General features: G+C 45.5%; 107 protein-coding genes and 1 pseudogene (1 of these 108 running past the window's edge). 42 read left to right on the top strand and 66 right to left on the bottom strand.

Annotated features, from left to right (window positions below; all coding sequences use genetic code 11):
• The 3 genes from carB to J7529_RS13120 form a co-directional block, all read left to right on the top strand.
• A protein-coding gene (gene carB, locus J7529_RS13130; protein WP_318729323.1) for a carbamoyl-phosphate synthase large subunit crosses the window boundary here: on the top strand, positions 1–1,305 show its final stretch. Its footprint begins 1,953 nt before the window's first position; 1,305 of the gene's 3,258 nt are visible here — the last part of the coding sequence; its start codon lies beyond the left edge, outside the window; it ends in the stop codon at positions 1,303–1,305.
• 359 nt (positions 1,306–1,664) lie between these two features.
• A complete protein-coding gene (locus J7529_RS13125) occupies positions 1,665–1,817 on the top strand; it encodes a hypothetical protein (protein WP_271936213.1) in 153 nt (50 codons plus the stop codon).
• Positions 1,818–2,030: 213 nt separating this feature from the next.
• Positions 2,031–2,987: an RNA polymerase sigma factor, RpoD/SigA family gene (locus tag J7529_RS13120; RefSeq protein ID WP_318729322.1), complete on the top strand. Its 957-nt coding sequence runs from the start codon at positions 2,031–2,033 to the stop codon at positions 2,985–2,987.
• Positions 2,988–3,127: 140 nt separating this feature from the next.
• On the opposite strand, the gene J7529_RS13115 is transcribed toward J7529_RS13120, so the two are convergent.
• The 4 genes from J7529_RS13115 to J7529_RS13100 form a co-directional block, all read right to left on the bottom strand.
• The gene (locus J7529_RS13115; protein WP_318729321.1) at positions 3,128–4,021 is read right to left on the bottom strand and encodes a tRNA-dependent cyclodipeptide synthase; all 894 of its coding nucleotides are present in this window, start codon (positions 4,019–4,021) and stop codon (positions 3,128–3,130) included.
• A 142-nt stretch (positions 4,022–4,163) separates the two neighbouring features.
• The gene (locus J7529_RS13110) at positions 4,164–4,643 is read right to left on the bottom strand and encodes a TerB family tellurite resistance protein (RefSeq protein ID WP_318729320.1); all 480 of its coding nucleotides are present in this window, start codon (positions 4,641–4,643) and stop codon (positions 4,164–4,166) included.
• 134 nt (positions 4,644–4,777) lie between these two features.
• On the bottom strand, positions 4,778–6,475 hold the full coding sequence (locus tag J7529_RS13105; protein WP_318729319.1) for a mechanosensitive ion channel: 1,698 nt from the start codon (positions 6,473–6,475) through the stop codon (positions 4,778–4,780).
• A 210-nt stretch (positions 6,476–6,685) separates the two neighbouring features.
• Positions 6,686–7,393 (bottom strand): 16S rRNA (uracil(1498)-N(3))-methyltransferase, encoded by a 708-nt coding sequence (locus J7529_RS13100; RefSeq protein ID WP_271936247.1) that lies wholly within the window; start codon positions 7,391–7,393, stop codon positions 6,686–6,688.
• A 230-nt stretch (positions 7,394–7,623) separates the two neighbouring features.
• On the opposite strand from J7529_RS13100, the gene J7529_RS13095 reads away from it, so the two are divergent.
• A complete protein-coding gene (locus J7529_RS13095) occupies positions 7,624–8,958 on the top strand; it encodes a histidine phosphatase family protein (RefSeq protein ID WP_318729318.1) in 1,335 nt (444 codons plus the stop codon).
• 281 nt (positions 8,959–9,239) lie between these two features.
• Here J7529_RS13095 and J7529_RS13090 read toward each other — a convergent pair whose 3' ends face one another.
• The 13 genes from J7529_RS13090 to J7529_RS13030 all read right to left on the bottom strand — a co-directional run bounded on the left by J7529_RS13090 (position 9,240) and on the right by J7529_RS13030 (position 21,971).
• Positions 9,240–9,884 (bottom strand): LON peptidase substrate-binding domain-containing protein, encoded by a 645-nt coding sequence (locus J7529_RS13090; protein WP_271936220.1) that lies wholly within the window; start codon positions 9,882–9,884, stop codon positions 9,240–9,242.
• 144 nt (positions 9,885–10,028) lie between these two features.
• Positions 10,029–10,346 carry a 30S ribosomal protein S10 gene (gene rpsJ, locus J7529_RS13085; protein ID WP_271936222.1) on the bottom strand — a complete coding sequence of 106 codons (318 nt, stop codon included), beginning with the start codon at positions 10,344–10,346 and terminating at the stop codon, positions 10,029–10,031.
• A 116-nt stretch (positions 10,347–10,462) separates the two neighbouring features.
• Positions 10,463–11,692 (bottom strand): elongation factor Tu, encoded by a 1,230-nt coding sequence (tuf, locus tag J7529_RS13080; protein WP_318729317.1) that lies wholly within the window; start codon positions 11,690–11,692, stop codon positions 10,463–10,465.
• A gap of 237 nt (positions 11,693–11,929) precedes the next feature.
• Positions 11,930–14,008 carry an elongation factor G gene (gene fusA, locus J7529_RS13075; protein WP_271936225.1) on the bottom strand — a complete coding sequence of 693 codons (2,079 nt, stop codon included), beginning with the start codon at positions 14,006–14,008 and terminating at the stop codon, positions 11,930–11,932.
• Between the two features lie 190 nt (positions 14,009–14,198).
• Positions 14,199–14,669, bottom strand: coding sequence for a 30S ribosomal protein S7 (rpsG, locus tag J7529_RS13070; RefSeq protein ID WP_271936227.1), 471 nt, complete (start codon positions 14,667–14,669; stop codon positions 14,199–14,201).
• Between the two features lie 123 nt (positions 14,670–14,792).
• Positions 14,793–15,164, bottom strand: coding sequence for a 30S ribosomal protein S12 (gene rpsL / locus J7529_RS13065; RefSeq protein ID WP_271936249.1), 372 nt, complete (start codon positions 15,162–15,164; stop codon positions 14,793–14,795).
• A gap of 113 nt (positions 15,165–15,277) precedes the next feature.
• Positions 15,278–15,610, bottom strand: a complete 333-nt coding sequence (locus tag J7529_RS13060) for an iron-sulfur cluster assembly accessory protein (protein WP_318729316.1) — start codon at positions 15,608–15,610, stop codon at positions 15,278–15,280.
• 27 nt (positions 15,611–15,637) lie between these two features.
• Positions 15,638–16,087, bottom strand: a complete 450-nt coding sequence (locus tag J7529_RS13055; protein ID WP_271936230.1) for a cupin domain-containing protein — start codon at positions 16,085–16,087, stop codon at positions 15,638–15,640.
• Positions 16,088–16,110: 23 nt separating this feature from the next.
• A complete protein-coding gene (locus J7529_RS13050) occupies positions 16,111–16,338 on the bottom strand; it encodes a hypothetical protein (protein ID WP_318729315.1) in 228 nt (75 codons plus the stop codon).
• A gap of 76 nt (positions 16,339–16,414) precedes the next feature.
• On the bottom strand, positions 16,415–18,109 hold the full coding sequence (locus tag J7529_RS13045; protein ID WP_318729314.1) for a phosphodiester glycosidase family protein: 1,695 nt from the start codon (positions 18,107–18,109) through the stop codon (positions 16,415–16,417).
• 453 nt (positions 18,110–18,562) lie between these two features.
• Entirely contained in the window at positions 18,563–19,516 is a 954-nt protein-coding gene (locus J7529_RS13040) for a hypothetical protein (protein ID WP_318729313.1), read from the bottom strand.
• A 145-nt stretch (positions 19,517–19,661) separates the two neighbouring features.
• Positions 19,662–21,017: a TIGR03279 family radical SAM protein gene (locus tag J7529_RS13035; RefSeq protein WP_318729312.1), complete on the bottom strand. Its 1,356-nt coding sequence runs from the start codon at positions 21,015–21,017 to the stop codon at positions 19,662–19,664.
• A 3-nt stretch (positions 21,018–21,020) separates the two neighbouring features.
• Complete coding sequence (locus tag J7529_RS13030) at positions 21,021–21,971, bottom strand: undecaprenyl-diphosphate phosphatase (RefSeq protein WP_413038882.1); 951 nt, start codon at positions 21,969–21,971, stop codon at positions 21,021–21,023.
• A 185-nt stretch (positions 21,972–22,156) separates the two neighbouring features.
• On the opposite strand from J7529_RS13030, the gene J7529_RS13025 reads away from it, so the two are divergent.
• The 8 genes from J7529_RS13025 to cobD all read left to right on the top strand — a co-directional run bounded on the left by J7529_RS13025 (position 22,157) and on the right by cobD (position 30,015).
• Positions 22,157–22,900 (top strand): DUF3120 domain-containing protein, encoded by a 744-nt coding sequence (locus J7529_RS13025; protein WP_318729310.1) that lies wholly within the window; start codon positions 22,157–22,159, stop codon positions 22,898–22,900.
• Between the two features lie 149 nt (positions 22,901–23,049).
• Positions 23,050–23,295: a hypothetical protein gene (locus tag J7529_RS13020; RefSeq protein ID WP_271936238.1), complete on the top strand. Its 246-nt coding sequence runs from the start codon at positions 23,050–23,052 to the stop codon at positions 23,293–23,295.
• A 143-nt stretch (positions 23,296–23,438) separates the two neighbouring features.
• A complete protein-coding gene (trpE, locus tag J7529_RS13015) occupies positions 23,439–24,968 on the top strand; it encodes an anthranilate synthase component I (RefSeq protein WP_318729309.1) in 1,530 nt (509 codons plus the stop codon).
• Positions 24,969–25,201: 233 nt separating this feature from the next.
• Positions 25,202–25,495: a ferredoxin gene (locus J7529_RS13010; RefSeq protein ID WP_318698632.1), complete on the top strand. Its 294-nt coding sequence runs from the start codon at positions 25,202–25,204 to the stop codon at positions 25,493–25,495.
• A 178-nt stretch (positions 25,496–25,673) separates the two neighbouring features.
• Positions 25,674–26,000: a 2Fe-2S iron-sulfur cluster-binding protein gene (locus tag J7529_RS13005; protein WP_271936243.1), complete on the top strand. Its 327-nt coding sequence runs from the start codon at positions 25,674–25,676 to the stop codon at positions 25,998–26,000.
• A 144-nt stretch (positions 26,001–26,144) separates the two neighbouring features.
• On the top strand, positions 26,145–28,421 hold the full coding sequence (locus J7529_RS13000; RefSeq protein ID WP_318729308.1) for a hypothetical protein: 2,277 nt from the start codon (positions 26,145–26,147) through the stop codon (positions 28,419–28,421).
• A gap of 228 nt (positions 28,422–28,649) precedes the next feature.
• Positions 28,650–28,937: an HU family DNA-binding protein gene (locus tag J7529_RS12995; protein ID WP_271944720.1), complete on the top strand. Its 288-nt coding sequence runs from the start codon at positions 28,650–28,652 to the stop codon at positions 28,935–28,937.
• Positions 28,938–28,962: 25 nt separating this feature from the next.
• Entirely contained in the window at positions 28,963–30,015 is a 1,053-nt protein-coding gene (cobD, locus tag J7529_RS12990; protein WP_318729307.1) for a threonine-phosphate decarboxylase CobD, read from the top strand.
• Positions 30,016–30,080: 65 nt separating this feature from the next.
• Here the strand turns inward: cobD and J7529_RS12985 are convergent, their stop codons facing one another.
• The 6 genes from J7529_RS12985 to J7529_RS12960 all read right to left on the bottom strand — a co-directional run bounded on the left by J7529_RS12985 (position 30,081) and on the right by J7529_RS12960 (position 34,713).
• Positions 30,081–30,953: a metal ABC transporter permease gene (locus J7529_RS12985; protein ID WP_318729306.1), complete on the bottom strand. Its 873-nt coding sequence runs from the start codon at positions 30,951–30,953 to the stop codon at positions 30,081–30,083.
• On the bottom strand, positions 30,950–31,072 hold the full coding sequence (locus tag J7529_RS12980) for a hypothetical protein (protein WP_318729305.1): 123 nt from the start codon (positions 31,070–31,072) through the stop codon (positions 30,950–30,952). Before J7529_RS12980 ends, J7529_RS12985 begins: the two co-directional genes overlap by 4 nt.
• Before the next feature lie 80 nt (positions 31,073–31,152).
• A complete protein-coding gene (locus J7529_RS12975; RefSeq protein ID WP_318729304.1) occupies positions 31,153–31,671 on the bottom strand; it encodes a PepSY-associated TM helix domain-containing protein in 519 nt (172 codons plus the stop codon).
• Between the two features lie 596 nt (positions 31,672–32,267).
• Complete coding sequence (locus tag J7529_RS12970; RefSeq protein WP_318729303.1) at positions 32,268–33,050, bottom strand: metal ABC transporter ATP-binding protein; 783 nt, start codon at positions 33,048–33,050, stop codon at positions 32,268–32,270.
• Between the two features lie 81 nt (positions 33,051–33,131).
• Positions 33,132–34,091: a metal ABC transporter substrate-binding protein gene (locus J7529_RS12965; protein ID WP_318729302.1), complete on the bottom strand. Its 960-nt coding sequence runs from the start codon at positions 34,089–34,091 to the stop codon at positions 33,132–33,134.
• Positions 34,092–34,227: 136 nt separating this feature from the next.
• Positions 34,228–34,713 carry a hypothetical protein gene (locus tag J7529_RS12960; protein ID WP_318729301.1) on the bottom strand — a complete coding sequence of 162 codons (486 nt, stop codon included), beginning with the start codon at positions 34,711–34,713 and terminating at the stop codon, positions 34,228–34,230.
• A 363-nt stretch (positions 34,714–35,076) separates the two neighbouring features.
• Here J7529_RS12960 and psb34 point away from each other — a divergent pair, with 363 nt between their 5' ends.
• Positions 35,077–35,247, top strand: a complete 171-nt coding sequence (psb34, locus tag J7529_RS12955) for a photosystem II assembly protein Psb34 (protein ID WP_318729300.1) — start codon at positions 35,077–35,079, stop codon at positions 35,245–35,247.
• A gap of 68 nt (positions 35,248–35,315) precedes the next feature.
• On the opposite strand, the gene J7529_RS12950 is transcribed toward psb34, so the two are convergent.
• The 10 genes from J7529_RS12950 to J7529_RS12905 form a co-directional block, all read right to left on the bottom strand.
• Complete coding sequence (locus J7529_RS12950) at positions 35,316–36,149, bottom strand: metal ABC transporter permease (protein WP_271944766.1); 834 nt, start codon at positions 36,147–36,149, stop codon at positions 35,316–35,318.
• A gap of 121 nt (positions 36,150–36,270) precedes the next feature.
• Positions 36,271–37,044 (bottom strand): metal ABC transporter ATP-binding protein, encoded by a 774-nt coding sequence (locus J7529_RS12945; protein ID WP_318729298.1) that lies wholly within the window; start codon positions 37,042–37,044, stop codon positions 36,271–36,273.
• Between the two features lie 265 nt (positions 37,045–37,309).
• Positions 37,310–38,467 carry an esterase-like activity of phytase family protein gene (locus J7529_RS12940; RefSeq protein WP_318729297.1) on the bottom strand — a complete coding sequence of 386 codons (1,158 nt, stop codon included), beginning with the start codon at positions 38,465–38,467 and terminating at the stop codon, positions 37,310–37,312.
• 211 nt (positions 38,468–38,678) lie between these two features.
• Positions 38,679–40,445, bottom strand: a complete 1,767-nt coding sequence (locus J7529_RS12935) for a sodium:solute symporter family protein (RefSeq protein WP_318729296.1) — start codon at positions 40,443–40,445, stop codon at positions 38,679–38,681.
• Positions 40,446–40,762: 317 nt separating this feature from the next.
• Positions 40,763–41,494 (bottom strand): pyruvate formate-lyase-activating protein, encoded by a 732-nt coding sequence (gene pflA / locus J7529_RS12930; protein WP_318729295.1) that lies wholly within the window; start codon positions 41,492–41,494, stop codon positions 40,763–40,765.
• A 101-nt stretch (positions 41,495–41,595) separates the two neighbouring features.
• Positions 41,596–43,884, bottom strand: coding sequence for a formate C-acetyltransferase (pflB, locus tag J7529_RS12925; RefSeq protein WP_318729294.1), 2,289 nt, complete (start codon positions 43,882–43,884; stop codon positions 41,596–41,598).
• 196 nt (positions 43,885–44,080) lie between these two features.
• Complete coding sequence (locus J7529_RS12920; RefSeq protein ID WP_318729293.1) at positions 44,081–44,896, bottom strand: YwiC-like family protein; 816 nt, start codon at positions 44,894–44,896, stop codon at positions 44,081–44,083.
• Positions 44,897–45,019: 123 nt separating this feature from the next.
• Complete coding sequence (locus J7529_RS12915) at positions 45,020–45,349, bottom strand: cupin domain-containing protein (protein WP_318729292.1); 330 nt, start codon at positions 45,347–45,349, stop codon at positions 45,020–45,022.
• Positions 45,350–45,359: 10 nt separating this feature from the next.
• On the bottom strand, positions 45,360–46,136 hold the full coding sequence (locus tag J7529_RS12910) for a class I SAM-dependent methyltransferase (RefSeq protein WP_318729291.1): 777 nt from the start codon (positions 46,134–46,136) through the stop codon (positions 45,360–45,362).
• 468 nt (positions 46,137–46,604) lie between these two features.
• On the bottom strand, positions 46,605–47,357 hold the full coding sequence (locus J7529_RS12905; RefSeq protein ID WP_271944751.1) for an amino acid ABC transporter ATP-binding protein: 753 nt from the start codon (positions 47,355–47,357) through the stop codon (positions 46,605–46,607).
• 148 nt (positions 47,358–47,505) lie between these two features.
• Here J7529_RS12905 and J7529_RS12900 point away from each other — a divergent pair, with 148 nt between their 5' ends.
• A complete protein-coding gene (locus J7529_RS12900) occupies positions 47,506–49,020 on the top strand; it encodes an ABC transporter permease subunit (RefSeq protein ID WP_413038877.1) in 1,515 nt (504 codons plus the stop codon).
• A 115-nt stretch (positions 49,021–49,135) separates the two neighbouring features.
• Positions 49,136–51,397 carry a selenide, water dikinase SelD gene (gene selD / locus J7529_RS12895; protein ID WP_318729289.1) on the top strand — a complete coding sequence of 754 codons (2,262 nt, stop codon included), beginning with the start codon at positions 49,136–49,138 and terminating at the stop codon, positions 51,395–51,397.
• A 41-nt stretch (positions 51,398–51,438) separates the two neighbouring features.
• On the opposite strand, the gene J7529_RS12890 is transcribed toward selD, so the two are convergent.
• The 6 genes from J7529_RS12890 to J7529_RS12865 form a co-directional block, all read right to left on the bottom strand.
• A complete protein-coding gene (locus tag J7529_RS12890) occupies positions 51,439–52,434 on the bottom strand; it encodes a DnaJ C-terminal domain-containing protein (RefSeq protein ID WP_318729288.1) in 996 nt (331 codons plus the stop codon).
• Between the two features lie 186 nt (positions 52,435–52,620).
• The gene (gene dnaK / locus J7529_RS12885; protein WP_318729287.1) at positions 52,621–54,927 is read right to left on the bottom strand and encodes a molecular chaperone DnaK; all 2,307 of its coding nucleotides are present in this window, start codon (positions 54,925–54,927) and stop codon (positions 52,621–52,623) included.
• A 136-nt stretch (positions 54,928–55,063) separates the two neighbouring features.
• A complete protein-coding gene (locus tag J7529_RS12880; protein ID WP_318729286.1) occupies positions 55,064–55,708 on the bottom strand; it encodes a Uma2 family endonuclease in 645 nt (214 codons plus the stop codon).
• Between the two features lie 216 nt (positions 55,709–55,924).
• Positions 55,925–56,098 (bottom strand): MutS2/Smr-associated SH3 domain-containing protein, encoded by a 174-nt coding sequence (locus J7529_RS12875; RefSeq protein ID WP_318729285.1) that lies wholly within the window; start codon positions 56,096–56,098, stop codon positions 55,925–55,927.
• Between the two features lie 240 nt (positions 56,099–56,338).
• Complete coding sequence (locus J7529_RS12870) at positions 56,339–56,740, bottom strand: type II toxin-antitoxin system VapC family toxin (protein ID WP_318729284.1); 402 nt, start codon at positions 56,738–56,740, stop codon at positions 56,339–56,341.
• Positions 56,740–56,970 (bottom strand): hypothetical protein, encoded by a 231-nt coding sequence (locus J7529_RS12865; protein ID WP_318729283.1) that lies wholly within the window; start codon positions 56,968–56,970, stop codon positions 56,740–56,742. Before J7529_RS12865 ends, J7529_RS12870 begins: the two co-directional genes overlap by 1 nt.
• 358 nt (positions 56,971–57,328) lie before the next feature.
• Between J7529_RS12865 and J7529_RS12860 the strand changes: the two genes are divergently transcribed.
• Positions 57,329–57,469 carry a hypothetical protein gene (locus tag J7529_RS12860; RefSeq protein ID WP_318729282.1) on the top strand — a complete coding sequence of 47 codons (141 nt, stop codon included), beginning with the start codon at positions 57,329–57,331 and terminating at the stop codon, positions 57,467–57,469.
• 193 nt (positions 57,470–57,662) lie between these two features.
• Here the strand turns inward: J7529_RS12860 and J7529_RS12855 are convergent, their stop codons facing one another.
• From J7529_RS12855 to J7529_RS12830, 6 genes are all read right to left on the bottom strand, one after another.
• Positions 57,663–57,806: a hypothetical protein gene (locus J7529_RS12855; protein ID WP_318729281.1), complete on the bottom strand. Its 144-nt coding sequence runs from the start codon at positions 57,804–57,806 to the stop codon at positions 57,663–57,665.
• A 68-nt stretch (positions 57,807–57,874) separates the two neighbouring features.
• Positions 57,875–60,283, bottom strand: a complete 2,409-nt coding sequence (locus J7529_RS12850) for an endonuclease MutS2 (RefSeq protein WP_413038881.1) — start codon at positions 60,281–60,283, stop codon at positions 57,875–57,877.
• Between the two features lie 302 nt (positions 60,284–60,585).
• Positions 60,586–61,161, bottom strand: coding sequence for a Uma2 family endonuclease (locus J7529_RS12845; RefSeq protein ID WP_318729279.1), 576 nt, complete (start codon positions 61,159–61,161; stop codon positions 60,586–60,588).
• Between the two features lie 121 nt (positions 61,162–61,282).
• Positions 61,283–62,248: a hopanoid-associated sugar epimerase gene (hpnA, locus tag J7529_RS12840; protein WP_318729278.1), complete on the bottom strand. Its 966-nt coding sequence runs from the start codon at positions 62,246–62,248 to the stop codon at positions 61,283–61,285.
• Entirely contained in the window at positions 62,142–63,599 is a 1,458-nt protein-coding gene (locus J7529_RS12835; RefSeq protein ID WP_318729277.1) for a hypothetical protein, read from the bottom strand. The genes hpnA and J7529_RS12835 overlap by 107 nt, the downstream gene beginning before the upstream one ends.
• Positions 63,600–63,641: 42 nt before the next feature.
• The gene (locus J7529_RS12830) at positions 63,642–64,862 is read right to left on the bottom strand and encodes a glycosyltransferase family 4 protein (RefSeq protein ID WP_318729276.1); all 1,221 of its coding nucleotides are present in this window, start codon (positions 64,860–64,862) and stop codon (positions 63,642–63,644) included.
• Positions 64,863–65,026: 164 nt separating this feature from the next.
• On the opposite strand from J7529_RS12830, the gene J7529_RS12825 reads away from it, so the two are divergent.
• From J7529_RS12825 to J7529_RS12815, 3 genes are all read left to right on the top strand, one after another.
• A complete protein-coding gene (locus J7529_RS12825; RefSeq protein ID WP_318729275.1) occupies positions 65,027–65,992 on the top strand; it encodes a glycosyltransferase family 2 protein in 966 nt (321 codons plus the stop codon).
• Positions 65,993–66,294: 302 nt separating this feature from the next.
• Positions 66,295–66,810 (top strand): hypothetical protein, encoded by a 516-nt coding sequence (locus tag J7529_RS12820; protein WP_271943263.1) that lies wholly within the window; start codon positions 66,295–66,297, stop codon positions 66,808–66,810.
• 9 nt (positions 66,811–66,819) lie between these two features.
• Positions 66,820–67,257 (top strand): GNAT family N-acetyltransferase, encoded by a 438-nt coding sequence (locus J7529_RS12815; protein WP_318729274.1) that lies wholly within the window; start codon positions 66,820–66,822, stop codon positions 67,255–67,257.
• 200 nt (positions 67,258–67,457) lie between these two features.
• Here the strand turns inward: J7529_RS12815 and J7529_RS12810 are convergent, their stop codons facing one another.
• The 3 genes from J7529_RS12810 to J7529_RS12800 all read right to left on the bottom strand — a co-directional run bounded on the left by J7529_RS12810 (position 67,458) and on the right by J7529_RS12800 (position 68,653).
• Positions 67,458–67,829 carry a DUF86 domain-containing protein gene (locus J7529_RS12810; RefSeq protein WP_318729273.1) on the bottom strand — a complete coding sequence of 124 codons (372 nt, stop codon included), beginning with the start codon at positions 67,827–67,829 and terminating at the stop codon, positions 67,458–67,460.
• Complete coding sequence (locus J7529_RS12805) at positions 67,826–68,113, bottom strand: nucleotidyltransferase family protein (protein ID WP_318729272.1); 288 nt, start codon at positions 68,111–68,113, stop codon at positions 67,826–67,828. The genes J7529_RS12810 and J7529_RS12805 overlap by 4 nt, the downstream gene beginning before the upstream one ends.
• A 333-nt stretch (positions 68,114–68,446) precedes the next feature.
• On the bottom strand, positions 68,447–68,653 hold the full coding sequence (locus J7529_RS12800) for a hypothetical protein (RefSeq protein ID WP_318729271.1): 207 nt from the start codon (positions 68,651–68,653) through the stop codon (positions 68,447–68,449).
• A gap of 348 nt (positions 68,654–69,001) precedes the next feature.
• On the opposite strand from J7529_RS12800, the gene J7529_RS12795 reads away from it, so the two are divergent.
• Positions 69,002–71,437 carry an NACHT domain-containing protein gene (locus J7529_RS12795; protein ID WP_318729270.1) on the top strand — a complete coding sequence of 812 codons (2,436 nt, stop codon included), beginning with the start codon at positions 69,002–69,004 and terminating at the stop codon, positions 71,435–71,437.
• 99 nt (positions 71,438–71,536) lie between these two features.
• On the top strand, positions 71,537–74,992 hold the full coding sequence (mfd, locus tag J7529_RS12790) for a transcription-repair coupling factor (protein ID WP_318729269.1): 3,456 nt from the start codon (positions 71,537–71,539) through the stop codon (positions 74,990–74,992).
• A 446-nt stretch (positions 74,993–75,438) separates the two neighbouring features.
• On the opposite strand, the gene J7529_RS12785 is transcribed toward mfd, so the two are convergent.
• Positions 75,439–76,266 carry an oxidoreductase gene (locus J7529_RS12785; RefSeq protein WP_318729268.1) on the bottom strand — a complete coding sequence of 276 codons (828 nt, stop codon included), beginning with the start codon at positions 76,264–76,266 and terminating at the stop codon, positions 75,439–75,441.
• Between the two features lie 101 nt (positions 76,267–76,367).
• Here J7529_RS12785 and J7529_RS12780 point away from each other — a divergent pair, with 101 nt between their 5' ends.
• The 3 genes from J7529_RS12780 (at position 76,368) to J7529_RS12770 (ending at position 78,211) form a co-directional block, all read left to right on the top strand.
• Positions 76,368–76,676 (top strand): hypothetical protein, encoded by a 309-nt coding sequence (locus tag J7529_RS12780; RefSeq protein ID WP_318729267.1) that lies wholly within the window; start codon positions 76,368–76,370, stop codon positions 76,674–76,676.
• Between the two features lie 157 nt (positions 76,677–76,833).
• Positions 76,834–77,349, top strand: coding sequence for a GrpB family protein (locus J7529_RS12775; protein ID WP_318729266.1), 516 nt, complete (start codon positions 76,834–76,836; stop codon positions 77,347–77,349).
• Positions 77,350–77,464: 115 nt separating this feature from the next.
• A complete protein-coding gene (locus J7529_RS12770; RefSeq protein ID WP_318729265.1) occupies positions 77,465–78,211 on the top strand; it encodes an SDR family oxidoreductase in 747 nt (248 codons plus the stop codon).
• Between the two features lie 310 nt (positions 78,212–78,521).
• Here the strand turns inward: J7529_RS12770 and hypF are convergent, their stop codons facing one another.
• A complete protein-coding gene (gene hypF, locus J7529_RS12765; RefSeq protein ID WP_318729264.1) occupies positions 78,522–80,891 on the bottom strand; it encodes a carbamoyltransferase HypF in 2,370 nt (789 codons plus the stop codon).
• 193 nt (positions 80,892–81,084) lie between these two features.
• The gene (locus J7529_RS12760; protein WP_271943244.1) at positions 81,085–81,525 is read right to left on the bottom strand and encodes a Fur family transcriptional regulator; all 441 of its coding nucleotides are present in this window, start codon (positions 81,523–81,525) and stop codon (positions 81,085–81,087) included.
• A gap of 430 nt (positions 81,526–81,955) precedes the next feature.
• Between J7529_RS12760 and J7529_RS12755 the strand changes: the two genes are divergently transcribed.
• The 4 genes from J7529_RS12755 (at position 81,956) to J7529_RS12740 (ending at position 83,801) form a co-directional block, all read left to right on the top strand.
• Complete coding sequence (locus tag J7529_RS12755) at positions 81,956–82,261, top strand: nucleotidyltransferase family protein (protein WP_413038880.1); 306 nt, start codon at positions 81,956–81,958, stop codon at positions 82,259–82,261.
• Entirely contained in the window at positions 82,233–82,565 is a 333-nt protein-coding gene (locus tag J7529_RS12750) for a DUF86 domain-containing protein (protein WP_271943240.1), read from the top strand. The genes J7529_RS12755 and J7529_RS12750 overlap by 29 nt, the downstream gene beginning before the upstream one ends.
• A gap of 138 nt (positions 82,566–82,703) precedes the next feature.
• A complete protein-coding gene (locus tag J7529_RS12745) occupies positions 82,704–83,270 on the top strand; it encodes a DUF4334 domain-containing protein (RefSeq protein WP_318729262.1) in 567 nt (188 codons plus the stop codon).
• Positions 83,271–83,318: 48 nt separating this feature from the next.
• Positions 83,319–83,801, top strand: a complete 483-nt coding sequence (locus tag J7529_RS12740) for a CRR6 family NdhI maturation factor (protein ID WP_318729261.1) — start codon at positions 83,319–83,321, stop codon at positions 83,799–83,801.
• 113 nt (positions 83,802–83,914) lie between these two features.
• On the opposite strand, the gene J7529_RS12735 is transcribed toward J7529_RS12740, so the two are convergent.
• Positions 83,915–84,754 (bottom strand): peptidoglycan-binding protein, encoded by an 840-nt coding sequence (locus tag J7529_RS12735; RefSeq protein ID WP_318729260.1) that lies wholly within the window; start codon positions 84,752–84,754, stop codon positions 83,915–83,917.
• A gap of 210 nt (positions 84,755–84,964) precedes the next feature.
• Between J7529_RS12735 and J7529_RS12730 the strand changes: the two genes are divergently transcribed.
• The 4 genes from J7529_RS12730 (at position 84,965) to J7529_RS12715 (ending at position 89,968) form a co-directional block, all read left to right on the top strand.
• The gene (locus tag J7529_RS12730; RefSeq protein WP_318729259.1) at positions 84,965–86,767 is read left to right on the top strand and encodes an ATP-binding protein; all 1,803 of its coding nucleotides are present in this window, start codon (positions 84,965–84,967) and stop codon (positions 86,765–86,767) included.
• A 188-nt stretch (positions 86,768–86,955) separates the two neighbouring features.
• Positions 86,956–87,390 (top strand): ATP-binding protein, encoded by a 435-nt coding sequence (locus J7529_RS12725; RefSeq protein WP_271943226.1) that lies wholly within the window; start codon positions 86,956–86,958, stop codon positions 87,388–87,390.
• 623 nt (positions 87,391–88,013) lie between these two features.
• Positions 88,014–89,390: a gluconeogenesis factor YvcK family protein gene (locus J7529_RS12720; RefSeq protein ID WP_318729258.1), complete on the top strand. Its 1,377-nt coding sequence runs from the start codon at positions 88,014–88,016 to the stop codon at positions 89,388–89,390.
• Positions 89,391–89,464: 74 nt separating this feature from the next.
• Positions 89,465–89,968, top strand: coding sequence for a DUF6653 family protein (locus J7529_RS12715; protein ID WP_271943224.1), 504 nt, complete (start codon positions 89,465–89,467; stop codon positions 89,966–89,968).
• A gap of 50 nt (positions 89,969–90,018) precedes the next feature.
• Here J7529_RS12715 and J7529_RS12710 read toward each other — a convergent pair whose 3' ends face one another.
• The 3 genes from J7529_RS12710 to galT form a co-directional block, all read right to left on the bottom strand.
• Positions 90,019–90,483 carry an N-acetyltransferase family protein gene (locus tag J7529_RS12710; protein ID WP_413038879.1) on the bottom strand — a complete coding sequence of 155 codons (465 nt, stop codon included), beginning with the start codon at positions 90,481–90,483 and terminating at the stop codon, positions 90,019–90,021.
• A gap of 82 nt (positions 90,484–90,565) precedes the next feature.
• Complete coding sequence (locus tag J7529_RS12705) at positions 90,566–91,843, bottom strand: hypothetical protein (protein WP_318729256.1); 1,278 nt, start codon at positions 91,841–91,843, stop codon at positions 90,566–90,568.
• Between the two features lie 162 nt (positions 91,844–92,005).
• Entirely contained in the window at positions 92,006–92,995 is a 990-nt protein-coding gene (gene galT, locus J7529_RS12700; RefSeq protein WP_390890046.1) for a galactose-1-phosphate uridylyltransferase, read from the bottom strand.
• A gap of 445 nt (positions 92,996–93,440) precedes the next feature.
• Here galT and J7529_RS12695 point away from each other — a divergent pair, with 445 nt between their 5' ends.
• Positions 93,441–95,954: an ATP-binding protein gene (locus J7529_RS12695; RefSeq protein WP_318729255.1), complete on the top strand. Its 2,514-nt coding sequence runs from the start codon at positions 93,441–93,443 to the stop codon at positions 95,952–95,954.
• 23 nt (positions 95,955–95,977) lie between these two features.
• On the opposite strand, the gene J7529_RS12690 is transcribed toward J7529_RS12695, so the two are convergent.
• Positions 95,978–97,642 carry a GTP-binding protein gene (locus J7529_RS12690; protein ID WP_318729254.1) on the bottom strand — a complete coding sequence of 555 codons (1,665 nt, stop codon included), beginning with the start codon at positions 97,640–97,642 and terminating at the stop codon, positions 95,978–95,980.
• 143 nt (positions 97,643–97,785) lie between these two features.
• On the opposite strand from J7529_RS12690, the gene J7529_RS12685 reads away from it, so the two are divergent.
• The 3 genes and pseudogenes from J7529_RS12685 (at position 97,786) to J7529_RS12675 (ending at position 99,030) form a co-directional block, all read left to right on the top strand.
• Positions 97,786–98,271 (top strand): DUF937 domain-containing protein, encoded by a 486-nt coding sequence (locus J7529_RS12685; protein ID WP_318729253.1) that lies wholly within the window; start codon positions 97,786–97,788, stop codon positions 98,269–98,271.
• 152 nt (positions 98,272–98,423) lie between these two features.
• Positions 98,424–98,693: pseudogene (locus J7529_RS12680) on the top strand (transposase); the annotation flags it as partial.
• Between the two features lie 34 nt (positions 98,694–98,727).
• Complete coding sequence (locus J7529_RS12675) at positions 98,728–99,030, top strand: hypothetical protein (protein WP_318729325.1); 303 nt, start codon at positions 98,728–98,730, stop codon at positions 99,028–99,030.
• 194 nt (positions 99,031–99,224) lie between these two features.
• On the opposite strand, the gene J7529_RS12670 is transcribed toward J7529_RS12675, so the two are convergent.
• From J7529_RS12670 to J7529_RS12660, 3 genes are all read right to left on the bottom strand, one after another.
• Positions 99,225–100,856, bottom strand: a complete 1,632-nt coding sequence (locus J7529_RS12670; protein WP_318729252.1) for an alpha/beta hydrolase — start codon at positions 100,854–100,856, stop codon at positions 99,225–99,227.
• A 35-nt stretch (positions 100,857–100,891) separates the two neighbouring features.
• Positions 100,892–101,266, bottom strand: a complete 375-nt coding sequence (locus J7529_RS12665; RefSeq protein WP_318729251.1) for a hypothetical protein — start codon at positions 101,264–101,266, stop codon at positions 100,892–100,894.
• A 229-nt stretch (positions 101,267–101,495) separates the two neighbouring features.
• A complete protein-coding gene (locus J7529_RS12660; RefSeq protein WP_413038878.1) occupies positions 101,496–101,960 on the bottom strand; it encodes an acyl-CoA thioesterase in 465 nt (154 codons plus the stop codon).
• A 97-nt stretch (positions 101,961–102,057) separates the two neighbouring features.
• Between J7529_RS12660 and J7529_RS12655 the strand changes: the two genes are divergently transcribed.
• A complete protein-coding gene (locus J7529_RS12655) occupies positions 102,058–102,894 on the top strand; it encodes a universal stress protein (protein WP_318729249.1) in 837 nt (278 codons plus the stop codon).
• Positions 102,895–102,978: 84 nt separating this feature from the next.
• Here J7529_RS12655 and psbM read toward each other — a convergent pair whose 3' ends face one another.
• Together psbM and J7529_RS12645 are read right to left on the bottom strand one after the other, a co-directional pair.
• Positions 102,979–103,092, bottom strand: a complete 114-nt coding sequence (gene psbM / locus J7529_RS12650) for a photosystem II reaction center protein PsbM (RefSeq protein WP_271936326.1) — start codon at positions 103,090–103,092, stop codon at positions 102,979–102,981.
• 77 nt (positions 103,093–103,169) lie between these two features.
• Positions 103,170–103,466: a 2Fe-2S iron-sulfur cluster-binding protein gene (locus tag J7529_RS12645; RefSeq protein WP_271936324.1), complete on the bottom strand. Its 297-nt coding sequence runs from the start codon at positions 103,464–103,466 to the stop codon at positions 103,170–103,172.
• Positions 103,467–103,784: 318 nt separating this feature from the next.
• On the opposite strand from J7529_RS12645, the gene psbB reads away from it, so the two are divergent.
• The 4 genes from psbB (at position 103,785) to J7529_RS12625 (ending at position 107,707) form a co-directional block, all read left to right on the top strand.
• The gene (gene psbB, locus J7529_RS12640) at positions 103,785–105,311 is read left to right on the top strand and encodes a photosystem II chlorophyll-binding protein CP47 (protein ID WP_271936323.1); all 1,527 of its coding nucleotides are present in this window, start codon (positions 103,785–103,787) and stop codon (positions 105,309–105,311) included.
• Positions 105,312–105,459: 148 nt separating this feature from the next.
• Entirely contained in the window at positions 105,460–105,555 is a 96-nt protein-coding gene (locus tag J7529_RS12635) for a photosystem II reaction center protein T (protein ID WP_271936322.1), read from the top strand.
• A gap of 74 nt (positions 105,556–105,629) precedes the next feature.
• Complete coding sequence (gene nrdR / locus J7529_RS12630; RefSeq protein ID WP_318729248.1) at positions 105,630–106,223, top strand: transcriptional regulator NrdR; 594 nt, start codon at positions 105,630–105,632, stop codon at positions 106,221–106,223.
• Positions 106,224–106,228: 5 nt separating this feature from the next.
• Complete coding sequence (locus J7529_RS12625) at positions 106,229–107,707, top strand: hypothetical protein (RefSeq protein ID WP_318729247.1); 1,479 nt, start codon at positions 106,229–106,231, stop codon at positions 107,705–107,707.
• A 4-nt stretch (positions 107,708–107,711) separates the two neighbouring features.
• On the opposite strand, the gene J7529_RS12620 is transcribed toward J7529_RS12625, so the two are convergent.
• From J7529_RS12620 to J7529_RS12600, 5 genes are all read right to left on the bottom strand, one after another.
• On the bottom strand, positions 107,712–108,728 hold the full coding sequence (locus J7529_RS12620; RefSeq protein WP_318729246.1) for a DUF3179 domain-containing protein: 1,017 nt from the start codon (positions 108,726–108,728) through the stop codon (positions 107,712–107,714).
• 103 nt (positions 108,729–108,831) lie between these two features.
• A complete protein-coding gene (locus tag J7529_RS12615; protein WP_318729245.1) occupies positions 108,832–110,124 on the bottom strand; it encodes a PQQ-dependent sugar dehydrogenase in 1,293 nt (430 codons plus the stop codon).
• A gap of 151 nt (positions 110,125–110,275) precedes the next feature.
• Positions 110,276–111,004 carry a sugar transferase gene (locus J7529_RS12610; protein WP_271936314.1) on the bottom strand — a complete coding sequence of 243 codons (729 nt, stop codon included), beginning with the start codon at positions 111,002–111,004 and terminating at the stop codon, positions 110,276–110,278.
• A 133-nt stretch (positions 111,005–111,137) separates the two neighbouring features.
• A complete protein-coding gene (locus tag J7529_RS12605) occupies positions 111,138–112,274 on the bottom strand; it encodes a glycosyltransferase (RefSeq protein ID WP_318729244.1) in 1,137 nt (378 codons plus the stop codon).
• 417 nt (positions 112,275–112,691) lie between these two features.
• Positions 112,692–113,594, bottom strand: coding sequence for a UbiA family prenyltransferase (locus tag J7529_RS12600; RefSeq protein ID WP_318729243.1), 903 nt, complete (start codon positions 113,592–113,594; stop codon positions 112,692–112,694).
• Positions 113,595–113,782: 188 nt separating this feature from the next.
• On the opposite strand from J7529_RS12600, the gene J7529_RS12595 reads away from it, so the two are divergent.
• Complete coding sequence (locus J7529_RS12595) at positions 113,783–115,147, top strand: FHA domain-containing protein (RefSeq protein WP_318729242.1); 1,365 nt, start codon at positions 113,783–113,785, stop codon at positions 115,145–115,147.
• The last annotated feature ends 196 nt before the right edge of the window (positions 115,148–115,343 follow it).

The raw sequence follows: 115,343 nt of genomic DNA, 5'->3' as shown, positions 1-115,343 counted from the left end.
CCTTTACAGAGCGCCTTGGAGGATCATCCCAAAACTAAGATTTGGGGCACATCCCCCGATTCCATTGATACGGCCGAAGACCGGGAGCGGTTTGAAGCCATTTGCCAGGAGTTAAATATCTTACAGCCGCCCAATGGAATTGCGCGATCGACTCAAGAGGCGATTCGCGTGGCGGGTCGCATTGGCTATCCGGTGGTCGTCCGTCCCTCCTATGTTCTAGGGGGAAGAGCCATGGAGATTGTCTATTCGGATGGCGAACTGGAGCGGTATATGACGACCGCCGTGCAGGTGGAGCCAGACCACCCGATTCTAATTGATAAGTTCTTGGAAGGGGCGATCGAGGTGGATGTGGATGCCCTCTGTGATGCCACAGGTGAGGTGGTCATTGGCGGCATCATGGAGCATATCGAACAAGCGGGAGTCCATTCTGGAGACTCAGCCTGCGCGATTCCGCCGTTTACGCTTGCCTCATCCGTGTTAACGACAATCCGCACTTCGACGGTGGCTTTAGCGAAGGCCCTGAATGTAATTGGCTTGATGAATATTCAGTTTGCCGTGCAGCGCACTTCGGCTCCGCTCAGTGAACGGGTTTATATCCTGGAGGCAAATCCGAGGGCTTCGCGAACTGTACCCTTTGTGTCGAAGGCCATTGGTAAACCTTTAGCTAAGTTGGCTTCTCTCGTAATGTCAGGAAAAACCCTAGCCGAGGTGGGACTGACGGAAGAGATTATTCCACAGCATGTGTCGGTGAAAGAGGCCGTGCTGCCCTTTGAGAAGTTCCCCGGTGCGGATACCCTGTTGGGGCCAGAGATGAGATCGACTGGGGAGGTGATGGGGATTGACTCGTCGTTTGCCACGGCGTTCGCCAAAGCAGAAGTAGCCGCTGGCGTGCGGCTGCCGTTATCGGGTTGCGTGTTCGTCAGTTTGAGCGATCGCGAGAAGGAGGCGATCGTTCCGGCGATCGAGGAGTTGATGGAGCTGGGCTTTAGCGTTATGGCGACTGCGGGAACTCGGCGGGTGCTGAGGTCGAAGGGGCTGGAGAATGTGCAACCCATTTATAAGCTCCATGAGGGACGGCCCAATGTCCTTGATGAGATTAAGAACCACAATATCCAATTGATTATTAATACGCCCTCTGGTGAAGAGGCCCAGGCTGATGGGCGGCTGCTGAGGCGATCGGCTCTGACCTATAAGTTGCCCATTATTACTACGATTGCTGGCGCTAAGGCAACGGCTGAGGCCATTCGATCTCTGAAGTCTTCGCCCCTGGAAGTAAAGGCTTTGCAAGACCATATTCAGGCTTAGGTTTTGCTTGGTGGCGTGAGGGGTTTAACTATTCTTATTTCTTATAGATAGAATCATTCCTTACGCTCCTCTGACTTCGCGATCGCCCCGTAGACCCTAGTCTATGGGGTTAATCTTTGGAATAAAATGGGGTTTCCCTATTGCCTATTGCTATTGCCTATTGCTAGAGTACCTCCCCTAAGAAATTTACAAAAATGTTGTAAACAATGCATTTCTTCATAAAGTTCCTGGGTAACCTATGGGGAATCACAACTAGACAAGACCCGGGAGGTATTCCTCTATTCATTCTTAACCAGTAGACGCTAGCTTAAAACAATGTTACAATACTTAACATAATAGAATTCTGGTAGATAACGACCATGACAAGCGAACTCATTTTAGTCACAGCCACATCCGTTATCGGTCTGATCGTTGCCCAACGGCTCATTGAAAACCCATCGGAATCTGCCCCAGAAGCAGAAGTCGTTCCTATCCCTGTCAGAACAGATGAGACAGATAGCGCTATGCGCTAGGAAATAGGCAATAGCAAAGGGTAACAGTTCAAAATAGTGTGCATTTTGTCAAGTCCAAAATAGAGCGCCAAGCTCATTGAATAGCGCGATTTGTGGACACTTCAAAGAAACAGTAAAACCGGGTATTGCCTTTTGCTAGAGTGCCTTTTACCTCTCCTTACTCCTAGTCCAAGGACTAGCCTTCCTATTGTTGTCAACCCAAGACGCAGACCTATGAAAACCGCCCAAAACCCTACCGATCCCGTTCGTGCTTATCTTCGCGAAATTGGCCGTGTTCCTCTGCTCACTCATGAGGAGGAAATTACCTTGGGTAAGCAAGTGAAGTACTTAACCGATCTTCAAGAAACCAAAGATACTTTAGCCAAGGAAACTGACCAGGAACCGAGTTTAGAGGAATGGGCCAAAGTGGCTGGTGTTTCTGTAGGGGCGCTGCGTCAGGCCATCGCCCAAGGAGAACGAGCCAAGCGCAAGATGGTGGAAGCGAATTTGCGTCTGGTGGTCTCAGTGGCGAAGAAGTATATTAAACGCAATGTAGACTTGTTGGATTTGATCCAAGAAGGAACGATTGGGATGCAACGGGGGGTAGAAAAGTTTGACCCCACGAAGGGCTACCGGTTCTCTACGTATGCGTATTGGTGGATTCGTCAAGCCATTACTCGAGCGATCGCCGAAAAAGGACGCACCATCCGCCTACCGATTCATATTACAGAAAAACTCAATAAGATTAAGAAAGCTCAACGGCAATTGTCCCAAACCTTGGGGCGATCGGCAACCATTAATGAGTTGGCCGAAGAGTTGGATCTAACTCCCAAACAAGTGCGGGAATACTTAGAACGTTCTCGTCTTCCTTTATCCCTGGATTTGCGCGTGGGAGACAACCAAGATACGGAATTGGGTGAGCTTTTGGAAGATACTGGCCCATCTCCAGAAGATTTCACCATGAATACGTCTCTGCGAGCTGAATTAGAGCAAATGATGGCAGATTTAACCCCCCAACAACAGCAGGTTTTATCGTTGCGGTTTGGGTTGGAAACTGGTCAATCCATGACCTTAGCCAAAATTGGCGATCGGCTCAACATCAGTCGCGAGCGGGTTCGTCAAATTGAACGGGAAGCTTTAGGTAAGTTACGCAAGCGTAAAGCGGATATGCGCGAGTACATCGCCAGTTAGCGTCTCGCTCTCAAGAACGATACGATGTTGCGTCCCTTAATTCTCAACAAAAAACAAGCCGGTTCTACTGAACTGGCTTGCTTTTTGTTGGAGCGAAATGAAGGAGCGAAATGAAAAGGTAATCGGCGATCGCCGTGTCTTCAGTGTCTCTCCATCACCCTATCCTCTCGCGTTTTCTTAGAAGTTTTCTTGAGGCGCAAACTTACCCAAATCATGCGCTGGAGAGGCTCAGGGACTTCTGGGTGGAGACCTTCGGATATTTCTTCAAAGGTTTTGATTGCTCCTGGATAGACAAATACTGAGTCTCCCGCTTCAACCAGACAAGCTAAAATAGCTGATTCTTCCAGAAAGTAAGTGGTAACTAGAGCTATTTCTTGACTTTTCTGTTGATGTTCTTGATCGATATGAATGGCTTTCCCTCGATGGAGATAGGCGTAAGCAAACCGATTGACGAGCTCTTGAAAAGATGGCTCATTTTGATAAAGTTCTTGTACTTGCTGATAATAAGCTAAAAACTGCGATATTTTCTCAATTTCTGAAGTTCGTTTGAATTGAAAATCACACTTTTGTGCGTATTGATAAAAATAGCTCTGATTTTGTTTTATAAATTCTTGACCCGTCTGGAGAGCTGCTTGCAAGGCAGTTTCTGCCGTTGATTGATGTCTGACTTCAAGAGTTAGTCGATAAAGGCTATCTCCAATAATGACGGTGCAGCTCCGGAAGTTGTCACTAATCCACTCAATAGTAGCTTTAAGCCGCCTGGTGTCCATAAAGTTTTTACTACCTAAGCTAATTAAGAAAACACAGCTTTGATAGTCAGCGAGTGAGTTACAAAGATGGCGAGGACAGACTTTTGCTAGTCCAGCTTGGTAATGGTACATTGGACTCGTCTTATTCTCGTTTAAACTTAAGGACTTTTGTTTGCAACTAATAGCTTGACTGACTTGGGATTGAATTTTTTTGAGTTGTTCGAGCGAGAATTGATTCCAATCCAGATGGTTTACGATCGTTTCTTGATCTTGGTATTGACTCATTTTAGAGTTAAAGTTATGTGTTATACTTAGAAAGAAAAAGACTTTAAAAATCCCCCAAAAAAACATCTACAAGGTCTTTCTTGGGGGATTGGATCGGAGTGACAGGAGCCTCTGCAAATTGATAATCCAGTATTAACGAGACTTAAACATCAGTTTCAAATAAGGCAAGGCGTAGCCGTTGGCTGGCTTCTTCTAGCTCTGCCATAGATTCTAGACTAACCACTACACTCCGTTCAATTCCTAAAATTTTTGCGGCTTTGGCAACGGCTGCTTTTTCTTTTTCATGATAAGTTCCATCAGCACGGCTCATTTTGATAGCTTGGTACAACATCGATCGCCGAAAGTTGAGTGGAAATGTATAGCTAATTCCAGTGAGTAACTCTTCTACATTAACATTTTTCCAGTCGAACTTACGAAGTTCTGCAATGTATTCTTCTGAGTTTTCCATGAGCAGTTCTTGCTCATCAATGTACCATTGAAATTCGGCTTCTGCTAATTCACCATCGGCTCCAGCGATCGCCATTAGTGCCCCGCCGTACTTGATAGCAACATTAAAATCAACCGGTTGAGTAATATTGTACCGGTTCTGGGCATATTTAGTGGGTTTAAGAGACTCAGGCATTTTAATCTATCCTTAATTGAATTTTGTCCAAATTTTTGCTCTAAGGGAAACGCTCTCAATGCAAAGCTGAATGAGATAGGTCACCCATCACCTAGACTATATCAGGAACAAAGGTAATGGGTGACTGATGGAATTTAGTTTTTAGAGTCGTCCTTAAAGCTGGATAACCATTCTTGGATTTGGGAGGAAGCAATATCACGACCCCCTAATCCGAAAGCAATGGCGATCGCCACAGCAACCGCTCCAAATAATAATCCAAAGGCTAGATTCACAATATCTGGGGCAATTCCCATCTGTCTCAACGCCATCGCCGCCACCAAAATAATAATGGCAATGCGGGCAGCTTGAGCCAACATATGTCCTTGACGACTACCCGAACTGTCAATCACCTTAAACGCCAGATTCGCAAAGTATAAACCGATCGCAAATACAACCACACCGGCTAAAACTTGACTGGCAATTTTAATGATTGCGCCCACAATCAGCGTCAATGCTTCAAGTCCTAAAACATCGGTCGCGGTAACAGTGGCAAATAGCAGAATTGCAATTAAAACCACCATACCCACAATTTCTGAAGGGGTGCGGAAGTCAGAGGGAGGGGGAGGAAGAGGTAGATCCGAATCTCCTGCTTCTGGTGGTGGAGCAGTAGCATACGGTTCTTGTTGCAACCCCAACCAATAGAAGAGATTATCAAACCCAAATCCAGTTAAAACATTGGTAACTAAATCAGAGACAAATTTACCTCCAATGTAGGCAATAACCAAGATGATAGCCGCAGTAAACGCCAAGGGCACATAGCCCATAATCATTTCCAGCATACTGATGGCAGGTGTGGAAATCGCCTCGATTTTGAGGGCGTTAAGGGCAGCGATCGCAAAGGGAATCAGAATTAATACATAAGCGATCGTCCCAGCAATCCAGGATAATCCATGGGTTGCGCCTCCACCGGATAATCCAAAGCGATCGCCCATGCGATCGGCCCCACTAACCATGAGTAAATTGGTTACAATGCGACGGACAATGGTTGCGACTAACCAACCGGCTGCGCCAATCAAAATCGCACCCAAAATATTGGGTAAAATCAGCAGAATTTGATTGAGCAGAGCTTGTACGGGTTGCAGGGTTCCCTCTAACTGTAAGGTACTCAGAATCGAGGGTAAAAATAACAGAAATACAAACCAGTACATGGCATTCGCCAAGGTACTGCTGACGGAAACGGGCGCAGTTGTTCCCTCCTCAACCACTTGAGATTCTAAGCGTTGATCGAGATTGAGAAGGTTTAATCCTCGCAGAACTGCCAGCTTCACAATCGTTGCCAGTACCCAAGCAAGGGCTAAGAGAATACCTGCACTAACAATCTGAGGCACAAAGCCAAAAACTTGGTTGAGCAAGGTATTCAGGGGTTGGGAAACGATTTCTAGATCCAGAGAATCTAGAACCCCTACAAACACCACTAACATAATCAGCCAGAAAATGGCTGAACCGACCCATTTTTCAATCGGTGGGGCGGCACCCGAATCACTTGTCCCAGAAACCCAAGCAGCTAATTTATTGTCGATTTTCGTGCGTTTTAGCAGTCCTTCCGCAACTCCGGAAATTGCCCAAGCGACCAGAAATCCGCCAACTAAAATAGCAGCAGCAATAGCAATAGTCGAGACTAAACTCCACCATTGGGGAATTGAACCAGAGATGCTACTCAAACCAGGAACCGGTATTGCCGGCTCAGAGGCTGGGGCTTGCAAGAAAGGATCTAATAGATCCTGTGCTTGCGTCCAACTGGCATCCTCTGGTATTGACAGATCAATGTTGATGCTTTGCCCAGTAAAATTCATAGGTTTTGCTCCTTAAGTTTTGTGATCAATGCGTTTCTATCCCCGATCTAGGAGAAACAAGAGATAAACGCGATCGGGATAATCCCGAACATTGGCAAAATAACTAGAAGCGATTTACAGGCCTTATCGTACCAGAGTGATTGGCAGGGAGAGATAGGGGAAGTGGGGGGATGGGGGTTTCCTGTTCTCCATTACCCAAATTTTTAATTTTTAATTAATCTCATAGTGTCCAGCGAGTAAAGATAGGGCGACGACGGGGGCGGTTACTGCTCTCAGGATACGTTGACCGAGGGAAATGGGTTGAAATCCAGCTATAGTGGCTCCTTCAACTTCTTGGGGAGTCCAGCCGCCTTCTGGCCCGGTGGCGATTAAAATAGCTTCGCTAGGAGAGGGTAGGGGAAGAGTGAGCAGATGAGGAGCGCTAATACGGGTAACGGCAAGATAGGGATGGATATGGGACGTTTGTATAGCTTGGGTAAAGGATAGAGGATCGGCAATGGTGGGAATATGTTGGCGTTCGCATTGTTCAGCAGATTCCGTGGCAATGCGTCGCCACCGTTCGAGTTTTTGGGGTCTGGGTTTGAGGAGCGTGCGATCGCTAATTACAGGAATAATTTCCATCACTCCTAATTCAGTACAACAGCGGATAATCTCTTCAAAACCGTTTTTGGGTAAAGCCACGATTAAGGTAATGGCGATCGCCAATTCCGTTTGCATGGGAATCATTTCTAGCCGTTGAGCAGTTTCTAGATCGCACAGTTCACTTAACCACCATTCCGGTTGCATCAAGGCAATAAAGCGATCGCCCGGTTGCAAACGCAGCACTCGATACAAATAATGCTGTTGCTGGGGAGTCAGCCGGATTATATCGTTATCCAGTTGTTCTGGGGCGATCGCCACCCGTTGCCATTGTGTCACAATAATTGCTATAGCGCTTCACGCTAAGGAATACGAACTAGGGAATAGATTAAACTTCTGACAGAAGTCAGGCAATAATCCTAAGAATATACAGGGTTTATTGAGCAAAGGACTAAACGAAGTTTTTCCCCATTCCCTACTATCCCCTATTCCCCATTCCCTATTCCCAACTCCCCATTCCCCCAGGTTATGGGGTAAAATGCAGACCGCAACAGATCGAGTAAAAGCCCATGACTACCCGTGTTATCCTCGTCCGCCACGGTCAAAGCACTTATAATGCCCAGCAACGTATTCAAGGTCGGCTTGATCACTCCGTACTAACGGAACAAGGTAAAGCCGATGCTAAGTTAGTAGCCGCTGCGCTTCAAGACTTACCCCTAGATGGTATTTATTCGAGTCCCTTGCAACGCGCTCGACAAACGGCTGAAGAAATTGTGGCTCATCTTGGTTCATCCCTCACTATCGAAAGTCCAGAGACCTTATTAGAGGTCGATCTACCCTTATGGCAAGGGATGCTTAGAAAAGAAGTACAAACCCAATTCGCCCAAGAATATCAGGTTTGGAAACAACAACCGGAAGCCTTCAAAATGGTGATTTCTACCCCAGAAGGGCCAAAAGAGCATTATCCAGTACTAGCTATGCATGAGCAAGCTAAACGGTTTTGGCAAGATCTATTAGCCAAGCATCAGGGACAAACGGTATTAGTCGTGGCTCATAATGGGATTAATCGCTGTTTGTTGAGTACAGCGCTGAATATTTCTCCAGCTTATTATCAATCTATACTACAGTCGAATTGTGGTATTAGTGTCCTGAATTTTGCTGGCGGTTGGGGAGAAGAGGCACAATTAGAATCAATGAACCTCACCAATCATTTAGGAGTTGCCTTACCGAAATTTAATAAACCGGAAGGAATTCGCTTGTTGTTGGTGCGTCATGGCGAAACCCAATGGAACCGGGATAAACGCTTTCAAGGGGTGAAGGATATTCCCTTAAATGAAACGGGAAAAGAACAGGGACGCAAAGCAGGCGAGTTTTTGAAAGATGTGCATCTAGATTTTGCTGTTAGTAGTCCATTATTGCGCCCCAAAGAAACAGCAGAACTAATTTTGGAAGCTCATCCTGGAGTTGAGTTACAGCTTAATCCTCTCTTAGCAGAAATTAGTCATGGCTTGTGGGAGGGGATGTTAGAGAGTGAGATTGAAGCCGATTATCCTGGGATGTTAGCCGAATGGCAAAATTCGCCGGAAACGGTGCAAATGCCGGAAGGAGAGAATTTACAGCAGGTTTGGGATCGGGCGATCGCCGCTTGGAGCAGTATTCTAGAATCTGCTAAACCAGGCACAACTGGGATCGTTGCCGCTCACGATGCGATTAATAAGGCGATCGTTTGTCATTTATTTAATTTAGATCCTCAATATTTCTGGCACTTTAAACAAGGGAATGGTGCAGTCACGGTGATTGATTATCCCTATGGCGCTCAGGGCAAACCCATGCTCAAATGCCACAATATTACCTCTCACCTCAATTCTGGCATTCTTGACCGTACGGCAGCCGGTGCATTATAAGGAAATAAGCAATTAGGTAATAGGGCAAAACTGGTTTGCCCTTTCCTGATTACTCATGATTTAAGGCTTGCTGAAAGAGGATAAAACGTCCGATGTCAAAGGAATCTAGGTCGTATATGTCCCTAGTTCAACGACATTGAGGGAAAATGTTGACAAGGTAAATGATAGATTAACTCTATAGTAAACATCTAAGAATTGAATGTTTGATACCCCTATTTTCTGGGTTGTAGCACTAGACAATAGGCCTTGCTCATCATAGTTAAAGCTCAAAGTCCTTTGACTTATTCCTTCAACGTATCCTTAAGTACCGTACGGGCAGCCAAATGATTACGAGTCGAGGTGAGAATTTCCATTTCCCGCTCCAGTCGTTCAGTTGTACTTTGCATTTCTAATAAAGCTTGTTGTTCAGCCGCCACACCATATAAATTACTGGCGACCCAATAAGATAATTCAACTGGAAGGGTGGGGATATTATCGGGTAACTCAATTTCCTGACCCGTCAATTTAGAAGATAGGTGAACCACATCTTTGAGTAATTGTTCTACCTGAGTGCCCAAAGATCGCAAGTCTCGATCTGTCGGTTCATCTTCTATCCATTCTACCAACCCTACGCGATAGGGTTTTTCTCGCACATATTCTAAAACCCGAAACCGTTGTTGTCCCAGGGTAAGGATCTTCATGCGGTCATCGGGTAAACGTTGATGATTAACAATTTCCGCACAGCAACCAACAGCAGCGGCTTCATTTTTGACTGGGTTCCACATTAATACCCCAAACCGACTATCTGTGTCGAGAACGGTATTCATCATCATCCGATACCGAAACTCAAAGATATGTAAGGGTAGGGGTCTCCCTGGAAAAAGGACGACTTCAGGTAAGGGAAACAGAGGCAATTCTCGAACGGCGATGGAGGAAGAAGATGTCATAGTAATTTTCCTGTTCTGGGGACTCTCTTGAAAACCTGAAAATAGTAGAAACATCTTTTAGTCTATCGCATTGTTCGAGGCTGTAAAAACCTCACCGTTCATATTCAGCATCAATGCTTAACCAGGGAACCATCACTCAAGGGGTTACAGTTTCACTTCGATATCTACACCAGCCGGTAGATCCAGTTTCATCAAAGCATCAATCGTTTTAGAGGACGGTTGATAAATATCAATGATTCGACGGTGGGTACGAGTTTCAAAATGCTCCCGTGAGTCCTTATCCACGTGAGGAGATCGCAGGATACAGTAGATTCGGCGCTTAGTCGGTAAGGGAATGGGGCCAACTGCTGTAGCGTTGGTGCGGTTAGCGGTATCGACAATTTTTTCGCAAGAGGTATCGAGGAGACGGCGATCGAATGCTTTCAGGCGAATGCGGATTTTTTGTTGTTGTAGAGTTGCCATGATTATTTACAGTTGTCAAGGTTCTGTTGAATTCTGAGAGATAAACCCTTCCCAACTGGGTTCACTGGTAACTTAGGGAAGGGTTTAATGGAGATGAACGGAGGACTCAGTCCGGGCTATTTAAGGATCTTAGCGACCACACCAGCACCAATGGTACGGCCTCCCTCACGGATAGCAAAACGCATTCCTTGTTCAATAGCGATCGCATTGATCAATTCCACGTTCATTTTAATCCGGTCGCCGGGCATTACCATTTCTGCATCACTACCATCATCTGCGGTGAATGAGGTAATAGTGCCGGTTACGTCCGTTGTCCGTACATAGAACTGGGGACGATAGTTAGGGAAAAAGGGAGTATGGCGGCCACCTTCTTCTTTTTTCAACACATAAACTTCAGCTTCAAACTGAGTATGAGGAGTAATTGAACCCGGTTTAGCCAAAACCATACCCCGTTCAATATCCTCTTTTTTCATCCCCCGAAGCAGAAGACCAGCATTATCACCAGCCATCCCTTCATCCAGAGATTTCTTAAACATTTCCACACCGGTTACCGTTGTTTTGCGAGTATCTTTGATACCAACGATTTCCACTTCCTCGTTGATTTTGATTTTACCCCGCTCAATCCGTCCGGTTGCTACAGTTCCCCGACCGGTAATCGTGAACACATCTTCCACTGCCATCAAGAAGGGTTTATCCACATCCCGCTCTGGAGTCGGAATAAAGCTATCCACTTCATCCATCAACTGCCAAATGGCATCAATCCATTCATTTTCACCCCGTTGAGCATCAGGTTTTTTAGACATCGTTTCCACTGCTTCCAGGGCAGAACCAGCAACAATGGGAATATTATCACCATCAAAGTCATAGCTACTGAGCAGTTCCCGTACTTCCAGCTCAACGAGCTCTAACAATTCATCGTCATCCACTTGGTCTTTCTTATTCAAGAACACCACCAAGTTAGGAACACCCACCTGACGAGCTAAGAGAATATGCTCACGGGTTTGAGGCATGGGGCCATCAGCCGCAGAAACCACCAGAATCGCACCATCCATTTGCGCTGCCCCAGTGATCATGTTTTTCACATAGTCAGCATGTCCAGGACAGTCCACGTGAGCATAGTGACGGTTCTCCGTTTCATATTCCACGTGAGCGGTATTGATGGTAATTCCCCGTGCTTTCTCCTCTGGAGCAGCATCAATGTCTTCGTATTTCTTGGCTTTGGCTTGGCCAGCAGCGCCCAAGGTCATGGTAATAGCAGCCGTCAGGGTTGTTTTACCATGGTCAACATGACCAATCGTACCAATGTTAACGTGAGGTTTATTGCGTTCAAATTTTTCGCGTGCCATAACTAATTAAGTGTGCCTAATGTTGACTAGTTGACATCCTCCCCGGCTGAATACACGGAGATTCCTAAATCTCACGATTTAAGCTTTCTGCTTCTTAGCAACGGCCTCCACTCATTAGCGAGTTTTACGGTCTTACGTTCGCTCCACAGACTATCCCCGCAAGCCCTGCGGTTCTTATGCTAGACAATTAGAGTTTAAGCAGAAAACTGTCCTAAACTCTAATTGCCCTAGTGGATTTTATGCCTCTCCCTTGCTCTTGGCAATAATGGCTTCTGCCACATTCCGAGGAACTTCATCATAATGACTAAATTCCATCGAAAAAATTCCACGTCCTTGAGTTTTGGAGCGAATATCTGTGGCATAACCAAACATTTCTGCCAGAGGAACTTTAGCTGAGACTTTGCTAATCCCGCCTTCAGAACCCATCCCTTCGATCTGGCCACGACGGGAATTGAGGTCTCCCATCACATCTCCGAGGAAGTCTTCAGGAACTTCCACTTCTACCTTCATGGTGGGTTCAAGCAGCACGGGTGAGGCCTTAGTTACTGCTTCTTTGATTGCCATAGAGCCAGCAATCTTAAAGGCCATTTCCGACGAGTCTACTTCGTGGAAGGAACCATCAACCAAGGTGGCTTTGAGGTCGATGACTGGATATCCAGCTAAAATTCCCGATTCGCAGGCTTCTTTCATCCCTTGCTCGGCAGGGCCGATGTACTCTTTTGGTACAGATCCACCAACAATTTTCGAGACAAATTCAAAGCCGCTACCTGGATCGCCCGGTTCGAGTTGGATCACCACATGGCCGTATTGACCTTTACCCCCACTTTGGCGGATAAATTTACCTTCGGCTTTGATCGCTTTACGGATAGTTTCCCGATAGGCAACCTGGGGCGCACCCACATTCGCTTCCACTTTGAATTCCCGCAACATACGGTCTACAAGAATTTCTAAGTGCAGCTCTCCCATCCCGGCAATGACGGTTTGGTTGGTTTCCGGGTCAACGCTGACTCGGAATGTGGGGTCTTCTTCAGACAAGGCTTGGAGCGCTTTAGAGAGCTTCTCCATGTCTTGCTTGGTTTTCGGTTCTACGGCAACGGAGATCACCGGTTCTGGGATATAGAGAGATTCCAGAATTACCGGGGAACTGTCATCACAGAGCGTATCTCCCGTGGTGGTGTCCTTAAGACCCAAAATGGCTCCTAAGTCACCCGATCGCAGCTCATCGACTTCAATCCGTTCATCGGCCTTGAGAATAATCAAGCGAGAAGCTCGCTCTTTCTTACCCTTGGTCGAGTTCATGACATAGCTGCCTTTCTTCAGTACACCTGAATACACTCGGGTAAAGGTCAAGCGACCATAGGGATCGGACATGATCTTGAAGGCTAGGGCAGAGAAGGGCTGCTCATCATCCGCTTTGCGTTCCGTAGGAGTAGTCTTATCTAGGAGCGTTCCTTGGATCGCCTGCACATCGATGGGAGCCGGCATATAGTCAATTACGGCATCCAGAAGCAGTTGTACTCCTTTGTTCTTAAAGGCAGAACCACACAGCAGGGGAACGATCGTTCCGTCAATGGTTCCTTTACGCAGAGCCTCGTGGATTTCCGCTTCCGTTAACTCTTCTCCTTCCAAATATTTTTCGGTTAGAGCATCATCCGTTTCTGCTACCGATTCAACGAGTTTGGCACGATATTCTTTGGCTTGTTCTAGAACATCCTCGGGAATTTCCGTATCTTCAATATCAGTACCTAGATCATTGGTGTAAATCTTGGCACGCATCCGCACCAAATCGACAATACCTCTAAGATCACTTTCTGAGCCAATAGGAATTTGAATGGGGACAGCATTCGCCCGAAGACGATCTTTAATTTGTTCGTATACTTTAAAAAAGTTCGCTCCGGTGCGATCCATTTTGTTCACAAAAACAATCCGGGGCACTTTATAGCGGTCTGCTTGCCGCCATACTGTTTCTGATTGGGGTTGAACGCCACCAACCGAACAAAATACAGCAATTACGCCATCCAATACACGCATGGAACGTTCTACTTCAATGGTGAAGTCTACGTGACCAGGAGTATCGATAATATTTATTTGATGGTCTTTCCAACTGGTACTAATAGCTGCTGCTGTGATGGTAATCCCTCGTTCCCGTTCTTGGGCCATCCAGTCAGTCACTGCTGTTCCATCATGCACTTCACCAATCTTGTGAACAATGCCTGAGTAAAACAGGATTCTTTCAGTTGTTGTTGTTTTGCCCGCATCAATATGGGCAGCGATGCCAATATTGCGAATTTTCTCCAGCGGGATATTTCGTGCCACAGATACCTCCTTGGTCTTGAAAAGCAGTCTTGATTGTTTATTTTTTCGGCTCTTTTAGAATTGTATACTTTTTTTAAGCCAAACGATTAAGACTTCCTGAAGAAATCTAGTCTAAAACAAGGTTTAGACTAGATTCTGCTCAGTTCTTTTGAATTGGGCTAAAGATGAGGCGCTGAGTTGGCCTAATCCCTTAGTAACGATAGTGAGCAAATGCCTTGTTTGCTTCTGCCATGCGATGGGTTTCTTCCCGCTTACGAATGGTGTTTCCCGTTTCGTTGGCAGCATCCATGAGTTCATTGGCTAATTTCATGGCCATGGATTTACCTGAACGCTGTCTAGAGAATCGAATTAACCAACGTAGAGCCAAGCTCACACCGCGATCTGAGCGGACTTCCATGGGAACTTGGTAAGTAGCTCCACCTACCCGTCTGGCTTTTACCTCAACCAAAGGGGTTGCATTTTTCACGGCTTTTTCAAAGAGGGGTAGAGCATCGGAACCGGTGCGCTCTTCAATAATTTTGAAAGCATCATATAGGATATGAGAGGCTAAGGATTTTTTACCACTCTTCATGATCCGCCTGATGGTCATGCTAACCAGGCGACTATTGTGTACCGAGTCTGGAGGGACAGAACGGTGATGAGATACTCCTCGACGAGACATAAGTTTAGATCTGAGACTTCAATAATGGATTGGGTTTACAGTATATATTTACAACGACCAGCGCTAAAAATAATGAAGAAGCTATAACGGTTTATTTCAATTCCTTAAACCGTTCTAGACGCTTTATTTGGGGCGTTTAGCTCCATACTTAGAACGACCTTGCCGCCGATCTTTTACGCCTGCGGTATCTAGGGTTCCACGAATGATGTGATACCTTACACCCGGCAAGTCTTTCACCCGTCCACCGCGAATCATGACTACGGAGTGTTCTTGAAGGTTATGCCCAATCCCTGGAATATAAGCAGTGACTTCAAACCCGGAGGTTAAACGCACACGGGCAACTTTACGCAGGGCTGAATTCGGTTTTTTAGGCGTTGTAGTGTAGACACGGGTGCAGACTCCACGGCGCTGGGGGCAGCTTTTTAGGGCTGGAGACTTGGTTTTCCGTTCTATTTTCTGGCGTTCACTACGAATGAGTTGTTGGATCGTTGGCATAAGGTATGGAGGTTTGCTATAAACCGTCTCTGGTTCAACTTTGACGACAATTTTTAACTTTACCAACTAAACTCACCTTTTGTCAATCTTTTGGTCCCTTAACCCTTCTACTTTTAAGGCTGGTTAATGGCAAAGGATTGACCACAGCCACAAGTTCGGGTGGCATTAGGATTATGGAAGCGAAATCCTCCACCCATCAAATCATCAGAATAATCAACTTTCAGGCGATCGAGATAAGTTAATTGGGCTGGATCGACGATAATGGCGATCGCCTCATAATCATAGACTCGATCGGTCTCCTGTTTTTCTGAGTCAAACCGGATCTCATAGCTAAAGTCTGCACATCCCCCTGTCTGCACCTCAAAACGCACCCAAGGAGTCGATTGGGGATATCGGCTTTGCAACCGTTTTAATTCTGTGGCCGCAGCAGGGGTTAAATGAATCATGGGAAAGCGAGTTCAAACATCTATCATTTAGACTTTACTATCTTTGCCGTTCGTACGGGCATAATCATCTTGGAAGCGCACAATATCATCTTCACCCAGATATTCCCCATTTTGGACTTCGATCAGCACTAAGGGAATCACTCCCGGATTTTCCAAGCGATGGGAGTTTCCTTGGGGAACATAGGTGGATTGATATTGGTAAACCATGATTTCTTTGTCGCCACAGACGACTTTTGCCGTACCTGAAACCACAATCCAATGTTCGCTGCGGTGATGGTGCATTTGCAGGCTCAAGCGATGACCGGGTTTAACTTCAATGCGTTTAATTTTATAACCTTGTCCCTCTTCCAAAACCGTGTAGGTTCCCCAAGGACGTTCTCCCACTTCTGGCAAACTCTTGGAGGATGGAGACGACTTAGGAAGGGAGTCTTTAGTTTTGTCTGAATTAACAGTTGGGCGTTCTGAGGCTTGTACCATGATTGATTTTTCTCCGTAGAAGATTAGAAGTCTTGAGTTCCAAAATCGATAAGGGGAGAATTGACACTCGGTGGTCTAAAGACGTGCAAATATAGCGCCAAGAGATTGGCAATTTCTCGTATCTCCCCTCCGCCACCTTGCTCGGCATAAGTCCGAGGAGCGCTCTTGCATTGCCCGGCTTTCATCTCGACGCTCACCCTGACGGGTAGAACATGTTGCTCTCCGGCTGTTTTCGCTAACTTTTCAAGCATAACAATCTTCTCTGTTCGGTGTCATCTGTTAGCTTGAATGAGGGTGAGGACTTGATTGGATTTAAAGTGAATTGAATTAAGGCTCAAGAAAGATACCTAAGCTATTATGAATGCGGGCAGCACTTCGGGGGGAGCGGTCTAATAATTCTCCTCCTAAATAAAGTCCGGTGGAACTGCCACCATCTAAATTCAGGGCATCTACTGTACCAAGGTGTTGCATAATTTGAGCCATTTCGGTGAGGGTTGGCCCTTTGCCGTAGGAGCGGTTATGGACAGCGGTGATAATCAGTTGTCCATTGGAGGTTAAACCGATCGCACTCCGGGAAGCTTGCTGGCGAATAAAGGCATTGCTAAAGCTCTCTCCCTCAGCATCTAGCACGATACGACCATTTTTAATCAAGAGGGGGCCAGCGCCTAGGGTAAAGGGATAGTTGGAGGTGAGATCGGGGGATGAGGTGGCTTGTAGTTGGAGGCGACTTCTTGGGGGAATAGAGGGCGGAAGATCCTGGCCACGATGGACTAGGAGATATCCTTGGGGAGGGATGGGAAATTGGCCAGTTCCAGCTTGGGTGGTTTGGGTTTGAGAGATGACGCGATCGCCGTTTACCGAAATAAGGGTTTCATTGTCGGTCAGTGGCGTATAAGTTAACCCCCAAGCACGGGTATAGCGGGATAATCCCGGTTTGACATAGCCACTGTTGAGGTAAAGAATGGGATACTGTTGGTTGCTTTGAGTAGTAAGGGTTTCGGTGAGGGTTAGGCGATCGATGAGGAATTGTCCTCGGTTGTTCCAGGCGATCGCTCCCCGGTTAAGAATAGGGCCGGAAATCCATTCTCCATTGTCGCGAATGACTCCCAAAGGTAAGCGATTATTACGATTAAAAAATCCCGCATTAATGGCGGCTGCCACTTGAGATTGACGTGCTAAAGTCACTAAGGGAGAAGTCCCCGATGCAGCTTGATTATTCGTGCGAATGGGACGCAGTTGGATTTGGGGATTTTGCGGGTCAATTTGCAGCCAAAACACCGGAAACTGCGACGATCCAATGGTCACCGTTTGCTGTCGCCATTGAATGCTTGGGGCCCATTGGATTTGTTTTGTGGGAATATAGGCATCCAAATGGAAATCGATCGCCACCCGATAAGGTGCATTCGCGGTAAGAATTTGGGGACGCACTTGTTTGCTTTTCAGGTTAATTTCAATTTGTGTCCGTCCCGATTCCAGGGTAAATTTAATGCTATCAATGGCATTTCCAGCCTGGGATTCAAAGGAATCGAAGAGAGCAGGAGAAGCAACTGCTCCAAGAGTAATCACCGTCTTTCCGGGAGCATGGTTGACTTGTATGGGAGTTTCTTGATTGAAAGCGATCAGGAGGCGATCGCCCCAAGCTTCTTGTACCTGACGCATCCCCAAAAGCTGACTCGCAGGCGCTTCTAGCCTCAGCACATTCCCTTGGGGCACCATCCGCCATCCCAACTCTTGCACCCACTCCGTCACATCCACATATCGCGCAGTCGAGGTTACTTGAGCCGGAAGCGTCCACTGAGTTTGACGAGGGATTCCATACCACTGAATCGGTTGTAGAGCAGGATTCGAGGTACTGAGCAATTCTACACCAAAACCCGACACTAAACCCACATCACTAATCCCAATCCGCACTTGATTATTCTCTCGCCATTGTTTCCAGGCAATGGGTAATGTTTGACTATTAAAGATGATTTGATTACCTTGAGCGGGAAGAGTTTGCGCGAAGAATTCTTCCTCACTCATAGTTGATACAGGACACACCTCGGTTAAGCTATTCTCACAAGCGTTAACCGGAAGCGCATTTAGACCAGAAAACATCCCAGCGCCCAACAGCGTGATATAAAATAATGACAACATCAATTGTTTACCCCACAACCATACCTAAATCATACCCTTGGAATCGTTAGAAATCGGCAGAGACAAGGCACACCTTATCTCTACGAACATCCTACAATCCATGGACAACGTTATCTTCTCCATCCGGTTGTCAGTGCGATCCGAATAGATCTTGCATAATTGTGCAGAAAATAAATGGCAATGGAGTAATCCTGCATTCTTACCCCTATTCCCTATTCCCTCACCTTCTCCAAGAAGTCTATTGTCAAACTCTGTCACAACTGTCTTGAAAATGATAGATTAGTTTTTTGCATGATTAGTTAGATCGACCAAATTGTGGCTAAGAGCGTAACCTTGAAATTAGGATATATTGTCTTGTGTTGGCAACGTTAATGTAACCATGCTAAACAAATTTAGACTGCGATAACCCTCAGATATTACATCTGCATATTCTTTAGAATAGAATGGCTCGCTATGATAAGCAGTCCCTTCTGCCACTTCATATCGATTGAGTTCCGGTAAATTCATAATCACTTGAACTTGTTGTTCATTTTGGGGAACAACGATCACATGATATTTAGCCGCATTAGAGCCTTGGGTAATATATTCAGAGAACAAACCTTCTAATTCCGCAATAATCAACTGTTCTTGTTCGGAAACTTCTTCATCAATATTGACTAAAGCATTAATGATATCGTTGAATTCTGACACTTGTTTGTGAGGGGGAGAGGTTGCTAAGTAATCCATAACATCCTGACGTAACTTGATCAAATTAATAGAAGCCCCTGCTCTTCTATTGTTTTGTAAATTATCCCAAGAGTAATTAATATTCCAGTTGTCAGCAAAGGTTTGAATAAATTGCTTTTCTCGTTCATCAAGAAATTCATCAATCATTGCAACTTGACTTAAAATACTAATCACCTTTTTTGCTCCAGATGGTTTGAAAAACGATCGAGCCAAGTCTCCCGCCTCTTTTCTTTCCAAATTGAGGGTTTGTTTAATCAATTCCCATAACCCTTTTTTTCGCTCTCCTTCTACCCATAAAGACGTACCTACCAGGATATAAAATATAGCCAAACCACCAAACAATGTGGTGTCGATTAAACCAATCACTTCGCCTTGCAACAGATAGTTGAGGGCAAAGATCACTCCAGGAATTAAAGAAACCAAGTTAGCCGTAACGGATATACTTTCAGCAACGGCTCGTTCATGCTTTCGTTTCCAAATTTGGTTGATGGTTAGATATACTTCTGTTAGCGAAAAGCCTATGGATAGAAAAGCTAGAATAGATATTATTCTCTCGAAAGTGTTCATGATAGTAATGCAATGTGTGATGATACAGCAGTTTCCGATCGTCTGAGGTATATTGAATCCTTTTGTTCTGGGGAACAAGGAGTAGACTTTAGTTATTTATTGAGATACGAGACGGTTACACTGTACTCCATAGAAGAGAGAAGCGCTATATTACGTATTGTTTTACAGCCGGACTTTCTGTAAAGCAAATATCAAGCAACGCATCAATATTTTCGACCAGGAAAATCGGTACACCTAATTTTTCTTCGACCTCTTCTACTGTTCGATCGTCTAAAAAACAAGTTTCGCCATGCTTTAACATCACTGTTGGCAATAAAATAGCATCCCCTAAATCTTTTCCAGACAACTTATGTAGCAAATCTTCTCCCGTCAATAAGCCAGTTACGGTCATGTCTTGTCCCCAATAGTCGCTATTCATGGCTTGTAACTGAATGGTCAAGCCTGATATCTTATTTAATTGATTCACTAAAGGGGTAAATGCTTTCTCTACAGTGTTTCCTACTACCCAAGAGAATATTTTAGGAGGAGAGACTTTAGACACGGCTCTCTCTTGTATCTTCTCTTCAAATTCGCGAATAAATAACCGAATTGATCCCACCCCATTGCCAATTTGAGGATAATCCTGATAATGGGATTCGGGAGGTAAATCTACTCCAGCGATTAAAAACCATTCATCGGCTAACCAAACTACGGTGGCATTTTTTTCTTGTTGAAATTTTTTCTGTAATCTTTGCACCTGGATAATCACTTCTTGCGCTTTTTCCACGGTTACGGGAATGAGTTCATCTTCACTAGGACGAAAACGAGTTAAGCCGACAGGAACTACAGCTACTGAAGCGACAGCAGGAATCTCTCCTTGATGAAATCTCGCTAAATCTAAAATTGTTTGCTCTAAATGATCTCCATCATTAATTCCTGGACAAACGACGACTTGGGCATGAATTTGTAAGCGTTGTTCTTGGAACCATTCCAGTTGCTGAAGAATTTGACCAGCGCGAGAATTTTTTAATAAACGATTTCTGATGTCTGGTTCGGTGGCATGAACGGAAACGTAGAGGGGGGAGAGACGCATGGCTTGAATGCGGCTCCATTCCTTGGGGCTGAGATTGGTTAAGGTTAAATAACTACCATAGAGAAAACTGAGGCGATAGTCGTCATCTTTAAGATAAAGGCTTTTACGTTTTCCGGGAGGTTGTTGATCGATAAAGCAGAAGGGACAGCGATTATTACATTGAATTAAACTGTCAAAGAAAGCGCTTTCAAATTCGAGTCCTAAATCTTGATCGTAGTCTTTTTCAATTTCGACTTGATGGGTTTTGCCTTTAAGATCGAGAACTTCAAGATCGAGAATTTCATCGGCACATAAAAACTGATAATCAATTAAGTCTCGCGGTGCTGTGCCGTTAATGGAAACAATAGCATCACCGGGTTCAAAACCGATTTCGGCGGCGATGGAGTCGGGAAGAACTTGGGAGATTTTAGCGGGACGAATGGTACTCATGGTTTAGCTATTCTGGATAAGTTGGGTGCTAATGGCGATTAAAATAACGATGCCAAAAATCAGACGATACCAGATAAAGAGCCAGGTGCTACGGGTTTGGAGAAAACGGATTAGCCAGGCAATGGCGACATAGGAGAAAAAGGCGGAGGAAACTAAGCCGATAATCAGGGGAAATAAGCCGACTCCGGCAAGTCCTTCGTCGAGTAGTCCAGCGAGTTCAACTAATCCGGCAAGGGTGATGGCGGGAATGCCAAGGAGAAAGGAAAATCGGGCGGCACTGGCGCGTTCTAATCCCATGAATAATCCAGCGGTAATGGTCGATCCGGAGCGGGAAACGCCAGGGATAATGGCGAGAGCTTGGGCACATCCCATGAGAATTCCATCTTGCATTCCGAGGCGATCGAAGTCCCGTTTTCGACTGCCCCATTTTTCGGCTAATCCGAGTAGAATAGCCATGACGATGGAGGCGATCGCAATGGCAGAGAGTTTGCGAATGGGAGATTCGTCAAAGTTGGGGACCAGTAGTTTAACCCCTAAGCCAATCACCACAATGGGTAGGGTTCCGATCGCAATCCCGGATACCATGCGGACACTATTGGACTGATAGTCTTTTTTCTGGATGGCTTGAAGGGTTCCTAGGGTCAGTTGCCTCAGATCGTCCCAAAAGTACCAGAGGACAGCACCGATACTGCCCAGTTGAATGATAGCAGAAAAGGCAACGCCTGGATCGCCCCATCCGAGTGCCACAGGGACTACTTTCAGGTGAGCAGTACTGCTAATGGGGATAAATTCTGTCATTCCTTGTACCAGTCCTAAAATAAAGGCTTGAAAGACATTAATTTGCCCGGAAACGCTGTTGGAGGGGTCTTGTGCTTGCGTGAGGGTCGGTACAAATAGGGCAGAGAGGAAGATTAGTCCAAACAGGAGGGGGCGATCGCTATTTTTTTTAAGCATTACGAATCCTTGATGGAGAACTGTCCCATTATTGCCAAAAACAGAGGGTTGTGGCTTGTAGGTTTCATTTCTCTGGCGATCGGTTATCATAGACTTATCCCCCCCAGGGGGATATCAGATCCAATAGACAGAATTAAAAAATCTGATATCTTAAACAATGTAAAGTTAAGTAACGAAACTTAATTGTGGTTCATCAAACCTTTCCCCCCTATTCTTCCTCAACATCCAAGTCAGCCTCAAATCCTGTAAAGGAAGGGTTGAAAGGGCTGGCATTCCCTCAACATTGGCAAATCTGGCTGGCATCTGGGGGGTTAGTGATTGTACCTGTGTTCTTCCAAGCCCCCTTAGTACGATTGTTCCCAGAGTTAAGTTTTGTAATGACCCTCGGCTGGATTGGTGTAAGTTGGATGCTGAGGACTCGGCACTGGGGACAGCTTTGGGGAGATCTCTTATTAGGGTTTAGTTGGAGTTGGCTAGCGGGTTCAATCTATTGGGGGTGGCTGAGGTGGGAACCCCTCTATCATTTACCCATCGAGGCGATCGCCCTACCCTTCGTTTTACTCGACCTAGTGCTGCGCTGTAGACAGTCTAGAACTTCTTGGGGATTAATCGGTCATTTCTTCTATCTCGGTTCCCTGTTGGGGACGGCGATCACCGATATTTATTTTTACCTAGTTGACCTGATCCCCCACTGGCGGCAACTGATGCAAGTTGAACCCGAATTTGTACGCCCTGTCTTTCAAGAGGCGATCGCCCAAATCTATACCCCCTGGGGGGGATTTTGGGCGGGAGCGTTGTTAACTCTCTTGCTAGTAATGGGTTTATTTCCTCTGCGCTCCAAACAAATCCAGTGGTGGGCCTTTAGTGGTGCAGTCCTCAGTACCCTAGTCGTAGACGGACTCTTCTGGCTGGCAGCCCTTTGCGCCTAAATTCCAATCGGCTTAAAAGACAACATTTTTCGATCAGTAGAAAGAAATCAGAGCTGCTCTTTATTGTGACTCAAATCACAACCCATTTCCAAAATTATCACGGAATGAAGAGAGCATCCCCAGGAGAATAAGATTAAAGACCCTTGAGAATGCTATCTCAACATCAAGCTATGGAAGTCTCCTTACATCTGCTCCCCTGTGGCCTAAGCGATCTAATTGTTCAAGCCTATACGAAGCGCAAATTAACCCAAGCTGACCGATATGGATTAATGGCGGCTATTTTAGATCCCAATCTGAGTGAAGAAGAGCAACAGGCCATCGATCGCCTGTTCTATCTTTATTATCGGGGACGCTTAGAACTAACGGATGAACTCTCAACCCTAGATGGAGAATAGCCAAATCTGAAGATTAGTGAAAAAGGGTTGATCCATTATCAGCGCATTTGATGTCCGCAACAGCGGAAAGCACGATATCATTGATCTTCAGCATAAGCAGGATACCCTTGGATGGTGACTCCTGTTCCATCACCTCCCGATCCATGATTTACCCCGATTTTTCCGAATTTAAACAGCTTGCCCAACAGGGTAATTTTATTCCCGTTTGTCAGGAATGGGTCGCTGACTTAGAAACCCCTGTTTCGGCATGGTACAAGGTTTGTGCCAATCATCCCTACAACTTTTTGCTAGAGTCGATCGAAGGTGGAGAAAAGATTGGTCGCTACAGTTTATTAGGTTGCGATCCCCTATGGATCTTAGAAGCAAGAGGCGATCGCACCACACAAACGTTTCGAGATGGCACTCAAAAAGAATTCCAAGGCGATCCTTTCGGGCACTTAGCCAATTGTTTGGAACCCTATCATCCTGTCAAACTGCCCCAACTGCCTCCGGGAATTGGGGGATTATTTGGATTTTGGGGCTATGAGCTGATTCATTGGATCGAGCCTACCGTTCCCGTCCATAAACCCGTCCATAAAGGGGATAAGACCGATCTGCCTGATGGCATTTGGATGCAGGTCGATCATCTGTTGATTTTCGATCAAGTGAAGCGCAAGATTTGGGCGATCGCCTATGTGGATGTGCGCGATCCAGAAACTCAACTCAAAAAAGCCTACAAGCAAGCGTGCGATCGGATCAAATCCCTCGTTAAGAAACTCAACAAACCCCTCTCGCGCAAACCCCTCTCCCTGGAATGGACCTCCCCAAACCGGGTTAACCCAGACTCTAGGGTGTCTTACACCAGCAACATTACCCCAGAAGCCTTCTGTGCCAACGTCAAAACAGCTCAGGACTATATCTTGGCGGGGGATATCTTTCAAGTTGTCCTCTCCCAGCGTCTCAGTACTACCTATAGCGGTAAACCTTTTGACCTCTATCGCTCCCTGAGACTAATTAATCCCTCGCCCTACATGGCCTACTTTAATTTTGGCTCTTGGCAACTGATTGGTTCATCTCCAGAAGTGATGGTCAAAGCTGACAAAGCTCCCAATGGCAAAACCATAGCCACCGTTCGACCCATTGCCGGAACCCGTCCCCGTGGCGCGACTCCAGAAGAAGACCAAGCCTTCGCCAACGAACTCTTGCAAGACCCCAAAGAAATTGCCGAGCATGTTATGCTGGTCGATTTAGGTCGCAACGATCTAGGACGAGTCTGTACCAGTGGCACCGTTAAAGTCGATGAGCTGATGGTGATTGAACGCTACTCCCATGTGATGCACATTGTCAGTAACGTCGTGGGAGAACTAGGGAGCAATCGCAGTGCCTGGGACTTACTCAAAGCCTGTTTTCCTGCTGGAACCGTCAGTGGCGCACCGAAAATTCGCGCCATGGAGATTATTCACGAACTTGAAGGAGATCGGCGCGGCCCCTACTCCGGTGTATATGGATACTACGACTTTGAAGGACAGCTCAACAGTGCCATTACCATTAGAACCATGGTTGTACAGGATAAAACCGTATCCGTTCAAGCAGGAGCTGGTCTAGTCGCTGATTCTATTCCCCAGAACGAATACCAAGAAACCCTGAATAAAGCTAAAGGATTGTTACAAGCCATTCAATGCTTGTACCCCTAAGCCTTCTCTAGAATCTGAAGGGACGAACTGGAGGCATGAAGTATAAGCAATTAGAAAATTAAATCATCGATCTGATTCAAATTGTTGATTAAATTTTGCTTGCAATTTGTCCAAAATCCCGTAATATCAAGAATGAAGACAAGCGATCGTACAAACGATTAAGCCAGGAAATTGGCTATCGTTTGTATTAATCAACCTTATACTCATTCAACTAATCTCTGAGGAGTAACACCATGGCTACATACAAAGTTACATTGAAGACCCCCACTGGTGAAACAGTAATAGACTGCCCTGAAGACGAAATTATTCTAGATATTGCCGAAGAACAAGGGCTTGACCTGCCTTATTCGTGCCGTGCCGGTGCTTGCTCCACCTGTGCTGGTAAAATCACTGCGGGTACAGTCGATCAAGACGATCAATCCTTCCTTGATGACGATCAAATCGAAGCCGGTTGGGTTCTGACCTGTATTGCTAAACCCACATCAGATTGCACCATTGAAACTCATAAAGAAGACGATCTGACCTAGTTCTTCAACTCTCAAAATCCTTAGCATAACTAAGTCCCTAAGCTACCCAAATCCCCTTTTAATGATAAGGAGATTTGGGTGCTAATCGTTTGTAAGATCCACCTAAACAGTTACGCCTAAACAATCCTCCCTAAACCTCTAAAAAACTAAGCTGAAAACAGATTAAGGAAGCAGCGAAATGGCTAAAAAAACCTACAGCGTTCGACTGGTTAACGAAGAAGAAGACCTTGATGAAATTATCGAAGTTCCTGAAGATGAATACATTTTAGATGTAGCAGAAGATCAAGGTGTGGATCTGCCCTATTCCTGTCGGTCGGGAGCCTGTTCTACCTGCGCTGGTAAGTTAGTATTACCAGAGAACACGTATCCAGAAGATGTAGTGGATCAATCAGACCAGTCTTTTTTAGACGATGGGCAAATAGAAGCCGGTTATGTTCTCACTTGTATAGCGTATGCTAAGGCAGACTGCACGATTCTTACGTATCAAGAAGAAGAACTCTATTAACTCTTAAACCTTATTCAGTTTACCCCTAGCCTCCCCAGACGGATATCGCTTCACCTGTAATCAACTCTCAAGTTAGCTAAGTTAAGCTTTAATGGGATTGAAGGTCTTATATCTCTATATTGCAGTTGTGAGGAGGCTTAAATTATGCCAACGATTAATGGAACCCCTGGGCCGGATTTACTTAATGGAACTGGGCAAGGGGATATTATCTCGGGTTTTCAAAGCAATGATACCCTGAACGGACTAGGGTTTAATGATATTATCCTTGGCAATCAGGATAACGATCTGATCGATGGTGGGCCAGGTAGGGATACCCTATTTGGCGGTCAAGGAAGCGATACACTCTTTGGTCGCACAGAGGCGGATCAGATCTCAGGGGACTTTGGAGATGACTTTATCTCTGGAGGTGAGGGTATTGATTTAATCCTGGGAGGGCCAGGTAACGATCAGATTTCAGGAGGCTCATTTAATGATGCCCTCTTTGGAGGAACAGGTATAGATGCCATTAATGGGAATGGAGGGAACGATCTCATTTATGGCGGCCAAGATAATGATTATCTCGTGGGGAGTGCAGGGAATGACAGCCTCCTGGGAGATTTAGGTAACGATACCATTGAAGGTAGAGACGGTTTAGAAAGTATTCGAGGAGGTCAAGGGATTGATTTCATCTCTGGCGGGAATGATACGGATACAATTTTTGGTGATAATGATGGTGATGTGATAACTGGGGATGGGGGTGCAGATAGTCTCCTCGGTGGTAATGGTGCCGATTTTGTGGCTGGTGGTACAGAAAATGATACCCTGCTGGGAGATCCAGGTAATGATTCCCTGTTTGGGGGACAAAATGAGGATCGGATGGAAGGGGGAGAGGGTAATGATTTCCTTTCCGGCGATCGCGGTAATGATACGCTACAAGGCAATGCCGGTAATGATGCCCTAGCTGGAGATTCAAATAACACTATACCCGGTAATGACTTTCTCTTTGGCGGTACGGGAGCAGATACCTTACTGGGTGGGGCAGGACGAGATACCTTTGCGATTGATGCCAACTCTGGTAGTTTCCAGCTCTCGGGTGCAGATGTAGTCAACGACTTCTTTGTAGATGCAAATGGAAACAAGGAAGATAGAATCGGCTTAGGAGGCGGACTAACCTTTGCTAACCTATCTATTACCCAAGGAACAGGAGCCAATGCCAATGATGTAATCATTCGTCAGAGAGGGAGTGCAGGTCAAGCCGGGCAAGTACTGGGTGATTATTTAATGGTCTTGAGAAACGTCAACGTGGCCCTGATTAACCAAACTGATTTTGTCACGGTTGATCTGCCCACCCCGACTCCAAGCCCAACGCCAACCCCTACGCCAACCCCTACGCCAACCCCTACCCCCACTCCTACCCCCACTCCCAGCAACCAACGACCCACCGCTCCCCAATTAGTCGGTGGAGAAGTACTGACGGTTAGTAATGACAGTGGCATTGATGCCACCCAACCGGGAACAGTAATTGGGCAAATCCGATCCTCAGACAATTCCGGGATTCAATCCTATGAAATTTCCCGTGTTACTGGAGGGGCTTCTACCACTAACTTTAGTATCAATTCAAGTGGAAATATTACCCTCAACAGCGCTCCGGGTGGCAATGGGCCCTTTGGCTTGGTAGTACGCTCTACGAATACCGGGGGCAGAGTATCAGAAGAAGCAACAATTAATGTCTATACCACTGTGGGCACAGCCAGTGCCGATCCAATCCTCCGCAATGGTCAGAATAATAGCTTCCCTACAACCGGCAATGTATCGGGTCAAGATACGATTATTGTTGCTCCCGGTAAATATGATGAAGCTAGCTTAAGTGTTACTCAGAATACTACCCTGCGATTTACCATTCCTCCCGATGCTACAGGAGCAGGCGTTGCCCGATTAACTGCACCAGCGGTTCCTACTCCCATTACGGGTAGTTTGGTTGCTGGTACAACCCTATCGGAAAACTTCCGAGGGAATAGCTCTAGTGACTTGTTCTTTGGAGGACAGGGGGCCGATACCCTGAACGGAGTATCTGGGCAAGATTATTATGTATATACCGCCCTGAATGAAGGAGGGGATGTTATTCAAGGCTTTGGCAATAGTAGTGTGATTTTGGTTAATGCTCAGACCTTTGGTGCAGGTCTAACAGCGGGACAATTGTCTCAAGGACAGTTATTCTTGTCTAATTCCCCCTTTAATCCGGCTAGCCCTCCGAGTGCTTATCAGAATGCTGCCAATGGTAACCAGATCCGCTTTATTTACGATTCCCAAGGCAACCTGTTCTTTGATGCGAATGGCTCGGCGGCTGGTGGTATCGCCAATAATCAACCCCTAGCAGTTCTCAATGCTCCCGGTCGTCCCTCGGTGAGTAACTTTAGTAATGCTAATATTTTTGTCTATTAACGCAATTGGGTAATGGGTAATGGGTAATAGGGAATCTCGCTTATCTCCCTATTACCCCAAAATTGTATCCTGTGATACAATTTTGGGGCGATTTGTGAAGAAAATCCTGAAATCCATAGAAATTAAAGGTTTAGCCGATCCATATGGGGATGACAGAGATTAGAATAATCCAGTGAAACTCTGAAATAATGGGAGTTTCAGCAGTTTAACCTGAAAAGGAGATGCAAAATGAATAAAGGTGAATTGGTCGATAAGGTGTCTGAAAAGGCTTCAGTGACCAAAAAACAAGCGGATGCGGTGTTGAGTGCTGCCCTGGAAGCGATTATGGAAGCGGTGTCTGAAGGCGACAAAGTGACCTTGGTTGGCTTTGGGTCGTTTGAGTCGCGGGAGCGGAAAGCACGAGAAGGACGCAATCCTAAAACTGGAGATAAAATGGAAATCCCGGCGACTAAAGTTCCTGCGTTTTCGGCGGGTAAGCTGTTTAAGGAAAGAGTAGCTCCTCCGAAAGACGAGTAAGTTTCCGATTTATTCCATTAAGTCAGTGTCTTTCCAACGTCCGGTTCATGGAGGAAATGTTGTTTGGGCAGCCTCAATTGCAGGCTGTTCACCCGATCGCCTTCTGGATTTTTCCGCTAGTATCAATCCGTTAGGCCCTCCACAATCGGCGATCGCCGCAATTACAACCCATTTACATCGGATTACCCTGTACCCAGATCCCCAGTATTCCCAGCTACGGGAACATCTGGGGCGATTTCATCAACTGTCCCCAGAGTTCATTTGGCCGGGGAATGGGGCGGCAGAATTACTGACTTGGATTGCTCGTCAGTTTCAAGAGTGTGGCGGTGTGACATTACTCACTCCCGCATTTCGGGACTATGAACGAGCGCTTCAAGCGTTTGGGGTTCCCATTCAACCCTATCCCCTAAATTGGTCTGGGTTAACCTCTTCCCTTCGTGATTCTGCTAACCCTGGATCGGGCTTATTACTGAATAATCCCCATAATCCGACGGGCAAATTATGGCGGCGTGAGGAGATTTTGCCGATTTTGGATCGATTTAAGTTTGTGGTAATTGATGAGGCGTTTATGGACTTCCTAGACCCCTCAGAAGACCAAAGTTTAATCCCCCTGCTCCAAGATTATCCTCATCTGGTGATTGTGCGATCGCTCACTAAGTTTTATAGTTTGCCCGGCCTGCGTCTGGGTTATGCGATCGCCCATCCAGGCTTAATTGCACAATGGCAAAACTGGCGCGATCCTTGGCCGGTGAATATCCTTGCGGAAGTAGCCGGAATTGCGGCGATCCAAGATTATGAGTTTCAACGGCAAACTTGGGACTGGTTACCCCCCACCCGCAAGTATCTTTTTGAAGGGTTGCGATCGCTGCCGGGATTCGATCCTTACCCAGGAGCGGCGAATTTCTTGTTAGTCAAGGTCGATCGGTCCGTTAAGAAGCTACAAGAGCGGTTATTAAAAGAACACCAGATCCTGATCCGAGACTGTGCGAGTTTTCCTGAACTGGGCGATCTCTATTTCCGGATTGCCATCCGTTCGCAGAGTGATAATCAACGGTTGCTCGATGCTCTTGGCAATTAACTCAACTCTTGATTAACTCATATCAATTAAGCAATCAATTAAACAAAAGAACCCTGAGCACTGTATCATTCCAGTTTATTAACTCTCGACTGTTGGGCTAAAATGCCGTATTTGGGAGCAAACACCATAGCTAGAATAAAGAAGAGGGTCAACAGTACTACGATCGCTCCTCCTGTGGAGATATCCAGATGATAACTGAAATAGGTTCCCAGGATGCACGATAGCACACTACTAGTAATAGAGAGTCCCATCATCCGATCGAAGCGATCGGTCAGTAAATAGGCTATTGCTCCTGGAGTCACGAGCATAGCAATCACCAGAATAATACCCGCCGTTTGCAAAGCCGTAACAATGGTTAGAGCCAAAACTGACAACAAGGTATAATACATCAATTGGATATTCAACCCGATCGCCTTAGCATGATTGGGATCGAAACAGAACAGCAATAAATCCTTACGTCGCAACAGAATCACCAGTAACGTTATGGTTCCTGCAATCAGAGTTTGAATAATATCACTGTCAGAAATTCCCAACACATTGCCAAACAGGATATGAAACAAATCCACATTACTGGGAATTTTGGTAATCAACACAATTCCAAAGGCAAAAAAACCGGTAAAAACTACGCCAATTACCGCATCTTCTTTTAACCGAGTTTTCGATTGCACATACCCTATCGCCACCGTTGCGCCAAATCCAAACAAGAATGCTCCCACTGCAAAGGGAATATTCAGAGCATAGGCAACAACCACCCCAGGAACCACCGCATGGGAAACCGCATCCCCCATCAGCGACCAGCCTTTGAGGGTAATATAACAGGAGAGTACAGCACAAACTAAACCGACAAAGGCACTCACCCACAACGCTCGGACTAAAAATCCATATTCTAGGGGTTCAAGGAGCCAATCTAATAGAGCTGGGGAATAGGGAATTGTCAAGAATCAGCCTCAAAATTTGGGGACAGGGAGCGTAAACTTTGCACGGGTAAACGATTATCCAATACAATCACTTTACCGTCTTGGGCGAGCACGAGCGCCAAAAATGGCCATGATTTCATCTTGACGCTGCCATGATCAACAAATCGAATGGCAGTGTCAAGATGAAAGAGGTTAGTGCAGCACCATTTCAGATCCCATTTTATCCGGCCGGCGTGCGTTTTCGCGTCTTGCGTAGAGCTGGAATTGCCCACAGAATCAATCCGGTTACTGAAAGTATAATCGTCGTCATGCCCAGAATTGTTCCAGATGTTCTTCGCATTGACTCGTTGATAATTTCTCCTGTATGGACATGCTCAATCCAATCTGCCCATCGATAACTTTGGCTCAGAACCTCACCCGTTTGAGCGTCAAGTTGCACCTCTAGGGGGATATGCCCTTTTGCACGAACCTTGTACGTCCCTTTATTGAGCCGGATATCAATCCTGTTAATATCATCTGGCGTTTGAAATTCTGGCAAATTGAGTAACATCACCTTCTCAACTGCCTCAGACAGTGGCATCATCGTTTCTATACTGCCCTCTGTCCCCCTAGCAGTTGATGCTTGCATCCAGTCATAAGCACCTTTATAAGAGAGGAAAATGCCTGTTACTGCTAGCGAAATCAGAAAAATACACAGTGCAACTCCCAAGTACTTATGAATATTAAGGTTCCACTTCATCAGCTTTCTTTTGAATGATGACATACTCATCTCCTGTTCGTTATTCAGAGTGGTCAAATAGCTTTTTATCTATACTTTGCACGCCTACAGCCCCAACAAGAGTCAGTGAGCTAAATGGATGATCTTATTAAGACTATTTCGCATATAGATAAAAGAGCCTAGAGGCAATTATTGATAGCTACAGGGGAGTTAGTGCCTATACTCCCTTTCACTAATCAGAATATATTGCAACTAGAAGAGTAGAGTTGACTTTACTTAAATAGAGGTTAACTTAACTATTTCTTAATTATGCACTTAAGGATATAGCAAAAAAGTATACCGCCTCATCAAAGACTTGAGGGCTAATATGAAATTCTTAGATGTTTGCTACATGATGACTGATATCATTTCTCTATGATGATGCGCTTTAACAAGGGGCTTGGGGGCCCATTGTCTCTCAGGAATCGATTAGTTGCAAGATTAAAGAGCAATGGTATGACACGGAGACGCGAAGATTGCTGTGTAGCACGAATAAATACGACAAACCTCACTGGGCACAGACAACTTTTGAACTTTGGCAGAATCTCGGAAAGTGACAAGTGACAAAAGAGGGATGGTCAAGAATCGATCTCAAAATTTGGGGACAAAGAGTGTAAACTTTGTACGGGTAAACCGCCAAACGTCATCGCTAGGTTCTCTTGGGTAAAGGTTTCTGCTGTGGTTCCAGATGCCAGAATCGTCTGATTAATTAAAATTGTGCGATCGCAGAATGTGGAAATCGAGGCTAGATCGTGGGTAGAGACCAGAATTGTGTATCCTTCATTGCGCAACTGCATCAGCAAATCAACGATTCGCTTCTCCGTTTTCACATCCACCCCGGTAAAGGGTTCGTCCAATAAAATCACTTTACCGTCTTGAGAGAGCGATCGCGCCAAAAATGCCCGTTTCTTTTGTCCTCCTGAGAGTTCCCCAATTTGCCGATTCCGAAACTCTACCATTCCCACCCGCTCTAAACTTTCCATCACCAACCGCCGATCTTTCGCGCTCGGAATTCGCAGCATATTCATATAGCCATAGCGTCCCATCATCACCACATCAAAGACGCTGACCGGAAAATTCCAATCCACCTCATCCGACTGGGGAACATACGCCATTAACTGCCGCTTTTGAGCCATTTCCACCCGCATACCACCCACCCGAATTTGTCCTTGCTTTGGGGGTAAAAAGCCCATAATTGATTTAAATAATGTCGATTTTCCGCCTCCATTGGGCCCCACTAAGGCGGTAATCGTTCCGGGTTCCACCGTACAGTTGGCATTATAAATAGCCAACCGAGCATTACTGTAAGTAACACTCAGATTATTAACGGTTATATTGAGCGGTTCAGTCAAAGATGACATCGTTTTCTCCAGTGGGTAATTATGGAATTTTCAATGGATTGATTTAGGATTGCTCTCCCACAAGAGAGAGAAGGAAGGCAACTATAACAATCCATTCGTAATCAGTTGCACATCATATTCGAGTAACTCTAAAAATGTGGGGACAGGCCCCTCTGCTGTAGACAAGGAATCAACATAAAGATTGCCACCAAACGTTGCGCCTGTGGTTTCCGCCACTTGCTTTTGTCCTTTATCATTCACCGTTGTTTCACAAAAAATTGCGGGAATTTGCTTACTTTTCACTTGATCGATCACCCCTTTAACTTGTTTGGGCGTAAACTGTTGCTCGGAATTAATCGGCCAGATATAAATTTCATTCATCCCGTAATCTCGCGCCAGATAAGAAAAAGCGCCTTCACAGGTAACTAAGTAACGTTGATTTTCGGGAACTTTTTGTATGGCTTCGCGCAGTTTTTGGTCAATGACTTTGAGCTTTGCACTATAAGCTGCTGCATTCGTGTTATAGGTTTCGGCGTTGTCTGGATCGAGGGTAACAAACGCTTGGCGGATATTTTCCACATAAATTAGGGCATTTTGGGGAGACATCCAGGCATGGGGATTGGGTTTGTCAGTGTAGGGGCCTTCAGCAATGGGAATGGGTTCAATGCCTTCAGTTAAGAGGACAGAGGGCACATTTTCCAGGTTGCCTAAAAATTGCTCAAACCACCGCTCTAGATTCATGCCGTTATATAAAATTAGGTCAGCATCTTGGGCTTTGGTGAGGTCGCTGGGAGTGGGTTCGTAACCGTGAATTTCTGCACCGATGCGGGTAATGGACTCGACAGTTAGTTGATCCCCGGCAACGTTTTGGGCAATATCAGCAAGAACGCTAAAGGTGGTGAGGACTTTCTTTTTATTTTCGGTTTCTCCAATGGTAGAGCTTGGATTTTCAGGCGTTGGGTCTAAGGTTGTATTGCTCTCTATACCTGCACAGCTTGTCAGACCTAGGGTGAGGACTAAACTGGCGATCGCCATTAAGGTGGATGGATAGGAGTAAGGCATCGAGAAATCAGCTCGGTTAATTTCATAATTGTTTCATCTTTCATATTTATATCATAATTGGCTCGGTGTGTATTTAAAAAATTTGTAGGGGCGAAAACTTTTTCGCCCCTACAGGAATATTGGGATGGGGGTTGAATTAGCCTTTGAGCTTGCGACGCAAGAGTCCGCCACCAATACCACCAACAAGAGTCGCCCCTACAACCCCAGCGAGAATGTAACGATTGGCGATACGGTTACGGTTGTGGGTATGGTAAGGATGTCCCTCAAGATAGCTGATATTCTCTGATTCAATCCCTTCGCCGCTCACGGGAACGATAATGTTATCCCAATGACCGCCTTCTCCAATTTCTACAGACCACTCACCGGGAATGGAGGGATCGGGTTGGAGGACAAATTCACCATTCTCATCTGTTGTGGTTTCGAGCCAAGGTGTGGTGGGGTCGTTGGGAGCGTAAACGACGACAGGGGCACCTTCAAAGGCTTCACCGGTACTAAACATCGATTGGATTTCCAGGCGATCAGACATAGACTGGTAATCTGTTTCTACGGAGTGGGCAAGGGCAACTTTGGGTAAGCTCACGATGCTCAGTAGCACGGCAGATAGGGTAAGGAAGGATTTCATTACGATACTCTCCTGTTGGTTCTGAGGATTTTAGTCAATCTTAAAAGCAAATCACTGGCATTGGGCACATAGATACTGCTTATTGCCCATAGACCAATTCTTCGTAACATGGCTCGGTTAATCAGGATCTGATCTCCATTAAACATGGGGTGAGGTTGTGGAATGGGAGCGTCTTGAGCGCTGGAGGCGAAAAGCGAGCAAGATGTTTGCACAACTGGCTTTACCTCATTTTTTTCCCGATCGCCCCTCTTTCTTTCCATCTTGTGATTAACATCACCCAAAATATTCTGTCAAGTCACAGAAATATTTCTTTACAATTTGTTATATTAGTTTACAACAACGAGAAACACAGAGGTCAACCTGATGTACACAACGGTCAATCCTGAAGGACAGCTCAATAATTATGCTAACGAGCCTCAAATGTACTATGCAGATTTTCCTAGTCAAGAACAGCAGCAACGCTACATGCTCCAAGGGGCGATCTCTATCTTTCTCACCACCGCTTTAATCCTCACTGGAATTGCTGTGAGCTAACTCTCTTCTCTCCTCTCTATAAAAACGCTAGTCGGGCCGCTTAGTTAACTCCTAGGTGGCTTTTCTTTTTATGAGGCAATCGGTCTTAGGTTAGCAAAGCCGATCGCACTCAGGAAAAATCCCAATTGCACGATGACAATACTGGGGCCGGAGGGCAAGTCAAATAGAGCAGAGAGGACAATGCCGCATAAAGCGGCGATCGCCCCAATAACCGCAGATAAGATCGCATAGGTGGTGAAGTTCTGAGTCATTAAGCGAGCAGAACAGGCAGGAATGACAATAAAAGCGCTTACCAATAACACCCCGATCGCTTTGATCGCGACACCAACAACAAGGGAAAGCAGCACGACGAAGGCGGTACGATGGGTTTCTACCGATACACCACGGGCGATCGCCATCGGTTCATGAAGTGTCAACATCATCTGAGTGCGCAACGTTGAGGCAATAAATCCAATACAAACCAATAATAGGAGTGTGCTAATGATTAGATCGAAGGTTTGTAGAGCTAAAATATCCCCAAAAAGTAAGTGATTGATCCCTCCTTTGTATTCCCCTATCAGACTGAGAGTAATAATGGCAAAGGCTAAGGAGGAGGAATAAACAATATTGAGGACAGCATCTGTCCACAGTTGGGTGCGCTCTAGAAAGGTATTGACCACCAGGGCAAAGATCACCGCAAAGGGAAGAATGACCCATGAAGGATTCAGACCTAATAATAGCCCTAAACTTAATCCCAAGAGGGTCGAGTGTCCCAGGGCATCACTAAAAAATGAGAGTTGCCGTAAAATAGTAAAACTCCCTAACAGTCCCCCCATTGTTCCCATTAATATGCCTCCCATCAGTGCCCGTTGCATAAAGGCAAATTGGAAGAGTTCTATAGCGCGTGAGATTTCGGTTTCCATTAAATTCACAATTAACAACGTTGTAGAGCTGGTTGACAAACAATCTACGAAACTCATCCATCACTTTACGCAACCCGCCCTCATCCCCTAACTCCTAGCCATTTTTAATGTTTAATTGATCTTAGGATCGACAGGAATGATGATAACGAGTAAAGGCAGAACCGTAAGCGGCGATTAGGTTTTCCGTACTGAGGGTGTTTTCTGGTGTCCCTTGACAGAGTAAGGTACGGTTAAGACACAGGACGCGATCGCATTGTTTTTTCACCATATCCAAATCATGGGAAATCTGTAAAATTGCCCAATGATATTCTTGTTTCAGTTCTTCGAGGAGTTGATAAAATTCGGCTTCTCCTCGGATATCTAATCCCGCAGGGGCTTCATCTAAAATCAGTAATTTTCGGGGTCTAGCCAGACAATAAGCGAGTAAGATGCGCTTGGTTTCTCCACCGGAAAGTTGACTAATGGGTTTGTGTTTTAAATGCCAGGCATCCACCCGCGAGAGCGCTTCTCGGACGGCTTTACGGCGTTCTCGATAGCCTGACCAGGGCAATTGAAAACCGAGCCGATCCCAACCTAAGCCGACCAGTTCAGCTACCGTCATGGGCAGACGGCGATCGAAGAGAAAATTTTGCGGTAAATAGGCGATTTGTTGACGAATTTGCGCCGGCAATTTACCTTGAGGACTCATCGGTTTTCCTAATATGGAAATATGACCTGATTTTCGAGGTAAGATGCCTAAAATGGCTTGAATTAGGGTGCTTTTTCCTGCTCCATTGGGGCCGATGAGGGCGGTATCTGTACCCGTGGATAAAGTAAAGGATACATCACGCACGACCCCTGGCGTGCAATCGCGATCGACGATTAAGCCTTCAACTTCCAATACTATTTCGGTCAAGCTCGATCTCCTGGTTTCTTAAGGTTCTCTAGGCTTTTCCTTGATTAGCGGATTTTTGGACTAGGAGAGCCTGTGTAGAATGATTATCATTTTAGAGTATCACGGGAGAAAAAACAAGGCGATCGGGAGAATATAGCGTTAGACAATAGGTAATATCAAATCCTTAGATACGTGCTACAGATGGTTAACACTCCAGACACGGAGAAACGGAGACACGGGAATTGATGTGTAGCGTAATTTTTAGGATTTGATATAATAGGTAGTTTCACCCTTCTCTTGAGGAGTCCATAGTCAAAATACGAAATAATAAAAACTGCGTTTTCTGATAGGAATTAAAATTATCATCACTGACTAAAATTAAGCTGGGACTGCCATCGGCAAAATGGGGGCCAAATGTCATCCCTTCGAGGTTATCCAAGGTAATGTCCAACCGATCTAAATCTAAAACCAATTGTTTACGAATAGGTTTCAACTCTCCTAAATTGCCTTGAAGAGAGGATACATTAGAAATATCGCTGGCCGATCCAGTCACGGCTTGGAATAGTTTGGCTGTAACTACAGAGCCATTAAAAGAGCGCTCTAGGGTGAGAAAATGTCCGGGTTCATCTAAGGCTAAAATTTCTGTTAATCCTTGGGAGAGAATATCTGGTTCAGGTGTATCAAGTTCATAGAAATGTTCGGAAACTAACAGGGGTGGCCCTTCGCTGAGGAGATAATGCATCCACCGGGTTCTGGTATTAACTAATTCTTTGGCTTCTGGATCTCGATCTTGGATTAAGGCGGCTTCTGTCGCAACAAATACGCGTAAAGGTTCACCAGTTGTGGGAACGAGGCCGATGGGGTTGGTAGTTAAGGACTCAAACCCTAGGTTATTTTGTACCCCTTTTTGTTGTTCTTTTCCTGAAGTATCAGGGATATAGCGTTGAGGAATGGGAAGCTGATTCAGCCATTGTCCTGTTTGCCGGTCATATTCAGCGATCGCCGGGGGGATCTGTTGGTCTGCAACCCCTTCACTGGCAATGAGTAGGGTTTGGTTGGGGGTGAGAGCTAACCCTTCTGGATCGAGGCTACCTTCTGCGTATGGCGTACCTTCCGGGGTTTTTAAGGCAGTAACGGTTTCTACCTCAATTTCAAAGGGGTCAAGACTCAAATTCAAGGTATAAAAGCGAGCGGGGCTGTGGAAACTGCGGTCATCCGAAAGAGCATAGAGGCGATCGCGTTGGCGATCGTAGGCGATCGCCGATAACCCACCCACGGTGGTTTCCTGAAACTCCTGTTTGGGTAGGGTGACTTCTCCCACCCATTCCAAAGATAAGGGCAAAAACAGCCGATCTTGGGCACTCACTTGCGGTAGACTACAACCGGTCAGCAACCCAAGCAGACACACACTGAAGACAAAAAGGGGAACTAAGAAGCGTTTCATTCGGGCAAAACTCATATAGCACTTTGTGCTAGGGAATAGGATTGTGGTACATGGCTTTGGGAATTCAACAGTGTACTCTATAAAAGCACAAAGTGCTGTATCAATTAACAATTATAGCGATCTTTTTTCTATTTTCTATAGCAGTGAATAAGTTGCTGAGAACGGTTAGGTTATTGTTTATAGTCAAGTATCCTAACTCTCCCGTTGCCTGCTATAACTCATCTTCTAACCCGGGTCGAGCCATAGGAGCAACCCTTAATTTACTCACATAGCGCAACATCATTGCCCCAGCAACCGCTACAATTAAGCTCATCCAACCCACTCCCTGATTCAAGAGTAAAAAGCCGCCTACAGCGAACATAGCACTAAATAAGAGCAAGATAGCTGCACTGACTTTGAGTAAATCTTGGGGTAAACTTTGTGCCGGTTTCAATCCCGTGCGCGATCGCTGCCGTCGCCATCCAGGGCCGCCAGGACGCACTAGCCGATAGAATTCATCTAAGGTTTGATCCGATTCTGGTGCAGTTAACAACATGGCAGCTATCCAGCAAATTCCACTAATCCCAGCCGTCACCAGTAATCGCAAGCCAAAATCTTGAATAGTTAATATCGGGACAACACTGGTGGTTAATCCTACAACAAATCCACCGACCATAGAGGCTAATTCCGCTGCGGCATTAATGCGCCACCAAAACCAGCGTAGAATCAAGACTAATCCCGGGCCTGTACCGATCGCAATCACCAATCGAAATACGGTAGCCACATCTTGGGCATAGAATGCGGCGATCGCCCCTAAAACCGTTACCATAATAGAAGACATACGACCAACTAAGACTAACTCCGACTGGGTAGATTCAGGACGAAAAAAGCGTAAATATAAATCATTGGTTAAATAGGATGCGCCCCAGTTAATGGAGGTTGAAACCGTACTCATAAACGCTGCCAGCAAGGAAGCCACCACTAATCCCAACATCGCTGGAGGTAAGAAATCTAGCATTAATTTCGGATAGCCCAACTCCCGATCTTCCAAATTGGGATAAACCACTAGAGCCACCAGAGCAACTAAAATCCAAGGCCAAGTCCGTACTACATAATGCAGAATATTGAAAAACCAGGCCGCTTTTTCCGCTTCTGCTTCATTTTTTGAGGCTAATAATCGTTGGATAAATTCGCCCCCCCCGTCACTACGACGAAACGCCCACCACTGAATCAACAAATATGCTCCAAATGTACTTAAGCTGAGACTGGCGGTTTCCGTATTCAGAGGAAGAAAGGCTAAGATATCCGTATCCGTTTGTTCTTGCACGAGGGGAATTAACTCGTGAATGCCGCCCACATGACTCACTGCGATCGCGGCAACGGCGATCGCCCCAAATAACCCGAGAAAAAACTGGAAAAAATCCGTCGCTACCACGCCCCAAAGCCCAGAAATTCCAGCATAGAATAGGACAAATAAACTCACGCCAACCACACTCCAGAGTTTAAGGTTCTCTCCCGGTTCTATGCCCAAACTTTGCCATAATTCCAGAGCATCAATCACTTTCACCATCGCCAACATTGCGTAACCAATGCCGATACAATTAATCGGAACCGCAAACAAAAAAGCCTTCACTGCTCGTAGAATGGCTGCCATCGATCCCCCATAGCGAATTTCCGTTAACTGGGCATCCGTAACCACTCCCGATCTGCGCCACATCCGCGCAAAGATATAAATCATCACCACATGAGCAATACCAAAGCTCCACCATTCCCAGTTTCCTGAAACCCCGCGACTGGCAACCACTCCAGCAATGTAGAGGGGAGTATCAATAGAAAAGGTAGTCGCTGCCATACTGGTTCCGGAGAGCCACCAAGGGAGCGATCGCCCCGATACAAAAAATGCCTCTAGTCCCTCCGAGGCTTTTCCTGATAGATATAACCCTAATCCTAACGTTAAGAGCAAATACAACAGAACAATCAACCAATCAATGGCAGCCATACCCTTCCTATAACATCGGCGCTCTTATCTTACGGCTAATTCTGCGCGATCGCCCCTTGAGTTTTGGGAATAATTGCTAGGATCGCTTTTTATCGGCTCGTTTAGGGTATCCCTTGCAGCACTTTGTGCTGTTATGAGGGACAGCAAGAAAAATCCCCCTAAATTCCTCTGGACCAGGGGACTTCTACTGCCCACCTTTCCAAGGGATGTTGGGGAGATAAAAACGTACCACATAATATCGAAAACTGCTGTATGTCTTGAGGGGAGAGCTAGGAGGCAAATTACCTCCAACCCAGAGTGGAAAATATAGGTAACGATTATTGAACGACTAGGTTATGACGTTTGAAAATACCAATCGTTTGTTCTAATAATTCCTGGGAAGGAGGTTCAGTGTTTTTCAGTTGATAGTCATAGCCGAGTTGTTGCCATTTGTATTCTCCCATTTTATGGAAGGGTAAAACTTCAACTTTTTCTACATTCTCAAAAGGGGCGACAAATTGAGCCAATCCATTGACATTATTCAAGGGATCTGTCAAGCCCGGGACTAATACAAACCTTATCCATGTTGGCTTCTGAATTTCGTTGAGATATCGAGCAAAAGCAAGCGTTGGCTCAATAGAAACATGGGTTACTTTTTGGTAAATTTTGGGGTCAAAAGATTTGATATCCAACAAGACTAAATCCGTATAGTCTAAAACCGGTTTAGCCATCTCTAAACTGATATATCCCGATGTATCCAACGCAGTATGAACTCCAATCTGGTGACATCTTTGAAAAATGTCTTTGACAAACTCAGGTTGCATCAAAGGCTCACCTCCAGTCAGCGTTACACCGCCACCAGAAAATTGAAAGTAAGACCGATATTTCTCAATTTCTACCATCAATTCATCAACAGATATTGCTTCTCCATCTTCAATACAACGAGAATCAGGATTGTGGCAGTATAAACACCGTAAGGGACAACCTTTTGTAAAAATCACAAATCGAATTCCAGGACCATCGACTGTCCCACAAGTCTCTATTGAATGAATAATGCCTGTCGATCCCATATAATTAGTGATGATAAAGTTGGCCGCTTAAGCTTAATGCATACAATTATCCCCATCCTTATTATTAGCATAGGATGGGGATTGGCGATCGCAGCCTAAGTTTAGAGTTGACTGTGGAATGTGCGGTTAATCACATCCAATTGTTGTTCGCGGCTCAGTTTAATGAAATTGACGGCATAACCGGATACTCGAATCGTCAACTGAGGATATTCTTCAGGATGATTCATTGCATCGACTAAGGTGTCTCGATTGAGAACATTAACATTGATATGATGCCCCGTGTCGTGGAAATAACCATCTAGCATTCCGACCAAATTATTGACTTTCCCATCGTCAGTTGTCCCTAAGGCTTGAGGCACAATTGAGAAGGTGTATGAAATCCCATCTTGAGCATGTTCATAGGGTAATTTGGCAATGGAAGCCATAGAAGCGATCGCTCCTTTAGTATCTTGTCCGTGCATCGGATTTGCTCCTGGAGCAAAGGGTTCTCCTGCCTTTCGTCCATCTGGTGTGCTACCGGTCTTTTTACCATAAACCACGTTAGAGGTAATGGTGAGAATGGATTGGGTCGGTGTTGCCTGACGATAGGTTTTATTTCTACGGATTTTATCCATGAAGGTCGTTAAAATACCAGAGGTAATCTGGTCAACCCGTTCGTCATTATTGCCAAATTTAGGATAATCTCCAGTCACTTCGTAGTCAATGGCTAACCCTTCTTCATTACGCAGAACTTTGACTTTTCCGTATTTAATGGCTGCCAAGGCATCTCCAACTACGGATAAACCTGCTATCCCACAAGCCATTGTCCGATAAACATCGCGATCGTGCAATGCCATTTCTAGGGTTTCGTAGCAGTATTTATCATGCATATAGTGAATGACATTGAGGCTGTTAACATACAGTTTGGCTAACCAGTCCATCAAAAGGTCAAACTTAGCGGTGACTTCTTTGTAGTCTAGATAATCACTGGTAATGGCAGCATAGGGGGGCGCAATTTGCTCGCCTGTTTTTTCATCCTTACCTCCGTTAATGGCATACAGTAATGCTTTAGCGAGGTTGACTCTCGCGCCAAAAAACTGCATTTGTTTGCCAATTTTCATCGCCGAAACACAGCAAGCAATACCATAATCATCGCCAAACTCTGGACGCATCAAGTCATCATTTTCATACTGGATAGAACTAGTATCGATGGAAACCTTCGAGCAATATTGTTTGAACGCGATCGGCAATTTTTCCGACCACAGAATCGTTAAATTTGGCTCAGGTGCCGGGCCTAAATTGTAGAGGGTATGCAAGAAACGGAAACTATTTTTAGTGACCAGGGGACGGCTATCGACTCCCATTCCTCCAATAACTTCTGTCACCCAAACTGGATCTGCGGCAAATAATTGGTTATACTCAGGAGTGCGTAAGAAGCGTACCATCCGCAGCTTCATCACAAATTGATCGATTAATTCCTGAACTTGAGCTTCAGAGATTTCTCCTGATTTCAAATCCCGTTCAATGTAAATATCCAGGAAATTGGAAACACGCCCCAAGGACATCGCTGCACCATTTTGCTCTTTAACCGCAGCCAAGTATCCGAAATAAGTCCATTGTATGGCTTGTTGAGTATTGGCGGCTGGATTTCCCAAATCAAAACCATAACTTGCCCCCATAATTTTCAATTTTTTAAGGGCTTTGATTTGTTCAGAGATTTCTTCTCGTAAACGAATCACGTCCTCGTCCATGACATCATATTCTAAGGAACATAACTGTTGCTGTTTATCTTCGATTAGAAAGTCAACGCCATAAAGGGCAATACGACGATAATCTCCAATGATACGTCCCCGTCCATAAGAATCAGGTAAACCGGTGATAATTCCTGAGTGGCGAGCCTTCCGCATTTGGCGGGTATAAGCATCGAAAACACCGTCATTATGGGTTTTACGATATTGAGTGAAAATGTCATGAGTGTGAGGATCTATGGTGTAACCATAGGCTTCTAAAGATTTCTCAACGACTCGAATTCCCCCAAAAGGCATGATGGCTCGTTTAAGGGGCTTATCGGTTTGCAGTCCAACAATTTTTTCTAGGTCTTTATTGATGTAGCCTGCACCATAGGCAGTAATGCTAGAAGGAATTTTGGTTTCTGCATCCAAAACGCCTTTTTCCCGCTCCTGTTTCATCAATTCTTTAACTTCAGTCCAGAGTTGGTCTGTTGACTGACTTATGTTTTCCAGAAAAGATTCATCTCCCTCATAGGGGGTGTAATTTTTTTGGATAAAGTCTCTGACGTTAACTTCTTGTGCCCATGTGCCTCGTTTAAATCCTTGCCATGCTTGGTCTTTGGATGTTAGTTGGCTTTGTAATTTGGATACCGTTTGTTGAATGTCAATGTTACTAACCATAGTTTTTTGAGTGCTTTTAGGACTGTCTTACACTCACCTCCTTCTTCTATTATTTATAGCACAAGGATTTTATTCCATCCCTAAGAATCAATGGATTTTTATGATTGTTTAATGTTGTTATTTTTGCATTGCAAAATGTTCATCCCTACTCTTTGATCCTGGAGCAGGAAGATGAACGAACAATCTGGATAGGGAGTTAGATGGAAAGGAATTGGGAGATCACTACCAGGGACATAAACAACAGACCAAAGATTGTTTCTAATTTAGCAACGTTGTAGATGGGGGTGGTGCAATACCAATTTTTTTGCCAAAGAATTAAAGTGATTTTGAGTAGGGCAATTGCAAAACTTAGGGCAGCGATCGCCGTGAGCCAGCCCAAAAACCAAAGTCCGGTAATGATAGTAGCAGCAATGAGATGATAGAGAACAGGTGGAATGAGCGATGAGGTTTTGGATTTACGCAGTTTGACGGTAAAAATAGCGCTGCTAAAAAATAGGGTGTTGAGTAGCCATAGACCGATGATAGAAGTTGTCCAGGTTCCCGTTGTAGCGATGTAAGCGAATGGAACAGCAAGACAAACTGCGGCGAAAGTTACGAACTCATTGATATAGGTTTTTTGCTGACGATTTAAAACTGAAATAGTGTCGATCGCCAAGGTAATGATCGCCCCTAGATAAATCCATAGCAATAGGGGCGTTTGTAGATATAAATAACTGCCAGCTATTAAGGCTATGCCCGCATAAATACTACTCCAAAGCAGAAATCGAGGTTTCCAACTGTGGCGCTGTTTGATTTGTAAAGTAAGGGGATGTTCGGCTTGGAATCCAGCAAAAGCACACACTAGAGCTAGGGTTGTGGAGAGAGTCCAGTGTTGGGACGCGGCAACTCCCGTCACAAATGAAATCACCAGAATGACATAGATACCATGATGGGGCGATAGAGTGGGGCGATACCAAAGGCGAGGTAAAGACGTTACTGACTCTGGAAGGAAATTGGATTGAGATGATGCCACAATGTTATAGCGCTTTGCGCTAGGGAATAGGGAATAGGCTTTTGGTACATAGCTTTGAAGATTCAACACTGTCCTTCATGACGGAAGTCAAGCGCTGTATAATCTCCTGATGTAAAGCTTTTTTTAGGCTGATAAGGTTAACAAAAAGGCCAAGTTCGTCTGAGCCTTGAGAGCGTGGGGAGCGTGAGCAGGCATGACGACGAATACTCCTGTTTCCAGTTCAATCTCCTTGCCCTCTAGGGTTAAAGTTCCTTTTCCCTCCAACACGCTGATAGTGGCATTGCGAACAGCAGTGTGTTCCGAAATTTCTGTATTTGCTGCTAGACAAAACAGGGTGTATTTACAGCAATCGTCTTGGAGCACAACTTTGCTTAATATCCCTGCTTCGGGGTATTCAATGACATCAGGAAATTTTAGATGTGAGGAGGCAATATTGAGTAGAGTGGTTGTCATGGTTATTCCTCTAGGGGCGTTGAGCGCACAAAATGATGTATCCTAAATCATCTTGATATTCTTGAAAGACTTGCCGCATCTGCAAGATTCGCGATCGCAGTTGGGGATCGATCAACATATTCCAGGTAATTTTCATGGTGCCGAGCCAGCCTTCATCATTGACCATTTGTTTAGGATTGAGTAGACCCATAGCACCTGTATGATAAAACTGCACTTGTAATCCTGCACTTTCACAGGCTTGAACCCATTCAATTTTGGTGAGGGGGCTGGCATTGACGCGAATCGCGGAAGATAAGGCCTGATGAATTTCGGTGTTTTGATGGCATACAAGCAGTTCGTGGGATAGAAAGCGTCCACCAGGACGTAGGCGATTTCGCACTCCTCTCAGAATTTTGGCTTTAGCCGATGGAGATTGCATGGTCAAAATGGCTTCGGCTAGGACAAAATCAAATTCACCTGGAACCCGATCTAAGTTCAAAATATCACCTTCTATGACGTTCACTCGATCCTTAGCTCCAGCAGCAACAATGTTAGCTTGGGCTGTTGCTACACTATCAGTATTTCTTTCAATCCCAGTGACCTTAACTTGGTGCTTTTTGGCTAAGGCAATCGCGCTATACCCAAAACTAGCGGCTAACTCCAGTACGCTATCCCCTGGCTGAAAATTTGCCGCTGCAAATAACTTCTCCGTTGCAGATCGTCCACCAGGACGTAGAAGCTTTTTTCCTGCCTTGGCTAACACCTGATGTCCAGGAGCCTTTTTTAAGTTCAGTACTTTTTGCGACATAAATATGTTGTGGGGTAAATTTAATGAGATTATTTATCAATAAACTACAATACGATTGTAGTACAAAAGTTGAAAGTATCGGGTCTAGCTTTATATTGTTTTAATCAATCTCTGCTTCCCCCTGAGCAGACTTAGAGATGTTTGTCCTATTTTCCCTCTAATCCATACAGCGATTGCCTTTCGACTCTTCTTCGCTGGGATCAATTCTGGTTTCTAGCACTGATGCGTCCGTCTACCCGGTCTATGGATTAGCAATAGGCTTTGATTATCTATAAAATTTAATGAGAATATTTATGAATAGACAGATCGCTCAGGAAAAGTGTAGAACCAAGTTTCCTTGCATCACATCCCAAAAATCACGCTACACATCAATCCCCGTGTCAATCATCTGTAGCAAACATCTAAGGATTTGATATTACATTGCCCTGATTGCGTTTCAGCTCTGCGATCGCCCAAAACGCTGTACTATTAATTGATGCGACTGAGAAAGGATTTGAGGCGATCGCTCTTGGGTTGGGAAAATAGCTCTTGAGGATCGCCAGATTCTTCAATAATCCCTTGATGGAAGAACAGAACCTTATTAGAAACTTCCCGCGCAAACTGCATTTCATGAGTCACCACAACCATCGTCATGCCCTCTTGAGCCAATTGCTTCATGACGCTGAGAACTTCCCCAACCAACTCTGGATCGAGGGCACTGGTGGGTTCGTCAAACAGGAGAATACTAGGGTTCATGCATAAGCTACGGGCGATCGCCACCCGTTGTTTTTGTCCCCCTGAAAGTTGTTCTGGATAAAACTGAGCTTTATTGCCTAAACCCACCTTTTCTAAGTAATGGATAGCTCGTTCTCGACCTTCTGATTCCGAGTGTTTCAAAACCTTCATAGGAGCAAGCATCAAGTTTTGTAAAACTGTTAAATGGGGAAACAGATTAAAGTGCTGAAAGACCATCCCCACTCGACTTCGGAGTTGACGCAGCATCGCTTGACTGACTTGGGCATGGGACAGATCGATCCCCATCACCTCTAAGCGTCCTTTATTAATAGACTCTAGACGATTTAAGCACCGCAAAAAGGTGGTCTTGCCACATCCAGAAGGGCCAATTACCGAGACTACATCCCCTTCATATAAAGTGGTAGTTACCCCTTTTAGCACTTCAAGGTCGTCAAAACTTTTATGCAAGTCTTCACATGCCATTACGGGAGTTGCTGAATTGACCATCGTTTTTGAACCATCTTTAGGGGGGTTGAGTTTAGAGTATCTAAACCTTCAACCTCTAAAGTGTATCCAGGATTACTTTTATTCACTAAGCAACCGTTGATACTAATCAACACTCTGATATGGTTTTATGGAGAAAAGAGGCCTGATAATGATGGGGAGTAAGGGGTTGAAGCCCAAAATTCAAGTTTTTCTGGCGATCGCCAGTTGTCTACTCGTGGTCATCTTCACCAGTTTATCAACTTTCGCCCAATCCTCTGCACCAACCCTCCAGGTGGCGACAGAACCCACCTTTCCCCCCTTTGAAATGCAAGACCAAGCAACCGGAGAGTTAAGTGGATTTGATATTGATTTAATGACAGCCATTGGTGAAGCGGCTGAACTGAATATCGAATTCGTCAGCTTACCCTTTGATGGCATTATTCCCGCTCTCCAGTCGAAAACTATGGATGCGGCGATTAGTGGCATGACGATCACCGCAGAGCGAGCGCAAACCGTATCCTTTTCTCGCCCTTATTTTAAAGCGGGTTTAGCTATAGCGGTGCAAGAGGACAATACCAGCATTAAAAATTTTTCTGATTTAGAAGGCAAACAAATAGCCGTTCAAATTGGTAGCACTGGGGCCCAGGAAGCCAGTACCATCGAAGGGGCAAATATCAGTTCTTTTGACTCTGCTTCTTTAGCTCTACAAGAACTGATTAATGGCAAAGTGGATGCTGTGGTTAATGATGGGCCGGTGACTTTATACGCTATAAGACAAGCCGGCTTACAAGGCGTGAAAGTCGTCGGTGAATTAGTCACAGAAGAATATTATGGCATTGCTATGCCTAAAGATTCTCCCTACTTAAATGACATTAATAATGCTCTGGAGTTACTGATTCAGGAGGGTCGTTATCGCGCTATTTATCAAACTTGGTTCGCGGGTGAACCCCCGGAATTACCCCTCGTTCCCCCTGCCTTAGAAACCCAAGAAGTAATTGTTTTTGATTGGGGAAAACTATTTGCTAATTTAATTCAAGGCTCGACGATTACTTTATTACTCACCGCTTTGGCTTTCGCTTTTGGGTTAATCGGAGGTACGCTAGTGGCGATCGCCCTAATTTCCCCCTACAAACCTTTGCGCCTACTCTGCCGCATTTATGTAGACTTCTTCCGGGGCACTCCCATGCTCGTCCAACTGTTTATGATCTACTTCGGTCTCCCCGGTTTATTCAAAGAATTAGGGTTAGAGTTTAGCTTTGATCGCTTTCCGGCAGCCGTCTTAGCCTTAAGCTTAAATAGTGCTGCCTACTTAGCCGAAATTATGCGCGGGGGCATTGAATCCATTGATAAAGGTCAATGGGAAGCCTCTCAATCCCTAGGCATGAGTCCCCTACAAACGATGCAAGACGTGATTTTTCCCCAAGCCTTACGTCGCATGTTACCCCCTCTAGGTAACGAATTTATTACCTTAGTCAAAGATACCAGTTTAGTCGCCGTGATTGGATTTGAGGAACTATTCCGCCAAGGTCAATTAATGGTAGCTATCACCTATCGATCCTTTGAAGTTTACTTAGCCGTAGCTTTAATGTATCTCGTGCTAACCACCCTATCTTCCTTTGGGTTTAAATGGCTAGAAGTGAGGATGAATCCCCTACAGCGCCAGAAACCCGCCCTTAAAACGTGAAGAGATAGGAAGAGGGATACAGCGCTTTGGATTGTGAAGGGGGAATGGGGGGATGCACTTGCGGTAAAATCGCAGAGATGGTGTAGGTTTCCTCGGTGCAGAAAAAAATAAACCCATGGCCCAGACCCTAAGCAAAGAAATTGTCTTGATTGGAGGAGGACACGCCCATGCGATCGCCCTTCGCCAATTTGCTCTCAATCCCCTTCCTGGGGTCCGTCTTACCTTGATCACCGATACCCTGCACACTCCCTATTCTGGGATGCTACCCGGCCATATTGCTGGATTCTACAGCTTTGACCAAACCCATATCGATCTACATCATCTCTGTCAATTTGCTAGGGCCCAACTCTATCAAGATCATGCCATTGGTCTCGATCTCAAACGCAATCAAGTTCTCTGCGCTCACCGTCCCCCTGTCCACTTTGACCTGCTCTCCATTGATATTGGCAGTACTCCTAACCAAATTCAGGTTCCTGGAGCTAATAACTACGCCATTCCCGCTAAACCGGTTTCCCAGTTTCTCAACCATTGGCGAGAGACCATAGAAAGCTTTGCTCGTCATCCTACCCACCCTTTAAAGCTGGCCATTGTGGGTGGAGGTGCAGGGGGCGTTGAGTTAGCGCTCACGATGCAACAGGGACTATTTGTCTGCCGTCAAGCTACGGGAGGAATGCGGAATATTGATGCCTCTTTCGTTATGTATACGGCTTCGTTTCCCGAAATTCATCTGTTCCATCAGGGGCAAGAAATTATGTCCTCCCATAACCGAGTGGTGCGCAAACGCATCGCCCAGTTAATGGGTCGTCGGGATATTCAACTGCATTTGGGAGAACGAGTAACCCAAGTTTCCGAGCAGGGACTTCAGTGTCAGTCTGGATTTACCCTAGAGTGCGATCGCGTGTTTTGGGTGACTCAAGCTTCAGCTCCTCCCTGGTTAAAGGCTGCTGGTTTAGCAACGGATACCGATGGCTTTATTTTAGTTAAGGATTCTCTACAGTCCGTTTCCCATCCCCAAGTATTTGCTGCTGGGGATATTGCCACCATGGTGAACCATACGCGGCCCAAGGCAGGGGTGTTTGCGGTGCGTCAAGGTCAGCCCTTATATGAGAATTTGAAACAAGCTGTTTTAGGGAAAGCACCGAAACCCTATCGCCCGCAAAAGCAAATTTTAGGACTCATTGGTACAGGAGATGGAAAGGCGATCGCCTCTTGGGGTAAATGGGGATTGGGCCCTAACCCTTTACTGTGGCGCTGGAAGGACTGGATCGATCGCCGATTTATGGCTCAATTTGAGGACTTTGGGCGATCGCCGACTCATCCCTCCTTGGCCCCAATTCCCATTCCCCCAGAGCGCCTATCCTCAGTGCTGAAGCGGGTGATTACCGACAATCCTAAATTAGAGTCCTTAATCGAGATCGAAAACCCTGGGGACAATTTGGCCTTATCTTCCGTGACCCCTGGCCTCCTGATTGAAAGTATGGATTTTCTCACAGATAGCCTGCGCGATCCGTATTTATTCGGCATGTTAGCAACTCACCATTGCTTAAATCCCATCTTGGCCAAGGGAGCAACTCCCCACAGTGTTTTAGGTTGGATAGAATTACCCAATAGTCTTCCTACGCAACAGGAAGAAACTCTCTATCAACTGCTCTCAGGTGTTCTGCAAGCGCTAACGATCAGTCAAACTCAGTTGGTTGGCTGTCGTGTGTCCCTGGGCCCGCGTTTATCCCTGGGATTTTCTACTCAAGGGTATGCCGATCCCGAACCGGTCTTGTATCCGCCCAAGTTACAACCCGGTCAAGTGTTAATTCTGACGAAACCCTTGGGTGTTGGCGCTCTGATGACAGCTCAAGAGCAGTATAAAAGTAAGGGACGATGGTTAGAAGGGGCGATCGCCTCAATGATTCAATCCAATTATCCAGCATCCCTAACCTTTCTGGAAACTGGCGCTACCGCTTGCACAGCAGTAGGCAATTTGGGTTTATTGTCACATCTGACGACTCTGATCAACAATACATCCGTGAGTATTAGCTTGAATTTGGATACTCTACCCGTTTTGGAAGGGACTTTAGAGACTTTGCGCCACGTGCGATCGAGTCCATTCCATCAGGACAATAGTTCCAGCACTTCGACGACGCTCAGTGAACCGATTTCCTATCTGCAAAATGTGTCTAGCTTTGATTCCCATCCTGTCTATCCCCTCTTATTCGATCCTCAATGGTCTGGGGGATTAGTGGCTGGGATTCCCCATCCTCAAGCAGAAGAATGCTTGAAACTCCTGCAAAATTTAGGCTATACCCACAGCGCTATCATCGGTGAAGTTCATCTCCCTGCGGGCGATCTGCCTCCGATCCAGTTAATCGTTAATGAGGAATAATTTAAGTTTAGAGTCGATCTACTGCCTCCTCCTTCTTGAGCTTAATCTGAAGATTCGGCATCTGATTTCCATAGAGGTTCGCGCAGGTTATCTTCTAAATCTCGCAATTTTTCGTACAGTTCCCGTTGTTCTGGGGTTAATTGGGTGGGAAACTGAATCTCAATTTCCACCACTTGATCGCCTCGTCTTCCCCGGTTATCGGGATATCCCTTATTGGCTAACCGTAATTTTTGACCGCTTTTCACCCCAGGGGGTAAATTCATTTTCACTAACCCATCCAGGGTGAGGACTTCTACTTGTCCAACTAAAATGGCTTCTACAGGACTAATGGGGAGTCTACAATAAATTTCATTCCCTGCAATTTGTAGGAAAGAATGGGGAGCTACGGTTATTTTTAGGTATAAATCACCGCCATTCATACCCAACTTCCGCAGGCGCATTTTTTCCCCACTCACCATACCGGGGGGCATATCGACTTCTAAAGAGCGACCATCTTCTAAACGGATACGCTCTTTTCCGCCTCGATAGGCTTTTTCCAGGGGTAAGGTTAAGAGGGCTTCGATATCCCGTTTCATGGGTCGGGATTCACTGGTGACGGTGTTGTAAACCTTTGAGCGGCCAGGGGTGTAGGCTTCGGCATTCCGTTCGACTGGACGCGATCGCTCTCCAGTTGGTTGTCCCTGATTCACTTCCCGACGACGGTTGAGCAAGCTATCGAGAAAACTATCGAACGTGGGAAATTGGCTAAAATACTCAATTTCTGCTGAAGAAAACTTGGAGCCACTATTGCGTTTACGGCTATTTTGCCGCGCTCTTAAAAAGAAGCTCAGTTGGTCATATTCCGTCCGTTTACCGGGATCGGAGAGGACTTCATAGGCTTCTAAAATATCCTTAAATTGCTCCTCAGCTTCCTTATCACCGGGGTTGAGATCGGGATGATATTGGCGAGCTAAACGACGATAAACTCGCTTAATCTCGTCAGTGGGGGTATCAGGACTAACTCCCAGAATCTCATAATAGTTCCGAAAGTTTTGCATGGTTTTGTTCACTTAGGGTTCTTGGAGAATTAGGGAATAGGGAATGGGGAATAGGAAAAACCTACTGGACTGTTTCATCTAATTTGATGCATTAGATTTTGTAGGGATTTATCCCTCTCCAGCTAGGCTTTTAAGCACTCTTCGTGCTTACACCAAACAAAGCACTATTTTAGGTGAAACAGTCCATTACAGCCATTCATCGTCATCTCCCCAATCTTCATCATCATAGGAGTTATATTGATTATACCTTGGACGGCTTGGGGGTTCTGAAGGACGGCGAGAGTCCCGGATGGGCGGTCGATTGGGTTCTCTTGACCGGGGAGGCGGATAGTCCCGTGTTGGGGGATAATCTCGGCCTGGCGGTTGATAATCCGGTGGGGGTGGATAATCTCGTGCTGAAGAATAGTCTCGATCTCGTGGGGAGTTGCGTGGGGGTGGATAATCCCGTGCTGGAGGATAGTCTCGTCCAGGTGGGGAGTTGCGTGCTGGAGGATAATCCTGTGCAGGCGGATAATTCCTCACTGGGGGATAATTCCGCTCTGGGGGGGCATATTCCCGCCGGGTTTGATAGGTTGGACTATCATAATCGTAACTTTCGCGGCGATCGAATTCATCCTCATCATCCCCTAAGAATGTGCGCCGCAGGGTTCCTAAAAATCCATCGTCTTCCTCTTCGCTCATCCGCAAGCGCACTTCCCGATTGAGATCGTAGAGAATATCTTGTAAATCGGCCCCTGCTTGATCGATTCCTCGGTCATCGCCTCGGCGCAAATATTCCCGCAGTTCCTGGATAATCGGATCGAGATCGCGGCGGTATTGGTTGGCAAACTGCATTCCAAAATCTAGGGTGGCTTCCCGCAGTTGGCGCTCGGCTTGAGTAATCAAGGCTTCAGCGCGGTTGAGTTTTTCTACTCGTTCCCGGCGCTCCCGGTCAACCTGGGCATAGCGTTCGGCATCCTGGATCATTTGGTTGATTTCATCGGAGGAGAGGGTGGAGGCTCCTTGAATGGTAATGCCTTGTTCCCGGCCGGTAGTGCGGTCTAGGGCAGATACTTGGAGAATGCCGTTGGCATCGATGTCGAGGGAGACCTGAATTTGGGGGATGCCCCTAGGCGCTGGGGGAATGCCGGAAAGTCGGAACCGACCGAGGGATTTATTGTCCCTGGCCATTTCTCGCTCCCCTTGTAGGATATGGACTTCGACAAAGGTTTGGTTGTCTTGGGAGGTGGAGAAAATGTCCGATCGCCGTACGGGAATGGTCGTGTTGCGAGGAATGAGTTTTTTCATCACCCCACTGGCGGTTTCAATCCCGAGGGAGAGGGGGGTGACATCGAGCAACAGCACATCTTTGACAATGCCGGAGAGAATACCGGCTTGAACTGCTGCTCCAACTGCTACTACTTCATCCGGGTTGACGTTTTGGTTGGGTTCTTTGTCGATGAAACTGCGAACCAGTTGTTGAACGATGGGAATGCGGGTAGAACCGCCGACGAGAACGACTTCATCAATTTGGACGGGGCTAAGGTTGGCATCGTAGAGGGCGCGTTTGATGGGCCGACGGAGACGGGAAAGGAGGTCGCCACAGAGGTCTTCAAATTGCGATCGCGTCAGCCGAGTTTCTAGATGCTTGGGCCCATCTTCGGTAGCGGTAATGAACGGTAAGTTAATCTCGGTGACTGTGACTCCAGAAAGTTCAATTTTCGCTTTTTCCGCTGCTTCCATCAGCCGTTGCAGCGCTTGGCGATCGCGCCGTAAATCGACCCCTTCCGTTTCTAGAAACTGTTCGGCCAACCAATCGACAATTTTTTGGTCAAAGTCATTCCCCCCTAACTGGGTATCGCCACTGGTCGCCCTCACTTCAAATACCCCATCGCCAACTTCTAGGATCGAAACATCAAAGGTTCCTCCCCCTAGGTCAAACACCAAAATCGTTTGCGCCGTTCCCCGCTCTAACCCATAAGCGAGGGAAGCAGCCGTGGGTTCATTAAGAATTCGTTTAACTTCTAAGCCGGCAATTTTGCCTGCATCTTTGGTCGCTTGCCGTTGGGCATCATTAAAGTAAGCAGGAACGGTAATCACTGCACCAGTTACCGGTTCCCCTAAATAACGACTGGCATCCTCAGCCAATTTCCGTAAGATCATGGCTGAAATTTCTTCCGGGGCAAAGTCTTTTTTCAGCCGAGGGCATTTCACCTTGATATTGTCCACTTCATCGCGCCGGATGGTATAAGGGACTCGTTTGGAGTCGGTGTTGAGTTCTCCATATCTGCGTCCCATATACCGTTTGACGGCATAGAAGGTGTTTTGCGGGTTCAGAACGGCTTGGCGACGGGCCATTTGGCCAACGACCAGTTCGCCATCTTTACTGAAGCCAACCACTGAAGGTGTAGTCCGCATCCCTTCTGCATTGGCGATCGCCATTGGTTTACCGCCTTCCATAATGGCAACCACTGAGTTTGTTGTCCCCAAGTCAATGCCGACTACTCTACCCATGGATTCTGTCTCTTCCTCGTCTATCTTTACGGAAATTATGGCTTTCTTCGATCAGTTTATTGTATCGCGCTTCTGGAAGTGCAAGTAGCAGGGAATAGGGAATAGGGAAAAAACATCTCCGCGTCCCCCTATCTCCCTATCTCCCTATCTCCCGACTCCCAACTCCCTGTTGCAAAACTGCCAATACCTGGGCTAAATCTCCTGAAAGCAGTGCATCTTTGGCTAACCACAAGCCAGGAAAGACAAGCGAACGGTATATCCCATCAGCATCGGCATCTAATAGCACATACTCGCCATTTTTCCAGCAGAACCAGTCGAATGCTCCATCGTAGGTTCGCCAGACTAAATATTCTTGCACTTGGTTGCGACAGTAGATGTTGCGTTTTTGGTTCAGGTCAATAGAAGCACTACTGGCAGCAATTTCCACAATCAGTTCCGGGGGGCCTTCAACATAGTCATCCTCGCTAATGGTACTTTGGCCTTCCGTTTCGATGCGAAGGAGAGCGTCAGGTTGAGGTTCATTGTTGCGATCGAGGCGAACTGTCGTATTATCCAAGACTTCGACCCCAGGAGTCGCCGCTTCGTAAGCTCCCAGCCAAGCCATAACATGGGCGTGGGGTTTTCCGTGGGATTTGGCGCGTAGGGCAGAGGCCATATAGACGGTTCCTTCGATAAGTTCGGCTTTTTTGTGGTGAGGCATGGTAGCGTAGCGGCGCTCAAATTCGCTGCGGGTTAGGCGATCGCCGTTTTCCAGAGGAGGCAGAGTTAGGGATAGGCTCATGGGTCAGTAATGAACAATGACAATAGTTACGCTATTAATTAGAGGTTTCATCTTAGCGTCTCCAACGATTGACAATAGTCTCAACTTTTAGTTTAACTTCTATGGCCAACCCTCTCTCCCAAAGCGGCTGTTAGAAACCGGGTTTCTGCCCAGAGATGCTACCTGGGATAGAGAGGAGCTAGAAACCCGGTTTCTGCGCCAGATCGGGTATCGAGGTCAGAAGTTAATAAAAAATTCAACTGCTTTTTTGCCATCTAAGGATTCAATTTCTGACAGTCTTACGGTCATTTTCATTAACCCGAAGCGCACGGTAAGTTCTTGCCCTTGTGCGTCAATTTGTAGCACTTCTCCCGTTTGTCCTAAACTGGGAATGCGTACCCGTTCGCCCACTTGCGGTTTATAACCAGGTTTAGGCTTGGGGGGATTGACTTTAGAGGGCAGATATTGCTCGGCAATCCGATCGAGTTCCTGGGTGGCTTTGTGGGTATCTTTAGCAGTACCTTGTTGTAGGCGTTTGATGGCTGTGGCGACTTCTTTTTTGGCTTCAGAAATCGCCTTTTGGATCTCGATTTCCTGTTGTTGGCGTAACTATTGTTCCCGCTCTTTCAGTTGCTGCGCTTTGAGGGCAAGTTACCAGATGGTATTGATAGTAGACAATTGAATTTTACGATCGCGGCTGATAAGCGGAATATTATGGTAGAGTGCTGTCGCAGCAATGATGCGATCGGGAAGGTCGGGCACTTGAGCGCGATCGATGCTTTGCATGGTTTGAGCAATCTGGCGATTAAAAGGAACTTCCATCAATACAGAATTGGGGCGATCGACTTCTGCAAGCAACTGATTCAGCGTCAATGGTGGAATTCTGCCTTTTTCGCTTAAATAAATAATTTCCGCTAAGGTAATGGATGAAAACCCGACTTGATAACCATCAGTCGCTGCTTGTTCTATGGTCATGCGAGCGATGTTAGAAAGACGAGAATCGGCAAAAATATACCAAATCACTGCATGGGTATCAACAATTGACTGAAGCATTAAATATCCTCTCTGGGAAAGCAACTCCAGGCTTCTACACGAGCGTTATCAATGTCTTCTGCGGAAGGTGCTGTTCCTAAATGGCTACAGATCCCCCATAAAGAGCGCTGGGGAATTAGGGTGGTTTGAGCAACTTCGCGCTCAATTTCAGGGGTGATTTTTTCGATTAAGCGTACTTTGTCAATCAAGGAAAGTTGTTTGGCTAACTTGAAGACTTGTTCTAAGGTCATTGCAGTGAGAGATGGGATAGATAATTAAGGATTGTAACTTATGATTGGCTTCTCGCAGCGGTTAGAAACCAGAAACCGGGTTTCTTTCCACAGATGCTACCTGGGATGGAGGGGAGCTAGAAACTCGGTTTCTCCTGCGAATTGCGTATTGGCAGTAGAATTTTAATAAAAATTTCAACTGAATGACACCAAATGCTACCAGATGCTACCGACATTTGTCCTGCTTCAGCAGTATACTCAGGGGGTGCATTTTGGTGATACAAGTGGGTTGAGTGATAACCCATGATAGTTATGGACACAGACAAGCCCTAAATCGCCACTGTTAATCAGGAGTTACTCAACTTTGATTCTGGTGAATATGAACAAGAAAATTGTTCGCAAACAGCTCAACAACCGGCCCAACCTCAACAACCGGATCAAGCTGAAACACCAAAAATTTGTCAAGTCCCAGATCGATTTTGGCAAACCCATACACGAGTTATTGGCCCAGTTAACTTAGAAGAACATGCATGTATCGTACCGGGAGCAGTAATGACATCTCAAGGTATGGTTGATGGTCAAGAGTTCTGTGCAGTTTGCTATCGGACAGGAAACAATATGTTTGGTCAACCACCAGGTAAAGCGCTTTGCAGTCAACCTGAAGATCCAGCACGTCGAAATCCAGTACCTAATTGTCCTAATAATTGGGCTGGTTAACAGGCAAGATTAATCGCCTGTAGGGGCGGGTTTTTCAACCATTTAGAAACCTCACCAATAACCTTTGTCAACCCGCCCAAACCGATATCGATACCATCATATCCGGTGGGTTTATTGGTGGGGTGAGGGCGGGTTGACAAGATTGATTTGTGGGTGTTCTAGATTTGGATAATACCCGCCCCTACGGAGATCGAATCCCGAGAACAGATTACCCAATTAAATAGGCAATAGTTACGCCAGTACCGCCATTTTTTTGATCGGCTAATTCAAAGCGCTCCACTTGCGGATGGCTCCTCAGAAATTCATGGACTCCTTCTCTTAATTTACCTGTACCTTTGCCGTGAATAATCCAGACATTGGTACAATTGGCATTATAGGCTTTGGTAATGCCTTGGTCGAGTTCCGCTTCAGCAGTCACGACGCGCAAGCCTCGGATGTCTAAGGTATTGCGAGAGGTTTGGATAACTGGTGCAGTGGGTTTAGGAGGGGGTGTTTTATCTTTTTCTGTAGCTGTTTTTTTGCTAGCTTCCTTAGTAGTAACTTCGGCTTTTTTACCATCTAAGGATTCTATTTCGGCTAATCCCACGGTCATTTTCATCAACCCAAACCGCACGGTCAATTCTTGCCCGTCTTCGTCGATTTGTAGCACTTCTCCGGTTTGTCCTAAACTGGGAATGCGTACCCGTTCGCCAATTTGTGGTTTATAACCGGGTTTGGGTTTGGGAGGATTAACTTTAGAGGGAAGATATTGCCCGGCAATCCGATCGAGTTCCTGGGTGGCTTTGCGGGTATCTTGGGCATTGGCAGTGCCTTGTTGTAGGCGTTTGATGGCTGTGGCGACTTCTTTTTTAGCTTGAGAAATTGCCTTTTGGATCTCAATTTCCTGTTGTTGGCGTAACTGCTGTTCCCGCTCTTTGAGTTGTTGCGCCTTGAGTGCAACTTCTTGATGCAGTCGTTCGGTTTCTGAAAGTAAGCTGGAGGTTTCCTTGACTTGGGTTTCCTGACGACGACGCTCGGCTTCCAAACCAGCGATCGCCCGATTCACGTCTTCGGAACCGGTTCCTACCCACTCTTGCGCTTCTTCAATCACCTCTGGATTTAACCCCAAACGGCGAGCAATGGCAAGGGCATTCGATCGCCCTGGAATTCCCCACAGCAGGCGATAGGTGGGTTGCAAGGATACCTCGTCAAACTCCACAGAGGCATTCTCAAATCGCTCATCTTCATACTTGAGGGCTTTGAGTTCGCCGAAGTGGGTGGTGGCAATAGTAAGCTGGGCGTTTGTGGCGAGGTGTTTTAGGAGAGCGATCGCCAACCCGGTTCCCTCGGAGGGATCGGTTCCCGCACCCACCTCATCCAATAACACCAGGGATGAGGGGTTCGTTTCCACACAGTCCAAAATCCGGCAAATACGGCGAATATGTCCCGAAAAGGTCGATAAACTTTGTTCTAAGGACTGTTCATCGCCAATATCGGCTAAAACTTCGCTAAACCAAGGCAATTCTACCGGTTCTCGCGCTGGCACGAATAACCCCACTTTCGCCATCAATGCCGCCAGTGCCAATGTTTTCAAAGTAACTGTCTTTCCGCCCGTATTCGGCCCTGTAATTGCCACGACTCGGATCGGCGATTCAATACACGCAGTTACGGGAACTACTGCTTTTTCCTGTTCGTGGCGCTGTTGCCATACCAGCAAGGGATGACGCAGTTGCCGCAGAACAATCATTTCTGTGGATTCCGTAAACCGGGGTGGGTTGGCTTCTAACCAAGTGCTGTATCGGGCTTTGGCAGTGGCTAAATCGAGAATCGTGGCAATCTCCACCAAATGTTCTAAATCGTCGTAAACCTCTGCCACTTTTTCCGTGAGAGCGCGACAAATGGCTTCTTCTTCCTTACTTTCCTCCTTGTGCAACTGTCGCAAGTCATTACCGAGAGAAACGATCGCATGGGGTTCAATGTACAAGGTTGCCCCACTCGTAGACGAGTCATGAACGATACCGGGGATAGTGTCCTTGTGGTTGGCTTTCACCGGCAACACGTAGTGATCGCCCCGTTGGGTAATCAAATTCTCCTGAATAGCGTGGGATTTGCGTTGCAGGAGGTTTTGCAGCGTTTGCGTAATGCGATCGCGTTGGTTTTTGAGTTGACGGCGTATATTACCGAGCTTCACGCTGGCGCGATCGGCTACTCTCCCCTGTTCGTCAATACAGTGATTAATCTCCTGTTCTAATTCCGGATAAGTCCGGATCGTGCTAATCAACTCCAACAAAATCGGCACATTTTCTTGTTCTTCAATAAACCGGCGCAGTCGTCGCATCCCCGCCAATGTACTCGCCACATCCAGCAGTTCATCCCCAGAGAGTACCCCTTTAAGCGTCGCTCGTTTGACAATTTTGCGAATATCCCGAATCCCCCCAAACGGTAGCTCTGTAGTGAGGGTTTGCTCCAGAGTATAGACTTCCTGGGTTTGCGCCAACAGGGTTAAACTTTCCGCTTGAGTTTGGGGAATAGGCAAGTTTCGGGCGGCGATCGCCCCCATTTTCGTCGCGGCAAACGTAGACAAATGCTCGCACAACCGCGACCATTCTAACAGCTCTAGGGTTTCGTCTTGGATCACTCGTGTTCTATACTTCAACGCCATACTACATTATTGTATCGACTTTTGAAGCAATCGGGAAGGAGATCGGTCTAATAGCCATGACCTGGAAGAAGGGTAAGAGCAAATCGATTGCTTCTTCTTCCTTTAGTTTGCTTTAACTTAATTCTCTATTGGTTAGAGGTCTTTCCTATTCCTCACTTATCTTTGGGGTTCCCACGATTAATTGCCTTGATGAATCGTGTTTGTCTTGCCCTCTTTCCTCTTTCTCTTGACCCTGATTCTTATTTTCCTCTGCCTAGAATGACAACAGAGGGGTAACTTCAAACTTTTAGCCAACTAAAAATATCGTTTACGGATAACGTCCATTCTTCTAAACCCGTCAACATTGGTAACGGTTCTGTATCCCCATGAGCGACTCGATAAATTTTGGGCAAACCCGATTGAAATACAGTAATCGATTGGGTTTTAGGATCAATGAGCCAACCCAATTCTGTGCCATTTTGGAGACAAAACAGAATTTTTTCCATCACTAATGCCATCGGTTGATCCGGTGACAAAATCTCAACGATCCAATCCGGATGGAGATCGAAATGATTGGCCATTTCTCCATCCTCATCTCTGGGCAAATTTTCCCAACGAATCACGGCGATATCCGGCACAATAGAACGCCCAGCAAATGTACATCTCAACTCTGTCAAAGCATAAGCTAACTTATTAGGTTTCGCCTGTTGATTAATTGTAGAGGCAAGTTCAACCTGTAAAATACTATGTTTTCCTTGTGGCATCGTTTTTTGACTCACTTCCCCATTGAAATATTCACTGGCAGGCTTGGTTTCTGGCTGTGCCAAAAACTCTTCTAAGCTAATAACTTTGCGTTTTTCTACTGTTGTAACCATGATGATCCCTCCGAGATGATCTAGATTGCTTCACTCCGCTTCGTGGCCTTCGCAATGACTTATTTATAACTGATTAGCTGGACTTGATATAAGGTAGAGCTGTTTCATTTTTAATTGTTAATTATTGAAACCATTCTACCGCCTCCTTAATTGCACCCTTAATATTGGATTGGGGTAAACCTAATTCCCGGACAGCTTTAGACGCATCATAGTACATGGAATGTTGGGACATCCGCACTCCATCCAGGGGAACCGAGGGCGATTTACCGAGAGGTCCGAGCAGGATTTCATCTATCCAAGCAACCGTCAGAGGAAGCCATAGGGGGACGGTTTGCGTGGGTGCAGGGATTCCGGTAATTTCTGCCAGATATTCGAGGAATGTTTTGAGCGTCAGGTTTTGATTTCCGAGGATATAGCGATCGCCCCTTTGCCCTTTGTCGAGTGCCAGAATATGACCCTCCGCCACATCTCGCACATCGATAAAATTCAACCCTGTATCCACATAAGCTGGCATTTTCCCACGCAGAAAACGGACCATAATATCTCCTGTGGGGGTTGGTTTTCGATCCCAAGGGCCGATAGGCGTACTAGGATTAACAATCACAATATCTTGCCCCAGTTTAACGGCTTTGTGGGCTTCCTGTTCCGCCAGATATTTAGATTTTTTATACTCTCCAATCAGTTCATTCAACGGACTTTGGTGGGTTTCGTCTACAGGTTTTTGCCCATTTCCCACGCCAATAGCTGCCACAGAACTGGTATAAACCGTGCGCTCAATTCCCACTTCACGAGCGGCCGCCAGTATCTTTTGTGTCCCCACCACATTATCGTAATAGAGTGCTTTGGCATCTCTTTGCCATAGGGAATAGCGCGCTCCACAATGAAACAAGACCTGACATCCAGCCATTTGCTGGCTTAAATTGGGGGCATGAAAATCTCCTACCACCCTTTCAATATCGAGTCCATCCAAATTATCCCAACTACTTTGGGGACGGACTAAGGCCCGAACGTGATAATTCTTGTCCAGGAGCGATCGCACCAAATTCGCCCCCACAAAACCCGTTCCCCCCGTCACAAATACTTTCATCAAAAATCTCCCAATCCTCCTCAACTCCCTGTTGTTTGAGCCAAGCGATCGCCCCTTCCGGCCCATCCTGAGCTGCTCGCAGCAAGGCCCCCCAAGTCAGGACTGCCTTGTGATTGGGTTCAACCGCGATCGCCCCCTTAATCCGATTCCATAATACCCCCGTATCCGTCGCCAACAGGCGATTCATTTCTTCCCGGTTCTCGGAAGCCTCATAAATCTGCAACGCCTCATCCCAGCGCCCATCGATCATCCGAGTCAAGATCTGTTGACTCGGAGAAGCCCAAGATTGCCGGGCATTGTGGGCACTCAATTGGGTATGACGGTTAATCAACTCCCACTGACCTTGAATATCCACTGACCATCCCGGTAAATTCCATAAACCATGCAACCGTTGCTTTGCCGGAGTCCATAAGCCACTTTTCGCCAACTGCATCGCCTCTGTATACTCAGAACCTTTCAACAACATCCGATCCAGAGAAACTGGTTGCAATTCCACAGGTGCAGGTAAAAACGTCCTGGGTTGCAGTTGATACATCTCAAACTGCGGCTCCAAACCCACCGTTTGATTCACCGTCAAAAACGGCTGTTTTGGCCACTTCGGATGCTTCGACCATACCGGCAACTCATGGGCAGGACTTGTCCAACTGGCAAACGAAGCAACATAGGTGGTCTTGGGATTGTAATAAATCGTCTGACCATAGAGAATCTCTTTTCCTTCCCGAGTAACAGTGCCCGTTAGATGTACCCACTGGGCCGACTCACCATTAACCAGAGCGCTATTACTCCACTTTAAACCCGTTAGTGGTAGGAATTCATTGGAGGTTTCCATGTTTAAGTTCAAAGGCTTGAGGACAAAACCCTCAGTTAGGGATTCGATCTCCAGTTGATTAATAAACTGATACATCGGTTTCTCCCGCTCAAACGGCTCTGGATCGCTAATCCGGCGATAAACCCTTAATTGATCGATGTACTGACAAGGCGGCGATCCTGGAGCATCCGGTTGACACCCTTGGCGATGGGCAAAAATCGGTAGCATCATATCCTCATAGGGGCCCACCTTCATCTGCAAGGGATAGCCGGGAGTATAACCGGATTGAATCAGTTTTTCCTCAATTTCATCTAAGGTTTGTAGAGACCGACGATTCGTTTCTCCTAACTGAGTAGTTTTCGGTAAATATTGATTGACCCAAATTAGAGCATCTGGATTGACCATTAATTTTAAGGCCACCCAAACTCCAGCCACTACACTAGAGAGTCCCAAGGTCAAAACGACCAGGCCAAAAAGGGCCTGTAGGGAAGAAGGCCGTCTAGGGTTAGTTTCAGAAAATACGCTTCCTGTATCCTCATTCATAGCTTTTCAGTGGGAATAAATCAGACTCTCTAATGATTTAAATTAACCTTGGGTAGCCGCAATCAACGCTTGTTCATAGCGCATACCTGCCTGTTCCCAAGTGTACTCCTGTTCAATCAAATCTCGGCCATTACGGGATAGTTTTTTTCTTAAAGCAGGATTTTCAAACAAACGACTAATATTCACCACATAATCTTCTAAGGTATTCGCTCGTAGGGCCCGCTGGGGAATCTCCGGCCCATCAACAGCCAAGCCCTCCAAACCGCGATCGCTCGCAACCACCGGAATACCAGCGGCCATTGCTTCGAGGGTCTTATTCTTAATCCCAAACCCAGTACGCATCGGAATCACACAAACCGTCGAGCGATGTAAATAGTCCACCATCGAAGGGACTCGCCCCGTCACCGTAATTCCTGGCTGCTCTCCTAAAGAACTCACCTCTGGAACCGGCCTAGCGCCAACCAACATTAGGGATGCCTCCGGATAGCGATTTTGCACTTGGGGAAACACCTCTAAGCTCAAAAAACGAGCCGCATCAATATTAGCAATATTATCCATCGCTCCAATAAATACCAATTGATATCCCCCCGGATCTTCAGTGCGCTTCGGAAACAGAGCTAGGTCTACACCATTTGCAATCACGCTAATTGTACTTTCAGGATTAATCTCCAGCAGCGTTCGTTTATCCTCAACTGTGGTGACTACAAGATGCCTAAACTTGCTCGTGTAGCGTTTTTCATACTGTCGAAGTAAAGGCAAATTAATTTTATCTCGCAGTTGATTTTCCGAAGTTTTAGTCTCTAACTGATTTTTGCAACTACCATAGACCGAGCTATGGATATTGACCACCGTACCGCAGGTCGATTTCCATTCGGGACGGATGTAGATTTCATTAACACTATGTTCGCAGGCGATCGCATCAAAGGCTCCCTCAGCTACTGCTCGATCAACCCATTGCTGCATGGCTTCTGAAAAGACAGCTTTCACATTCGGGGGAGTTCCCTGTTGAAAGAAGTCCTGCAAGCGTTTGAGTTTCGAGAACTTTCCAGGAGGCGGTTCTGAGGGACGAGGAAAGACCGCTAACTCCTTCACACACTCGCGCAAAGCTTCAATTTCTGCATCACTGACATCACTGGCACGTTGAGTCACTAGGGTGATAGAATGGTTGTGGCTCAAATATTTGAGTAAATTAAAAGTTCTCACCTGAGTTCCCCCCCGTGTTGGAGGATAGGGAAAGGTTACTGAGAGGATTAAAATTTTCATAAAAATTGAGAGACATTGAATCAGAGATAAGATATCTTTGCTATCTTATCTCTGATTGTATAGATTGCGCAGATTCCCAAAGGTGATTTTATCATTTGCCGGGATCAACACTTCTGGGTATAGCCTTAGCCCATTGACTATAGTTTTTATTCCACTCTATTTTTATGAACTCCAGTCCCCCTAAAATTAGTGTTTGTATTCCTACATTTAACAGAGTTCAGCTTTTGACCGATGCGATTGAAAGTGTACTCGCACAAACTGAAACGGATTGGGAGTTGATTGTTTGTGATGATGGCTCTCAGGATAAAACTCCCCAGATTATGGCTGGGTATCAGCAACAGGATGATAGAATTTCCTATATTCGCCACGATCAAAATATTGGCAAAAGTAATAATATGCGCTCAGGGTTTTATGCGGCAAAGGGTAATTTTTTTGTTAAATTCGATGATGATGATCGATTAGGCAAAGATTTTTTAGCAGCGACTAGCAAAATCTTGATCGAGCATCCAGAAATCGATTTTGTGGGAACCGATCATTGGATTATCGATCTGGAGAATCAACGGAATCTCGAACAAACAGAAATTAATTCTCGTCGCTGGGGTAGAACTCAATTATTAGAAGGCCAGGTGAATAACCTATTGGAAACGGTTTTTGTTCAGCAAAGCTTTCAGGTTGGTGCAACCCTATTTCAAACTCAGGTACTTAAAGAGGTCGATTTTATGCGACCCCATTTACAAAATTGTGAAGATAATGATTTGTTTGTTCGGATAGCTCTGGCGGGTAAAAATGGGTACTATTTACCCCAGAGATTAATGGAATATCGATTTCATCCAGAACAGCAAGGTATTGATCGAGCGATTCCGTATTTACGAGATAAATTGAATTATTTATCGAGCTACCAGTTTGAGGATCGAAAGTTAGAAACGATTCGCCAACAACGGTTGCAAGAAACTCAACTGTTGTTAGGGTTGCGTCTGGTGGAAAAAAATCAAGTTCAAGAAGGTCGAGAGTTGATTCAAAAAGGAAGATCTTTTTCTCCTCAAAAAGCTTGGATTGGATTAGCACTGTCTCGGTTACCTCAATCGATGAGGGAAAAAGCGTTTGAAGTGTTACGCCAATTTCGCTCATAACGGTTGAAATATCGATAGAACTCATTTGAACTTTTGTATATTCTCTGCTACGCAGTACATCAAATAACAGTTTTTAAAAATCACCAGAATCGCTCACTTGCTAGATAAGGACTGTTGTGGACTCCCCTCATTCCTCGACGGAGAGGGCTTTGCGCTGTATGATATCTAGCACTCTGAGGCGATCGCGCAATTGGGAATTGTGACTATTATCGCTGGATTGAGACTCTTGTTATCAGCTTAGGCGTAAACCGGTATCATAGGAAGAGCCGCGATCAGAGTGTTGAGTTAAATTACCAGAGCCGATGAATTATCTAGTTGCCGTATTGCGCGATCGCATTCAAGCTGAAGGAGTCTACTGTGCCTTAGAAAAAGGAGGCTTACCCACAAGCCAAGTTAACATCTTAGGCAAAGGTTACAAAAGTGCTGATGAGTTTGGCCTGATTAACCCCAACCAAGCTGCCCAAAAACAAGCCCGATTGATGGCGACTTGGTTAGTCCCCTTTGGTTTTTTTGGTGGGGCTACCTTTAGCGTCATTTCTGGGCTGAATACCTTCGCCTGGGCTGGAGAAATCGGCAATCATATTGTTGGTGGGATTTTAGGTGCCGCTTCTGGTGGATTAGGAGCTTTGTTTGTTGGCGGTGGTGTTGGTTTAATTAGCGGTAGTGGCGATGCTCTTCCCTATCGCAACCGCTTACAAGAAGGCAAGTATTTAGTTGTGGTACAAGGCTCAAGTAGTCTGATTGAACAAGCGACTGTCATCATTCGCCCATTTGAACCGGAAAGTCTTCAAGGCTATACGGCTCCTAATCCATCCTAAACCCTGAGAATGCTGAAAATTATTGAAGCCAGTGAAGCACAAGAGCTAATTACAGAACTCGATACCTATCTCCAGGGGTTTTATCCCGATGAAAGTAATCATTTAGATTCGGTGGATGTTCTCTCTCAAGAAAATGTCTACATGATGGGTGCTTTTATGGATGGCAAATTAGTAGGAATTGGAGCCGTCAAAATCTTTGATGATTATGGGGAGATGAAGCGCTTCTATGTTAAGCCAGAGTTCAGAGGTCAAGGGTTAGCTCGGATGCTCATGGGTGAAATAGAAAACCATCTGATTAATTTGGGCATTCGTGAGGCGAAGTTAGAAACCGGAATTTATCAAACCGAAGCGATTTCTTTATATCGCAAATTAGGATATGTAGACTGTCCACCTTTTGGTGACTATCAGCCCGATCCCTATTGTGTATTTATGGGTAAAAAGATCTGATTCTCATCTCGATAGTAGTTTGACACGTATCAGAAATGTGTTTTACCGATTGAACCATAAGAGCTAAGTATTGGCCGCGATCATCTAAAACCATTTAGTTTTTAATCGGGCGATTTGGGCGATCGCCTAGTTGGCCAATTTCTAAGGTGATTTCACGGGCAATTGCTTTATATTCTGCTACCTTATCCATCAGGATATAGCTAATCTCCAGAAGCTTTATTTTCTAATTCCTGAATACAAATTTCCACTTGATTTTTTAAGTCAGGTAATTTATCAGGATTCTGGATAATATTCCAGACCGTTTCTAAATCAATTGCCCAATAATGATGAGCGAGCATATTTCTAAAATCTGTAATATCCCGCCAAGGTATTGAAGGATATCGGTCTTTTAATTCATCCGGGATTTTATTAGATGCTTCACCGATAATTTCTAGTTCGCGGAGAACAGCCATTTGTACTGTTCTATTGGTTAAAAAACTCTGTTTTCCCTGTTGAATATGAATGTCGATCGCTGCAATAGATTCTTTAATATGATAGAGAAAAAACAAAGGAGATTTTTGTGGCTTATTCATAGGGGAATTGCGGATGATAAAATTTCCTGTCTAATGCTATGATGTAATGCTGTGCTATGAACAATATCAACATCACAATTCAGCAGTTCTTGTAATGCTCTTCGTAATCGAATGACATCAAACAAATCTTGTTCTGGTTTGGGATCGATCAGAAAATCAATGTCACTATTTTCGGTGTTTTCACCTTTAGCAACTGAACCAAATACTCTAATGTTAGTAGAGTGATATTGTTCAGATAACTTGATGATTTTAGAGCGGTATTGTTCTAATTGCTGTAAATTCATAGAATTAACGATGAATGGTAATTAAACTAGAAATCCTAGACAACTCTAGCACCTCAATATCAAGGTGTCAAAAATTGCTAGATCCATCATATATAAAACTTTATTTTTGAATTAAAACCCTTACCTGTTAAGCATTTTAGCTTTATTGGGTTTTTAATCGGATAATCTGGGCGATCGCCAATCTTAGCAAGAGTGACTGACTAAACTCAAGGGCGATCGCGGTTAGTGGTGACAGTAACGATGGAAGATTGGCAGAGGGCTTCTGAGTTAACCCAGTAGGGTGGGCAATGCGATCGCTGATTTTTCTGCCTACCCTACCAACTGGCTGACTCTCTAGGCATCAGAGTCTGTGTTATCCGCATCATCATCATCGAGTAACCCGAAGATGGCGGTTGTACCGGCAACGGCGATCGCATTCGTCGTCGTGCTAAGTTGCTTTTGGATCTCCGTGGGATTCTGAAGACTGGCAAGATAGATGCTAGTGGCGATCGCCGTAGAGGTGAGAGCAATGGCAAAGCGGAGAAGTGATTTGTTGTTCATGGTTAAGTTACCTGTTTACTTTTTTCTATTGTCCACAAGCCTTGCGCTGTCTGATGTTTAGCGATTGTTTAGTGAACGTTCAATAGTGTTCAATACTGTCCACTGTTGTTCACTTGTATAGAATGGTGGGTAAGCTAAACCTGTTGAGTAGCAAGACGAATGGGGCGATCGCAGAAATTAACACTCATCAATTGGACAGCAGCGAACAATGCTTTGATTCAACACTTCGAGGGAAATAAATCAAAGTTGGCAAAGTCTGTGAGCTTGTCTCGCACAACTATAACCAATTTTTTTAATCAAAAGCCTCTTGGTGAGAGTAGTTTTCGTAAACTCTGCTTATCACTACGGTTGAACTGGCAAGATATCTCTTCATTTGATCTCCCCTCAGATACCTCAAGTGACCAATCTTCAAGCCAAGTGCAAGTTGATGAAGACCTGATTGAGCAAGTTAAAGAGCGCTGTCGTCAGAAGATTCTGGCTCGACATAGCCGGATGCGGTTGCTCAGTGGGGAAGAGATTGGAGTTGACCAGCTTTATGTTGATGTGTGGCTGTTGGGAAGGCCTGAATATAAATATTTCAATACACTAGAAAGTCTTTTAAGCAACTTTGACATTGAGAATGATCGTCTGGCATTGAGCAAACGTCTTGAGCGTAGTCCAGGTTTTGAGGTTGCTAATAGTAATTCTAGGCTCATTATTTTAGGCAAACCGGGTTCTGGAAAAACAACGTTTCTGAAACATCTGGCTGTTGATTGGTGCAAAGGCAAGTTTCAGCCTAATAAAATTGCTGTCTTGATTGAACTCCGACGGATTCGAGATAGTGAGTGGGATATAGGGCGTGTAGTTGGCCAGGAATTGGGTCTGGATGATTGGGATCAAATTGTAGCACTCAAGAAACAAATTGGTGAGCGAAAGAAAGAATACTTCGCCCAGTTGGCCAACAAACAAAAAAACACAAATATTGAAGAAGAAAATCATCAAAAAAACAAGAAAAAATCAGAAAAAATAGAGCAGAATATAAAAAACTTAAAAAAACAATTAAAATCCATCCCATTGCATTATTTATTAGAGCAGGGAAAAATCTTAATACTAATGGATGGCTTAGATGAAATTCCAACTCATGAACTTCGGTGTGATGTACAAGATCAAGTTCATAAACTGGCCGAGGAATATTCTAAAATAAATCAATTTATCCTGACGTGCAGAACTCAAATAATTGAGATAATTCCCTGCAATTTTAGATTAGTCGAAGTGGCAGATTTCAGTCTAGAGCAAGTCAGAAAATTTGTTCAGAATTGGTTTACAGCAAACGGGAAGTCTGAAGCTGAGGCAACTAAGCAATGGAAAAAAGTGAATCGTGCCATAACTAACCAGCCTGATTTGAAAGAGGTGACGGCGACTCCGATATTATTAAGTTTGATTTGCGTGGTTTTGCAAGATAGCGGGGTAATACCCACAAATAGAACTGATCTTTACAAAAGAGGGATTAACTGGTTGCTGAATCGTTGGAATGACGAAAAAGATATTAAGACTTGGGAAGTTGGCACTGAAGCCTATCGTCAATTGAGCCTTGAAGATAAAGAAATATTGCTCATTGAAATTGCGGCACGTAAATTTGAAAATCCCCAGAATTTCGTTTTATTTGATCAACGTGATTTAGCCCAAAAAATATCTCAAAAATTACACTTAAGCAATACACGAGAGGGAGTAACTGTTTTGAAAGCGATCGAAGCCCAGCATGGTTTGCTGATTGAGAGAGCTGATGAATTATGGTCGTTTTCCCATCTCACCTTCCAGGAATACTTTACCTTTCAGTGGCTGATCAAATTACCGCCTCAACAACTAGGTGAAAAAATTGCCAATCAGAGGTGGCAAGAGATTGTCAAACAACTCGTGAAATCACAACAACCTGCTGATCGCTTACTCCGGTTGATTAAATATGCAATTGTCATTGATCAATCTATAGCACAAGATCCTGTTATCCAAAGTTTCTTTTGTTCGTTGCTGCAAAGGTCAAAGTCACTACAAACTGACTATAAACCTGCGGCAATTCGAGCATTTTATTACTCGTTGAGTCTCGACCTTAACCATGCTCGCAACCACCACCTTAAGCACAGCCATAACCTTGACCTTAACTTTGACCTTAACCTCGCCTGTGACCTCGACCTTAACCTCGCCTGTGACCTCGACCTTAACCTCGCCCGTAATCTCAAGCTTAATCTTGATGGCGCTCTTGACCTTGACCTCAACCTTGTCCATGCTTTCACCCGTGCCCACACCCTTGACCTTGACCTTGCCCATGTCTTTGCCCGCGCCCGGGCCCGAACCCTAAGTTTTGCTCGTGCCCATAGCCGTGCCCGTGACCTATACCAAGATCTCAATCAGCTCATCACTCGTGCCCTGAGCATCACCCATACCTATACTCTCGACCGCAATCCTTCAGTTGATTTGATTTTCCATCTGAGTCAACTTAAGAACGCATTACCAACATCAAATCACTCAGAAGATATTCAAGGCTGGTGGCGATTGAATGGAGTCCAATGGATTGAGCAACTCCGTGATATAATGATTGAGTATCGAAACATTGGTTATGATTGGCAATTTACTGAGGAGCAACGGCAGCAACTCCGGCGTTACTATCAAGCCAATAAATTTCTGGTTAACTTGATGAACATTGAAGGTGCGGTTACTGAGGACTGTCGCACAGAAATTGAGCAGGGGCTGCTGTTGCCTTGGGCGGAGCTGCAACGTCGCTATCCTCACCTCTATAGCGATACGCGCTAGGGAATGAGTTTAATCTACCAATGCCCATTACCGATCGCCAATCACCCATTCTCGGTTTAAACTAATAGATTCCACTCACATTCGGTAACAGTTGGATTTATGGCCTTTTCCTCTATCTTGCGAACCTTGCGGCGATCGCCTCTAACGCAAGAGTTGTTAACTAAACTCAAGGGCGACAACCGTACTTTGGCGCTTCAGGGAATTCCCCGGTTTCCCAAGGGTTTAGTTGCGTCTGCCCTCTCTCAAGCCGAATCTCGCTCGCTGTTGGTGGTGACGGCAACGATGGAAGAGGCGAATCGGTGGACGGCGCAATTGGAAGCCATGGATTGGGATGCGGTGCTATTTTATCCCACCACGGAAGCCTCGCCCTATGAATCCAGCCCTCCGGAACCGGAGATGGTTTGGGGACAGATGCAGGTGTTGGCGGAATTGGTGTTGGGCGATCCAGAGCGTCAACGAGCCATTGTCTGTACGGAGCGGGCGCTACAGCCCCATCTGCCGCCCCTGGAAGCGTTTAAACCCTATGCTCTGCGGTTGCAAAAGGGGGATGTCTGGGAGAGTAAGGCACTGGATCGGAAGTTAAGTCAACTGGGCTACGAGCGGGTGACCTCCGTGGAAACCGAGGGGCAATGGAGTCGCCGAGGGGACATTGTGGATATTTTCCCCGTGGCTTCCGAGTTGCCCGTGCGCCTGGAATGGTGGGCAACGGAGGGCGATGGGGATGCAGTCGAGAAGATTAAGGAACTCGATCCAGCCACGGGGCGATCGCTCGATCCTGTCCCAGAAGTCATTTTAACGCCCACAGCGTTTACGCCCATCATTGAGGAAGCGCTAACCGATCTGGGTGTAGAGAACATGCCCGAATTCTCCTCAGCTTATTTAGGGTTAGCGTTTGATGCTCCGGCTTCCCTGTTGGATTATTTACCGCAACAGTGTCTAATTGCGATCGATGAACCTGCTCAATGTGAGAGCCATAGCGACAACTGGGTGCAACATATTGAAGAGCAGTATCAAACCCTGAAGGAAGTCGAAGAACTGGGTAAAGTTCCCCCGATTCATCGCTCGTTTGCCCAGTCCTTAATGCAAGGGCAAACCTATCCTTGTTTGCATTTATCGGAATTAGCGGAAACTAATTCTGGGGCGCTCAATCTCTCCAGTCGTCCCGTTCCCATTCTCCCTCATCAGTTTGCCAAATTAGCGCAAACCCTGCGGGAGGAAATGAAAAATCGCACCCTCATCTTTGTGGTTTCTGCTCAACCCTCGCGATCGGTTTCCTTGCTGCAAGAACATGATTGTGCGGCTAAATTTATTCCTAATCCTAAAGATTATCAGGCGATCGAGTCTCTGCAAGTTCACTATACCCCGATCGCCCTCAAATATTCCGGAGTTGCAGAACTCGAAGGCTTTGTGCTGCCAACGTTCCGAATCATGGTAGTGAGCGATCGCGAATTTTACGGGCAACATAGCCTCGCCACCCCCAGCTACATCCGCAAACGTCGCCGCGCTGCCTCCAAACAAGTCGATCCCAATACCCTCAAACCGGGGGATTATGTCGTTCACAAAAGCCATGGAGTTGGACGCTTCCTCAAGTTAGAAAAGCTGACGGTGAATGACGAAACCCGGGAATATTTAGTGATTAAATATGAAGATGGTTTACTTCGTGTCGCCGCCGATCAAGTGGGGTCATTATCTCGATTTCGCTCTACTGACGGCAAGCGCCCCACGTTACATAAATTAGCGGGTAAAACCTGGGAAAAGACGAAAAACAAAGTCCGCAAAACGATTAAGAAACTAGCGGTAGACTTGCTCAAACTCTATGCAGCGCGATCGCAACAAGAAGGGTTTGCCTTTCCCTCCGATTCCGCTTGGCAAGAAGAGTTAGAAGACTCGTTTCCCTACCAACCTACCCCCGATCAACTGAAGGCAACCCAGGATATTAAGCGAGATATGGAATCGCCGCGCCCCATGGATCGCTTAGTTTGTGGTGACGTGGGATTTGGCAAGACTGAAGTGGGAATTCGCGCTATTTTTAAGGCAGTGACGGCAGGGAAACAGGTGGCGTTTTTGGCTCCAACCACGATTTTAACCCAGCAACATTATCACACCCTCAAAGAACGATTTGCCCCCTATCCGATTGAAGTGGGATTATTAAACCGCTTTCGCACTCCCAGCGAACGCAAGGAGATTCAGCAACGGTTAGCCACGGGGGAATTGGATGTGGTGGTTGGTACTCAGGCACTGTTGAGTAAGGAGGTAAAATACCGAGATTTAGGCTTATTAGTAGTGGATGAAGAGCAACGGTTTGGGGTGAATCAGAAGGAGAAAATTAAGGCACTCAAAACCCAGGTGGATGTCTTAACTCTCAGCGCTACACCGATTCCGCGCACGCTCTATATGTCCCTGTCAGGGGTGCGAGAGATGAGTTTGATTACCACCCCACCGCCCTCCCGTCGCCCGATTAAAACCCATTTAGCGGCGTATAATTTGGAGGCAGTCCGCACGGCAATTCGTCAGGAGTTGGATCGGGGGGGACAGGTCTTTTATGTGGTTCCCAGGGTTGAGGGCATTGAGGAGATCAGTACCCGGATTCGGGAGACGGTTCCAGGGGTGCGATTGGCGATCGCCCATGGACAGATGGCGGAAACGGAACTGGAAGCGACGATGCTCAGTTTTAGCAATGGGGAAGCGGATGTGCTAGTTTGTACCACCATCATTGAGTCCGGTTTGGATATTCCCCGCGTGAATACAATTTTAATTGAGGATGCCCAGAAGTTCGGCTTGTCGCAATTGTATCAGTTGCGGGGGCGCGTTGGTCGAGCCGGAATTCAAGCCCATGCCTGGCTATTTTATCCCGATCGCCGGGTATTACCGGAACCAGCTCAAAAACGGTTGCGGGCAATCCAAGAATTTACTCAGTTAGGTTCTGGGTATCAGTTGGCAATGCGGGATATGGAAATTCGCGGAGTCGGAAATTTATTGGGCGCGGAACAGTCCGGACAAATGACGGCGATTGGCTTTGATTTATACATGGAAATGTTACAGGAGTCGATTCAGGAAATCCAAGGGCAAGAGATTCCCAAAGTTGACGATACCAGCATCGATCTGCCGATTACCGCGTTTATTCCCGCAGATTATATCCCCGATATCGATCAGAAAATGAGAGCCTATCGCTCCGTAGCGGCGGCAAGTTGTGGTGATGAATTACGCTTAATCGAGATGGAATGGAGCGATCGCTACGGAACCATCCCCCAACCCGCTCAACAACTCATCCAGGTGATGGAATTAAAACAACTAGCCAAATCCATCGGCTTTTCTCGTATTAAACCCGATGGAAAACAGCATGTAGTTTTAGAAACGCCCATGGAAGAACCGGCTTGGAATCTATTAAAAGAAAAACTCGATCGCCGCTTCCATGCTCGCTTTGTCTATAGTCCGAAAAAAGTTACCGTGCGTGGCTTAGGTGTGTTTAAACCCAATCAACAACTCGATCAGTTAATTAACTGGTTTTCCCAGATGCAAGCAGTCTTAACAATGAACAATGAACAATTAATCTAGAGGACTGTTTCACCTAAAATAGGGCTTTGTTTGTAGTAAGCACGAAGAGTGCTTAAGCCTAGCTGGAGAGGGCTAGAGCAATCACTACGAACAAAATGTAATGCACCATTTTAGATGAAACAATCCACTACAGAGACAGGAAAACCAGTAGTAAGTTCCTACTTCAAGTGGCTCAATAATGACGAGTTTATTGTCTGCAATAACTGCTTTAGCCATGGTGTTCTCTCTTGTTAATTGAGGTTTATGCATAAGTATAGTGTTTCTCTCTTCTATGAGGTACAGCTTGAAGCCTTAGAACCTAAGCTATACAAGCTATTGCAAAGCAAGCCTATTGCTAGAGAGCCTAGCGCGAAGCGCTATATAAACCTTCAATACATTCTAGGACAGTTCAATTAAGCTTCAACTTAAACTAAAGATTACATTCCCTACTTTTCGTGACTCGCAACTCAACTCGAACGGATCATTGTGGTTAAAATCCAATCATACACGCGATCGCCTAACCATTTCCGCGTCCACATCATTGGCACTGCCATCTTACCCGCAACATAGCGGGTTTTGGGATGTTTAGCCTGAATTGCCCTTAAAATGATCTTGGCGATCGTTGAAGGTGGTGAACTATTACCTGGATTATCATAAACATCATGGCAAGCTTTAGCAAAACCCTGGGCTAAATCCTGATAAGCTCCGTTACCTGATCGCTTCAGCATCGGTTCAATAAATACCTCACCAAATTCTGTACCAATAATGCCTGGCTCAATAATAATCACATCAATATTAAACGCTTGAGTTTCAATTCGTAAACAATCACTCCAGGCTTCCAGAGCATGTTTCGTCGCATTATACCAAGCTCCCATAGGCGTATAGATCTTGCCTACCATCGAACTCAGATTAACAATTTTTCCCCCTCTCTTTTCTCGCATATCCGGTAGTATCAACTGAGTCAGACGTGCTAATCCAAATAAATTAACTTCAAACTGATAGCGTGCATCCTCAATTGATGTATCTTCAATCGCTCCATACATGCCAAAACCGGCATTATTAATCAAAACATCCACACTTTGGTAGTTCTTCTTAATCTGTTTAACTGTGGCTAAAACTTCATCCTCTTTAGTAATATCCATCTTAATTGGAATCCCACCCAACTTTCGGAGATCCTCCATTTTTTCCACCCGTCGAGCAGTAGCATAAACCGTATAGCCCTCTTGAATCAGTATTTTTGCAGTTTCCTTCCCAATTCCGGATGATGCTCCAGTAATCAAAACCGTCTGGCTCATATTTACTCCCTGAACAAGTAGTGAATCAATAGTGTTATTCCACCTAATCTAACGTATTATGTAGTAAGCTTCAATCCAAATGTTATTGCATTATAAAAATCATGAGTAAATGTATTAGTAAAGAAACTTGGTGGCTTGATACAGGAGGATTCCCAGATTTGCATTGGGCACGCATTCAGGTATTTGGAGATAACACTGCTGAAGTTTTAGATATGGACGGTAGCAGATATCAATTTGACAATGAACAAGAGGCCATTTATTTTTTGCTTGAAGATGACTATGGTTCTTTTAATACTCTTGATGAAGAGGATGAGCAAGAATTGGGAATCCCTATATCCTCAATTCAAGTTCCCTCTGGTGACAGTGATGATGAGATCATAAAACAAATGTATATCAAGCGAATTCCTTGAGCAGCCATAAAGGCGATAGTAACGGGTAGGATGGGCAAGACAAATCTTATAGATCTTCAGTAATTATTCCGTATTTTCCTGCCCACCCTACGAGGATTAGAAATTATAATGGTTTAATCTGGCTTGATATTATTCATTTGTGGTGAGCAACTTAATTATGAGGAAAGTAGAAGTAATCCCTCACGATCACCAGTGGCAACAGATGTTTGAGCTTGAAGCTCAGGAAATTACCAAGGTTCTAGGAGAGAATTTAGTCGCTATTCACCATATGGGTAGCACCGCTATTCCCAACATATATGCCAAGCCGATTATCGATCTTTTAGGTGAAGTCAAAGACATGGACAAAGTTGATCGATATAATGCTCAAATAGAGTTACTGGGTTATGAGGCTATGGGTGAGTTTGGTATCCCCGATCGCCGATACTTCCGCAAGCGTAACTTGGAAGGTATTAGAACGCATCATCTTCATCTCTTTCCTGTGGGTTCAGAGCAGGTGAACCGTCATCTGGCTTTTCGAGATTACCTAATTGCTCATCCGCAAATAGCCCAGCAATACAGTGACTTAAAGCGACAGTTGGCGAGGGAATTTCCCGATAATATTGAAGGTTATATGGATGGTAAGGATGGATTGATTAAAGAGATTGATCGCAAAGCAGCCCAACAGTTCTTCTAAGCTGATCGTCATGAGGGAGGATAGGGCTGATTGTTTACTCACAAGCCAACGTACCCGCTTTCCCTTTCCTTATCCTAGGCTAAAATTAGGATCAAGCCAGAAAGAGGAAGTGAGAATGAATAAAAATATAGAGAATAAAGTTGTTATTATTACGGGTGGAAGTAGTGGTATTGGCGAGGCGACAGCACGCCATTTGGCATCGTTGGGTGCAAAAATCATATTAGGTGCACGCCGTGAAGATAAGCTCAAAGAAATTGTAAAAAATATTCAGGGTGCAGGGGGTAGAGCTGATTATCTGGTTACGGATGTAACTGTTAAAAGCGATGTTGATGCACTTGTACAAAAAGCGATCGACAGCTTTGGTCGATTGGATGTCATGATTAATAACGCTGGACTCATGTCAATTGCGCCAATGTCGGCGCTGAAAGTAGATGAGTGGGATCGCATGATTGACATCAACATCAAGGGAGTTCTCTATGGTATAGCTGCAGCTCTTCCTGTGTTTGAAAAGCAAGAAAGTGGTCATTTTATTAATATTTCTTCTGTTGCAGGAATTAAGGTTTTTAGTCCGGGTGGTGCCGTTTACAGTGGAACAAAATTTGCTGTACGTGCGATCAGTGAAGGATTACGTGAGGAAGTGGGTGGCAATATCCGTACAACTACAATTGAGCCTGGTGCTGTGGCATCGGAACTTAAATATGGTTCTTCTCATGAGGAAAGCGCTGCTATGATAAATGACTTTGTTCAAAACGTTGAGATCCCGTCTGACTCCATAGCATGTGCGATTGCTTATGCAATTGAACAACCAATGGCTGTCGATATCAATGAAATTGTTGTCCGCCCAACTGTACAGGGTTTTTAGTCCACCTGTACCCTCGGGCAAAGAAGATCGGGTATCGGTTTATTGGCTGTTCCTGGTCTGAGTCTGCGGAAAGAGAAACCTTGTGATTAAGATCCTATTGGTAAAGTAAACCTTAAGAACTACTCATACTATTTCTCTATGATGATGCGCTTTAAAAAAGGGATCAAGCTCCTTGCCTCCCAAGGATCGATTAATGACAATCTTAAAGAGAAATAGTATCACCTACTGCTCGGTTAATCTACAGGTTTTACATCCCTACTTCTTTCCTCTGTTCTAGTGATCGCCGATTCCGAACTCAGGTTTTATAAGTTTATCCTGTCATTCTGGCGATCGCGATCGCACCCTGCCCCAAGGATAACCCTCCGTCATTGCAGGGAACTTGTGCCTGAGCTAAACAGGTATAGCCTTTTGCTTCTAGTTTAGTCGTCAGTTCTTCGAGTAAAACCCGATTTTGGAAGCATCCTCCAGAGAGAGCAATGTGTTGAATGGAAAGTCCATCAGATTGACAGTTATAGATTAATTTTTGCACTAACTGTATCATCCCTTGGATTAAGCCTTTATGAAAGCGAGTTGCCATCAGAGAGATACTTGCCCCTTGGTTCAAGTCTTCCAATAAAGAAAGCCACATGGGGCTAGGGTCGAGATACAGAAGTTTATGAGTTAAATTAATATCAAAGGGATAAGCAAAATCCTCATCAGATTCTGAGAGTAAATGGCGATCGACTGCCATTTCTAACTCGATCGCTCCTTGACCTTCAAATAGGGCGCGATCGCGACATAAGCCGATTGCTGCCGATACCGCGTCAAACAACCGTCCCGTCGAACTTGCCAGGGGTGCATTGAGTCGTTTTTGCAGCATTTGCTCAAAGAGAGCGATTGGTTTATTCTGGAAATAGTCAAATAATTCCAGATGAGCGAATTTTTCCGTTAATATCTGCCAATCAAAGGCAGTTTTTAAGTGAGCATAGGTGTTGCGCCAAGGTTCGAGAATAGCTTTTGTGCCGCCAATCATCGACACAGATTTTAAGGTAGCTAACCGTTGATAACCTCGATAATCTGCGAGTAGAAACTCTCCCCCCCAAATCGTACCCTCTTCGCCAAATCCCAAGCCATCTAGAGCAATGCCTAAAATGGGAGAGTGGTCTAAAGGGATGCCATTTTCAACGAAGCAACTGGCAATATGGGCATGGTGGTGTTGAACTTGAATCAAGGGTAACTGATGGGTTTTGGCGTGTTCTTGGGCAAGTTTGGTTGAGAGATATTCGGGATGGAGATCGGCAACTAAAATTTGCGGTTTATGATCGTAAAGTTGACGAAAAAGTTTGAGATTTTTCTGATAATCTGCGTAGGTAATTAGGTTTTCTAAATCGCCTTGATGTTGGGATAAAATGGCTTGACAATCTTGGATGAGGCAAAAGGTGGATTTGAGTTCTGCGCCATAAGCTAAGAGGCTTGAATGGCGATCGCATCCTGGCGGCAGGGCGATCGCTCCCGGAACGTAACCCCGACTGCGACGCAATAAACGGGGTTTTCCTGCCATTATCCGCACCACAGAATCATCTATGCGATTGGCGATATCTCGGTTATGAAATAATACAGTATCCGCTAATCCCATCAGTTTCTCCCTGGCTTCTGTATTGCTGATTAACTGAGGTTCGTGGGATAAGTTAGCGCTGGTCATCACCAGGGGATAATCCAGAGCTTCAAGTAGTAGAAGATGCAGGGGAGTATAGGGAAGCATAAAACCGAGCGTGCTTACTCCAGGGGCGATCGCCTCCGGTAAACGCTCTTCCCCCTCAGCATTCAACAGCACAATGGGAGCCGCAGGACTCTTGAGTGCCTCTTCTTCGGTTGGACTCACCCGACAATAGCGACGAATGACCGTAATATCCCGCGCCATCAATGCAAAGGGCTTACCAAATCGTCGTTTTCGTTCGCGTAAGCGGTTTACAGCATCTTCATTCGTCGCATCACAGGCTAAATGAAATCCTCCTAACCCCCGAATGGCAAGGATTTTGCCTTGTTCAATCAGGGAAATAGTCTGTTGGATCTCTTTTCCTGGTTCCCCAACCCTATCTTTATCCGCGAGGGACTCTAGCCAAAGTTTCGGTCCGCAAATGGGACAGGCGATCGGTTGGGCATGGAAGCGGCGATCGCCCGGATCGTCATATTCTCGCTGACATTCCGGACATAACGGAAAATTCGCCATCGTTGTTGAGGGGCGATCGTAGGGAACCCCCCGAATAATCGAAAGTCTTGGCCCGCAATGGGTACAGTTCGTAAACGGATAGCGATAGCGTCGCTCTGAAGGCGTATAAATTTCTGCCATACAAGCAGCACAAGTTGCTGTATCGGGAGCAATTTGAGTCTGGGTTTTGCCCTCCACACTCTCAACAATAGCAAAGTCCTTAAACTCGACGGCTTGCTCTTGTTCTTGGATTTCAATCGTCTCTATCTGGGACAGGGGAGGCGCTTGGGACTCTAACCGTTGCCGAAATTCTGATAGTGCTTCCGGTTCTCCACTCACCTGAATGCGTACCCCTTGCCCATCATTGCACACCTGGCCAACTAGCCCAAGCTCATAGGCTAAATGCCAAACATGGGGTCGAAATCCTACCCCCTGAACCCGCCCTCGGACTCGAATTTCTAGAGTTTTTTCAGCACTTTTTTTGGGTTTCATTCGTTGAATTGAAATTTATTCCCGTGCATCCCTCAAAATTTCCTCCAACGTCAACTTAAACTGAGGACAATCTGTTTGAATCGTTAGAAGGCACGTATATAGCGATTCTTTCTTCTATGGAGTATAGCTTGAAGCCTTAGACCCTAAACAATACAAGCTATTGCTAGAGAGCCTATTGCCTATTGCCTATTGCCTAGCGCGAAGCGCTATATCCATAGAAATCAATCCGATAATCGGTAATTTTAACCCCGGTTTGCGCTTCAATTTGCTCAATTAACTCTGGCGGTAGCTCGACGTGAATATCCAGAATTTTGCCATTGTCTAAGCAATTGATGTGAGAATGGGGGTCACTAATATGACCGTAGAGCCGGCCATCGGCGCGATCGACACATTCAATGATGCCTTGGGAAGAAAGGGCTTCGAGATTCTGATACACTGAGGTATGACCGATCTCTCTTCCTTGCTGATTCAGTAGGTCATAAATTTCCCGTGCGGACAGATGCTCCTGTTCCTGCCAGAGTAATTCTAGGATAAATCGCCGTTGACGACTCAGGCGCATTCCCAAATCTTGACAGCGATGAATGGCATCTTCTAAAGAGCGGATCGGTTCTAAGGTGTTCGGTTCGTTGCTCATGTTCAATAATATGGGTTCTCCTGAAGAATAAACAGCATTAGGATTAGCTCGTCAGGGTAAAGTGCAATTACGTCAGCGATGGCTTGCACTATCGCTCTCCACTTGTCCTCGTCTTCCCCGTTAAAGTAAACTCATTACCACTTTAACTCAGAATTCCTGAGCCTGTCTTCGAGTGGAACAGTCGATCGAGGTCAATCGAGTCAGTAACAGGATAGTCGAAGCTCTAGAATCAGAGGGAAGTTGAGTACAATTTCTTAAGGCGATCGCTTCCGAATCTGGGAAATCGAAATGATACAATTGTTGCAGGGTGTCAATGAGTTGGCGATCTCTCTTTAGAATAGCCGGTATGGAAATGAGTCAAATCCAGGGAGAATAGAAAGCAGTGACATGGATTTATTATGATGAGATCGCGACAGCAATCGATTTACCCATGGAGGAAATTATCGACTTTTGTCATCGCTGGCAGATTTGTGAATTCTCTCTTTTTGGTTCGGTGTTACGTGACGACTTTCACCCGGATAGTGACATCGATATCTTAGTCGATTTTGACCCAGAAGCCAAGCGTGGGTTAAGGGAAGCCTTGCAAATGCAAGATGAACTCGAATCCCTGTTTAATCGTAAAGTAGACTTAATTCCCAAAGCGGCGATCGCCCGCAGCGAGAATTGGCTCAGACGCAATAATATACTTGAATCAGCAAAAACGATTTATGCCACGCGATCGAGAATCTCTGATTGATATTATTAATGCTATTAGACGCATTGTACGTTATACCAATGGTGTTAGTCGATCTCAATTAGCAGCCAATGATGAAAAGTTATCTGCTATCTTGTATCAAATTACCATTATTGGTGAAGCGACCAAACGACTATCCCAAGAATTTCGTCAAGAACATCCAGAAATTCCTTGGCGTGAAATGGCAGGAATGCGAGATGTAATTATCCATGAATACGATCGACTAGACTTTGATATTGTATGGGATGTGGTAGCCAATAAAATTACAGAACTTTTAACTATGCTTGAAAGTGTTCTGATTGAATAACTTGGATATCGATTTTTTTCAAACCACCCTGTCCCAATCAGACACTCAGTTGTTGGTTTCTGGCCGGCCAACTGCACCAAATCAGCCTACACTAGGTTAAAGTAAGATATATCGATCGCCAATTAAAGAGTCAATCCCGTGACCGTTAGTCAAAATCTAGAAATCCTCAAACAGAGCCAATCTATCCTACACAATGGTAAAACCACCCTCGATAAAGCTCTAGAGTTATTTGATGCCCTAGAACCGGTTAACTTAGAATTTATGTTCGGTCGATGGCAAGGTTCTCAATTGCATACCGATCACCCCATGGATGGCTTATTAGAAGCCTCCAATTGGTATGGGAAAGAATTTATAAATGCTGAAACGGTACACCCTTTGCTATTTTTAGATGCCCAGGGACAAATTATTAAAGTTGCGCCCAATGCTAGAGCTATGGAATGGATTGGAAAAATGCCAAAGATGAATCTAGCTATGCTCAAGCCTTTATTGGGTTTGACCAACTCTCTACTCAAAACAGAAAAAAGTCAAGCCCGATTACGGATGATGGAATACCGAAATAAAATCAGCGCGACGATGATCTATGATTATTTGCCGATCAATGATTCTTTTAGAAAAATTGACGGTAACACTGTCTTAGGAGTGATGGATTTTAAGAGTTTGCCCCAACCTTTCTTTTTTATTCTCAAGTGTTCATCCCAGAAATAATCTCCGCTCTAAATCGCCATTATTAATGACAATCCAGAATTAAAAACCATGTCTATTGAAATTAAATTGGGTGCTAAAGCCATTCAAACCTTAGATCTTACCCCAGCTCAGGAGGCGATCGCTCCCTTATTAGCAGAAGGGAAGTTATCCGCCCATGAACAGAAGCTTAAATTTAACATTGAGTATCCCCGCGAAGATACAGATCCCAGGGAACTTTCAGAAATTCCCGAAATCCGCCTCTGGTTTATCCGTTTAGATACCGTCTATCCTTGGCTACCCTTTCTATTGGACTGGAAAGGGAAAGAACTAGCCCGTTATACCGCCATGCTCATTCCCCATCAATTCCATCGCACCGATGGTATTCAATTTAACCCGGAAGCTCTGGAAATTTTTGTCATGCGTAAAACTTTTGTCTTAATGAACTGGATGCAACAGCAAGGAATTGAACCGCGATCGCGCCTCAAAGCTATGACCCAAATGTTAGGCTACGAATTAGATGATGGTTTCTTTGACCTGATTATGAACCCTTGAGGTAAATAATACAGCACTTTGTGCTGTTATGAAGTACATTATCGAATCCCTAAAGCCATGTACCACAATCCTATTCCCTATTCCCCATTCCCTAGCGCAAAGCGCTATAAGTCCTAAAACTGTCCCATATATCCTTGATAAATCCCACCCCAGTTATTGGGATTTTGGGGATTAAAACCTAACTTGCACCATTGCTTGCTCCAGTCTTCCCAATTCAGGCGGCGATCGCCATCAGAATAACCCCATAACATCTCTTCCCTGATCCGTTTATGTTCGAGATCGTTCGGATGTTGGGGATCTTCACACAGCCAAAGAGCCAGAGCCTTAAATTCAGCAAACAATCGTTGTTGTTCCGCATTCAAACGCGGTTCCCACAATGCTTGAGAAGTTTCTGGCCCTACAATACCATCCACCTTCAGTCCCTTAAACTCTTGAAACCGAATAACCGATTTTTGGGTTTCGGGGCCAAAAATACCATCAACCTTGAGGCTTCCCCCTGGTTGGGGAGGGACTCCCCAGTTATTGAGTTGAATTTGAAGCTTACCGACGCGATCTCCTTGACTCCCCACTTTCAAAATAGAGGAGTGTTCCTGAATATAACAGCCCAAACCCCGATCCAGTAAAGCTTGTGTTTGAACCCCAACCATGCCATCGATCGCAATGTTCTGAGCAGCTTGTAAAGCTTTAACCGATTCTGTAGTAATGGGGCCATAATAGCCCGTACTGCGGGTACTCCCAGGAAAACACCCTACTGCTTTAAGCCGATCCTGGAGTTCCACAACTGCAGGGCCATAATCCCCCAACTGCCACACATAATTTCCTAGGGTGGGAGACATTTGACTCAAGAGAGAGATGACTAAGGCGATCGCCAAAAGCTGCTGAACATTAGCAATCCGATCGCCATTGAAATCATCCCAAACCAGAGCGTAATGGAGGTAGGCTAAACCGTCCATAAACACCATACCTATTGAAAAACACCACCATTCTATAGTGTCTACGATCAATGCATGGAACAGGGAAGATCCGCTTACTCCCAACTCCCGACTTCCCTCAAGGCATTAAAAATGAATTGACTCTCCACAAGAAATTCACCCTAGTGGAGGAAGTCACGGTATCAATTCATCATTAACCTGAAAAGACAAGAGGTGGATAGCTCATAACCCATGGATACCAAAATTATAACTCAGGGATACCCAATTAGCCGATACAGTTTGCTCAGTGGAGCGATTGTCCTAGTGTACTTTATTGTCGCCTATATAACGACAACAATGATCGGCTTAGGAGAAATTTCTCCAATTTGTCCAGCCGCAGGGATAGGCCTAGGGGTATTAGCGGTTTATGGTATTGAGCTTTGGCCAGGAGTAGGCTTAGGAAGTTGGGCTTATGCCCTCATTTTAGGCGCTTCCCCTGTAGTGGCGATCGCTGGGGCCCTCAGTCATATTACGGGTGCGGCGATCGGTGTTTATTTATTGGGATTATGTCGATGGAAACCCATACTTCCGAAACTCAAACCCGTACTTCAGTTAGTCTTTTGGGGAGCCACGATCAGTACGGGAATTACGGCATTCCTGGATACAGTTTTGGGTCTATGGTTACATATGCTCACGTCGCAAATGGCTTTAGAGCATCTGTGGAGAATGTGGTTGGGTGAGAGTATGGGAGTTTTATTGATTACTCCCATTCTGGTCTATGGGATCAGCCGTTGGTCTTTGGGAAAAGAGCCAATTCAGATTAATACTCCTGAATATTGGATAGAAACCCCGATCGCGATCGTTCTTTTCTTCGTTGTTAGTAGCTTGATTTTTGGTCTCCCCAATATGGGGTGGATTAACGATCGGTGGATGCTGGATATAGCTGATGCACCCTTAGAATATCTCTGTTTTCCATTTATCGTTTGGGCAGCCTTTCGCTATGGCGCGATCGGGGTTTTTACCACCAGTCTCTCGATCGCCGTTTTAGCTTTAATGGGTTTGAGCCAAGATCAAGGTCTATTGATTGTCAGGGCAGATACTAGGCAAGAAGCCATCTTCGGATTTGAAATCTTGATCGGCTCCATTCAGATCACAGCTTTGATCTTGGCTGCCAGTTTAACGGAACTCACGGTTAATGCCGAGCTACTGCGCCATAATCACGATCGCTTATCGGAAGATATTACCCTGAGAGAAGCTTCGATTATGGAGTTAGAAACCACTTTGGAGCAACAAAAGCAAACCTTGCAGGAAAATCAGGAGGCCTTAAGCCGATCCAATCAACTAAAAAATTGTTTTTTTCAAGCCATTGCCCATGATTTACGCACCACACTCATGGGGATGCTGATGCTCCATCAAAATTTACTCAAAAAACCGGGAGAAACCCTATCGGTGAGTCGATCGCTCCTGCAACGGCTCACTGAAGGAGGCGATCGCCAATTGCGTAAACTCAACACTTTGCTCGAAGTGGCTAATCTAGATTCTAACTTAAGAGCGATCGAGACTGAAGCCATTAATCTCGCTCTCGTTTTAGAACGGGTACTAGAAGAATTGCAACCGGATTTTCAAGCCAATGAGGTTCGCCTAACGTATCATCGGCCAGAGAAATTACCCCTCGTTAATGCCGATCCTCAGCAGATGAAACGTGTGTTTGAACATCTGCTCTCCAATGCCATCAAGCATAATCCCCCTGGAGTCGAGATCCAGATTCAGTTCCAAACTCACCCTAACCATGAGGTGTGCTGTTCAGTGACCGATAATGGAGTCGGTATTACTGCCGAAAAGCTGCCCTATTTATTTTCCTTAGATCCTCAAGCTTCCGACTGTCAAACCAATCGTCCCTTAACTGGCATTTCCCTCGGTCTATATCAATGCCATCGGATTCTAGCCACCCATGGTGGTCAGTTAGGTGTTGAAAGTCATCTAACTCAGGGGTCTCGTTTCTGGTTGTGCCTTCCTGAGTATCGCTCCCCCTCCCCTTCTGTAAATTTAAGCTAATTTTAAACCCAACGTTAACCCAATCAGATTACGATTGAAATGGGGTGAAACAGATACTATTTTGGTACAACTTAATGCAACCGTTATTTTAGCGGGTTGAGTAAAAATATGACCTGACCGTATCTGCATGACTGATCCCTAATTGATCCCTCCCTAAAAGTAGTCATAAATGATCCCTTTTTAAGATAATGCAGCATTTGATTGCTTCAGGTAAACTAGATTCTTTGTCAGTGATTGCACAGTATGTTTTAGCTGTAGCTCAGGAGGCAGGATTAGATCGTAAATCCTCTTATAAATTGAGATTAGCAGTTGATGAAATTGCTACTAATATTATTATTCATGGTTATGTAGAAGCAGGCATTAATGGGGATTTAGATATCCGAGCGGATATGACCGATCAAGAACTGATGGTCTCTATGGAAGATACAGGTGCTGTTTACGATCCCACAGAAGAAGAGGAACCCCCTCATTTATGTTTGTCAATCGAACAACGGCCCTGTGGGGGGTTAGGGGTTTACTTAGCCCTGCAAAGTGTAGATCGGTTTATCCATGAGCGCACTGGCTCGATCAACCGTAATGTGTTTATTGTCAAACGGCAAGAACATTCCTTAGATCCGCTCTAGGCTCAGGATTGTGTTGATGTGACTTCCTCTTCACTGTCAACTATCCACTTCCTGCTCCCGAATAATGTAAAGAAGTGTTGCGGCTTGCATAAAAATACGAGGAACAACCCGGCTTCTGAATTCTAGGGGAGATAATGGACGAGATCGCCCACTTGCTAAAATTAACAGCAGGCTTGTTCAGTCATGAGAAACATCATAAACTAGAGCAACGCATGAACCATACTGCATGAAAACTTATCTGATTATCTCGATCGAAGAAGAAGAAATTTTAACGCCAACACAAGTTAATCTCGTCACCTAAATATAACCTTCTTCAAGTTTTACAAGAAATTGAGGCAATAGACAATATCCTAACTCTCTCTTCCTGTGCCATGTACCTAAAATTGATCCCTTCTGAATCCTGTCAAGGCTTTTCCAGTCTTGTTTAGAGAGATAATCGAGTACGGCCATTTGTCTGATGTGTCGATTCTTCTCTGAGCTTACCTTTTCTTCTACCAAACTCAGGTTAGACTAAGAGCCGAATGCACTAAATGTCGAGTGTTCGGTTGTGAATCGGATGTAGAAGGGTTAACCTTTCTATTGACTACTCCCTGATCCTCTCTTGAACCTCAATCCTCAAGCCTATGTCCTTTAGTCTGCTCAAGCGACTGCGAAGAAATCATTATACCCAAGCCATTGGCCGACGCAGTGGCAAATCTTCGCGTTTGAATCAGTGGTTTAAGTGGCTCTCCCCTGGATTGTTTGTTAAGCGCTGGATGGTGATTAGCGCTGGGGGAATGATTCTGGCAACTTTGGGGTTGGCGATTTGGACGAAGATGACCCCAGTTTTTTATTTGCTGAGATTAACGGAGGCGGTATTAAGTAGTTTGGCTCAGTTGGTTCCGAATACGATTAGCGGGCCGTTGGTGGTGATTGGGGGGATTCTACTGATTTTGTGGGGCCAGAGTCAAACGGTGAATTCTATTAGTCAGGTGTTAAGGCCTCCTGGGGATGAGGAGTTGGTGGATATGTTAATCTCCCATCGTCGTCTGCATCGGGGGCCGAAAATTGTGGCACTGGGAGGAGGAACAGGGTTATCGACCCTGTTGCGGGGGTTGAAGCTCTATAGCGCTAATATTACGGCGATTGTGACGGTGGCGGATGATGGAGGGTCTTCGGGACGGTTGCGACGGGAGTTGGGAGTGCAACCACCTGGGGATATTCGCAATTGTTTGGCGGCTTTGGGGGATGAAGAGAAGTTGTTGACGGAGTTGTTTCAATATCGCTTTAAGACTGGGGATGGGTTAGCGGGTCATAGTTTTGGTAATTTATTTTTGACCGCCATGAGTGAGGTTACGGGGGACTTAGAGCAGGCGATCGCGGCGAGTTCTCATGTGTTAGCGGTACGCGGTCAGGTGTTACCGGCAACGTTGGAAGATGTGTATTTGTGGGCTGATCTGGAGGATGGCCGCCGAATTGAGGGGGAATCGCGGATTCCAGAGGCAAAGGGAAAAATTGTTAAGATTGGTTGTGTTCCGGAGTCTCCACCAGCTCTGCCCGCTGCGATCGCCGCGATTGAGGAAGCCGATTATATTATTATGGGGCCAGGCAGTTTGTATACGAGCGTGATTCCGAATTTATTAGTACCGGAAATTGTGGAGGCGATCGCCAAAAAACGGGTTCCCCGGATTTATGTCTGCAATATTATGACGGAACCGGGAGAGACTGATGGCTATACAGTTTCCGATCATATTCGGGCGATCGATCGGGTGGTGAAACGGCGGATTTTTGATGCGGTTTTAGTGCATAAACGGCCCCCTTCTGAAGCGGCTCTGATCCGATATGCAAAGCAGCGTTCCCATCCGGTATTTTTGGATCGCGAAGATGTGGCACGGTTAGGGTATCGGATGGTGATGAGTAATGTCATGGATGAGGATGCGATCTCCCATAAAGTCCGCCATGATTCCCATCAGTTGGCGAAAGTCTTGTTACGTTGGTATAGTCGCGTACGGGGCTTGTAAGAGAAATCCTAGGAGCAAGATAAATCGCTTCGCTTCAATCGGTCCGCAATAATACTATTCATAACTTTAAAACCATGACTTATGCCCAAAAGATCGCCCAGATTTTCCACATGACGGATACAGTATGGGAACGTCATACGAATCCCTGGAGTTTTTGGACACGCTACCTGAGTTTACCCCTTTTAGTATTAGCCAGTTGGAGTCGCGTTTGGTTAGGTTGGGGGGCATTAATTCCCATGGCCTTAGTTTTGTTGTGGATTTGGATTAATCCGCGACTGTTTCCCAAACCAGAAAGTACCCAAAATTGGGCTTCAAAAGGCGTATTAGGAGAACGGGTTTGGCTCAATCAAAAGCAAGTCCCGATTCCCAGCCATCATCAACCCGTGTTGGCGTTTACGAATACGGTGAATGGGGTTGGTTTTGCGATCGTCCTTTGGGGTTTGATTACCTTAACACTTTGGCCGACTTTGCTGGGTTTATCTTGGGTGCTTTTGGCTAAAACCTGGTTTCTCGATCGCATGGTTTGGCTCTTTGAAGACATGAAAGACCATCCCCAATATCGCGATTGGTTGTATTGAACTCAAGCGTATTTGCCATCTTTCCTAATGAAATGCCTGAAAAATAACGTTCAAAGGAATTGTGGTGTCAGTTTTTTGATAAATTTCATCTCCCCTTGGAAGTCTCCATCCGATTCAACACCAACGGGAATCCAGTGTAGATGCAAGTAAAAGCCGTAAGCTCTAAAGTTAGGATTGTTTCCTGTCAGTAACCAAATCTCTTCAATTCCCTGCGACTCTAACCAATGTTCAGCCGCTTGCATGAGGGCGCGTCCAGCACCTCGACCTTCAAAAGCAGGGAGGACAAATAGCCCCAATATAGTTTTTTCTGTAGCATTGGCAATCGAGAAACCAATGGGTTGATGATCAATCTCAGCAACCCATGCACAACGATCTGTTGCTAACATTTGGGCAACTGACTCTGGAGTAATCCCCAGTTGAGCAATCTCTTCACGGGATTGATAATTTTCGACGACGCTGGTTCTAATCTCAAAGAGAGTCTCAATATCATCGTGTTGGGCAATTCGGATTTTCATACTGCGATCGAGGGCATAATTATACATTTATTCGCCCCTAGCAAAACACTGCAAAAATAGTAGAGAGCGCTAAACTCAAGATCTAATAAAATGGTTGTTCCTGGACGACTAGTATCAAGCATAACGTGCCGATAATAGCATAAACCACATAATTTGTCTCTGGATCAGTCAGTTGATAAGCACTTATAGGATGACCTGATGAATTGAGATTTGCCGAGAGAGAATTAAAAAAGATATGAATATTGTCATCATTTATTCTGTCACAAGTCTCCTCAAATTCACAGCAAGTCTCCTTAAACCATATAGAAAGTTCATCAACACTTTCAAAGCGATGTCTGTATGAAGCCTGATAACGAGTAACTTTATCCGAAGAAGCCCTCACTTCATCAGAAAATTTGCCTTCTTCCTCCTCAAGAGTTAGGCTGTACTCCAGATCATAATACTGGCTTAAGTAATCGCGGGCAAAATAAAATAAGAATCTCCATCGAGAATTGGTTATTTTGTCGATACTAAAAGAGTCCTCTGATAGTTTAGAAAAAAAATAAATTTTTGGCAGAAAACCGTCGCATAAAATATCCTGAAACCTAGCTTCTATATCATACTCTCGCACAAGACGTAGGGAACCCAGTAATTCAGTTCGATCTAGATTATTTTCTGCTCGATCTCCGAGCTTTTCTCGACATAATTTTTCTTTAGAAACCATGTTCATTAAATCTCTATAAGCTATTATCATGCCGGACAAATGATAAAAGATATAATGAGCACACCATTGAAGTACTAATCGGATTAGTGTTTCTAACTCCAAACTTTGGGCTAAGTAAATCGTATAAGAAGGTTGAGCTTTTGTGTCTAAAGGCTCAGTCCACTCCTCTGAAGTACTACAACAAATACTAGAACCCAATCGATCAAAGAACCAAAGATTATGAGGTTGATATGAGTCAATATGCTGATGTGAAATCACCTCTATCTCACCTGTATCCCTGCCAATATTTCTGAAATGAACTACTTCTGTGCCGGTATTACGATCCCATGCAACTCCCCAGATGCCATCATCATAGTCAGCATCTCTTCTATTAAACACAGCGCGCAACGGTAAAATGTTGCGATCGCGATCCAATATGTCAAAATCAAACCAGTAATATCTACCAATATCTACCCAATATTCCTCTGAGCCACAAATATGCTCATCATTACTCAGAATAGCAACTAAGTTGACCATATTATACATTTTCTCTGGATCGGTAATGCCATGTCTTTTAAAACCTTCACTGAGAAAGTCAGGTAACCGCCCTGACAGAGTACGCTTAAATGGAATTATATTTCTAAATGGAATTATATTTGCTATACAATTTGGCCACATATGATAACTCTACTCAATCTCGATGAAATAACATCAAAGTATTTGTCGCATTCTCTCCTGCAATAAGCTGAAGTCGGAATTCTCCAGGTTTGACAACTTCCAATATTTTGACGAATTTTCGTCTGAGGTAATCGCGTTCTTCTTCCCCATCTCCTTAACATCCTATTGTCGCAAAAACTCCGCATCCCATTCCGGCAAAGACGGATTAATACTCACGCTAGAAGCAATTTCAAATCCCGCAGGAGTTGTTAACCGGGGACGGATTTGGCAATACCAGTGAACTTGAGGTTCTTCTGCCTTATATCGAGCTGCGGTATTGATGATGTAGTTATAGTCTGGATCGTTGAGTTTTGCCGATAACCGCGTTAAAATACTTTGTAAGATAGCGGCAAAGTCTGCTTTTTCCGTATCTGTCAGACTGCCAAAATCTGCCTCATGATGTTTCGGGGCTATCGATATTTCAAACGGCACTTCAGCAGCAAAGGGTACAAACGCCAAAAATGAATTATTTTCCTCTAGTATCCGCGTCTGCTCCTTATACTCAAACTTGAGAATATCACAGTACAAACACCGCCCCCAGTCATCATAATATCGTTGCGCTTCCTCCTCGCGCCAGCGTCGTTGTTGAGGCACAATGCTCGTAATGATAATCTGGGAATGGGGATGGGATTGGGACGCACCTGCTCGTTGCCCGTGATTGCGGAAGATAATCCCCATCATGCTCTCATGTTCTCGCATTAAATCGATGTAGCGGTGATGATAGGTTTCTATAATCAGCTCCACTTCCGATCGCTCCATGGTAGGAATATCCTTATCATGATCTGGACTTTCGATAATCACCTCATGGCGACCATAACCTGGCATCGTGAGATAAATCCCATGGGAAGCGCGCAGGGTATTGCCTTGAGTCGAAAGTGCCGGATAGCGATTGCCAACAACACGGGTTTGCCACCCAGAACCATTCGCTTTAGGCAGTTCTAGTAAAATGGGTTCCTCCTCATGAGTCCCTCCAGGACAAAAGGGGCAAGGAAGAGGAATTGGAGGAGCGATAGTGCAGGCTTGTCGCCAATCTTGGGGACGGTGCTTTCTCTTGGGAGCATAGATGACCCATTCCCTGGTGACCTTATTGAGTCGGATGTGGTTACCTTCAATATCTTGCACTTGAATCCCGCGTCATGTTTGTTAGATTTGCCTACCTTACTTTAACGCCTAATCCTACACTGAAACCGGCGATCGGGAGATTCACCTTCTGGTCACCATGCTTTTACGACTTGAGAAGTTTGGTTTAGGACTTGAGCTACAGTCGATTTCTAAGTGTGTTTAGCATCATTTCTACCTCATTCTGGTCTTCAAGGATTAGAATTTTACGTTTTGTCAACATCTAATACGGTAAAGCACCTGTAATTTATTTTGTGTTACAATGATATCCATGACATCCATGTATATTGCTAGTCTTTTTACACTCAGCAAAAAATACTCAAGGACTGTAAATTAATTTCAATATTACCCTAGATTTGTCCAATTTCACTCAGGGAACCTCGCTTAATCTCCATATTCCACCCCATCTTTCAACCTTATTTTACCTCGACTGTTAACCATGAAGACCCCATTCAATATTAGCTTGCGTCCCTCTCGACACTGGACGATCGCTCAAGAAGAATCCGTTTATTTCCCTACATCCATTCAATCTCATGGTGTATTATTAGTCTTAAGTGAGCCAGACTTGACGATCATACAAGTCAGTGAAAACACTGAATCTTTTTTAGGTTATGCTCCAGAATCTCTCCTCAATCAACCTTTGTCCGTATTATTGGACTCCTCCCAACTAAACCTGCTTCAAAATCATTTAGCATATCTAAGTGTTGAGTCTAATAATCCACTTCAACTCAAAATTAAGGGCATGGGAGAGACTGGGTTTAGTAGCATGATTCATCATCAAGATAGTTGCCTGATTCTAGAATTAGAAAAAAGCAGCGATCGAGGTTTGAATCAGTCCCTCAGTTTTTATCATCTGACTAAAGAATGTGCCATCAAACTGAATACAGCTCAAACTTTGGAACAAGTCTGTGAAGTCGCGGCTAAAACTATTCGTAGAATCACGAATTTTGACCGAGTAATGCTTTATAAGTTTCATGAAGATCATCATGGTAGTGTGATTGCTGAATCTAAACGGGAAGATCTAGAGTCCTATCTAGGTTTACATTATCCCGATATTGATATTCCTGAACCCGTTAGAAATTTATTCCTCAAAGATCGATTGAGAATTATTTTTGATACTGGTACAGATGCGGTAAAAATGATTCCTGATATCAGTCTTTTAACTCGGAACAAACCGGATTTGAAAGGAGCATATTTAAGGAGTGTATCTCATTGTCATCTGCAATATTTAAAAAACATGGGTGTGCGCTCCTCAATGGCGATTTCTTTAATTAAAGATCAACAACTTTGGGGATTAATTGCCTGTCATCATTATGATAACCCCATTTCTATCTCCTATGAACAACGATTTATTTGTGAGTTTTTAGCCCAGTCTTTATCTTTGGAGTTGGGGCATAAAGAACATGATGGCGATTATGAATATAAGCTCGATCTCAAAGATGTCCAATCCTGTTTATTAGAATCGATGTCTAATGCCGAAAATTATGTGGATGGATTGGTTACAAATCAACAAAATCTCTTAGATTTGGTAGGAGCAACAGGGGTAGCAGTGGGTTTAGACGATCGCTTGATTTTGATTGGAGAAACTCCCGACAGCACCTATGTGCAAAAACTAATACAAAATCTCGGTTTCTATATGGGAGATTCCCGTTTTTTCCATACCGCTTGTTTGGCTGATATCGATCCTCAATCCACAGCCTATAAAGATGTAGCGAGTGGGATCTTAGCGATTAAAATTACAGCCACTAAAGATAAATATTTAATTTGGTTTCGCCCAGAAATGTTGCAGACCGTTAATTGGGCAGGTAACCCACAGGATTCCTTGAAAAATAGCAAAAACAATGTTTTTCTTTGTCCTAGACAATCTTTTGAATTATGGAAAGAGACGGTGAACTTGCAATCTTCTGCGTGGAAAAAATGTGAGATAGATGCAGCCTTGAGTCTGCAAAAGTCCATCATCAAAATCGTCTTGAAAAAAGCGGATGAACTTGCCAAAGTCAATGAAGCATTGAAAATATCAGAGGCAAGAGAAAAAGAAAGAGCTATGCAACTTGAACAAACACTTCAAGAACTGAAACAGGCTCAAACCCACTTAATCCAAAATGAGAAAATGTCCAGTTTAGGGCAATTGGTCGCTGGAATTGCCCATGAGATTAATAATCCGGTCAATTTCATTTATGGTAATCTTTCCCATGCGGATAATTATATCCAAGATTTACTCTCGGTTCTTGGGCTTTATCAGGAGTTTTATCCTGCGCCCCCGGAAGAGCTAGAGGAAGAATGTGAAGCAGTGGATTTAGAATTTTTAGTTGAAGATTTACCTAAATTACTGAAGTCAATGCACATTGGAGCCGATCGCATTCGGGGTATTGTACGCTCATTACGCAATTTCTCCCGTCTTGATGAGAGTGAAGTGAAAGCGGTAGATATCCATGAAGGAATTGATAGCACGTTGTTGATCCTAAATAATCGACTTAAATCTAAATCCCATCGCCCAGAAATTAAAGTTCTGAAAGATTATAGCACTTTGCCTTTACTCGAATGCTATCCTAGTCAGTTGAATCAGGTGTTTATGAATTTAATTGCGAATGCCATTGATGCTTTAGAGGAAGCCAATCTAAAACAGAATTTGAGCTATGAGGCGTTGGAGGTTAATCCTAACCAAATTAAGATTTCAACTTCCCTATCTGCTTCCAAAGAGACTGGAAACGATTGGGTGATGATTGAGATTGAAGATAATGCATTAGGTATTCCAGAAGATTTGCACTCTCGATTATTTGATCCATTTTTTACAACTAAACCGATTGGTAAGGGGACAGGAATTGGATTAGCTATTAGTTACCAGATTGTGGTGGAGAGGCATCAAGGAAAATTAACCTGCGCGTCTACGGTGGGAGAGGGAACAACGTTCCGGATTGAAATCCCGGTAGAACAATTAACAATTAACAATTAATAATTAATAATTAATAATTGGTTTTACCAATCATCTATCTCTAGATCTGAGTCTTCAGACCAATCATCTTGCTGAGAAAGATTGGGGGGAAGGGGTTCGGGAACTTTGAGGGATGAAATGGGAGGAGTCCAAGAAGAGGATAGAGCTGTAGAATCGTTTTCTTCAGACGGTTCAGATGTGGCTTGGGTGAGGGGATGGACGACGCGATCGATCGCATCTTGAATGAAGGCTTTGACAAATTCATCCCGTTTGTTCAGTTTGAATTGACGTTGCACAACTTCTGTAATTCCCCCGTCTCCCCAATCTTGATCTTGGCGGAAATATTCGATAAAGCTTTTACCGGCAATGCGAGTTAAATAGGCGGCGGTGACTCCTTGAATAGCTTTACCGATAATGAAGGTGGCGACATTTAATTGTAGAGCAGTGGTCACTAATTTTAACGCGCCCTCCACGATCCCTAAACTGGTTAGGGTTTTGGCTAATGAGAGGGCTAATTCTCGTCCCCGTTCCATGTTTAATTCGCAGCCATAAATCCGCCCTAATTCGACCACCATTTGAGCATTGACGGCTGCTGTGGCTAATAAATCGACCACGGGTAGGGGGGTTACGGCGATCGCTCCGGCACCGATCCATTGGAACTGTTCCACTGTCTTATCAGCTTGGCGCTTGCGCTGGGTATCCAGAATCCGCCGGGCATCGTCGCCTAGGGCGCTGGCTTGCATCAAAATGTTATCGGCAACCAAATCTTCACCCTCGGCTCTGAGAACGGCGGCTAGGCGGCGGATTAGGGGGAAAATCACAAGGTCTGGAACAACTAAATCGCCGGAGGGTAAAACGGCGGCTTGGGGATTAGCGGCGATCGCCAACACGTCACTACTGCTCATTAGCCCCTGTACCCGTTGTTGTAAGCGGCTGAGAATCCGCTCCCGGTCTTCATCTGTATATAAATCGGTCTTATTAAACACCAATAAAGAGCGCTTACCAATTTGGGCTAAGGCTTGCAGGGGTTCGTATTCTGATTGACGCAAATCATTATCGACGACAAATAGCAGTAAATCGGCTTGAGTCGCTAACTGGCGAGCAATTTGGGCGCGATCGCTGCCTTCTTCTCCAATCTCCAGAATACCAGGGGTATCAGTAATCAGGATTTCCCGGTTTAATCCTCTTAAAGGTAAATGATAGGTTTGCCCCTCCTGAGTCGTTCCGATCGTCGGCTGCACTTGACCCACCATTTGTCCCAATAAACCATTAATCACCGAAGTTTTACCCGATGAACCTGTGCCAAAGACGACGACGCGCACATTCCGACCTTGGAGATTCGATTCAATTTGCCGCGATCGCTCTAACAAGGCTTCCCGTGCCACCCGATCCTGAATCTTATCCATCTGTTGGCGCACTGCTTTCAGGGTTTCGGCGGCTGCCTCTTTTTTTTCTGTGGGAACCTTCACCACCCTTTGACTGCCGCTTTTAGAGGTTTTTCCCCCTTGAAACATCCAGGCATAATAGATGACACCAGCCAGTAACACCCCCAAGAGGGCAACGATTAATAATAAAACCACTGTTCCCAAGAGCGGGGACGTATAGGAAATTTGTAGGTAAAACCAGCGCAGGGCATCAATGAACCACAGCATTAGCCCTAAAACCAGCGTAATACCGACAATAAGAATCAGGAGGCGAGGCAGGGGCATTGGGGAAATGGGGGAATGGGGAAATGGGGGAACAGTTCACCCCTGGTTAAGCAGAATAGAATTTAGAACATGGTATTACTTCCCTGTTCCTTGGTAGGGTAAGGGAACACCCTCTAGGGTAGCAAGTTTAGGAGGAAAAGATTATGGGATGGTTTAATCAGATTCTGGGTGCAGTGAACGAGCAGGGGGGTTTAGGGCAGATCGGTGGACTGGTGAATACCGTGCAGCAATTATCCAATGATACGGGTGCAGATGAAGGGCAAATGCGATCGCTGCTTTCTGTGGTGGCAGGCTTTTCGCGATCGGCTCTGCAAGAACAAGGAGAAGACCAAGCCCAAAATCTCCTTGATCAGTATAGCGGACTGGCTGCCAATCCCCTAGCGGTACAAGCGCTCTTTAGCCTACCCCAACTGCAAAATTTAGTCCAAGTGGCTGCCGAGAAAACCGGTTTACCCGCGAGTACCATTGAATCGGCTTTACCGACGGCTGTCCCCTTAGTCCTAAAAGTCGTGGAAATGGGAGCCAATCAAGCGGAAAAAAATCCCGTTTTGAGCCGGTTACTCGATGCGGATGGTGATGGAGATATCGATATTGCGGATTTAATGCAATTAGCCAGCCGTTATTTATAGCAGCCAGTAAGTTAAGATCATCTCCAACCAAGGCGAATTAAGAATTTTGGCTAAACCTGATCTTCTGGCTACTCAGTAGTCTGGGGGATCGCGACAACGCTCCGCATTGCAGACCTGATCGCGCCTCTATAGCTCAGTTATAATACTAGGGCGTGTCATCAATCAATTTTTTTGACACAGGATTTCATCTTACCCCAGGCCAAGTCCACGATTTACAAGGGGCTGACGTGCTATTGGAGTGCATCGATCAGATGGGTGCGCTACTTGCTGATAAAACCTATGATGCGGCACAACGTGTTCTTGACCGCCTCAAAGGGGCGGATTGCTTGGCTGTGATTTCTCCAAAAAGTAACCGCACAGAACAGAGACAATATGATCAAGAAATGTACAAGTGGCGGCATCTAATTGAAAATTTATTCCAAAAATTCAAGCAATACAGGGAGATCGCGACACGCTATGATAAGATGGCTCGCAATTTCTGTGGAGATACGCCACCAATTTTTAGATGCCCTGATTGCGGATTTACCGGGTCGGGTGGTGATGACAATGCGGGCGGATTTTCTGGGGAATGCCCTGTCCTATCGACCGTTTGCCGATGTGTTGAACCGCAAGGATTACAAGTTGGGACCGATGAATCGGGAGGAGTTGACGGATGTGATTGTGAAGCCTGCGGAGGGCTTGGGGGTGGGGTTTGAAGCGGGGTTAATCGAGCGCATTTTAGATGATGTGAACCATCAACCGGGGAATTTACCCCTTTAGCCCGGATGGCAAGAAGCTCTTGGCTTTTAGGGGTGATGACAGAACTATCATGTGGGATATAGACTTGGATTCCCTAATGCAGAAAACTTGCCAGAGCATTCGCCCTTATTTATCTAATCCTCATGCTCCTTTGAGTGAAGAAGAGCGCCGCTTATGCAACGGAATAGGGGATGGGGAATAGGGAAAAACCATTTTTACTTTTCCCCTAGGGCAAACCGTTGTAGCAGACGACCGACTTCTATTCGCTCCCATAAATTCCCTGGAAGAGATTGATTTAAGCGCAGGGGAATTTTAGGCGTGGAAAAAGATTGGGCATAAGCTGGACTGAGGAAAATTTCATAGCGCTCTTTTTCCGGGGTTAATTGTTTAATAAATGCTAGAGAAACCCCATTGACTAATTGTTGCAAAGGCTCAAAGGGGGAACCTACAGGACTCGAATCTCTGAGATTACCAATACTTAAATGGGGGGTTCCAATCGCTGTGAGCAGATATTTCGGCGCGGTTAAGCGGTTAAAGGGGCGGATTTGATGTTCCAGGGCTGGGGCGACCACATCATTGGTATTGGTTAAGATCAGCGTGGGAATTTTGACGGCACTGATTCCCGTTTCGCCAAATAAACGCCCAATCACGGGACTAATGGCAATCACTTGCACAATCCGGTCATCCTTGAGAGACTGGGGAGTAACGCTGAGATCGGCGGCTGCACATTGTAACCAGTCGGCTGGAGAACGACCCAAGGGCAGGCGATCGCGGCAAAAACGGCGTACACTGGCTAAATCTAGCTTCGCACCCGCTAATACGAAGGCGGTATATCCCCCCAAAGAATGACCCACTAAAGTGACCTGATCGGTGTTAAATTTGCCCTTCAATGGACCTGGCTGATCGTTGACCTTACTTAGGTAATCCAGCAAAAAGTGAATATCTAAGGGGCGGTCAATAAACTCCTCTGGAGGAACCAACGTGGTTAACTGGCTAAATTTTGACCCCTTGATTAACCATCGGAGGTTACTTCCGGGATGCTCGATCGCCGCCACGGTTAATCCATGGGACGCTAAATGATAGGCTAAACCCGACAGGTAATTGCGATCGGAGCCAAATCCGTGGGACATGACGACTAGAGGCCCAGGGGTTGGCGATCGCCGGACGGTATAAAGATCGACCGGAATGATGCGCTCCCTATCCCGGTCTTGGAGAATTAATGATGTTTTTTCTACCCGATCGTAGGTTCGTTGGGTCGGATCGACTTCCCCAGTTAGAGGGTCTGAGGACTCATTCACCAAAAGATCGCGCACCAGTAAAGGTTCTAGAAGGCGACTTTGCCAATAATCATGGTTAAACTGAAGGGCAAAAGAGAGCGCAGCGGAAACATTGATGGTAATTTCTTGACCGGGATAGGCTTTCAGAATAGAGAGAACACTGAAATGGTTTTCTTGTAGGGTGGTGGTTACGGCTTGCTCTAGATAGTCCAGCCGACTATCGGGCAAAATGGGAACGATACTTTGGTAAATTTCTAGACTGAGGGGAGAGTGGAGAATATTTCTGAGGATGCGATCGCCCAGTTGGGTATCAATGGGAAACCGATAGTCGATGAGCTGTTGCACCCTAGGGGTGAGAACTGAGCGATAGGGATGCAATGCCGGAGATAGGTTTCCGGTTTCGCTAAAATCTTCTAAATCGGCGATCGCAATTTGAGTCTGCCATAATCCTAAACGAAGATTAATGCGATCGGCTCCATGGGCAGGTTGTCCTAGGGCGCACCAAGCACTGAGCAGAGCTAAGACACATCTTAAACTCCATCGTTGGTGCGATCGCTTCATCATCCTCATCCTTCACTCAAATAAAAAAGTTCTAGGCACCCCCCTTATGGGGACTCTTCCTGTGCTTCTCTCAGTAATAACACAAACTGATAAGTTCCTACCGGCATATCCCTCTCAGGAATCCAATTGCCATTCACCCAATCCCAAGTATACAGTTGTTTATTCAGAATCGTCACATAAGAAATTTCTCCTAAATTCCCCGTCACCAAATACATGGGGACCCCTAACCGATAAGTATTATTACAATTGTTAGAATTCGATTGAATTTGACTGCAAATCTGACGATATAACGCGGGATTTAAATCGATCAGTTCATGAAAATTTCGGCGATGTTCTGCCCAAGCTGCTTGGGAAATTCCCACCCCTCCTAAAAATGCCGTTAAACCCATTAACAGACTGGAAATGATACGAGTTTTCACGATCTAGACTCCCTTTGAGAATTTTGCTCTAATTATAGCCAAAGGGCGATCGCTAGAAAGCACGATTAACCTAGGAATTTCTGCATAAATGAGCTGTGGAGGTTAGGAAACAAAAAAACCGTTTTAGCCCATTACTAGAGTGCCCATTGCCTCCAACAATAATTCTAACGAATGTCCAAAAGTGACAGAAGAGGGATGACCTAGAGCGATCGCCATCCCCTGCCCGAACCTAAGACAACGTCATCAGAGCATCCACAAGCATTGATGGTAACTTTCTTAGTACCTTACCCCGTTGGCGATCGACCGCGACTAAAGTAACCTGAGCAGTCATATAACGCTCGTGTCCATCTAACGAACAAATCTGACATTGGATAATCTGGCGAACCCCAGTAATTTCTGCCAAACGAGTTTTCAGGATCGCTCTCATCCCTAACTGAAGAGGTTTCTGATAGCGCACCGACAGATCCACCACCGGTAGATCGCATCCGATAGCCACCAATTGAGCGAAATCAACCCCCATAGAGCGGAAATACTCTACCCTTGCCTCTTCCATCCATTGGATATAACTTCCATGCCAAACCACTCCAGCATAGTCGGTATGGTGGGGATAGACACAAACCGGATACTCAAACCAGGGGCGATCGCCAGGATCAGCCCCTCCAGGATAAACGGGTACAATTCTGGAAGTCGCGATCGATTTATCTGACACTTTTCTTAAAATTCTACGTTGCAACTTCAGATTATCCTTAAATCATAAGAAGAATTTCCTCAATACAGATGGAATCACCCCAATGTTCAAGAAAATTTTAGTTGCCGTTGCTGGCCGAGGCCTGTGCGAACAAATGATGAATATGCTCCTAGAGATTCCCTCCATTCAAAGGGACACTCAAGTGACGCTTCTCCATGTTGTTCCCAAGAAGTCTAGCGAACGCGATATTGCCAACCTGTTAGAAGAAGGGGGCAAAATCCTCGCTCAAGCAGTGGACTCCCTCAAACTGGATGAAGAACGGATTAATCCCCGCCTCAAGCAAGGAGATCCCAAAGAAACCGTTCTTGATGTGGCTGCAGAAGAAAACTCTGACCTGATCATCATGGGTTCTCGGGCCCTGGGTCGTCTACAGTCGATCCTCCAACAATCCGTAAGTCAATATGTTTTCCAGACCAGTACCCGTCCGATGCTGCTCGTCAAAGATGATGTGTATGTCAAGCGCCTCAATCGGGTATTAGTTGCTCTTGATGGTTCAGAAACTGCTCAGGAAAGTCTACAGGTTGCCCTAAAACTTTTGCAAGAGGTTTCGGGCAGTTCTCTGACCCTGCTGCATGTGAATCCTGAATCGAAAATCGCCAGTCCCGATCAAGACCCGATTTTAGTCGATGCGGCCCAAAAAGCGAAAGTCTTTGGGGTAAATACAGAATTGCTCCATGCCATGGGTAATGCAGGTGAAAAAATTTGCCAGATTGCCGAGGAAAAAAATGTGGATTTGATGGTGTTGGGTTCTCCAGACCGTCGGCCCTCTATCGCGAAAAAACTACCCGATCTCGATCGCTTATTGGGATCTTCTCTGTCTGACTATGTGCGAGTTCAGGCAAATTGTCCGGTATTACTGGTCAGAAATACCAGTAACTAGCGATCGTTGAGGAGATATAAAAAATGCTGAGATCTTTCTAATCTCAGCATTTTGAATTCATCTAGCCGTGAAAAATAAGGACGATTAAGTGCCTTTGTTATCACGACTAGCGGTTTGAATATAGAGGATCAACAAAAATACAGCAGGAACCAGGACGAATAGGATGCTGGCCACAAATCCTAAGTCATTTACTTGCATTAGCTACAGGCCTCTTTATTATCTAAGGGTTAAATCCCTATCTAGAATAACCGATATGTATCCTCTCTTAAAGTCCGTTAGGGCTTCGTTTTTACACTTACGGGGCCATTGACCAAGGTTTGACAGGCTAAACGATAGGTTTCGGGCTTTTTCTTGAGCTTTCGTTCTTCAAAGTTGGTCTTAGCCGAGAGGTTTTCCATGCCCTCAACAATCTCTACGATGCACGTCCCACATTGACCGACTCCACCACAATTGGTCATTTTGCCGATCAGTTTATAGATATCGATCCCCTTTTCTAGAGCTTCTAAACGTAAGTTGGCTCCATTGGCAGCGATCGCCACTTTATCCTCATTGACAAATTGGATATTAGCCATTGTCCACCTCTTTGTTTCTTATCGTTAAGAATTATAAAGAAATGTTGCACTGTTGGGTATCCTTATGGTCAAAATCAACAAGAAACTAGCGTAACTGATTTCAGCTTGCAATCGGTTCCATCACTGGTTACAATTCGTTATATTCGTTCTCATGAAAAAACCAGCGCTCCGAGCCAGAAGTCTTGACTCATCTGAACTGGAGTCGCTGATTTAATATTACGGTAGACTCAGGATCTAGCTTCAAGGGTCTACCGAAAAAACGAAAAACCACTTGAGTTAATCGTCGATTTAGAAATCCTAAAAGGAGGAGCGTAGTCAATGGGACTACCCTGGTACCGAGTACATACAGTTGTCCTGAACGATCCAGGCCGTCTGATCGCTGTACACCTGATGCACACTGCCCTGGTTGCAGGCTGGGCTGGCTCAATGACCTTATATGAGTTAGCCATCTACGATCCTAGCGATCCTATCCTCAATCCCATGTGGCGGCAAGGCATGTTTGTCATGCCCTTCATGGCCCGTCTAGGAGTTACCGATTCCTGGGGCGGATGGAGTATTACGGGTGAAACCGTATCCAATGTTGGCTTCTGGTCCTTTGAAGGAGTAGCCGCAGCTCATATCATCCTATCTGGCTTATTATTCCTCGCCGCTTGCTGGCACTGGGTTTACTGGGACTTGGAACTCTTCACCGATGCTCGTACCGGTGAACCTGCCCTAGACCTGCCCAAAATGTTTGGGATTCACTTATTCTTATCTGGACTTCTGTGCTTTGGCTTTGGAGCCTTCCATGTAACTGGCCTGTTTGGGCCCGGGATTTGGGTCTCTGATCCCTACGGCATCACCGGAAGTGTCCAGGCCGTGGCCCCAGAATGGGGGCCTGCCGGCTTTGACCCCTTCAACCCTGGGGGAATTGCCGCTCACCACATCGCCGCTGGTGTGGTTGGTATTATTGCTGGATTATTCCATCTCACCGTTCGTCCCCCAGAGCGCCTCTATCGCGCCCTGCGGATGGGTAACATTGAAACCGTACTCTCTAGCAGTATTGCAGCAGTGTTCTTTGCTGCATTTGTAGTGGCTGGAACCATGTGGTACGGTAGCGCAGCTACCCCCATCGAACTTTATGGCCCCACCCGCTATCAGTGGGATGGAGGATATTTCCAACAAGAAATTGAACGTCGCGTTCAAGCCAACATCGCCAATGGAGATAGTCCTTCAGAAGCTTGGAATAAGATTCCTGAGAAACTGGCCTTCTACGATTATGTCGGAAACTCCCCAGCTAAAGGCGGTTTATTCCGGGTTGGGCCCATGAATGATGGGGATGGTCTAGCTCAAAACTGGTTAGGTCACCCTGTGTTCACGGATAAAGATGGTCGCGTCTTAAGCGTGCGCCGGATGCCTAACTTCTTTGAAACCTTCCCCGTTGTCCTCACCGATGAAGATGGTGTAGTTCGTGCTGATATTCCTTTCCGTCGTGCTGAATCTCGGTATAGCTTTGAGCAAACCGGAGTAACGGCAACCATTTATGGCGGTGAACTGGATGGTCAAGTGATCACTGACCCCGCTAAAGTTAAGCAAATCGCTCGGAAAGCCCAATTGGGTGAACCGTTTGAATTCGATCGCGAAACCCTGGGTTCTGACGGTGTATTCCGCACCAGTACCAGAGGTTGGTTTACCTACGGTCATGCCGTCTTTGCTCTGTTATTCTTCTTTGGTCATATCTGGCATGGTTCTCGGACTCTATACCGAGATGTATTTGCCGGTATTGATTCCGATCTAGAAGAACAAGTAGAGTTCGGTTTGTTCGCGAAAGTGGGTGATACCAGTACCCGTAAAGAAGGAGCTTAGGAGACGGGCTAACCGTTTTAGGGTTAGTTTGTCCCCAAACCGATAATCGAGAAAGTAGGAGTAGGTAAGTCTACTCCTACTTTTTCTTGGTTTCAAAGTAAGATAAAATAAGCAGCATTCATCCATTACCCGATTGGGACGTTAAACTATGGAAAGCACCGTTTATATATTAGTTCTAGCATTAGCTTTGGGAACAATTTTCTTTGCGATCGCCTTCCGCGATCCCCCGAAAATTGGAAAATAAGAATCTCCCATGAGGGATTTAATCTCAATCTAGGAACAGTCCATCCCACCAAGAGGCTTAAGGATTCAATCATTATGAGATGTCCATTGTGCCAGCATACCGATAGTAGGGTTTTGGAATCGCGTTCTGCCGAAGCCGGGCAGAGCGTGAGACGAAGGCGAGAATGTCTAAACTGTAAGGGACGCTTTACGACCTACGAACGGATTGAATGGGTTGCAATTACAGTCTTGAAACGGGGTGGACAACGGGAAGCGTTCGATCGCTCAAAACTGCTCAGGGGAGTCGTGCGATCGTGTGAAAAAACAGGACTTGATTTGGTGACTTTGGAGCAATTGGTTGACCGGATCGAAACAGATTTGCAACAAGGTGGTAAACGGGACGTTACCAGTAGAGAAATTGGCGAGCAGGTTTTACATCATTTACGCCCCCTGAGTGAGGTGGCTTATATTCGGTTTGCATCAGTTTATGGGAAGTTCCAAGGGATTCGGGATTTCATGGAGACCTTAAATCATCTCCAAGCTCATCCCATTGGAGGCGAAGATATCCCTTTATGCGATCGGGAAGATGAGGATCGATGCTCTCCCCCAGAGGCTAAGATCCCAACCGATACAGATCAATGGGTTTGTCCCCCATCAACAGTGGAAGCAATCGGGTTACGTCCGAGTTGATTGGAATGGGCGAATCTGACTACACTCCCCTAGAAGAGTTTAATGCGGAAACAATTAGTGAAACCTTAATTCGCTTGCCTTGGCCCTGGAATGGCGATCGCCCCAAAATATCTGCCTCTTGTCCAGAAACCTTGCAAAGAGCCATGGAGCAGTTAATGGTATTGATGACTGAACTGCGATCGCCGAAAGGCGGTTGGCCGGAAGATTTACCTTTCACCCCAGAAAACTTACTGCCCTATGTAACGGAAGAGGTCTATGAAGTTTTAGATCCCCTGAATAAGATCCAGGAAGATAATAGAGCGCCCTTCTCTCCCCAAGATTCTAACGGGTTAGTTGAAGATCTCAGTGTGCAATTACTGTGGACAATCGCGACCAGTTCCTATGGTCTCATGCAAGTGAGTGGCGGTGTGTATGCCCAAAAGTGGGAAGCTGATGGCTCTCAAGAGCAGGGACTGTTGCGCGTGGTTCCTATTCTAGAGGTGCAAGCAGAATCTGTTCAATGGGCGATCGATTTAGCCACTTTCGCTCCTCCCCCTATTCCTCCTCAAGCAACAACCGAGTTCCAAATTCTCTCCCCGTCAGTAACTGACCCCATTTCTGGCTCGGATCTGATTCAATACTGGGAAAAGGAATTACAAACCCAAACCCCCCATCTACAACCCTGGCTCGAACCCTGTTTAGTGGATATTCTCGAACCCGGTAAAGATTGGGTTTCGGGTACAGTGCAAGTTACCTTGGGTTTAGAGTGGATTGCAGAAGGGATGGAGTCCGATCCTAAAGATAGCGATCGCTCGATACTCATTCAATGGACCGATCCCCTATTAATCGACGCTTATCGTCAAAGTTTGCTCTCCAGAGCTTTATTCCCCGCGCTCGATCAACTGCAAACGCTAGACCTGCTTGACGTTGAGAGTCCGTTAAAGGCGATCGCCATTACCAACCAAGTCTTAGCTCATCTGAACCTGTTGGGTGAACCCATCCTTCCTTCTCCTTTCCGCTTTCAACTCAAAGAAGGTCTACAGCTCCATCCTCAAGTCTCCTTAACCGAATGGATGTCCTATCTGCTCTGGGAACTCACCAGCTTATCCTATGACTTCATGCAATTCCTCGGTCAAGTACCAGCCTACGTGCTACAACCGGAATGGGGATGGGATGCAGGAACCTTGCGGTTAGTCGCACTGTTGAATGTCAAATCGATTGACCAAGATCTGCAACTGGACTTAGCCACAGGAGAACCTTATATTCCGGGTCATTTTTGTTTAATGAACGATGCCATAATTGAATTGTCGTTTAGGGCCAATGAGCCTAAGTTAACGCTACAAACCGATCGATTTTTAGAGCAGATGAAAACCGAGATAGAAACAGCAAGACCTGCCCTAGGTTTAATCTTTTCAGGCACTGGAGTAAAAATTTCCGCATCCGGTCAACCCTGGAAATTGGGGTTGGTTCAGCTTACCCTAGTGACGGAATTTATTCCCGCATAAATGATCATTCAAAATAAGCCGGATAAACAAAAGCAAAAGCGGTGGTACTGGGAATCACTTGACCATCCATTTCTTCAAAGCGTGCAGTTTTCATCCGTTCATCCCAAACCAGGCGAATTTCTCGACCATTAAAAGTAACTGTTTTTTCGCCAATTTGTTCGAGTTCCTGGTGAGCAATGTGTAAACTCTCCCCTGAAAAGCGATCGCGGGGAGTTTGGTCATCTGATTCCCAAATGTAGCTCACAATAGTTTTAGGAGGTAGGGATTGTCGATCCTGATTGCGGACGGGGAAGATAATATTATCGTCACTATAGTAACTGCCATAGGGATAATTTTGGTAATCTCGAATATGTCCGGTATTCGTGGAAAGAATTTGACTCTCTGGATGTTCTCTCAACCATTCGGCTAACGTTGTTTTGACAGCCGGTAGGCGATCGAGATGTTGATCAACCTTTGCCCCAATAATTCCCATTGCCCAAGGCTGAGAATATAAGGTATCGTCTGTGCGATCGTACATCACCAAACAGCTTTGATACAGTTTACCAGAAACTCCAAAGGTAGTTTGATGCCGTTCAAAAACAACAATCGTATCGCACAACGGACAGTAAGTAATGGTAATCGTCTTTCCTCCCACCGTATCATTCACAATTTCATGCCAGTTCATAATCCCAAATGGATAGGCTTTAGCTTCTCCATTAATCACCACACCAATAACGGTTTCTTCACCCTTAAATGGTGTGGTTTGGGAGGTATCGAACTGTGGATTATCAATACTGGGAATTCCGTCTTTGGGCGGTCCTCCGTTGAGCAGATCGCTTAACGTAATGCGGCTGGATTTTTCTAGTTTTGTTCCTTGTTTGCGAATGTCGTTCAGTTCTTGGTTTTGCTCGTTGAGGTGGCTGGTGAGATGAAAATAACGTAGCTTAAAGTTATCCCACCCTCCAGCATGAACAACGAGAGAGGCACCAGCGATCGCGATTATACTCCCCGTAGCCAGTAAAATCTTAGTTATCCGATTCATAGCAACTTCTCAATAATTGGCTCAAGCTGCTTCTAGTTTCTCGTTTCTAGGTGAGAAAACCCTGAATACAACAGAACAAAAGCGATCGCTAATCGATTTGATATTAAGGGGTAATAGTTGATAGGATTGCTGGCTGCAAAAGCGAGCGGTCAACCGGTTCTAGGCGGATGAGCCGGCCGTTTGATGCGTCCGTCAGCACATATAACATCCCATCTGGGCCTTGTCGGACATCACGTACTCGTTGACCGATCGCGATCGACTCTTCGTTTAACACATTGCCCGACTCGTCTAGCTCGATACGGCGAATATCTTGAGACACCAAACCCCCGGCAAACAGGTTGCCTTGCCACTCAGGGAAGAGTGTTCCCCCATAAACCGCCAGCCCAGACGGAGCAATGGAGGGAGTCCAGATGACTTTAGGATCGACCATGCCTGGAAGGGAGGTTTCTGGAGAAATCAGCCCGCCCGAATATTCCCGACTGTGGGTTGCCACCGGCCAACCATAATTGTCACCCGCTTCCACCCAATTCACCTCATCTCCTCCACGAGCACCATGCTCGGTCACCCAAACCCGATTGGCGATCGCATCGAACGCCAATCCTTGGATGTTACGATGCCCGTAGCTCCAAACTTCTGGTGCTGCATTCGGATTGTTGACAAAAGGGTTGTCAGGTGGGACAGAGCCATCATCATTGATGCGGATAATCTTGCCCAGATGACTGCCAAGGTTCTGGGCTTGTTGGCGGATGAATTGCCCCTCAAGTTCCACAGGAGGATTACCTCCATCGCCAATGGACGCTAACAGCGTACCGTCGGGCAACCATAATAGACGGGAACCGAAGTGTTGTCCTCTAGATTTGGTTTGGGATACTTCAAAAATGACTTGCCACTTGCTCAAGGAGCTGCCATCAAAGGTGGCTCTAGCAATTCGAGTTCGGTTGGCTGAACTGGTTCCGTGAGCATAGGTGAAGTAAACCAGGCGGTTTTCTGCAAAGCCTGGATGCACTGCGATATCTAGCAAGCCGCCTTGGTTCTGTGCAAAAACTTCAGGGACTCCAGCAATCGGTGTTGGATCGAGGAGTCCATCTCGGACAATGCGCAGTTGCCCCGATCGCTCGGTAATCAGAATGGAACCATCTGGCAGCCAAGTCAGACCCCATGGATGCTCTAGATTGTCTACTACTGTTACGCTCTGAAAATCAGGGTTAGGGTTGGCAGATACGGTTTCAGCTTGTGACTGGGCAGGAGCGCTTCCCTCGATAGCGGACTCCTCAATTGGGATTGCAGTTGGAGGTTCAGATTGAACTTGCGTCGTACACCCAGTTACTCCTAAGATGGCGATCGCCCATCCTGCGGCAACGAGAGTGTAGGCATTTATTTCAATGGCTTTTGGCATAATTTCCCCTCCGGCGGCTCCTGCTTTCTTCCTCTAGTTCCGTAATTTAATTCACCTAACTTATACCCATTTAATTACTCTAACTAATCGGGAGTCCAGGCAAAGCCCGAACCCCCTGGGTGTTATCCATTTGTTGTGAATCTAGCCTAGGTTAGTAAGCTCCATTTCCTTTGGGAAAAATGACCACTCCAATGGTCTTAATCACAATCCAGAGATCCATCCAAAAGTTCTTGAAATTCACATAATACAGGTCAATTTGAATTCTCCGAGGGTAGGGAATATCATTGCGTCCTGATACCTGCCACAGCCCTGTAATTCCCGGCTTGATGGTTAACACCTTGTCAATATGTTTACCATACTTGTGCAGTTCTTCGGGAACCAGGGGACGGGGGCCAACCACGCTCATATCTCCCTTCAATACATTCCAGAATTGGGGAAATTCATCCAAGCTTGTGACTCTGAGAAACTTACCAATCCAGGTTATACGCGGATCGTGTTTTAACTTAAAGTTCTGCTCAAACTCTTCGCGCATTTGGGGAGAAGCCGCCATCATCTCGGAGAGAACTCGATCCGCATTGGGAATCATCGTTCTAAATTTAATACATTTGAACAGTCTGTAGTCTTTCCCCACCCGTTCCTGGATATAAAAAACCGAGCCTTGAGAACTCAGTATAATCAACAGGGTCAACACCATGTAAACCGGGGAAAACAGAATCAGAACAGCCAGCGAGAATAAAATATCGAAGGCTCGTTTGAAAAACGCTCCGTTGAGACTGATGGATAGACCTTGATGCCTAGCTCTGAATCGTTGGGGACGAAATCCGCGCTTGACATAGATCCGAGCAGTCTTGCCAGAGATGAATTGACTCTCAGCAGTCATCGTACTCCTCTATTTCACACCACACACACCTAATCATCATAAAGCCACTGACCCCGAATCAGAAGAATTTGATTCTAATTATTCTGAGGTGAGGGATCGAGACCGGGCAAATGCTGCCCATCAGAACTGCCCATCAGAACTGTTGTAAGTCTTGATAAGCGCGTTTGAGTAGATCACTATAACGCTCTTCAAAGACTTTGGGGTGAAACTGGGTAGAATGGTGATGAATTTGTTCGGGGTTAAAGGGCGATCGCTCAAAAATCTCAACGGCTTCCATCAACGATTCTGGGGTTTGCTCAGGGAATAATAATCCGGTTGCGCCCTCTGGCTTAACCCGGCGATCGCGGACGGTTTCTAAAGCGCCTCCCTTGCCATAAGCAATAACCGGAGTCCCACAGGCTTGAGCTTCGACAATAGCCATGCCAAAATCTTCACAAGCAGCATAAACAAAGGCTTTCGCTTCACTCATATATTTATCCACTACCTCATTGGGTTGAAAACCGAGAAACTGAATATTAGGTTTGGCAATTTCCTCGAGTTCCTCCCGTTGAGGCCCGGTACCAATAACCACCAGATTCCGACCCAACTGGTTAAAAGCCTCCACCATCAACCGTACTTGTTTGTAGCTCACCAGACGGCAGACGGTGACATAAAAATCCTGTTTTTGAGCTTGAAATGGAAAGCGATCGACATCAATAGGAGGGTAAATCACTTCCGCTTTACGGCGATAGCACCGCCAAATTCGCCGTGCAGTGTACTTGGAATTCGCAATGAACTGATCTACCCGATTGGCAGAGATCACGTCCCATAGCCTCATTTTGTGGAGGATATAGCGACTCACCCAACCGGGTATACCCCGCCCCAGTTTACTCTGCTTCAAATAGTCAAAGGTTAAATCCCAGGCGTAGCGCATGGGGGTATGGCAATAGCAGACATGCAGTTGTCCCGGACGGGTGAGGACTCCTTTGGCAACTGCGTGAGAGGAAGAGAGGATAATGTCATACTCGCCTAAATCGAGTTGCTCGATCGCCAGAGGAAGCAGAGGTAAATAATTTTGTACCCCTCGACGCGCCAAGGGAAAGTGTTGTAAAAACGTGGTTCCAATTTTGCGTTGATAGAGATAACTTTCCGGGTTCGTGGATTCAAAATCAATCAGAGCATACAGATCCGCGTCAATATGTTTGAGAATTTCTTGAACAACAAGTTCAGACCCCCCTGTGGCTAAAGGGGTTAACCATTCATGGACAAGGGCATATTTGAGTTCGGGCATGTTGAAGGAAAGGGAACAGGCAATAGGCAACAGGCAATGGACAGTGCTAACCAGCTAAAGTAGTTCAGGTTGGTAAGGTCTCAAGTCCCATATAGCATAATAGGGAAAGCTGGGTTTGGTGTACGTGAAGGTCATAGATTGGCAATCAGAAATAGTCAGGGTGAATTTGGGTTTAGTGTACACAAGCAGACTTAGCTTGACTGGGGAGGAAAGTTAGTAGAGTATGATGAGGATATTTTTTGCCCCCAACAGTTTATTGGATATTTGGGCATATATACAAAGAAGAAATATTGGTGATCACCAGGCTCTAAGGTTGAGTTGAAATAATACTCTTAATTGAAGTCCTGTGGTAATTCTTGAAAATGTATCTAAAACTCAATACTTCTGGAATATATAGGGCTTCGCCTTTGTAAAAAGTTAAGGTGAAATCAGTAAGGGAATAATGCCTAAACCGAGATAAACCAACAGCGTCCAGAGGGCAGAAAGGTATTCAAAGCGTTTACCCGAACCGGAAACTGGAGAGCGTAAAAACCAATGGGCAAGTGTTCCGGAAATCCCCAACATTAGCCCAGTTGCGATCGCCAGGGGTAAGCCAAACCCAACTAAGTTCGCGGCGATCGCACTCAGAACTGCCATAATCGTACAAACGGCTAACCAGACGAAAACCGCCCATTTGCGTCCCCACAAGTAACTGTAGGTGTCTACCCCCGCTTCCTCATCCTTCGGCGATCGAATTTTGCGCCCAATTTCAATCACCACACCGTTGAAAAAACTAACCGCCAAAAACCATCCTAAACCGCTAGGCATCACCCCGGTTGTTACCTGCCAATCACACGCAGTTGCCAAGCCATAAATTAAGGGCATAATCATCATGTGGCTAATTAAATAAATGATGGGATGAGCCTTAAGCCAATCACGGATAAAAAATTCTTGACTCATCAACCCCAAATATAGCCAAACTCCAATCAGGAATAATCCTAGGGTTAATCCCCCCAAATAGAGTGCCAAAACCCCTTGTATAAGGGCCGTCAAAGCGCCCAAAATCCCCAATTCGCGCAAACTAACCAAACCCCTGGGAACCGGGCGATAGGGGCGAAATCGGCAGTCTTCTTCATAGTCCTTAAACTCATCAGCAATTCGCAACTGCAAAAAGAACAAAAAAGCGATCGCAAAAGCCACTCCACTAGAATCCCAACTGGGAACCCCTCCCCGCAGCAGCGCCGAATAACTGACTGCCGAAAAACTAAACACCCCAATTAACAGTCCATTGGCTGCGATCGGAAACCGTTCCTTTTGATACGTCCACCATCGACTAAGCATAATGTTCAATTATAAAACGTAAACTTTAGTTCAGACTCAAATTTTGACCTTTGTGAATTGACAGGTAGTATAACTTTCTCTTATCCTATACATAAAGTAAACTCTGTTAAAAACAACCCTTCAGCCCAAGGGATTTAGATATAAAAATAAAAACAATAGTTGGTCTATGAGGTGATGAGAGACAAGCGATGAAGACCGATGAATTAGTTTCCAATATGGAAATTCAGGCTAGATTAACGTTAGTTAGTCAAGTGAATTCAAGTAAACCATATGATTTATCTTTAACTCATGCGACGATGCTGGGTCGATCTGAGGATTGCGACATTGCGATCGACCCAGAACAATATAATAAGGTGTCTCGGCGACACGCTCAAATTCAACTGAGGGTGAGGGAACCAGAACCGATCTGGGAACTTTGCGATTTAAAGAGTGCCAATGGAACATTTCTGAATGGAGAAAAGCTACAAGGATCTCAAGACTTGCAGTCAGGCGATCGCATTATTTTGGGTTACGACGGGCCAGAGTTTATTTTTTTCTGTCAATATCAAAACAGAACCACTTCACCCCCAAAACCAGAAACCATAGAACCTCCAGAGGTAGTTTCGCCACCTTTGGCTACATCAACTCCAGTCATTGAACGCGAAGAAGTAGAGGTCAAACCTGTTGCGGTGGAAGAAAAATCGCCAAGTGCGCCAAGTGCGCCATCGGAAGCAACCCTTCCTCCCATTCCTGAGCCACTACCCCAGGTGACTTCGACCGCAACTCAAAAAAGCGCAAGTCAGAAAAGTCTTTGGGAGTTAGCTAACACGGACTCGATCCGAACGTTTACCGGACATACCAATACTGTAAATTCAGTCGCATTTTCTCCGACTGGAGAGAGTATTGCCAGTGGCAGTAATGATAAAACCGTCAAACTATGGAGTTTAAAGACGGGTGAAGAACTGCTCAGTATGGCAGCGCATACCATGCCGATTATTACTGTTGCATTTAGTCCGGATGGTAGTATTCTTGCTAGTGCCAGTCGAGATAAAACGATTCAATTATGGGATGGCAAAACCGGAGAAAGCTTAGGGCAACTGAACAGTGAAAAAGTAGCGGTCAGTGCGATCGCCTGGAGTCCGAATGGGGAAAACTTGGCGATCGCTTGCCAAGACCAAACCCTTCAACTTTGGGATGCGACCAACCGAGAACAAACTTCAATGGTTCAAGTCTCCGGAAAAATTAATGCCATTGCCTATAGTCCCGATGGCACTTTACTAGCAATGGGGGGTCGCGACAAAACGATTACTATTCAAAGTCTAGTCGGCGAAACCACCTTAACTTTAACGGGTCACAAAATGGCTGTCAATGCCGTATTTTTTAGCCCGGATGGATCAGTATTGGCTAGTGCCAGCGATGACAAGGTGCTAAAATTATGGCAGTTAGAAACTGGAGAAGAAATTCGCACCATTTCTGGATATCCTTGGCAAGTGGGAGCCATGGCTGTCAGTGCCGACGGTCAGCTTTTTGCTAGTGGCAGTCAAGACCACACTCTGAAAATTTGGACATTCTAGGTTTGAGTATTTCTATCCCCCATAACCCTCACATCCTTAACTACCATGACTCTTCAAATTGGAACCCAACTCGCCGGACATTACCAAATCGTGAAGTCTCTGAGTTCTGGAGGCTTCGGAGAAACCTATATTGCTGAGGACAGCCACCGTCCGGGCAATCCTCAATGCGTTCTCAAACATCTCAAACCCGTCAATA

Origin of the sequence: Roseofilum sp. Guam (assembly GCF_017746735.1) — a bacterium.
GTDB lineage: Bacteria > Cyanobacteriota > Cyanobacteriia > Cyanobacteriales > Desertifilaceae > Roseofilum > Roseofilum reptotaenium.
The sequence above is the reverse complement of the archived record's forward strand: the minus strand, read 5'-3'. Positions and strand labels throughout refer to the sequence as shown.

Coding starts and splice junctions, on each gene's coding strand:
- J7529_RS13125 (WP_271936213.1), top strand. CDS start 1,665: ATGACAAGCGAACTCATTTTAGTCACAGCCACATCCGTTATCGGTCTG.
- J7529_RS13120 (WP_318729322.1), top strand. CDS start 2,031: ATGAAAACCGCCCAAAACCCTACCGATCCCGTTCGTGCTTATCTTCGC.
- J7529_RS13115 (WP_318729321.1), bottom strand. CDS start 4,021: ATGAGTCAATACCAAGATCAAGAAACGATCGTAAACCATCTGGATTGG.
- J7529_RS13110 (WP_318729320.1), bottom strand. CDS start 4,643: ATGCCTGAGTCTCTTAAACCCACTAAATATGCCCAGAACCGGTACAAT.
- J7529_RS13105 (WP_318729319.1), bottom strand. CDS start 6,475: ATGAATTTTACTGGGCAAAGCATCAACATTGATCTGTCAATACCAGAG.
- J7529_RS13095 (WP_318729318.1), top strand. CDS start 7,624: ATGACTACCCGTGTTATCCTCGTCCGCCACGGTCAAAGCACTTATAAT.
- J7529_RS13090 (WP_271936220.1), bottom strand. CDS start 9,884: ATGACATCTTCTTCCTCCATCGCCGTTCGAGAATTGCCTCTGTTTCCC.
- rpsJ (WP_271936222.1), bottom strand. CDS start 10,346: ATGGCAACTCTACAACAACAAAAAATCCGCATTCGCCTGAAAGCATTC.
- tuf (WP_318729317.1), bottom strand. CDS start 11,692: ATGGCACGCGAAAAATTTGAACGCAATAAACCTCACGTTAACATTGGT.
- rpsG (WP_271936227.1), bottom strand. CDS start 14,669: ATGTCTCGTCGAGGAGTATCTCATCACCGTTCTGTCCCTCCAGACTCG.
- rpsL (WP_271936249.1), bottom strand. CDS start 15,164: ATGCCAACGATCCAACAACTCATTCGTAGTGAACGCCAGAAAATAGAA.
- J7529_RS13060 (WP_318729316.1), bottom strand. CDS start 15,610: ATGATTCATTTAACCCCTGCTGCGGCCACAGAATTAAAACGGTTGCAA.
- J7529_RS13055 (WP_271936230.1), bottom strand. CDS start 16,087: ATGGTACAAGCCTCAGAACGCCCAACTGTTAATTCAGACAAAACTAAA.
- J7529_RS13050 (WP_318729315.1), bottom strand. CDS start 16,338: ATGCTTGAAAAGTTAGCGAAAACAGCCGGAGAGCAACATGTTCTACCC.
- J7529_RS13045 (WP_318729314.1), bottom strand. CDS start 18,109: ATGAGTGAGGAAGAATTCTTCGCGCAAACTCTTCCCGCTCAAGGTAAT.
- J7529_RS13040 (WP_318729313.1), bottom strand. CDS start 19,516: ATGAACACTTTCGAGAGAATAATATCTATTCTAGCTTTTCTATCCATA.
- J7529_RS13035 (WP_318729312.1), bottom strand. CDS start 21,017: ATGAGTACCATTCGTCCCGCTAAAATCTCCCAAGTTCTTCCCGACTCC.
- J7529_RS13030 (WP_413038882.1), bottom strand. CDS start 21,971: ATGCTTAAAAAAAATAGCGATCGCCCCCTCCTGTTTGGACTAATCTTC.
- J7529_RS13020 (WP_271936238.1), top strand. CDS start 23,050: ATGCTATCTCAACATCAAGCTATGGAAGTCTCCTTACATCTGCTCCCC.
- trpE (WP_318729309.1), top strand. CDS start 23,439: ATGATTTACCCCGATTTTTCCGAATTTAAACAGCTTGCCCAACAGGGT.
- J7529_RS13010 (WP_318698632.1), top strand. CDS start 25,202: ATGGCTACATACAAAGTTACATTGAAGACCCCCACTGGTGAAACAGTA.
- J7529_RS13005 (WP_271936243.1), top strand. CDS start 25,674: ATGGCTAAAAAAACCTACAGCGTTCGACTGGTTAACGAAGAAGAAGAC.
- J7529_RS13000 (WP_318729308.1), top strand. CDS start 26,145: ATGCCAACGATTAATGGAACCCCTGGGCCGGATTTACTTAATGGAACT.
- J7529_RS12995 (WP_271944720.1), top strand. CDS start 28,650: ATGAATAAAGGTGAATTGGTCGATAAGGTGTCTGAAAAGGCTTCAGTG.
- J7529_RS12980 (WP_318729305.1), bottom strand. CDS start 31,072: ATGAAATCATGGCCATTTTTGGCGCTCGTGCTCGCCCAAGACGGTAAA.
- J7529_RS12975 (WP_318729304.1), bottom strand. CDS start 31,671: ATGAAGTGGAACCTTAATATTCATAAGTACTTGGGAGTTGCACTGTGT.
- J7529_RS12970 (WP_318729303.1), bottom strand. CDS start 33,050: ATGTCATCTTTGACTGAACCGCTCAATATAACCGTTAATAATCTGAGT.
- J7529_RS12965 (WP_318729302.1), bottom strand. CDS start 34,091: ATGCCTTACTCCTATCCATCCACCTTAATGGCGATCGCCAGTTTAGTC.
- J7529_RS12960 (WP_318729301.1), bottom strand. CDS start 34,713: ATGAAATCCTTCCTTACCCTATCTGCCGTGCTACTGAGCATCGTGAGC.
- psb34 (WP_318729300.1), top strand. CDS start 35,077: ATGTACACAACGGTCAATCCTGAAGGACAGCTCAATAATTATGCTAAC.
- J7529_RS12950 (WP_271944766.1), bottom strand. CDS start 36,149: ATGGAAACCGAAATCTCACGCGCTATAGAACTCTTCCAATTTGCCTTT.
- J7529_RS12940 (WP_318729297.1), bottom strand. CDS start 38,467: ATGAAACGCTTCTTAGTTCCCCTTTTTGTCTTCAGTGTGTGTCTGCTT.
- J7529_RS12935 (WP_318729296.1), bottom strand. CDS start 40,445: ATGGCTGCCATTGATTGGTTGATTGTTCTGTTGTATTTGCTCTTAACG.
- pflA (WP_318729295.1), bottom strand. CDS start 41,494: ATGGGATCGACAGGCATTATTCATTCAATAGAGACTTGTGGGACAGTC.
- pflB (WP_318729294.1), bottom strand. CDS start 43,884: ATGGTTAGTAACATTGACATTCAACAAACGGTATCCAAATTACAAAGC.
- J7529_RS12915 (WP_318729292.1), bottom strand. CDS start 45,349: ATGACAACCACTCTACTCAATATTGCCTCCTCACATCTAAAATTTCCT.
- J7529_RS12910 (WP_318729291.1), bottom strand. CDS start 46,136: ATGTCGCAAAAAGTACTGAACTTAAAAAAGGCTCCTGGACATCAGGTG.
- J7529_RS12905 (WP_271944751.1), bottom strand. CDS start 47,357: ATGGTCAATTCAGCAACTCCCGTAATGGCATGTGAAGACTTGCATAAA.
- J7529_RS12900 (WP_413038877.1), top strand. CDS start 47,506: ATGATGGGGAGTAAGGGGTTGAAGCCCAAAATTCAAGTTTTTCTGGCG.
- selD (WP_318729289.1), top strand. CDS start 49,136: ATGGCCCAGACCCTAAGCAAAGAAATTGTCTTGATTGGAGGAGGACAC.
- J7529_RS12890 (WP_318729288.1), bottom strand. CDS start 52,434: ATGCAAAACTTTCGGAACTATTATGAGATTCTGGGAGTTAGTCCTGAT.
- dnaK (WP_318729287.1), bottom strand. CDS start 54,927: ATGGGTAGAGTAGTCGGCATTGACTTGGGGACAACAAACTCAGTGGTT.
- J7529_RS12880 (WP_318729286.1), bottom strand. CDS start 55,708: ATGAGCCTATCCCTAACTCTGCCTCCTCTGGAAAACGGCGATCGCCTA.
- J7529_RS12870 (WP_318729284.1), bottom strand. CDS start 56,740: ATGCTTCAGTCAATTGTTGATACCCATGCAGTGATTTGGTATATTTTT.
- J7529_RS12865 (WP_318729283.1), bottom strand. CDS start 56,970: ATGACCTTAGAACAAGTCTTCAAGTTAGCCAAACAACTTTCCTTGATT.
- J7529_RS12860 (WP_318729282.1), top strand. CDS start 57,329: ATGAACAAGAAAATTGTTCGCAAACAGCTCAACAACCGGCCCAACCTC.
- J7529_RS12845 (WP_318729279.1), bottom strand. CDS start 61,161: ATGGTTACAACAGTAGAAAAACGCAAAGTTATTAGCTTAGAAGAGTTT.
- hpnA (WP_318729278.1), bottom strand. CDS start 62,248: ATGAAAGTATTTGTGACGGGGGGAACGGGTTTTGTGGGGGCGAATTTG.
- J7529_RS12835 (WP_318729277.1), bottom strand. CDS start 63,599: ATGAATGAGGATACAGGAAGCGTATTTTCTGAAACTAACCCTAGACGG.
- J7529_RS12830 (WP_318729276.1), bottom strand. CDS start 64,862: ATGAAAATTTTAATCCTCTCAGTAACCTTTCCCTATCCTCCAACACGG.
- J7529_RS12825 (WP_318729275.1), top strand. CDS start 65,027: ATGAACTCCAGTCCCCCTAAAATTAGTGTTTGTATTCCTACATTTAAC.
- J7529_RS12820 (WP_271943263.1), top strand. CDS start 66,295: ATGAATTATCTAGTTGCCGTATTGCGCGATCGCATTCAAGCTGAAGGA.
- J7529_RS12815 (WP_318729274.1), top strand. CDS start 66,820: ATGCTGAAAATTATTGAAGCCAGTGAAGCACAAGAGCTAATTACAGAA.
- J7529_RS12810 (WP_318729273.1), bottom strand. CDS start 67,829: ATGAATAAGCCACAAAAATCTCCTTTGTTTTTTCTCTATCATATTAAA.
- J7529_RS12805 (WP_318729272.1), bottom strand. CDS start 68,113: ATGAATTTACAGCAATTAGAACAATACCGCTCTAAAATCATCAAGTTA.
- J7529_RS12800 (WP_318729271.1), bottom strand. CDS start 68,653: ATGAACAACAAATCACTTCTCCGCTTTGCCATTGCTCTCACCTCTACG.
- mfd (WP_318729269.1), top strand. CDS start 71,537: ATGGCCTTTTCCTCTATCTTGCGAACCTTGCGGCGATCGCCTCTAACG.
- J7529_RS12785 (WP_318729268.1), bottom strand. CDS start 76,266: ATGAGCCAGACGGTTTTGATTACTGGAGCATCATCCGGAATTGGGAAG.
- J7529_RS12780 (WP_318729267.1), top strand. CDS start 76,368: ATGAGTAAATGTATTAGTAAAGAAACTTGGTGGCTTGATACAGGAGGA.
- J7529_RS12775 (WP_318729266.1), top strand. CDS start 76,834: ATGAGGAAAGTAGAAGTAATCCCTCACGATCACCAGTGGCAACAGATG.
- J7529_RS12770 (WP_318729265.1), top strand. CDS start 77,465: ATGAATAAAAATATAGAGAATAAAGTTGTTATTATTACGGGTGGAAGT.
- hypF (WP_318729264.1), bottom strand. CDS start 80,891: ATGAAACCCAAAAAAAGTGCTGAAAAAACTCTAGAAATTCGAGTCCGA.
- J7529_RS12760 (WP_271943244.1), bottom strand. CDS start 81,525: ATGAGCAACGAACCGAACACCTTAGAACCGATCCGCTCTTTAGAAGAT.
- J7529_RS12755 (WP_413038880.1), top strand. CDS start 81,956: ATGGAGGAAATTATCGACTTTTGTCATCGCTGGCAGATTTGTGAATTC.
- J7529_RS12750 (WP_271943240.1), top strand. CDS start 82,233: ATGCCACGCGATCGAGAATCTCTGATTGATATTATTAATGCTATTAGA.
- J7529_RS12740 (WP_318729261.1), top strand. CDS start 83,319: ATGTCTATTGAAATTAAATTGGGTGCTAAAGCCATTCAAACCTTAGAT.
- J7529_RS12735 (WP_318729260.1), bottom strand. CDS start 84,754: ATGGACGGTTTAGCCTACCTCCATTACGCTCTGGTTTGGGATGATTTC.
- J7529_RS12730 (WP_318729259.1), top strand. CDS start 84,965: ATGGATACCAAAATTATAACTCAGGGATACCCAATTAGCCGATACAGT.
- J7529_RS12725 (WP_271943226.1), top strand. CDS start 86,956: ATGCAGCATTTGATTGCTTCAGGTAAACTAGATTCTTTGTCAGTGATT.
- J7529_RS12720 (WP_318729258.1), top strand. CDS start 88,014: ATGTCCTTTAGTCTGCTCAAGCGACTGCGAAGAAATCATTATACCCAA.
- J7529_RS12715 (WP_271943224.1), top strand. CDS start 89,465: ATGACTTATGCCCAAAAGATCGCCCAGATTTTCCACATGACGGATACA.
- J7529_RS12710 (WP_413038879.1), bottom strand. CDS start 90,483: ATGAAAATCCGAATTGCCCAACACGATGATATTGAGACTCTCTTTGAG.
- J7529_RS12705 (WP_318729256.1), bottom strand. CDS start 91,843: ATGTGGCCAAATTGTATAGCAAATATAATTCCATTTAGAAATATAATT.
- J7529_RS12695 (WP_318729255.1), top strand. CDS start 93,441: ATGAAGACCCCATTCAATATTAGCTTGCGTCCCTCTCGACACTGGACG.
- J7529_RS12690 (WP_318729254.1), bottom strand. CDS start 97,642: ATGCCCCTGCCTCGCCTCCTGATTCTTATTGTCGGTATTACGCTGGTT.
- J7529_RS12685 (WP_318729253.1), top strand. CDS start 97,786: ATGGGATGGTTTAATCAGATTCTGGGTGCAGTGAACGAGCAGGGGGGT.
- J7529_RS12675 (WP_318729325.1), top strand. CDS start 98,728: ATGATAAGATGGCTCGCAATTTCTGTGGAGATACGCCACCAATTTTTA.
- J7529_RS12670 (WP_318729252.1), bottom strand. CDS start 100,856: ATGAGGATGATGAAGCGATCGCACCAACGATGGAGTTTAAGATGTGTC.
- J7529_RS12655 (WP_318729249.1), top strand. CDS start 102,058: ATGTTCAAGAAAATTTTAGTTGCCGTTGCTGGCCGAGGCCTGTGCGAA.
- psbM (WP_271936326.1), bottom strand. CDS start 103,092: ATGCAAGTAAATGACTTAGGATTTGTGGCCAGCATCCTATTCGTCCTG.
- J7529_RS12645 (WP_271936324.1), bottom strand. CDS start 103,466: ATGGCTAATATCCAATTTGTCAATGAGGATAAAGTGGCGATCGCTGCC.
- psbB (WP_271936323.1), top strand. CDS start 103,785: ATGGGACTACCCTGGTACCGAGTACATACAGTTGTCCTGAACGATCCA.
- J7529_RS12635 (WP_271936322.1), top strand. CDS start 105,460: ATGGAAAGCACCGTTTATATATTAGTTCTAGCATTAGCTTTGGGAACA.
- nrdR (WP_318729248.1), top strand. CDS start 105,630: ATGAGATGTCCATTGTGCCAGCATACCGATAGTAGGGTTTTGGAATCG.
- J7529_RS12625 (WP_318729247.1), top strand. CDS start 106,229: ATGGGCGAATCTGACTACACTCCCCTAGAAGAGTTTAATGCGGAAACA.
- J7529_RS12620 (WP_318729246.1), bottom strand. CDS start 108,728: ATGAATCGGATAACTAAGATTTTACTGGCTACGGGGAGTATAATCGCG.
- J7529_RS12615 (WP_318729245.1), bottom strand. CDS start 110,124: ATGCCAAAAGCCATTGAAATAAATGCCTACACTCTCGTTGCCGCAGGA.
- J7529_RS12610 (WP_271936314.1), bottom strand. CDS start 111,004: ATGACTGCTGAGAGTCAATTCATCTCTGGCAAGACTGCTCGGATCTAT.
- J7529_RS12605 (WP_318729244.1), bottom strand. CDS start 112,274: ATGCCCGAACTCAAATATGCCCTTGTCCATGAATGGTTAACCCCTTTA.
- J7529_RS12600 (WP_318729243.1), bottom strand. CDS start 113,594: ATGCTTAGTCGATGGTGGACGTATCAAAAGGAACGGTTTCCGATCGCA.
- J7529_RS12595 (WP_318729242.1), top strand. CDS start 113,783: ATGAAGACCGATGAATTAGTTTCCAATATGGAAATTCAGGCTAGATTA.